This window comes from Marinobacterium sp. NO-S09 (assembly GCF_059179545.1).
In genome coordinates, this window is the sequence record NZ_CP168954.1 from 3743537 (window position 1) to 3856705 (window position 113169).

Below are 113169 nucleotides of genomic sequence, written 5' to 3' on the forward strand. Positions count from 1 at the left end.
AGGTTTTGACCTATGCCGATCTGCGCAGCCTGCACCCCACGCCGGATACGCGCGAGCCCGGCCGCGAGATTGAACTGCATTTGACCGGCAATATGAGCCGCTACATGTGGTCAATCAACGGCATTCGCTACGCCGAAGCCGAGCCCATTCACCTGACATACGGCGAGCGCGTTCGCATCACTCTGGTGAATGACACCATGATGCCGCACCCGGTCCATCTCCATGGCATGTGGAGTGATCTGGAAACCGGCGATGCCACTCACCTGCCCCGCAAGCACACCCTGGTGGTGCAACCGGGTGCCCGGCTGAGCTACCTGGTCACTGCCGATGCCCGCGGCGAGTGGGCATTCCACTGCCATCTGCTCTATCACATGATGGGCATGTTCCGAAAAGTCGTGGTCAGCTAAGGAGAGAGACATGAACAAACTGAGATACCTGCCCCTGCTGGCCCTGTTGACCCCGACACTGTCACAGGCAGCCATGGACGATGACCCGGTGCTGGCCATGCTCAATGTAAAACAGCTTGAAGCCGCTTACAGCGAGGATGACACCCGCCTGCAATGGAATGTAGAAGGCTGGCTCGGCACCGATTTGCACAAACTGGTGCTGACCAGCGAAGGCGCGCGCCTGGATGGCCGCAGCGAAAGCCAGGAACTGCGCCTGTTTTATCGCCGCGCCATCAGCCCCTACTGGAACATGGAGCTGGGCTGGCATCATGAGCCTCTGGCCGAACAGCGTAATGATCGTGCCCTACTCGGTTTCAGCGGCACCGCCCCCTGGTTTATCGAAACCGAGGCGACCCTGCTGGCTGGCCCGGGCACTGACCTGAGTGCAGAGCTGAGTCTGGAACGCGAAGTCCGGCTATCCCGTCAGTGGGTACTGGCCCCCGAAGTCGGCCTGACAGCACACAATTTCAGCGATACCGCGGAACATCAGGGCAGCGGTCTGTCGGACCTGGATCTGGAATTGCGCCTGTTATGGGAAATACGTCCTGACGTTATGCCTTACATCGGTGTCACCTGGGAACGTAAACTGGGAGATACTGCTGATTTGGCCCGCGCGACAGGACATGACGTTGAGGAAACCCAGTGGCGACTGGGTATAAGTTTCTGGTTCTAACGGAGATCACAATGAAACACACAATAAAAAAAGCGGCTTTTACCCTTGGCTTACTGGCCCTGCCAATGGCAGCCAGCGCCCACAGCAATCATTGCGAGGACACTCAGCTGGGCGAGCAGATGAAGTCGCTGAAGGACAGTTTCAAGACCTATCGCCAGGCCCTGTCTGAAGAGGATTGGCAGCAAATGGCGGCAGCACGTGGGGACATGCAGGAACTCGCGGAAGCAGCCGCTGACGAGCGCCCACTCAAGTTGCATGATCTGCCTGCCGAGCAGCATCCGCAGATGATGCAGGATTATCAGCAAGGTCTGGACAGGCTGAATAACCTGTTTAACCAGCTGGCCGAGGCAGAACAGACGCAGGATGCTGATACCGCTACAGACCTGGTGGGCATGATCGGCAAGCACAGCAAGCAAAGCCATGAGTCCCTGCGCAAGGATTGCGACTAGACTCATTTGCCTGCCGCCGGCCTCAGGCCGAGCGGCAGGGTTTCAACCAGGCTTCAAGTTGACGGCCATCGAGGCGGTCATTGGCACCGGCATCCGGCTGCCATGCCTGAATAAAGTCATCACGGAACAGAAATCCCTGCACCGCATCCACGCCCAGATCACGGGCGCGGGAAAACTGCTGTTCGTTCTCCACGCCTTCCAGAATAACGGTTTTGCCACTGGCTCTGGCGAAGCTGATCAGGGCAGCAAAAAGCGCATCCGCATCCGGTCCAGTCAGCCGGCATAACCAGTCCCGCGCCAGTTTGACGTATTCGACACCGGCCAACAGATCAAAGGACACCAGACTGTCCTGCGCGCCCACATCATCCAGCGCCAGCGGAAGTCCCGCGCCGCCGAATGCCTGCTGCATGGCGATACTGACCTGCGCATCGGACACCGAGCTGTTTTCAATGATTTCCACCACTGTACCTGCACGGTGCTCCAGTAGCGCAACCATGGGATGCACTGGCTCGTTCAGAAACACTTCAAAGGCATCCTGATCGATATTGAGAAAGAGGTTTTCACTGTCCGGCGCATGCTGAAGCTGCAGCTGCTTGATGCGATATTCCATCTGGAACAGGCTCAAGGGGCTGTCATGCAAGGCACGAAACACCCGGTCGGGCGGCAGGCGCCCGCCGCCATGAACGCGAAAGCGCGCCAGGGCTTCATGGCCCAGTACACGTCGGTCAGTCGTCGAGACGATCGGCTGATACTCGACGCCAATTCCGATACCGCTCAGAAAATCCAGCAGGATCGCTGGTGAAATGTCATACATGCATAGCTCACTTAGTCTGCTGTCTTGTGCAGCAGTACGAGACGGATGCGGCGATCCCTGCCGAATTCAGGCACTGGAAACGGTTGCCTCCTGTAACAACTGGCGATACCAGACGTCCAGCATGCGCGGGTCAGCCTGGCTCACCTGAACGGTGGCAAACAGCGGTTGGGCACCGGCTTGCTGCATGCTGTGGGTCACATCCAGTCCAAAGGCGCAGAAGCGCGGATAGCTGCGATCTCCCAGCGCCAGAACAGCAAAGGGACGGTGTGCAAACGCTGCCGATACGCCCTCATCATCCCAGCCAATCCCGGTCTTGGGCGGATCACCATCACCGGTGGTACTCACCACCAGCAACAGCGCCTTATCCGGGGGCGAAACACTGGCAAGACGGTTAAGCGCTACCACTTCAGCACTGAAGCCGGCCTTGCGCAGGCGCTTGCGTGTTTCCTGTGCCAACTGGCGTGCGGTGCCGGTTTCGGTGCCATAGGCAATCCAGTAGTCCTGACGCCCAGCGGACTGAGTGTCATCAGAACGCGCCCGGCGCAGGCCACGCCAGAGCACCAGGGCGTAAGCCACCAGTGCCAGGGACGCAAGCCAACGCCGGTCGGTATCGACACTGCCGAGCTGCCAGACCAGCACGAGTGCCAGTCCCAGCAGCAACAGCAAGGTCTTTATGCCGATCTTCAAAGCGGCAGCACCTCAAGGGTGGCGGTGTAACCCAGGCGCTTGGTCGCGCCTTCGATTTCGGTGGAGGGCTGCTCACCTTTCAGGTTGAGCCAGTACATGCCCGGTTCCTCAAAGGTGACCTTGAGATTACCTTCGTCATCCGTGGTCAGTTTGATCTCGTCGACATCATCACGGTAACGGATACCGCCACGGATCAGCACGGCCTCCATGCCCTTGGCCGGCTGGCCGTCTGCCAGAAACCGGAAAGTCACTTCCTCGCCGATAAAGAGATCGTTCGGGTGGGTGACCGGCACCAGCTCAAGGCCGTCACCGGTGGGCTTGAAGGTCTCGTCACTGGGGGCGCCCTTGGTCACGAATACCTGCATGCGGTTATCCACTTCACTGATCTGCAGATCTTGTGCATCCTTGGGAATACGACGTTCCATCTTTTCAGCGCGGCCAAACCAGCGTTTGGGCTCACCATCCTGGGTGTAACGCGCAAAAATGCCCTGGCGGCGCGTTTCCAGGGTATAGGTGCCATCTTCCTTGAGTTCCACATCAAAGGTAGAGCGGTACTTGCCCTTGGCCTGGTTCTGCGCTTCCACCTCAGCCCCCGTGGGCGAGGTAATTTTCAGTCCGCCCAACTGCAGCGGGAAATGTTCGAAATAGAACAGGCTGTTGGACACGGCACCATCCACCGTCACCCAGGTATTCTCACCCGACAATACCGTTGCCGAAGGCAGCATCCAGGTACGGTGCGCCTGGGCATTCATGGCGGTTCCCAAACCCAGTGCCAGCAGGGCACAAGCGCTCAAACGTTTAATATTCATCATATTTCCTTATCGGTTGTCGGGATTCAGGGAGTCAGTTCCAGCGCGACACGACCCAGCTCGTGCTCACCCTGCTGTGTCTGTTTTTGCGCCGCTTCTGCAGGCCACTGGAAAGGCAGGCGCAGCAGTTCACGCCCGCCCAGCTCGCGCGCCGCCTCCACTACCAGGCGGTACTCGCCGGCAGGCAGATCAGCCAGTTTGGGATCATCCGCGGCAAACACCATTTCATGCGCACCCAACGGGCGGGTTGCGCTGGAAATGCCATCCACCGGCATCTCCAGCTGGCGGCCACTGCGACGCCACCAGAGGCGCAAATCCTTAAGCCATTTGGTGCCTTCGTTATCGCGCATCTCCAGGTCGTACCAGACCGCCAGATCCTGCTGATGACGCCCCTTGGCATTTTCAATCCACACCGCCACATAAGGGCGGTGATACTCCGCGATATCGATGGATGGCACCTCGATTTGAACCTTGAGTTCAGCCGCCATCGCCTGATTTGCCGCGACTGACAGCAGCGCCGCTGCTGTCACCTGTTTCCATTGCATACTCACTCCTTACCCGGACGGTTGAACATTGCCCCGCCCCGTTAATGCACCACCAGTAGCGCCAGCAATACCGGCAACAGCACTCCCAGTCCGGTTACCGGCCAGACCGACGCGCGTTCACGCGCATGCAGCCAAAGCACGGCCAGACCGGTCAGGCTGAAGACCAGACACACCAGCGCAAAAAAATCGATGAACAGACTCCATGCCTGACCGGCATCACGCCCCTTGTGCAGATCATTGAGATAGGCGATCCAGCCACGGTCGGTGGATTCGTACAGCAGGTCGCCGGTTTCCAGATCCACACTGAGCCAGGCATCACCGCCCGGACGTGGCAGCGACAGATACACCTCAAATTCAGACCATTCGGGCTCACGAGCCGGCAGGCTCACGTCATATTCGGATTCCAGCCAGTTGTGCAGCTCGGCTGGCAGTTCGGATTCATCAGCAGCGGCCTGCTGCAAGGGCGCCAGAAGCGCTTCAGGCAATACGGCTTCAACGGTTACAACCTCTTTTGAGGCAGGTATCTGCCCCGCATGGTTGAGGGTAAAACCGGTTACCGCGAACAACAGCATGCCAAAGAGCGCAAACGCCGAACTGATCCAGTGCCAGGTCATCAACCGGCGCATCCAGACGGCACGCTTCTGGCCCTGACCGGATGCCTTATTCACGTCACTTGCCTGCTCGCTCTGTCCCTGTATGTCCTGCATCTCGCCTTAGGTCCTGCCCCTGAAAAAGCGCACGAGAATAGAACAATTCTCACTTACACTCAATTAATGATAATGATTCGCAGTGATAATTTATGTAAAGTACTGGCCACAGACGGCGCTTCCAGAACCCGGCAAGTCCATCAAACACCTCGCCGTACGGCTTTTCATCTCCTTCACAGCCGTTGGGTAAAAGCCTGCATCAGGCCAAAAAAATGAAACCCTAACTTAAGATTAATACAAATGATAATAATTATTAATATTGATTTAATCTTAGCAAATCTTTAACCTTGCCTGCGATTTCAGGTGCGCTACCCCCATAGCGGCTCAACAAATACAAAGGAAAAGGAACTGAATTGTGAGGATCTCTCCCCAGCGCGTCGCGACATTTGCACTGACCAGTGCCATCGCTGCCACTCATGCACAGGCCAACACCGCCGTCGAACAGGATACTGTGGTTGTCAGCGCCGCCGGTATCGAGCAGAAATTGATTGATGCACCCGCTTCAATCACCGTGATCAGCCAGGAAGAGATTAACAAGAAACCTTACCTCACCCTGCTGGACGCAGTACGTGAAGTGGAAGGCGTAGATGTGGGTGAAACCACGGATAAAACCGGTCAGGGCGGCATCAGCATCCGTGGCATGGGCGCCGACTACACCCTGATCCTGATTGACGGCAAGCGCCAAAACAACATCGGTGACATCTACCCGAACAACTTTGGCGGTAACCAGTTCAACCACATTCCGCCCAAGGAAATGATTGAGCGTATCGAGATTATCCGTGGCCCAGCCTCGACCCTCTACGGCGCCGACGCCTTGGGTGGCGTAATCAACATCATCACCAAGAAAGTGGGCAATGAGTGGCATGGCTCCGTTTCCCACAGCCGCACCATCGAATCCAATGATGATTTCGGTAACGACCAGACCACCGACTTTGCCATCAGTGGCCCCATGGTTGAAGGCGTGCTGGGCCTGAATGTGCGCGGCAGTCTCTATGAGCGTGACGCTTCAACGCCGAGCTTTGATGACATTACCGACCCCAACGGTGACCTGGTACCCCGCTCGCTCGGCTACGGCTCTGGCGGCAAGACTGTGGATAACGAAAACCGCAATCTGGGTATGCGTCTGGACTTCAAGCCGGCGGACAACCAGCTACTGATGTTCGATATCGAAACCTCACAGCAGGAGTACGACAACGTACCGGTAGACGGCTCCAACCCGCTTGGTACCACCGACAGCATTAACCGCCTGCCCCGTGCCGGCTATGCGCTGGAGCAGGAGTTCAACCGCGATCAGATGTCCCTGACCCACGAGGGCACCTGGGGCTTTGGCCACAGCACTATCAGCCTGCATCACATTGAAACCAGCAACGATGGCCGTACCCTGCCACTGACGGCTACCGAGCGTCTGCTGTATGAAGAGATGGTTGCCAACGGTGCCAGCGATGACGAAATCGAAGCCACCTTCCTGCCGCGCCAGAGCCGCGTGCTGGAAACCCGCCAAACCACATTGGATGTGAAGTTCGACAGCCAGGTAGGTGATCACTGGCTGGTATACGGTGGTCAGTACGTGGACGCCGAAATGGAAGACGGCAGCTTCGGCATGAACGGTAGCGGTTTTGCCTCCGGCAGCGTGCAGGAGCACGAGCAGTGGTCCCTGTTCGCCGAGGACAACTGGTCCATCACCAACAGCCTGACCCTCACCGGTGGCCTGCGCTATGACGATCACAACATCTTCGGCGGCCATGTCAGCCCCCGTGCCTATGCCAACTGGGCGGTGTCGCCTGCCTGGACCCTGAAAGGTGGCGTCAGCACTGGTTACAAAGCGCCTCAGGCCAGCGATCTCTATGACGGCATTACCGGCTTTGGTGGCCAGGGCACACGTCCTTTCCACGGCACCCCGGATCTGGAGCCGGAAACCAGCGTAAACAGCGAACTGGCGGTGTACTACAGCCACCCCGATGGCCATAACTTCAACGCCACCCTGTTCTCCAACAAGTTCAAGGACAAGATTGAACGCGGCAACGGTATCTACCACTGCGATGACCCGGCGGCGGGCAGCAACTGTGCCGATCTGGCGTCTGAATGGAATGAGGTGCTGGGCGACGGTTATCAGTTCAGCCAGCTGGTTAACATCGACAGTGCCCAGATCGATGGTCTGGAACTGGCCGGTAAGCTGCAGCTGACCCCGACCCTGTACCTGCGTGCCAACTACACTTACACCGATGCCCGCATCACCAGCGGCGCCAACAAGGGCGACCCGCTGAGTGGCACCGCCAAGCATATGGCCAACGCAACGCTGAACTGGCAGGCAACGCCCAAGTTCAACACCTACCTGACAGCGGAAATGCGTTCCAAGCGCTTCACCAGCAGCCCGCGCGGCTGGAACAGCGATGTGGAATACCCGGAGTACTACAAGGACTACACCGTCTACCATCTGGGGGCCAGCTACGAAGTTACTCCTAACTTCAGGCTGAATGCCCGCATCAACAACCTGCTGGATGAAGACTTCACCAGCTACAAGACGGTATTCACAACCGAAGACGGTGGCGCCAGCTGGGATCCGAACTACATCGACGATTACAACGTCAAAGCCAAGTCCCGCAACTACTGGTTGTCTGCGACCTACAGCTTCTGATCATCACGTAACCCTCACGACAAGGCACCTTCGGGTGCCTTTTTTGTGTTTGAGTCGCGCTGTTAATCGTCAACCTGGCGTGCCTTGAGGCCGTGCTTGCGCAGCCGCCGTCGGCCCTGCTGCCGCGGGCATCGGAACTGAACCATCAACTTCGGGCGGATCACACTGAGTCAAACGACCGGCATATCTTCCGGACGCTCACGCAAGGCAGGAATCATCACCGGCATAACATTCAGGCGGAAATACAGATCCAGTCGAAACTGTTTTGCATTTTCCCGGAAGTTGCTGTCCGAAGCAGCAAAAAAGGATCTTCAGGCTATGATTAATGCTATGCCATGAATGTTACCAGGCTGCGCCACTTACTGATCTCAGGCGGCAGCCTCAAGGCATAGTCTGATGAACTGGATAGGCATCTCACATGCGACAGCTGTTTATGGCATTCGCGCTACTGCTTCCGTGTATGCTCACTCGGCCTGTGCTGGCCCAGGAGCCAATCACGGTTGTGCGCTATGCCATCGATAATCCCGACTTTATCAAGCGCTACGACTACCCCCTGACACTGCTGGAGATGGCTCTGGAGGCATCAGCACCTGCCTATGGCCCCTACCGCATCGAGCGCGCCAGCTTTTTGGCAAGCCAACAGCGTTTGCGGAATCTAGTAGAAGAAGGCGAGCATCTGGATATCACTTTTGGCATGTCCCGACCGGAAATCGAAGCCAGGATGCGGGTGGTGCCTTTCCCGCTGATGAAAGGTCTGCTGGGGTACAGGGTCATGCTGACACGGCCGGACCTGCGCCCTCAGCTCGAAGACGTACACAGCCTTGCCGACCTGAGCCACTTTGTCGCTGTTCAAGGCGATCAGTGGACAGATACGCGAATTTTGCAGGCCAACGGGTTACCGGTAGAAACCTCTTCAGACTATCCTGGCATGTTTCGGATGCTGCAGGCAGGCCGGGTCGATTACTTTCCGCGCAGCATTGCCGAGGTCTGGGCCGAACTTGAAGAATCCCTTACCCAAGGGCTGACCCTAAATCAAAAGGTCGTGCTGCGTTACCCAGGGCCGTACTATTTCTTCGTATCCCGCAACAACCCCGAACTGGCCGAACGCCTCCATTCCGGCTTGATGACACTGCACCACTCGGGTCAATTCGAGGCGTTTTTCCGCTCCCGTATGGAAACCCGCAGTGCCTTGGCATTCCTTGAATCACAGGAGTACAGGCTGCTGGATCTGGCCACGCCCTTTGAGCTGCCTTCGCTGGAGCAAATACCCGATTCGCTGTGGCTGTCACCAGAGCATATGGAACAGTGACACCTTCATTCGGCTTCGATTAAAGACCGCCCCAGTATGGTTAAACCAAAGCGCTGACCATCCATTTTTGCGATGCCGGGCAACAGCCCCCAGATGGTGTAACCGGCCTTTTCAAACAGGCGCAAACTGGGCGTGTTGTGCGAGAAGATATAGGCAGTCAGGTGCGTGATACCCAATGTCTCGGCCTGCGCCAACACATGCGCCAGCAACCGATGCCCCAAGCCTTTGCCCTGTGCATCCGGGTGCAGGTAGAGGCTTACCTCGACCGTTTGCTCGTAGGCAGGACGACCGTAGAACGGCTCCACACTGACCCAACCTGCTACGCCGCCATCAACCTCAGCCACCCATATCGGCCGCTGTTCGGTATGTCGCTCAAACCATTCCCGTCGTTGTTCCACACTGACCGGCTCAGTGTCAGCAGTGGCCAGACGGCCGGGGATGGAGGCATTGTAGATATCCACAATGGCAGGCAGATCCGCAGCCTGTGCCCGACGAATTTCAAGCACTTCAGCCATCATAGTGTGATCACACCTATGGCCTGCAGGAAGATCACCATGATTACCACCGGCACCAGGAAGCGGATCAGCACCAGCCAAAGACGATAGGCTGCACTGTCGCCGCCCAGTTCTTCAGCGGTGGCTTCCGGTTTCATTACCCAGGCGGTAAACAGTGCCATCAGCAGGCCGCCCAGCGGCAACATCCAGCCCGAGATCAGATAATCCAGCGACTCGAAGAAGGTCTTGCCTGCCAGTGTCCAGTCGGCACCAATATTGAACGAAAACACGGTGCCCAGACTCAGCAACCAGATACCACTGCCGCCCAGTACACTCGCCTTGAAACGGGACATCAGGCGTTTTTCCGTCAGCCAGGCGATGGCTGGCTCAATCAGTGAGAACGCCGACGTCAAAGCCGCGACCGAGAGCATCAGGAAGAACAAAGTGCCAAAAAGCGTACCCAGCGGCATCTGGCCAAAGGCGATGGGCAGGGTGACAAAGATCAGACCAGGGCCGCCACCTGGCTCCAGACCATAGGCAAAGACGATGGGGAAGATCGCCAGACCCGCCAGCAAGGCGGCGGCCGTATCCAGAATGGCTACCAGAATGGATGTACGGGCGATGGAGACCTGAGGCGACAGGTAGGAGCCATAGATCATCATGGCGCCGCCACCGATGCTCAGGGTGAAAAAGGCGTGGCCCAGCGCTATCAGCACACCCGAGGCGGTGAGCTTCTCAAAGTCGGGCTTGAACATGAACTCGACCGCTTCGCCAAAATGCCCCGTGGTGCTGGCGTACCCCACCAGAATCAGCAGGAACACAAACAGCAGCGGCATCAACAGGTTGGCGGCCTTTTCCAGCCCCTTGCGGACACCACGCCCGACAATGCCCAAGGTCAGCAGCAGTACCAGCGTACTCCAGCCGATCAGCGGCAGCGGCTGCTGCAGGTGGCTATCAAACATCTGGCCCACCTCTTGTGGCTGCAGGCCGACAAAGGTACCGGTGGCAGTAATCGGAATATAGGCCAGCGCCCAGCCGGCGACCACCACATAGAAACTGAGCAGCAGGAAACCGGTGACCACGCCCAGGCGGCCCACGTTTTTCCACGCCGGTTTGGCACCGGCCTCACGGGCCAGACTGGCCATGGAGTTAACGGGGTTCTGTTGCCCGCGCCGGCCGATCAATACTTCGGCCATCAACATGGGCACGCCCAGCAGGGCGATACAGAACAGATAAACAAGTACAAAGGCACCGCCGCCGTTTTCACCGGCGACGTAGGGAAACTTCCAAATGTTGCCCAGGCCAACAGCTGCACCTGCAGCTGCGAGAATAAAGGAGATGCGGGTCGACCACTGCTGCGCAGGGGCGCGCGAGGTCGAGGCATTGGCTGAATTACTCATGATTTACACCTGGTTGAACAGGCGCCTATCCTGCCATATTCAGGCCGTTTTTGCTGCCCTTGAACCCCGCCTTAACTGCTCCCTTTCAACTGGTCCAGATAGTTGAGCCAGTTTTGCGCCTGCGCCCGGGTGGATTCATGCTGGCTGGCTTTAACAAAGCTTGAGCGCGCCTGATCAAAGTGGGAACGGTTCAGGTCGGCAATGCCACTGAGCAGATACAGATCCACCGCGTCCGGCTTCAATGCGACCGCCTGATCGATACTGCGCTTCATCTCATCCCAGTGCTGCAGCTGCATGTCCAGATAGGCCAACTGACGCCAGGTCTTGTACTCCGGCTTGCGCTGAGCGATACGCTCCAGGGTGGCACGTCCTTTATTGTAGAGTTTGGCGTGCAACTGGGTCTGCGCCAGCAGGCGTTCATGCTTGAGGGTACGCTTGATCTGCTGCCGGCTCATTGACTCTTCCAGCAGCTCGGCGGCCCGTTGCGGCAGTCCCTGCTGCATCAGCATCTGCGCCAGCCAGATATACTGGCTTTCCTTGTTGAACTTGCCACCGATCCAGGCTGCTCTCAGCGTCGCAAGAGCATCGCGGTGGTGATCACGGATCTGATACACACTGGCCAACTGCTCCCAGTAGCGGTCACGCTGTGGATAACGGTTTACCAGCAGCTCCAGTACCGCGGTTGCCCCCTTCCACTGCTTGAGCTGAAAATGTGCCGCCAACTGCAAGCGGTACCAGTCTTCTGGAGCCCGGCCTTTCATGCGAATGGCCGCTTTAACCGGCTTGACCACGCGGGACCACTGATCCAGCTGGGAGTAGCCCTGCGCCAGCATCAGGTAGTCTTCTGCACGCACCTTTTCGTTGGCCGTTCCCTGTGTACGCACCTGCTCCATCCAGCGTGCCATGGCATCCACACCCTTGCGCCACTGCTCTTCATTCATGTGCAGCTGCGCCAGGGTATGCAACAGACGACGCTGGTCTGCCGCCGGCAGCGACTTGAGCTCATAAGCTTGGGCGAAGTATTTGAGGGCCGTCGCATGCTGCTGCCTGACCAGTGCCAGATTGCCGCGGAACTGCAGTACATAAGCTCTGGCCGGCTTCCCAAGATCTTCCTGCATCAGCGCCTTGAGCACCTGTTCGGCCTGTGGATAGTTTTCCTCGGCCATGGCCTGCTGCGCCGCATTCAGCTGCATCAGCACACCCGGCGGCAAGGTCAGCGTTTCAGCGGATACGGCTGTGCTGAACACAAGCCACAGGACCAGCCCTCGCATGATCGACTTCATTGTCATTACTCCAGCTTGAATTCCAGCCGCTGACGGGTGCGGAAGGGCACGGCTGCGCCATTCTCGGTCAGCGGGTTAAAACGCCAGCGCAGCAGGGCGCGCTCCACGGCCCGGTCAAACATGCCCGGCGGGTCGGCTTCGACAATTTTGAAAGAGTCGGGAATCACCCGCCCTTTCGTATCCACGGTAAATTCAGCCACCACATGGCCCTGGATACGTCGGGTCAGCGCACGCCTTGGATACTGGGGATTCATGCGCGAAACCGGCGTGGCATTGGCATGCATTTTTATACCCGGCGAAGGCAGCGGGGCCGGGGATGGCGCGGGCGCCACCGCCGAGACCGAGGATAGATCAACCGAAGCGTTGATCTGCATGCCAATCTCCAGCGCCGGCGTTTGCATGTTCAGCGCCACCGAAGGTGTGTTGATATTCACCGGCTGAGACATGTCCGGCGGCGTCGGTGCCGGTGGCTGCTCAGGCTGCAGCTCCGGGGGCGGCAGCGCTTCACGCTCACGCACCTGGACATCCGAATCCAGCTTGAGCCGGTGCAGATTGACCGAGGTATAGTCCTGCGTCTCAGGCGGTTCAGAGCGCCCCACCCCGGCCAAATGTGCCATCAGCAAAAACAGCAGCAGACTGACCAGCAGCGATGCCGGCAGAAACAGCACGGCGCGCATCAGCCTGCTCCTTCACGCGTGGCCACGGCCACCTGTTCCACACCGGACATTTTTACCTGGTCCATCACTTCGACCAGCAGACCCGTCTTGGCATCCTTGTCCGCCTGAATCATCACGCCCAGATCCGGCTGCTCCACTTTGAGCCGCTCCAGCGTGGGCCGGATCATGCGCACATCCACCGGCTGACGATCCAGCCAGACCTCATCGGTGGCGGTAATCGCCAGCATCACGCCCTGGTTTTCCTTCACCTCGGCGGTGGACGAAACGGGACGTTCGATCTCGACACCGGCTTCGCGCACAAAGCTGGTGGAGACAATAAAGAAGATCAGCATGATGAACACGATGTCGAGCATCGGTGTCATGTCGATCTCGGCATCATTTTCCAATGTGTCCAGATTGAGTCTTTGCCTCATCCTCTGGCTCCCGTGATATCCAATCGTGTACGTTGCAGCTGGCTCCAGCGGGCCAGACGGTTCCAGATCAACAGCCCGCTGACCGCCATCACCATGCCTGCCAGCGTGGGCAAGGTGGCACGGGCGACACCGGCCGCCATCAGACGCGGGTTACCGGTGCCGTTCAGGGCCAGGGTGTCGAACAGGTGAATCATGCCAGTGACCGTGCCCAGCAGACCGATCAGTGGGCAGAGTGCGATCAGCGTGCGAATCAGGGGCAGTGCCGACTGCAGGTCCAGCAGCAGATCGGCTCGGCTGAGACGACGATGCCCTCCGACCGGCAGGTCACGGTAACGGCGAATGCGGCGCGGGAAGTCGACCCAGCGAAACCAGAGTCGCTCCAGCAACAGCATCCACAGCACCAGGCTGACCAGCAACAGCGCCCAAAGTACCGGCCCCCCGGCATTGAAGAAGCCGGTCAGGGCCGCTTCAAACTGGGCCAGATCAGGCAGCATGACGGGCCTCTTCCGCATCACTGAGCTGTTCGCGCTGCAGCGCCAGCAGTGCCAGACCCTTCTGTTGCAGCAGCTGCAGCAGACGACGGCTGCGTGCTGCCAGCAGGCTATGACAGAACAGCAACGGAATGGCGACGCAAAGTCCCAGCACGGTGGTCATCAGTGCCTGGGAAATGCCACCGGCCATCAGCTTGGGATCGCCGGTGCCGAACAGGGTGATGCTCTGGAAGGTGCCGATCATGCCGGTCACCGTACCCAACAGACCCAGCAGCGGAGCCACGGCCGCCACCAGTTTCAGCAGGGTCAGGCCTCGCTCCAGCAGCGGTGCTTCCTTGAGCAGGGCTTCATCCACACGCAGTTCGGTTTCGTCGGTGGTGCGCCCGGCACGGCCCGCCGCCATGACACGCCCCAGAGGGTTGTTGTCACTGGCCTGATCCGCATTGCGCAGCTGGGCGCGCACGCTGAATTCCATTTTCAGGGTGGTCAGCAACTTCCACAGGGCTACTAACAGGCCGATGCCACCCAGGCTGAGGATGATGTAGCCCACCAGGCCGCCCTGGGCGATGCGCTCTTTCAGATTCGGGGTTTGTGCCAACAGGGCCAGCAGGTTGCCACGACTGGGGTCCACCACCAGACTGTCGCTCTGACCGGCAGCAAACTCACGCGCCTGGCTTACCACCGCGCTTGAGGGCTGGACCGGCAGCACCTGCAGGCTGCCATCTACATAGTTGAGATACTGCCCCTCGGTGGTCAGCGCCGTGAAAGGCCCTACGCGCACGACCTCGGACTCGGCGCGTACACCATCCGCCTGCACCACCGGCGCCTGGAAGCGCGTGACCTGACCGGTCGCGGTCATCTCCTGCTGCAGCAGGAACCACAGCCCTTCCAGCTCTGCCAGGGTCGGAATACGTTTTTTATCGGCAAAGGCCAGCAATTCAGAACGATCGGCAAACTCAGCCGAGATCAGGGAGTCGTCCACCAGCCCATGCAATTCCTGAGCTTGCTGTTTGACGACACCGAACACCTCACCCAGCTGCCCACTGCGCACGCGCAGGGCTTCACCCTGTTCGGTCAGGGCATCCTCGTTGCTCTGAAATTCGCTTTTGAGTTCTTCCTGACGCGCTTCAGCGGCAGCCAAACGCGCCTGCGCTTCCTGTAAAAGAGCTTCCTGACGGGCATGATCAGAACGAAATTCCGCCAGACGGGCTGCATCGACCTGCTCATCAGAAGCGGCCTGAGAGCGAACCTGTTGCAGCAATTCCTGCAGTTCGTTGGCCTGCACCGGCAGCCCCACAACAACCAGCGCCAGTGTCAGTGTACGTAGCAGCGCCTTCATGATGCACCTCCGGTCAGGGCAACCGGCAGTTCAAGCAGCTCCGGTACCGATTGTTGACGTGCCATGTTAATGCCTTTGCGAATCGGCCAGTCATAGTCCGCGGCCAGGCTTTCCCATCGGCGCTCATCGGCGTTCCAGCGCCCGCTCTGTTCGCCATCCAGGCTCTGGTAGTACAAGCCCACACGGCCCAGACGCAGGAAGGTCACCTCACGGCGATTGCCATCCTGCTGCAGCGAGCCGGTCCAGGCTTCCAGCGTGCGGCCATACTCGGCTTCGATCTGATAAGCCTCCAGGATCTGGCGATATTTCTCCGCCAGGCTGACATCGGCACGGTCCATCAGGCGTGCCAAGCGGGCCACGCGTTGTTCTCGCTCCTCCACCAGGAACGGCAGGTCGCGGCTGACAAATTCACCCAGCATCTGCTGCATGCGCACCAGCAACGGTAAGGTTGCCTGCTCGGTCTCGGCCAAAGAGGTGAGCTGAGACTCGATATCATCCAGTTCACGGGTTTGATCTTCGATCATCCGCGCCAACTGGCGGTTATAGGCTTCCACCAACTCGGCCTGACGCAGGGCAGCGGTGTAAACGTCGTAGTTCTCGCGGGTTTGCTGATCCAGCTGGTCGATATTGCGCTGTACCTGCGCACCCTGCTTGTGCGCCTGTTCCAGTGCTTGCTGATTCTGTTCCAGCGTATTGGCAAAGGCCGCTACGGGGATGAGCAGCGGCACAGCGAGTCTGGCCACTTTGAAGGGTATCCGGTCCATGAATGATCCGTTAGACTAAGCATAATGATAACGATTTGCATTATTCATCATATAACGAACACATGCAAACCCAATGATCAGATCAGGAGACGGCACCCGGAGGTGCCACTTCAGAATTATTCGCCCAGAAAACCGCCACTCTGGTGCTGCCACAGACGGGCATAACGTCCGCCCTTTGCCAGCAATTCCTTGTGACTGCCCTGCTCCACGACCTGCCCCTGGTCCATTACGATGAGACGGTCCATGGCGGCGATGGTGGACAGGCGGTGCGCGATGGCAATTACGGTTTTACCCTCCATCAGCACCGAGAGGTTTTCCTGAATGGCGACTTCCGATTCGGAATCCAGCGCCGACGTTGCTTCATCCAGCACCAGAATGGGCGCATTTTTCAGCAGCACCCGGGCAATGGCGATGCGCTGACGCTGGCCACCGGAAAGTTTGACACCGCGCTCGCCCACCTGGGCGTCATAGCCCTTGCGGCCCGCAGCATCGTGCAAGCCGGGGATAAATGCATCCGCATGTGCCATGCGTGCGGCGGTCCGCATTTCGTCATCGCTGGCATCAGGCCGGCCATACAGGAGGTTCTCCCGTATTGAGCGATGCAGCAGCGAGGTGTCCTGACTGACCACACCAATGGCTGCTCGGAGACTTTCCTGGGTAACATCGGCAACCGACTGACCGTCGATGCGGATCTCCCCCCTATCCAGGTCGTACAGCCGTAACAGCAGACTGATCAGCGTCGATTTGCCGGCCCCGGAACTGCCCACAATGCCGACCTTTTCACCGGCCCGAATCTGCAGCGACAGGCCTTCAATGACCAGCCGGTCCGGGTCATAGCCGAAATCGATGGCGTTGAAATCAATCGCACCCTGTTTCACTTCCAGCGCAGTCGCATCCGGCTTATCCACAAGCGCCTGGGGCCGCGCCAGCATGCCCTGACCATCCTGCACCGTACCGATATTGCGGAACAGGTTGGCGATTTCCCACATGATGAACTGTGACAGGCTCTTCAGGCGCAGCGTCAGCGAAACCGCGATAGTAATCGCCCCGGCGGTCACACTGCCCTCTTGCCACAACAGAATCGACAGTGCCGCGGTGGCAAAGATCAGCAAGGCATTGAGCAACCACAGAGTGATGTTCAAACCGGTAATACGGCGCATCAGTGGATACACTGCATCGAGAAAACCCTGCATGCTGCGGCGGGCATACTCATGCTCACGCTCGGAGTGGGCAAACAGTTTGAGGGTGTGGAAGTTGGTATAGCTGTCCACAATGCGGCCGGTCATTTCGGACTGGGCATCCGCCTGCAAACTGGCATGATGTTTCAGTTTGGGGACCTGCACACACAGCAGAAACAGGTAGCACAGTGCCCACACACCCAATGGCAGGGACAAGCGCCAGTCGGCCGACATGATCAATACCGCCATGCCCGACAGATAGACCACCACGTAGAGCAGCACATCCAGCAGCTTCATCACCGTTTCACGCAGGGATTCCGAGGTCTGCATCACCTTGGTAGCCAGCCGCCCGGCAAACTCGTTCTGATAGAAGTGATGGCTTTGTCCCAGCAGGTAACGGTGCGCATGCCAGCGGATCGCCGCACTCATATTGACGAACAGGGACTGGTGAAACAGCATCGAGTGCGCCACCACCGCCAGCGGCATCACCACCAGCACCAGCAGTGTCATGCCCCAGAGCTTCAGACCTTCCTGCTCGAACAGCGCTTCAGGCTCGCGACTGCTGAGCCAGTCCACCAGGTTGCCCAGAAAGCCGAACAACGCCACTTCGATCAAGGCCACAATCAGGGTCATGACCCCCAGCATCAGCAGCGCCTTTTCATAGCCTCGGCAGTAGAAACGAAAGAACGCCAGCGCGCCGGTGGGCGGCTGTTCGGCCGGACGGTCAGGCAACGGCTGGGTCAGCCGCTCAAAGAAGGTAAACATGCAGATCGATCTCCGAGACAATCAGGTCAGGCGACGTTTGGCCAACAGCCAGATGAAATAGCTGCCGCCGACAATGGAGGCCAACAGGCCTGCGGGTATCTGTTGCGGCCAGATCACCACTCGCCCAAGCCAGTCCGCCAGCAGCATCAACGACATGCCAAGGCCGGCGGCAATCAGCAGCTGGGGCATAGCACGACGCGCACCGAGCATATTGGCCATATGCGGTGCCAACAGGCCGACAAAGGCAATAGGGCCCAGCATGGAGGTGATCAGCGCTGTAATCAGAGCGACTAGCAGCAACAGCAGAATGCGTGAGCGCGACTTGTCCAGCCCGCGCCCGGCGGCAAAGCCATCACCAATGGCAATCAGGGTCAGGGCACGGCGGGACATCACCGCCAGCAGAACACCCGCCAGCGTGCCCGCCGCCAACAACAGGGATTGGGATGCTGAAATGCGGTAGGTGGAACCGGCCAGCCAGCCCAGAATGGCAGTGGTGTCTTCGGTACCGCGCGCTAACGAGAACTGCACCACGGCATCCAGCAAAGCAGCCAGTGAGATACCGGTCAGCGCCATAATGCCCGGGGAATAGTCGTGCCGCCGGCCCAGCAGTAACAGCACCAGCAATACAGCCAGACTGCCGCCCAATGCCACCACTGGCCCGGCTTCCCGGATGGAGCCACCAAACAGCATCACACTGACCACCAGCGCCAGCGTCGCACCGGCGGAGAGACCCAGAATATCCGGGCTGGCCAAGGGGTTGCGAATCAGGCGTTGCAGCACCACACCGGCCACGGCCAGACCGGCCCCGGCACTTGCCGCCGCCAGCACACGGGGCCAGCGGAAAGACAGGATCAGTTCATCCGGCCAGCTCAACAGCCAGCCCTGGGCGCCGGGCGACAGCATTAGCGAAAGTGCGGACAGCATCAGCACGGCTAGCACCAGCACCAGTGCCGTCGTTGGGTGCAGGCGCTGGCGCCCTTCCGGCAGCTGGCGACTCATTTCCCCGCCACTGCCCAGCCGGCTGCGGGCCAGCCAGATCAAGGCGGGAGCCCCGATCAGCGCCGCCGCAGCGCCGCTGGGAACCAGATCCGTGGACCACTGACTGAACAACAGCGCCAAAGCATCGGTCGCCAACAGCAGAAACGCGCCCAACAGCAGGCTGAACCCCATCTCGTCGCGGGCACTTTTACTGCCCAGCATACGTGCCAGGTTCGGTGTCAGCAGGCCGATGAAGCCGATCAGGCCGACCGCCGTGATACTGATTGCAGTCAACCAGAGCGAGCACAGCATGAGCACCAGCATCACCGGCAGCAGGCTCATACCACGCCCCTGGGCCGCGCTGTCGCCCAAACGCAGCAGCATCAGCGGGCGCGCTGCCAGCACAAGCAACAGCGGTACCAGCCAGAGGCGCGGCAACAGCCATTCAACCCAGCTCCAATCGGTCTGAGCCAGGTCACCGGCCCCCCAGATAAACAGATTACGGGCATACTGATCATTCAGAAGCACCAGCCCGCCAGCAATGGCCCCCAACAACAGATTAACGGCCATGCCAGCCAGCACCACCGGCAGGCCACGCAAGCCATTACGTCCGGCGATCAGTATCACCAGCACCACGGCCAGCATGGCTCCGGCAATGGCCGCCCAGCTGCCCCAGACTGCCGCCAGCATGGGTGATACCAGGGTAATAACCACCAGCCCCAGCCAGGCACCCGAAGCAGCCCCCAGCGTCATGGGCGACACCAGAGGATTTTGCAGCAACTGTTGCAGGATACTGCCGGTCATCCCCATGACTGCACCTACCAGCAAGGCCATTACGGCGCGGGGAGCGGACGAAAACCAGTATTTGTAGTCAGCAAAATCCGCCGGCGCCGTGCCGGTCAGCAGCGACCATTGCGCTGCTGTGGATAACTCGGTTTCGATCTGCAGGTGCAGCCCCAGCATGACCAGCAGCAGGCACAGCACCACGCCATAGCGTTGGATCAAGGCGCAATCTCCAGCAGCGAGCGGGTCAGCGCCTCGGCCATCAGTTCAATCGAGGCTGCGCCACCATAACTCCACACCGGCTCCACGGCAGCAATGCGGTCGTTCTGTACAAAGGGCATGAACTGCCACAACGGCATGCTGAACAGCTGGTCACGCTTGGGGAAGGGTTCGATATAGAGCAACACGCCCTCGCCCACGGCCGCCAAATCGGTCACCTTCTTGTGTGTCATGCCCCACTGGGTCGAAGGCTGTGGCATGGCCTGTTCCAGGCCCAGCCCCTGCATGGCAGCCGCAACGCTGGAGTTGGCGCCATATACCAGGGTATGCGCGGTATCGCCGAGGCGCACCACCGTTACCTTGGGCAGAGAGGTGCCAAAATGCGCCCGTAACTGTTCCGCCAGCTCATCCATGCGCTGCTGACGGCGATCCAGTATCGCCTCTGCTTCAGCTTCACGGCCCAGCGCCCGTGCCAATGTCTGGAACGAGCGGTCGATCGCTGCCAGGTTATCGTGATCGGCACGGTAGTTATCGAAATAAAGCACCGGTGCGATGGGCGCCAGCTTGTCGATCAGACCGCCCTGCTGGGAACCGATCAGAATCAGATCCGGCTTCAGGCTGGCCATCACCTCCAGGCTGGGCTCGTCACGCCGCCCGACATCGACCACCGGCTCGGGAATGACAGGCTTGACCACCCAGTCGTTGTAGCCACGAATGTCGGCCACGCCCACAGGCGTTACACCAAGCGCCAGCAATTCTTCGGTCACCGCCCAGTTCAGGGCAACCACCCGCTGCGGCACCGTTTCAAATCGCTGGGTGCCCCGGCTGTCTTCCACTTCGACAGCGGCCAGTGCCTGAGCGGCAAACAGACTCAACATAAGCCCCATCAGGGCACTACAGATACGCTTGGCAAACATGGTGAGTTCTCGAACGGCAGGTTTCAGGCAACGACAGCCACCGGCGCATCCCGCTCGGGATGGGCACAGAGGCGGATATCAATATCGTAAAGATCAGACAGGGTGCTCTCTGACATCAGTTCAGCCGGGGAGCCATCAAACACGGGCCGTCCCTGCTTCAGCGCCAGAATGCGATCGGCATAGCGCATGGCCAGGTTGATGTCGTGCAGAATCACCACCACGCCACGACCGGTGTCACGATTAAGTCGGTGCAGCAGGGACATAAGCTCATACTGATGCGACAGATCCAGTGCCGAGGTTGGCTCGTCCAGCAACAGCAGAGGCGATTGCTGGGCCAACAACATCGCCACCCAGGCACGCTGACGTTCGCCACCGGATAGCAGATCCGTGAGCTGGTCAGCGTAATGGAGCACATCGGTTTGCGCCATCGCCTCCTCCACCAACCGATGATCCTGCTCACTCCAGCGCGACAGCAGGCCACGCCAGGGGTAACGCCCCTGCAGCACCAGCTCTCGCACATCCATACCGGCCACAGCCGGCAACTGCTGTGGCAAAAAGGCGATTTCACGGGCCAGTTCTCGCTGGGAATAGGTTGCCAACGGGCGCTCATTGAGCCTCAGCTCCCCCCAATCAGGGAGCAACTGGCGCGCCAGCAGCTTCATCAATGTGGATTTGCCTGACCCGTTGTGACCGAGAATGACGGTCATCTCATTGGTCGCCAGGCGCAGGTGATCCACCGACAGAATATCGCGTCCCTGACGGTGAACACCCAGATTATTCAGCTCCAGCATCCGGGCTCCATTCCTCCTGTAAGCGTTTGATACGGATCGAGACGGGCTGGCGTGGGCAGGTTTTACACAGCTCGGCCCCGTCGAGTCGGTAATGCTGGCAGCAGCCCTTACGGTCCAGCGCCAGATCAGATCCACCCTGAGGCAGCTCAAAGGCGGTCAGTGCACTGGCACCTTCCAGCCCTGCCTCTTCCAGCCATTCCTGAGCCAGTCGATAAATCGCGGCATGGCTGCGCTCCGCCAACAGGGGTCGCATGCGCAGCAGTGTGGCCAGAATACGGTCAGCCAGCAGGCGCCGGGCCAGTACCGGATTCATTCGGATCACCGGGTTTAACTGGGCCAACAGCTGGTCACAGGCGTCGCGCAGATGCGAACCGGCTTGAGCACGGGACGGGGCCTCCGGGCGCAATACGCCTTCGCCCAGCATCATCCCCATAACAAAATGTCCCTGGGGTTTCTGCCCCAGACAGCTCAGGTCAGTCCGGCACTGCAGTATCTCGGTGGCTGCCAGCACCAGCATTACGGGCTGCCAGGTGAGCAAGCCCCAGCTGCGTGCGCTCCAGTAATGACGCCCGGCTTCGGGATGCTCGTGCTGCAAGGCCGACACCAGTGTCTGGATCAGAGCGCCATTATCGGCACCCACGCGCAGCCAGTCAGGGTCCGGTGTGCCCTCCACCAGCTCCAGTCCCGGCAACAGATCGGCACAGAGCCGAATCAGCCTCTGGTTCGGTGCTTCTGGCGGGGGTTGGGCTATCCGTGCAGGCTCCACAGTCTCTCCCGAGCGAGTTCATCGAATCGCACAGGATAGTAACAATTAAAATAAATGACAATGATTTGCATTATTCAGGATGATTAGTTCCTTATGCCCAGACACAAAAAAACCCGCCGTAGCGGGTGTCTATCTAGCCTACCTCTTTGATTTCTCTAGCTTCTCGAGTGTTACACACCTCAAGGTGTCACACTCGAGGAGGGGCTCATGTCCAAATTTATAGTCAAAAACAGACACGGCAACATATACTATTGCCGGTTTAAGCTCCCAGCCCATCTCGCAACGAAAGCGGGCTTTAGAGAGCTTAGACGTTCACTAAAAACTTCGGACAGGCGAGAAGCGATAGTCGCAGCTCGCGCCATTAGAGTAATTTTTGATCAATTTTTGCTCAGAATCACAATGATGGACAAACACAACACCAACATCCTCCAAGAGGAAATGAAAGAGCGTATCAACAAGGTAATCAGGCTCGTAAGAGCGCACTCCCCTGCCACTGCGGCAAGGCTCACACCAGACGAAGCTCTCGAAATTGCCGACCAAATTGATGCTCGAAAATCCAAGTCGGATCAACAAGTAATAGACAACGTTCTAGATGAAATTCATCCGGAGTCACGCCTGCAGTCTCAGCCCACCGCTGCAGCTACAGCGACTCCCACCAATCAAACTGAAGATTCCATTGCAGACTCCTTACCAGATGAGAACCAGCCTACCCTGCTAGAGACCGCGAGGGCTCAGCTTCAACTCTACGCTGTAGTCGAGGAAAAGCGAAAAGCGAGTCGCAAGTATAGGGATCTCAAGACAGCTATAAAGCAATGGGAGAAGCACGTCGGGGACATACCGCTTCACACGCTGAACGCTAAAATTATTAATCGGTATATTTCCGGCATGGCAGAAGGAGGCATCACACCGGGCGGACAAAAGGAAAGAGTCGGCGCCATGAAACGAATGCTCGAGTGTCAAAGCACTGATCGAAACAAGTGTCTTAACGGCGCAAATCCGTTTGAAGAGGTTGGTGTACGTGTGACTCCCGATGATCGAAAGACCAACGAAAAGCGGTCAATGTTCACTAGTCAGGACGTTTTAGCAATCCTGGACTCCGACGCTCGCTCACGCTACGACAATTATCTCTACTGGCTCCCGCTTCTCGCCGCTTACACCGGAGCCCGTAAAGCTGAACTCCTGTATTTATCAGGTGGCGCGGTCCTAAAATGCCCTGCAACGGGCCTGTGGTACTTCGACTTCCAGATTGAGCGCAACCCGGAAGGGGTAGCGGTACGCTCACTAAAAAGCCCAAACTCAGCGCGCCGCACCCCAATACACTCAGAGATAATCCAGGCTGGCTTCCTCGACTTTGCTAAACAATTCGCCGATCACCAACTGATCTTCTGGCCAGGTAAGTCGATCAACGATTCTGACATCAATAATGAGGATATTCGCTACTTTACTGAACGAACATCCAGCGCGCTGACAGACAAAATTCTGAAGGCCGCCGGAGTTCATGCTAAGCGGATAAAGACTTTCCACTCATTTCGCCATACCGTGATTAATCATCTTTCTAGGCGTGGTGTGTCGCTTGAATTAATACAGCGCTTGGTCGGCCATTTTGACAAAAAAGATAAAGAGTCGCTTTCGACTGTTACTGAGACCCACTACGTTAAAGACATTGACCTCTTTCGGCAGCTGCACAATGTTGTCGAACTAATCGACTATTCAGAATCAATAACGTAGTAGACTCCCTATACCACTAGCGCCTGTCAGGCTGTGTCAGTCGAGGCTCTACTTATAACTCGGGATACAGCAGCTCGTGTCCACGAGCTGCCCCGAGGCGTTCGAATATCCTGTTGATTCAGCCAGTCCGCCAGCTGTTGGAGAGTATCCATCCCCTGCTCTCGGGCGCGTATAATTTCGTTCATAACAAGAGCTGCTGTCCGGTCAGCCATCGCAGTTCTGGCAGCCCGAGCACTTGCAGTCACATCACCAGAACGCGCAAGTCGAGCTTCTGCAATGTTTGGATTGCCGAGCTTGACCCCTCTAGCCTTCGCAGCCCGCAAGGCGGCCTTTGTCCGGTTCGATATAGCTTTCCGCTCAGCTTGAGCCATAACGGACATCAGCTGTACCATCGTCTCATTCGCTTCTGGCATATCACAGGCGACGAACTTAACCCCCGAATCCTGCAATTGAGCAATGAAACCAACAGATCGTGACAACCGATCAAGTTTTGCAATAACCAACCGCCCTCCTAGCAGCTGACAACGCTCTATCGCAGCCTGCAATTCAGGCCTTTCGCTGTTACCACCTGACTCAATTTCGGTGTACTCTGCAGAAACAGAGCAACCCGTCGTTTCTGCATAGGCAGCTACATCACGCTTCTGTGCCTCGAGCCCCAGACCGCTCTTGCCCTGCCTAGAAGTGGAGACTCGATAATATGCGATCAATCTGCTGTCGCTCATTCTTCCCCCGAGACATGTATCATTCTGTTAAACGAACATTTAAGAGAATGATACAAAATTCGTCAGTGTATTTCGGGGCTAAGCGTCTCTAATTACAGCTACATTGGGTATACATAAAACTGAAACTGAGCCCATATATTAACCCACTTCCATGCAAGCTTCTTCTACAGTAAGCCCCCTCTTTCTAACCCTGTATTTCAAAGTTGAAACTGGCACTGACACAGCCTCGCTTAATGCCTGCCATGAAGGGTACTCTTTTCCATTAAACAAAATTTTTTTGCCATGTACTTTATTATTTATATCCTGTATTACAACCCACTTGAAATTTTCTTTTCCCCAAGGTAAATCATCATTTACCCTTGTCAGCGAAGCCCCCTTAAAATAAGAAGGTAGAACATCCCTTGCCCAGTTATCGTAATTGAACCATTTTGGTGATATTACCCCCTTCCTCCTACCGGCCTTTACTCCATTTATAAGTGATTTCCATCTCCTCCATTGCCTTTTTCCTGCTTCTTTATGGCTGGATTTTTTTCGTGATTTTTTGGGTATAGCCTGGCCTCTTCTTATAGATTTCTCAACAATAAACTCAGGAACACCTATTTCTTTTGAAAGTACTCTGGAGGCAGCCAAAATAGACGGATAAACATGCCCCATATATTCTATTTCAGTACCTAATATCCTTCCGCGCCCTCCTCTAGTGAGGACATTTAACCCCTTCCCAGATGTTGCTTCTTTTTGGTTAATCCAATACTCTTCACGCTCTTCCAGATTACTCAAATCATAAACATGCTCAAGAATACTCAAACCAAAGCACCCGGGACCAAATTGATTGATCTCTTTTGAAATTTTTCGGGAGTCTTTTTTGGATTGAATTATATGCTGAAAATGCCTCGATTTAGGATTTTGAATTGTCTTCCCTATATAAAAGTGACCATTGATCGAATTTTCTAACATGTATATATACCCAACACCAAATTCGTCTTCTCTGGTGTATATTGGTGTATCTATCGCAATAAAAATGGGCCAACCATTTTGTATTCTTGATTTTACAGTTCCGTAGTGCTCAGATAAACCAGCTAAATTCAAGAAAGCCTTTAGGCTAGGAAAATATTGACCTTTGTATTCTTCATATACATCCCCTTCATAAATAAAAGATTTACAATTCCCTCTACCTAATTTACAAACCCAATCCTTTTTATTTAAATGCGCTGCCAAATAGCATATTTCATAATTACAAGAGCCACTATTTATGTAGCTTTTTACTCTTGATCGGAAAGTTTGATAAGAGCATATCGGTTTTTCATAGGTATCATATAAAGACTTTAGATCTACTGGTTTTTCTTCGAAATTTACTATCGTCTTTCGGGGTGAATAAATTTTCTTATATTCTTTTGAAGGCATCAAAAGAGCATCGTTAACAGAACTTTCTGTCAGCAAGCCTCGCTCTTCCAGCGCATAAAACCTTTTTTTGAAAAGAGCCAGGCTAACTTTTTCACCCTTTGAGTGTTGGTAAGTGAACTCTGCTGTTTCATGTAGTCTCGCTTTCATTTGGCTACCCTCGCTTCAACTCACCACAAGGCTAGACAATGCGCGAAAAAATATCAAAAAATCCTTTTTAATCAATAGGTTATGTAACTCACCTGTGACTTACCATTGCGCAAAGAAATACAAAATTACAGACCAAAAATCAGCTACTTAGCCCATCCGTTTGACAAAACCTCTGCCTGCTTCAATACAAGTTCAACAGCCTCCGGTGCCTGATCAGGCGGGTACTTGTAGCGTTGCAATGTGCGACGCACCAAAATACGCAGGCGAGCACGGACGCTTTCACGCACCTGCCAGTCAACAGTGGTGGACTTCCGCAGCTTTTCTGTGACTTCGACTGCAAGCTTCTTCAGAATGTCGTCACCCAGCTCACGTACTGCACTCTCATTGTTGGCCAGTGCGTCGTAAAAGGCGATCTCGTCGCCATTCAGGCCGAGCGCCGCTTCTCGTGCCATCTCTTCCTGAAACTGCTTGGCCATGGCGATCAGCTCTTCGATCACCTGTGCCGTTTCAATGCCTCGGTTGTTGTACTTGCGCAGGGTCTCCTGCAGGCGGTCGGCGTACTTTTTCTCTTGTACAACGTTGTTGCGGGTCTTGGCCTTGATGTCGTCCTTGAGCAGTTTTTCCAGCAGTTCTACCGCCAGGTTCCGGTAGGGCATCTGGCGCACGTCCTCCAGAAACTCGTCCGACAGCAGGCCGATGTTGGGCTTGTCCAGCCCGCACAGTTCGAACACGTCGTCCACACCACCCGCGACGATAGCGTTGTCCAGTATCTGCTTAAGTGCCGAGTTCTGCTCGGCCTGTGTCAGCTTGCGGTCTACGCTGGTCGCCTTGGTGATCGCAGCTTTCACATGAGATAGAAATGCCACCTCTTTCTGTAGCGGTTGAACCTCATCAAGTGTGCCGCAAAGCGATAGCGCTTTGGTCATGGCCAGCACGGTATCAAGGAAGCGCTTTTTGCCGTCTGGCAGTCCAAGGATGTAGTTGGCCGCCCCGATAAGCAGCTTATGCGGCTGGGTCTCGAATTCACTGTAGTCGAAGCCATCACCCTGTGTGCCCTTGGCGAACATACCCCGGATGATGTCCAGCTTTTCTAGCAAAATGGCGTAAGCCTCTTCGGCGCTATGCGTCGGTGAGCCTTTGCCCTTTGAGTCGGTGTATGTTTTCAACGCCTGCTTCAGCTCGTTAGCGATACCGATGTAATCCACTACAAGCCCACCGGGCTTGTCCTTGAACACCCGGTTCACACGGGCGATGGCCTGCATCAGGTTGTGGCCCTTCATCGGCTTGTCGACGTACATAGTGTGACAGCAAGGGGCGTCGAAACCGGTCAACCACATGTCGCGCACGATCACCAGCTTCAGCGGGTCGTTCACGTCCTTGAAGCGCTTCTCGAAGCGTTTTTTAGTCTGTTTGTTGTAATTGTGCGGCTGCAACTCGGCCTTATCGGATGCCGAGCCGGTCATCACGATCTTGATTGCGCCCTTTTCCGGGTCGGTGTCATGCCAGTCAGGACGGAGTTGTACAATCGCGCTGTACAGCTGCACGCAGATGTCACGACTCATGGCAACAATCATCGCCTTCCCGTCGATGCTGGCGGTGCGGGCCTCGAAGTGATTAACCAGGTCCTCGGCAACCTGCTTCAGGCGAGGTCCGGAGCCCACCAGCTTCTCCAGCCGACTCCATTCGCCCTTAGTGCGCTCGCGGGTACTGACATCTTCCTCGTCCTCTACTACCTCATCCACCTGCTCCGACAGCTCTTCAATCAGATCACGATTGATGTCCAGTTTGGCCAGCCGGGATTCGTAGTAGATCGGTACAGTCGCTCCATCGGCCACGGCGTCCTGAATATCGTAGATAGACACGTAGTCACCGAACACCGCACGGGTGTCCTTATCGTCGCTGGAGATCGGCGTACCGGTGAAGCCAATGAAGGAAGCGTTGGGCAACGCATCACGCATGTGTTTGGCGTAACCGAACTTGTAGCTGCCATCCTGCTTCAGAGTGGCTTTCAAGCCGTACTGGCTGCGGTGAGCCTCGTCTGAGATCACCACGATGTTGTGACGGTCGTTCAGGATCGGGTGCCCAGATTCGTCATTCAATAGCGCGAACTTCTGTACGGTGGTGAAAATGATGCCGCCGGACTCTCGTTCCGCCAACAGTTCACGCAGTTTGTCGCGATCTTCTGCCTGTACCGGCGTCTGTTTCAGCAACTCCTTGGCAGCGCTGAAGGTGGCAAATAGCTGGCCATCCAGATCATTGCGGTCGGTGACAATTACCAATGTGGGGTTATTCATCTGAGGTTGCTGCAAAAGCTTGCCCGCATAGCAGCACATTGAAATGCTTTTGCCGGAACCCTGCGTGTGCCATACGACTCCGGCTTTTTTGCTGCCCGGCTCCACACGCTCAGTATAAGTAGCACGGCGCTCACCAATTCCATCAATATGTTCGGCAGCGATCACTGTAGCTTTCACAGCCTCCCGCACAGCATGAAACTGGTGGTATCCGGCGATCTTCTTGATCAGGCGATCGGCATCGGTCTCAAACAGCACAAAATGGCGGATGTAGTCGAGCAGCAGTTCACGGTCGAAGAAGCCGCGTACCAGTGTTTCCAACTGCCACTCCAGCAACGGTTTGTCGTCTTCGTGCTTGATGGTCCGCCACGGCAGATAACGTTCCTGGTTGGCGGTCAGGGAGCCCAACCGCGCCGTGTAGCCATCACTGATCACCAGCGCCTCGTTATATACGAACAGCTCGGGCACTTCGTCCTTGTATGTTTGGATTTGATTGAAGGCATCCCAGATGTCAGCATTCTCGCTGCCGGGGCTCTTCAGCTCCAGAACAGCAACAGGCACACCATTGATGAAACACACGACATCGGGGCGGCGCAGCTGCTTGCTGCCCTCGATAGTGAACTGGTTAATGGTGCGGAAGCGGTTGTGTTCCAGTGCTTCGAAGTCGATCAGGAAGGCGCGATCATGTATCGGCTTGTCGTCGCGCTTGTACTCAACCGGCACGCCTTCCAGCAGCAAGCGGTGGAAGGTGCGGTTGTTGGTGACCAGGTCCAAACTGTCGGGCTTACTGACTTGTACAACGGCTTGCTCGACCGCTGACTCCGGCAGGTGCGGGTTGATGCGACGGATGGCCGCTTCCAGATCAGCCAGTAACAGGATCTGTCGGTAGTTGGCACGCTCGGGCGCTGGCCCGTCACAGGCGATGTCCGGCCCGTGGGCAATCTCCCAGCCGTTGTCGGCGAACCATTCGAGGCAGAGTTGTTCCAGTTGGTCTTCGTTCATCGGTTAGTCCCTTAACAGCCTGCGCCACGCACAAAGCCTCACAATTCATTTGACACACACGGCCCGACGCTTATACTGGTCACCAATACGCCCGGCGCCTCTTCACAACCTTGTTGTGTACGCGCCGGTTCTCATTTCTGGGGCCACAAACTCCACGCCTGCCAGCCTTGTATTGCACCGAAGTCTTCGATTTTGACAGCGCCCGTGGGTGACTGCGGAAACTCTTCTATGACATCACACAAACGCCGGTGCCAACTGGATTTCGGGCATATCACCTGAAGCATGGCCTGCATCAGACAGAAATAAAAGAACGGCCTCGCATTGTTCATACCTTGCCAATATGAGTCACCGGATGGCAACGGTGAACGTTCCAGCACGTTGATATTCCACAGCCGGCTATGGTGCGCTGATACATTTCGGATGAAGTTCAAGCTGCGCAGCCATGACGCAAAGGCACTGCCGTCAGGCGCACCGTACTTGGCGGCAATGAAGTCTCGATCAGCGACCTTCATGCCGGCGTAAAGCTTGGACATCATACCGAAATCCCAGACTTCGACAGCAACCCAAATGGGTAGCCTGCCATAGTTGTTCTGGTAATGCTCTACGAAGGGCTCCCGACGTGAGCGCTTTAGGTGAGCCTGGTACTTGTCGAGCCATAGGTCGTGCTCTGTACGCCCTCTCGCAGGGCCTCGCTTTTGGATCTTCTTGCTGAAATGCCCATGCAGGCAGCCAGGATTCTCATGTGCGTATGGGTCGGCTTTACCCAGCAGATGAGCTATATCTACGCGAACGGCCATTTCAATGCGCTCCAGAGCATCCATGGCCATTAACCGAAGCTTCTTGTCGAACACGTAGAGTTGTACCACGTCAGCAAAGTGACTGCCTTCGATAAAGCTGTCCAAACGCCGTGGCACCGAGCTGCTCGCGGTCTGTACTGGGTCTAATTTCCGAAATGGATACCAGTACCCACTAAGACGGTAATACCCAAGACGTTCAAGATAGCTTTTAGCCGCCGCAGGGTCGTCTACTACCATACCTCGCTGCTGCAGCAGGGCCAGTTGATCGTTCAGGGATTTCCAGGGCTTGGGGTTATGCGGCATCTCTGCATCCTGGCTGGGCTAACGGCCTGTTCCCAATTGTGGCCTGTATATTGTGTTGTTGATCAAGCATCAGTCTTCTCTACAGAGTCGAACGACGCCTGCTTAAGCTGCTGATTGATGGCCTTTAGCGGCTCGCGCAACGCTGCTTCGAGCTGCGTCATATGTTCAACCAGCCAGTTTATCATCTCCGGCCAGTTTGCCTTATCATAGCCGTCGACCGCCTTGGCGTACTGAATGCGGCAGGCTTTCTTGTTGAGCAGTGGTAGCCAGTCCAGCGCGTGACCAAAGCTCGCTTCTACATCTGATTTTTGCGCTTCCAGCCGGTCGAACACGAAGCTATTGGCTTCCGCCTGACTGTTCTGCAGGCTCAGGCCAACGCGGATTTCGCTCTTGCCGAAGATCATCTGGTACGGCATCCCGCTCACGCCGGAGCCGGCGCTGAGCCAATGATCCTTGGCGGGGCTGATGTTGTTGTACAACGTACAACGGCTTTGCCCGAAGGCCTCCAGTGCCTGTTCCCAGAACGCCAACCGCAGCGTGTGACGTTGCTTCTGCTCAGTGTCGGCGCTCTTCTCTTCGGCCTCTTTGGCGACCATGCCGATCATAAACTCGGTGGACTCCGGGGTCGGGATGATCTGCTCCACATTCAGAAACAGCTCTCCACCGGCCTGATAGGGGGTGACCTTGAAGCATTGGCAGGCGATGCCGAACTGGCTCAGCCAGAGCACCGTGTTGGTGACTTCCTTGCGGTAACGGGCGGCGACGAAGATGAGGCGTTGGGTCTTGATGCGGTTGATCTGCGCAGCCTCCAACCCGTCTACCTCCAGAAACTCGATCAGGTTGTCGGCGGCATTAGCGGCGGGTTGCCCAGTTTCCTGAGCCTTCTGGTTGAGGTAGCGCTGGTAGATGTCAACCACCTGTGACTTGCTCAGGTTGGCGCAGTATCCGGCGTACTTCAGCGCCTGCCAGACCACGTCGCGCCCGATGTCATCCAGCTTGTTCTCGATGATCACCAAGTTGCCGTCCTTGTCGATGGCTAGCAGGTCGAGGCGCTCGCGGGTGTCGTCGAAGCCGTCGAACTCCTTCTGGATGATCAGTAGTTCCTCGCCGTCGCCTTGTGCCAGTGCTTGAGGGCAGTTCTCCAACCACTCCTGCAGATGCTTACGCTCGGTGAAGCCGAGCTCACCAAAGCGCTTGGCCTCCAGCGGGGCGATCCGGTTGCTGGCGGGGTCGATCTTATACATGGGCTACGCCCTGTAACTCAGGCTTGGGCTCCTCGGCATCAGGCAGGGTCAGTTCGCCAGAGAGGAGTTTAGGGAGGAGGGTGTCTCTGGTTTGGGCTAAAGATTTGCTCTGATCTCCGTTACTTTTCGCTAAATACAGGTAACCACCCGCGATAGCATCAAAACGGTCGACAATCTCTTGGGGGTAGATCACCCAGTCCAAATCAGCCAAGGCCTTGGCATTTGCTCGTTGTCGCCCGCTTGTGCCAGTCATAGATTGTATCGCAGCTGAGCGGAAAGTCTCGTTACGCGCAATGAAGTACCCGAGTGAGACGGGATATGGAGGCTTAGGTCGCAGGACGATATATTCGGTTGACCCCCAACCAGTTTCCCCCACCTTCAGAAAATCTACAAAGGCCGTCTTGCCGTTTTCGAGACAGGGGGTTATTCGGGCCAGCAAAGTGTCGCCGTTGACAAACTTAGTGCCGCTACCCATTTCCCTCTCAGTGACCTCATCTGCGAGATGACCTGATGTAGGAACATTTTTCATGTCGAGATAAGGAGCGACTGTGCCCTTTTTCAGGGTTCGGCGGGGGTTAAACTCCAAAAGGTCGGCTAAAGTTCCAACTGACCACCCCTCCGGTATCTCACCCAGCTCACTGTCCTGCATGGAGGATGGGAAAAGTTCGGCGGTGGCTCGCAGTTCGGCGTACCGCTCCGGCTGCTCGGCTTGCATCTGGGACAGCTGGTCGGCGTCCTTACCGGTGATCACCTGTATGGCGGCCAGCAGGGCGTCGTCATCGGTGCCACCTGCGTTCAGTACGGCGATCTTGGCCTTGACCGGCTCGAAGTCGACGAACCAGCTCTTAAAGATCGCCTGCGCCATCTGTTCGAGGGTCTGGTTGATCTGGTGGTTGAGCTGGATTTTGTGGTCCAGAGATTCAAGAATTTGTGCAATCCCTTTTTGCACCCCAAGCGGAGGCAATTTAAGCTCAATCGACTTCAATGACGTAAGAGGTTGACCGATGCCCGGCGTTCCCACTTGAGAAGCATTCTTGAGTAGCTCGTGCCTTCCCTGTCGACTTTTAAAGAAGTAATAGATGTACTTAGGGTCGGCCTTTTGTTTGTCACAAGAAAGCTTCATCAAGCTGGTAGATAGGACGTACCTTTGAGGACCTTCCACGATGCCGACTTCGCCTATCGCCCCGCGATGGGGGAAAACTAGATCGCCATGAAACACATTACATGTTTTTAGCTCGTCAGCTTTCTCTTCTGTGACGTAGACGAAGTCATTAACAAACGCGGGGCTAGGCCCTAGGTTTGTACCTCTGATCACCGGTACGCCTGTTTCAACGTAACAGTCACTTTTCATGCGAGATCCAAACGGCCCAATTGCGATGGCGCTTTTGCTTTCAGCCTGAATCTCATCAATTCGAACAGTGGGCCACCTAGCACTCATACCCAAGCCCCCCCAGATTCCGCTTGATCTCAGCTTCCAGTCGGTCGCTCTCGGCAAACTGTTCGCGCAACTGTTCGGTCAGTCGAGCCATCTTTTCCGCGAAGGGCTCGCCGTCATCCTCTTGATCCGGTGCGCCGACGTAGCGGCCCGGTGTCAACACGAAGTCGTGTTTCTCGATCTGCTGGAAGTCCACCGAAGCACAGTACCCGGCCACATCTTCGTACGCTTCACCACGCTGCCACGCATGGAAGGTGTCAGCCACTTTGCTGATGTCGTCAGTGGTAAAGTCACGCACCACACGATCACGCATGAAACCGATGTTGCGGGCGTCTATGAACAGCACTTCGTCGCGGCGGTCGCGCTTCTTACTGCCCTTGCCGGACTTGTCCTTGGTCAGGAACCAGATGCAGGCGGGGATCTGGGTATTGGTGAACAGCTGTCCCGGCAGGGCGACCATGCACTCGACGAGGTCTTCTTCGATCAGGCGCTTGCGAATTTCGCCCTCGTTATTGGTGTTAGAGCTCATGGAACCGTTGGCCAACAGCAGGGCCATGCTTCCGGTGGGCGCAAGGTGGTGCAGCATGTGCTGCATCCACGCGAAGTTGGCATTGCCCTTGGGCGGAGTGCCGTATTTCCAGCGGGCGTCTTCGGCCAGTGACTCGCTCCACCAGTCTTTCATGTTGAACGGCGGGTTGGCCATCACGAAGTCGGCACGCAGGTCTGGGTGCTGATCGTCGAGGAAGGTGTCGCCGTTTTTCTTGCCAAAGTTGAAGTCGATGCCCCGGATCGCCATGTTCATGGCGGCCAGCCTCCACGTGGTGGGGTTGGACTCCTGACCGTACACGGAGATGTGCTTCTTCTGTTCGGCGGCGTCGTAGCGCTGCTCCTTGGCGTGCTCCTCAATGAACTTGTCGCTGGAGACGAAGAAGCCGCCAGAGCCCATGGCCGGGTCGTAGACGCGACCGGAGTAGGGTTCCAGCATTTCAACGATCAGGGTCACGATGCTCTTGGGCGTGTAGTACTGGCCGCCTTGCTTGCCTTCTGCCAGCGCGAACTGACCAAGGAAGTACTCATATACGTGGCCGAGGATGTCCTTGCTGTGCAGACTCAGAGGCTCGCCGTTGTACAACGGCTTGGTGAACGAGGTGTCGGAGAAGGTGTTGATCAGCCCCAGCAGCTTATCGTTGTCCAGCTGGTACTGACTGATGCGGTTCAGGATGCCCTTGAGCTTAGTGTTACTGCGCTCAATCTCTTCCAGCGCGTTGTCCATCAGCCACGATACCGAGCGCAGCTTAACATCATTACCTGCCTCGTCCTGCCAAAGCACTGTGCCCACCGGCAGCACCGCCTTTTCCTTCAGCGTGTTCCAACGGGCCGCCTTGGGCACCCAGAACACGTTGGCTTCCCGGTAGTAATCCAGCACTTCCAGCTCCTCCTGCAGAGCCTGCTGGTACTCAGCATCGCTGTCGTAGTCGTCACGAGGCAGATAGTAGATGTTGTCGTCATCTTCGGTCTGGAATTGCTCCAGCAGCGACTCCTGACGTTCCTCAAAGGCATCGGACACGTACTTGAGGAAGATCAGCCCCAGTACCACGTGCTTGTAGTTAGCGGCATCCAGGTTGGAGCGAAGCTTATCGGCGGCTTTCCATAATTTGGTGTCAAGGTCGTTCAGGAATTGCTGTTCTGCGTTGTTCATGGTTTTTCCGGGTGAATGTGAAGTTAAAACTGACCAAGTGCCTGTGCACCAGCGAGGGATGCTGCCTTGAACATGGAGCGAACTGCATCAGACACTGCACCCTGTGCCCCACTTTTAATCGCTTCACTAAACTGATCAACAAATGGCTGGTTGCTTTTTCGCTCCAACGAAGCAGGCACTGAACCTAGCAGCGTTAGCCCTTTCAAGGTAAGACGTGCCTTTGGAAACTCCGGCCCAGTGAGAGTTCGTCTTTGAGGCTCGTAGGTGATAAAGCCTTCCATGCTCAAAAAGGAGAGTGAGTTCAACGATAATTCAGCGCTGAGATCAAACAGCTCTTCTCCCTTCACGTCCTCGATCATGCAGGCAACCGAAGATGCCTGGAGGTCAGTGGGGTTCGGAAATTGACGATACAGCTCTAGAAGGGTGATCGCGACAACCTGATCAAACAGCTCAATGTTTCGATGCTCCGTCATAGTATGGCTCCATGCCTACACACGCCTGTTTAGAGAAACATTCTGTCGCATTCATGCCGCATAATCCACTAGTCGATGCTGGCGCAACAGATACCACAGTTTCGACGGCCTTAGAGCATTCATCAACGTGTTCAACGACAGAAAAGGTTGAAAAAATGGGGAATTTTTTACTTTCCAGGTGGACATTTTACGACATTTTTCAACCTGCCAAACCTCACTAGCGAGGCCTATACAGCTGATACTGAACTTGAGGCGTCTCACTCCGGCCATGAACGGAGACATATTCTGCGCTCCAGGCCTCTCGTTTGCTGTATTCAGGCGTCAATCAGGATGTTTTGGTGCCGCTGAAGCAACCCCGCTCAGGTTGGACTTCCGTGAAGCCTTAACTGAAGTCACTAAAAGTATAAGGGTCAAAACAAAATAGTGCTCGGCAGACAAGAACCGCCCGGATCAGACCAAAACCTTACACCTAAGAGAATGACAGATAGCTTAGCCTCCTATCGCCCAGATTAGCTCTCTGAGCGGCATTCCCAGTCAATACGACATGACTTTGCTCCATCAGTAAAAACAGCGTCAGAGCGCTTTCAGAGCGCTCTCAGACGCGAATAAGATGTAGCCAGTCAGACTACTTACTGTCATGAACTACAACGTTTCGGCAAAAGAGTCTTTGCACCGGGCAGGACTCAAGCGAGAACCAGCCCCGCCCGGTCATCATGATCAAATGGTCCCTACCCTCTTGAGTTCTTGCTGATGTTCATACATACGTGCATACAGCTCATTGGCTATTCTGCGTAGGCTCTGCGGGGCGTAAAAGGGTTTGCCCTTGTACAGCCTGTCGCTGGCCTCCAGCTGTTTACTCATGTAGTCAGCTACGCCAATATTCATTGGCACACGTTTCACGAAGAGGTTCTCGAACCACTCAGACTCCTTTGGGGTATAAGAGCAGTCTCCATACTCCATATCCATCTCCAAGGCTGTGCGCTCAAAACTACCGGGCTTAGCATAGATTTTCAGCTCGTAGTGATCTCGAATATCCACCCCCGATGCTCCACCGGATGTGTATCGCTTTAACATGCTCTCAATCTGCCCCAACATATCTGGGATACAGCTGATCACTATATGAGCATGAAGACGCTTATTGCCTTGCTTGCCCTTCTCTATCACCAAAAAGAAGTTCACCGGCAGCATCAATTTTCTAAACGCCTTTTGGAGCTGATCAGAAAACGCGCCCGCAGGCCCTTTTTTAGCCCTTATCAGACGCTGCTCCTGTTGTTCACTGAAGTTCACCGTAACAAAAGCAAGCTCGCAGCCCGGGTGCTGCTCAGTCCAGTTCTCCAACGCCAGATACAAGAACCTCAACTGGTAACTGGCTCTTCGTTTACCCCTTAAGTCAACGAGCTTTCTCTTCTTTGGATTGGGTAGTGAAGGAAGGTTATCTACACATATGATATTACTGTTAAGAGTGTCTACTGGTAGATGATCATTCCCTGTTAATTCCGAATTAATCAGAGACCGCATGATTCGTGGGTTTGGCCGCATTTTCACCTTTCCTGTATAAGCGTAAAAATTCGCAAAACGCACCTTGCCGTCGACCGGCAATTTAGAAGTTTCCTGTTTCAAATATATGGGTAGTTGACAGGCCAACAACTAGCAGCTATTGGTATGGCGGTAAGCTCTAAACAGATCCAGCACTGGAGGCCCTACCTGATGTCAACCTCACCAGACTCATCAAATCAAAGCACCAGCCAACAACGGACTGGGCATGTGGAAAAGGATACTCCCCTTCGCTCCCCGAACATGACCACCCAACGAGCTCTACATGAGCTGCAGGCTGGCCAAGGTCAGAAATTTGCATCTGTAGAGGAGTTAATGAAGTCATTGGCTTCTGACTGATACCAGATTCAGCTTACAGTGGTATGCCATCCGTAGGCTTGCCCCACTGGCTCCCCTCGCAAATTTATCAGCCCTGTATATGTGGCCTGCGCCCTCCTTGGATGACTTAACTAACCCAGCCCTGCCCTACCAGCCTTCTCTTCTTCGGATGAAGTATCGGTAGTGGCCGCTCTACTGTTAATAAATTAGGGTTAAATGTATTAGCTACTATTAAGTGATCATTGCCGGTTATGGATACCCTTGCCGCAGCCCGCATGACTCTTGGATTTGGTTGCATTCTTTCTTGGATCAAAAACATCTTTTTCCGCAAAATGCACCCTCAGAGGAGTGCTGTAGTGAGTTTCAATCAAGCAAAAAGACTACTCACCATTGGCCAGTCGTCAAGTCAGGTTGTATGGCAAATGGAGTTGAACCTGTCCGGCAGCCCTAGCAGTAGCAACACGCTATCTAAAACGGAGTGAGTGCTTCTCACTCTAGCCTTGAAGCCAATTGTAACGACTTACCTCTTTCGACTATGCTTCGGGTACTTTAAACAAAACAGGTGGTACACCAAGGTGTAACACATCGTGAAGCCAGCCTAATCAATTCAATGAGTTACTGAAGGCCCAGACACAAAAAAACCCGCCGTAGCGGGTTTTTTCATAGGGTTTGAGTCAGGCGTTCAGGATCAAACCGCCTTGTGCGCGATGATGTCTTTCCATTTGGCCGGGCCAGTGGTGTGGACAGACTCACCGGAAGTATCAACAGCAACCGTTACCGGCATGTCTTTGACTTCAAACTCGTAGATCGCTTCCATACCCATTTCCGGGAACGCCAGCACCTTGGAGCCGGTGATCGCTTTGGATACCAGGTAGGCTGCACCACCGACGGCCATCAGGTAAACCGCCTGGCTGTCCTTGATCGCTTCAATCGCCACCGGACCACGCTCGGATTTACCGATCATGCCCAGCAGGCCAGTGCTTTCCAGGATCTGACGGGTGAACTTGTCCATACGGGTGGACGTGGTCGGGCCAGCCGGGCCAACGACTTCGTCACGGACCGGATCAACCGGGCCCACGTAGTAGATGAAGCGGCCTTTCAGGTCTACTGGCAACTCTTCACCGTTGTTCAGCATCTCCACCATTTTCTTGTGGGCAGCATCACGACCGGTCAGCATCTTGCCGTTGAGCAGGATGGTTTCGCCGACTTTCCACTCTTTCACCGCTTCTGGCGTGATCTCGTCCAGATTCACACGACGGGTGTTGGCACCGACCTCGAAGGTCACTTCCGGCCAGTCATCCAGGCTCGGCGGTGTCAGTACAGCAGGGCCGTTGCCGTTCAGAGTGAAGTGGGTGTGACGAGTCGCCGCACAGTTCGGGATCATGCACACCGGCAGAGACGCCGCGTGTGTCGGGTAATCCATGATCTTAACGTCCAGGATGGTGGTCAGACCGCCCAGACCCTGAGCACCGATACCCAGGGCGTTAACCGCATCCATGATTTCCAGACGCAGTTCTTCAACACGGTTCTGCGGGCCACGCTCGCGCAATTCGTGGATGTCGATCGGGTCCATCAGGGACTCTTTCGCCATTACGGCCGCCTTCTCGGCGGTACCGCCGATACCGATACCCAGCATGCCCGGCGGACACCAGCCGGCACCCATGGTCGGTACGGTTTTGACGATCCAGTCGACAATGCTGTCGGACGGGTTGAGCATCGCCATCTTGGACTTGTTCTCGGAACCACCGCCTTTGGCAGCAACGTGTACTTCCACTTCGTCGCCTTCAACGATTTCGTAGTGGATCACCGCCGGGGTGTTGTCCTTGGTGTTCTGACGCTTGCCAGCCGGATCAGCCAGGATAGAGGCACGCAGTACGTTATCCGGGTGCATGTAGGCGCGACGTACGCCTTCGTTGACCATGTCGGTCACGGACATTTTGGCGTCCCACTGGACGTTCATGCCGACTTTCAGGAATACGGTGACAATACCGGTGTCCTGACAGATGGGACGCTGACCTTCGGCACACATGCGGGAGTTGATCAGGATCTGCGCCATGGCGTCCTTCGCCGCCGGGTTTTCCTCTTTCAGATAGGCTTCGTGCACACCCTGCACAAAGTCGATCGGGTGGTAGTAGGAAATGAACTGCAGCGCATCAGCAACGCTGCTGATGAAATCATCCTGGCGAATAACGCTCATTGACGACTCTCCAATCTGGCTTGGTTTTGGTTCATTGCGGTCGGACTCTTTCTATGAAGAGGTCCAATCACTGGCAGAATCTGGGGCGGTATTATACATCAATTTGGCGCCAGGATTTCTCGGGTATTGGTATTAGACCCAGAACCCCAAGGGGTTGAGCAACGCGACACAGAAAAGCCCGCCGAAGCCCAGTAACAGACGTGCGGTTGCCGGGGTCAACGGACGCCGCTGCTCCGCCGATACCTGCAGCAGGCGCACTGGCTTGAATACCAGCAGCAGACTGGGCAGCAGCCAGAGCGCACCAGGCAACAACCCCAGCGCCAGCAGTACGACAGCCATCAGGTAGGCACTGGCCAGCAGAATCAGGTAGAGACGAACAGACGCTGCATAGCCGATACGTACCGTCAGCGTATGCAGACCGTCCTGGCGATCACTTTCATAGTCTCGCAGCTCGTTGCTCAATAGCAGCAAGGATACCAGCAGACTGACCGGCACCGTCTGCAGCAACAGAGCAGTATTCAACTGTGCCCCCATCGCCAGGGCACTGCCGGCAATCATCAGCACGCCCATCAGCCAGAACACCAGCACCACACCCAGACCACGGCTTTTGTAGTTCACCGGGCTCAGGGTGTAGCCCAGAGCGCCGACCAGCCCCAACACGCAGAGCAACAAAAACCCCATGCCCTGCTCAACCACAAAATGAAAGCCGATAACCGCCGCCAGCAGAAAGCAGAGCATGCCGCAGCGGAAGTTGTAACGAATGGCATTGATCAGCCCCTCCTGCCCCGGTTGCTGACGCAGCAGGCGAATATCGGCGTGATCGTTGATCAGATTGACACCCGCCTGCAGCAACACGCCGCCGACCAACACCAGTACCGCGGATATCAGTTCGATAGGCTGCTGCAGGGCCGCCAGCAGGATACCGATCAGACAGGTCACCAGGGCCACTGGAAACGAAAACGGGCGCAATACGCGGATAAATGCGTATTTCCCTAGTGCCTGATCCGCCTTCTGTGCTGTTTTCACCACATCCATTCAACTTCACTCCCCAAGACGAATCCGCTTGCTTGGCGCTGGGCCAACGCCACTTACCCTGTACTCTACATAAAAAAGGGAGCCTCTGGCTCCCTTGCATATCGCTTTGCGCTTACCCTCGCTCAGGCGCGTTGGGCAGATCACGCATCAGCAGCGCGTATGTCATATCGGTATCGAAATCCACTGGGATGCTGACACGGTGGCCAGAACCCGGTGCCACTTCGGTGGGCTGACCTTTCTTGTTCAGCATCTCCTGCAGCTTGAAGCGCTTGTTGCCGGCCGGTGTCATCAGCTCAAGCGTATCGCCCAGCTCAAAGCGGTTCTTCACATCGATCTCAATAAAGCCCTTGGTCGCATCATGCCCGGTGATTTCACCGACAAACTGCTGGTGCACACCCACGGAGCTGCCGGTTTCGTAGTTCTGATATTCATCATGCACGTGACGACGATAGAAACCTTCGGTGTACCCGCGGTTGGCCAGGTTTTCCAGCGTATCCATCAGGTTCATGTCGAACGGCTTGCCGGCAACGGCATCGTCAATCGCCTGTCGATAGGCCTGGGCTGTGCGCGCCACATAGTAGTGTGACTTGGTACGCCCTTCGATTTTCAGGGAATCCACACCCATTTCGGCCAGCTTGTGCACATGCTGGATGGCGCGCAGATCCTTGGAGTTCATGATGTAGGTGCCGTGCTCATCCTCGAATGCAGGCATGAACTCGCCCGGACGGGTCTCTTCCTGCAGCAGGAAGATCTTGTCGCTCGGCTGACCTTTACCCAGTGCCGGTTGCTCACCGCCAGTGGCCTCGGCAGGGTCAAACGACTGCACAGGCACCACATCGCCGGATTCATCTTCCTGCGCTTCATGGGCATCGTATTTCCAGCGACAGGCATTGGTGCAGGTACCCTGGTTGGGGTCACGGTGGTTGATGTAGCCGGACAGCAGGCAACGGCCGGAGTATGCGATACACAGAGAACCGTGCACGAACACTTCCAGCTCGATTTCCGGGCACTGCTGGCGGATCTCGGCCACCTCATCCAGCGACAGCTCGCGGGACAGGATGATGCGCTCGATACCGGCACGGTGCCAGAACTTCACCGAAGCCCAATTCATGGTATTGGACTGTACCGACAGGTGGATCGGCAGATCCGGGTACTTGTCCTTCACCATCATGATCAGACCGGGGTCAGACATGATCAGGGCATCCGGTCCCATGGCGATCACCGGGTCCAGATCCTTCATGTAGGTCTTGAGCTTGGAGTTGTGCGGCAGGATGTTGCTGGCCACAAAGAATTTCTTGCCCAGCTCGTGGGCGATGCGAATGCCCTCGGCCAGGTTATCGTGGGTAAAGTCGTTGTTGCGCACGCGCAGGCTGTAGCGCGGCTGGCCCGCATAGACCGCATCCGCACCATAGGCGAATGCATATTTCATGTTTTTCAGTGTCCCGGCCGGGGACAGCAGTTCAGGTGTTCGCATAGGATCAGTCGTCTTTAGAGTTCAGCAGCCGGACACAGGTCTGAGTCAGGCGGACAGGGACACGTCAAACAGTGGCGTATAGATGGAGCCACGCTCCCCGGGACGACTCTGGTACAGCACCACCGAATCTGCCGGTGTGGTTAAACCGGGTTCGGGCCAGTTGTCTGGCACCTCAAAGCGGTTCTGTGCCGGTAACCGAGCCAGTGTCACATGGGGTTTGAAATCGCGCTCATCATACCGAACTCCGGCTTTTTTGGCGATATTAACCATATGCTGATGAAGGGTATCCAGCGACTCATGCTGGCTGGGCAAGGCCGCCAACACCGACAGACGGGGGTTGGCGCGGTAATAGCCCAGACAATCCAGCGGCACCATGAAGGCCGGCTGCTGCTTCAGTTCTTCACGGGCCAGCTGCTCCAGCTCCGATACCTGTTCCAGGCTGACATCTCCCAGAAAGCAGAGGGTCAGGTGATAGTTGCTGGAATCGACCCAGTGCGCATCCAGGCCACGGTCGAACTCGCACAGGGTATCGGCGCAGTCCGACAGCGGCCGGGAAATTCGCTCGGGAATCGGCAAGGCAAAAAAGGTTCTTATCTTCATAGCTGTACAGCGGCCAAAGCCGGCAATTAGCCTCCCTTGGCCTTTTCCATCAGTCGCTTCTGCGCAGGGTGCGACAGCACGGACTTGATCCAGCGATGCACGTTGGGGTAGGCGCTGTAGTCAAAACCACCCAGTTTCGGCCAGCTCAACACCAGGGCACCGTGAATATCGGCAATGCTGAACTGCTCACCACTGATCCATTCGCGCCCGTCCAGCTGCTGCTCCAGCAGCGGCATGAAGCGAGTCAGTTCGGCAGTTGCACGCTCAATCACGGCCTGATCAGGGTTGCCATTGCTGAACTTGAACTGGATCAGCATATCCAGCGCCGGCACTTCCATCTGGTTGCTGATATACAGAGACCAGCGCAGGATATCGGCCTCGGCCGCCGGAGTCTGCGCCCAGAGGCGTCCTTCACCGTACTGGCGTGCCAGGTAGTAAAGAATAGCCTGGGTCTCGAACAGCACAAGATCACCGTCCACCAGTGTGGGGATCTTGCCGGTGGGGTTCAGCGCCCGGTATTCATCGGACTGGGTCTGCTCGCTGCGCGGCAGCATATCCACTGATTCATACTCAAGACCCAACTCTTCCAGCGCCAGCATCACCATGCCGGCACGGGAGAAAACACTGCCGTATACTTTAATCACGTTATTGCTTCCAGTTATCAGCTCGACTGTTCCAGCCGCAGCTGCAGGTTATTCAATTGCTGGCGAATCCGCAGCAGGTCTTGGCTCAACTGACGGCGAGTACCGTCAATGGCCTTGATTGCCTGCTCGTTCTGACGGATACGCTGCGCCAATTCGGCACTCTGCCCGTTATCACCTTCCAGCTGAGACAGCTGATCAGCCAGTTCCTGCTGGACCTTAAGACGTCCTTCACTCTCCAGCTTGAGACTGCTTTCAAAGGTATCCAACTGCCGGCCCAGACTTTCGATGCGGGCACTGAACCGCTTCTCAAGACTGGCCTGCTCCGCCTTGAGGCTCGCCAGCGAACTCAGCTCGCGATTGGCCTTTTCAGCCTGGGAACGGGTATCAGCAATGGACTTCTCGGCTGCGGCCAGCTGCTTCTCCAGCGCGGTCAGCTGCTCGGCCTGCTGCTCCAGCTGCGGCTTGTTGCGCTGGTAGGCCACGGTCCACAGCTTGGCGATCTCGGAATCAAAGTGGGTAAACTTTTCCTTGGCGCGACCATTCAGGTCCTGCAGACGCTGCTGCAGTGTCTGGCCGGACTGTTCGGCGCTGTCGGAGGTAACAGCGAGCGTCGCCTCCAGCGACTCGACACGCGCCTGTGTCTGGGCCACTTCCTTGTTCAACTGTTGCTGCAGCTGCTCAATTGTGGCCTGCTGCTGGGTCAGCAGATAGCCCAGGTAGCCCCCGGCAGCGACCAGCAACAACAGGATTACCGTCAGCAGTATGCTGCCACCTTTGCCACCGGTATCGGCCGCAGCCGGCTCCGGGCGTGCGGGAGCTGACATGGGGCCCTGAGGCTCGGCACTAAGGGATTCCAGCCCCTCCGGATCCAGTCCCGGTTCTTTACGATCAACCATCTATTCAAGCTTCCATCTGTCGGGGCGATCAACACTAGCAGGTTTGCCGAAAACGAAAAAGCCCCGCAAAAGCGGGGCTTATAGCGCTAAGGCTCAGGGGTGCCGGGGGCTGATTACATCATGCCACCCATGCCGCCCATACCACCCATGCCGCCCATATCCGGCATGCCGCCAGCGGCATTTTCTTCCGGATGGTCAGCAACCATGGCTTCGGTAGTGATCATCAGGCCAGCGATGGAAGCAGCCGCCTGCAGAGCAGAACGGGTCACTTTAGCCGGGTCGATGATACCCATTGCCATCATGTCGCCATATTCCTCGGTACCGGCGTTGAAACCGAACGCGCCTTCACCGGCACGTACCTTGTCTACAACGACAGAGCCTTCGCCACCGGCGTTGCCAACGATCTGACGCAGCGGTGCTTCCATGGCACGCAGTGCCAGCTGGATACCGATAGTCTGGTCGTGGTTTTCGCCTTCCAGGCCTTCAACCTTGCTCAGGGCACGGATCAGAGCAACACCACCGCCCGGTACCACGCCTTCTTCAACCGCAGCACGGGTTGCGTGCAGGGCATCATCAACGCGCGCCTTCTTCTCTTTCATTTCAACTTCAGTCGCAGCACCAACCTTGATCACGGCAACACCGCCGGCCAGCTTGGCAACACGCTCCTGCAGTTTTTCACGGTCGTAGTCAGAAGAGGTTTCTTCGATCTGAGCACGGATCTGCTGTACGCGACCGTCGATGTTTTCAGCTGCGCCAGCACCATCAACAATCACGGTATTTTCCTTGGTGATGTTAACGCGCTTGGCAGTACCCAGCTGTTCCAGAGTCACTGTTTCCAGGCTCAGGCCAACTTCTTCAGAGATCACCTGACCACCGCTGATGATTGCGATGTCTTCCAGCATCGCCTTGCGACGATCACCGAAGCCCGGTGCCTTAACAGCTGCAACCTTCACGATACCGCGCATGTTGTTCACAACCAGAGTCGCCAGGGCTTCACCCTCAACGTCTTCAGCGATGATCAGCAGCGGACGGGATGCCTTGGCAACCTGCTCCAGCGTCGGCAGCAGTTCGCGGATGTTGGAGATCTTTTTGTCCACCAGCAGGATGAACGGATCTTCCAGTTCGCAGGTCATGGTGTCCTGGTTGTTGACGAAGTACGGAGACAGGTAGCCGCGGTCAAACTGCATACCTTCTACAACGTCCAGCTCGTTCTCGAAGCCGGAACCTTCTTCAACAGTGATAACGCCGTCTTTGCCGACCTTTTCCATCGCTTCAGCGATGATGCGGCCGACTTCAGCGTCGGAGTTGGCAGAGATAGTACCTACCTGAGCGATCGCTTTGGAGTCTTCGCAAGGAACAGACATTTCAGCCAGCTGTCCAACAACCGCCGCTGCAGCCTTGTCGATACCGCGCTTCAGGTCCATCGGGTTCATGCCGGCAGCAACAGATTTCAGGCCTTCGTTCACGATTGCCTGAGCCAGAACGGTTGCAGTAGTGGTACCGTCACCCGCCACGTCGTTAGCCTTGGAAGCAACTTCCTTGACCATCTGCGCGCCCATGTTTTCGAACTTGTCTTTCAGTTCGATCTCTTTGGCAACAGAAACACCATCTTTGGTGACAGTCGGTGCACCAAAGGATTTGTCCAGTACCACGTTGCGGCCTTTCGGGCCCAGAGTGGTTTTAACAGCATCAGCCAGGATGTTTACGCCCTGCAGCATGCGCTGACGAGCATCATCACCAAAACGTACGTCTTTAGCAGCCATTGTTTGCTTGTCCTGTAATCAGTATCGAAATAAATCGAGTTAAAAAGTTAACGATTAATGCGACGCGAAGCTGATTGATCAGTCTTCCAGGACGCCGTAGATCTCACTTTCCTGCATGATCAGCAGTTCATCACCGTCGATTTTGACGGTGTTGGAACCGGCATACTGGCCGAAGAGGACCTTATCACCCACTTTGACGGAAGGTGCCTGTACCTCACCGTTATTCAGTGTACGACCTGGGCCAACAGCTACGACTTCGCCACGGTTGGGCTTTTCAGCTGCAGAACCCGGCAGGACGATACCGCCCGCAGTAGTGCTCTCTTCTTCGCTGCGACGAACTACAACACGGTCGTGAAGTGGACGAATATTCATCTGGTTGTTCTCCTGGTATCTAGGATCCAAAGCGATGTTGTTGTTAATGCGGATACTTTCGCATCCGAAATCCGTTTGCATCTTAAATGGGGGGAGCCCAGCAGGTTTTCAATACCCGGATCGCAAATTTTTTTTACGTCCGGGCGGGTCTCCTCACACTAACAGGAGAGATGGGGATAGTTGAAGGGATTTCAAGCGCCGACGGGCGAGTTAATCGTCACGCCGCTTGTATTCACCGTCGATGACGTCGCCATCGATGGCATCAGAGTCGCGCGGCGGGAACGGGCCCTGATGCATATCCGGACCGGGGCCGGCATGGAAATGGCGAGATGCCTGGCCCGCAGCAATCACGTTAAAGCGGCTCAGCAACGCCTTGACCACGCTACGGCGCACACCCGGCACCAAACAGCTGAAGCCCACAACGTCCGTAACAAAACCGGGCGTCACCAGCAGCGCACCACCGACCGCCAGTACGATGCCTTCGACCATTTCTTGCCCGGGCACCTCGCCCTGATCGGCACGCTGCTGCGCCCGCGCCAGAGTCGATAGCCCCTGCTGACGCAACATGTTCACGCCGATAAATGCTGACAGCAGTACAAGCCCAACCGTGTACCAGGCACCAATAGCCTGCCCTACCTGGATCAGAACCGTGATTTCGATAATGGGGACAATAATAAAAAGCAGGAACAGGAAGCGCATAGAGTCTCTCGAATAGGGTGAGCGTGTAGTCCTGAGTTGGATTCTTCCATTTTTGTACAGTTCAACCAAGTAGACAACACGGGATGACTATCATTCCATGTAGGTAAAAACCCTTACAAAACAATAATTTACAACCCGGATCGAGATTTGTAAAATTCGCAAATTTATCGATTATCTAGTCCTTTAGTGTCTTTTTCATGACATATATAGACTTTTTGGACGATGCCAACTAAATTGTTGCACTGCAAAATATTGCGCTGCACAATAAGAAAGTATCCAAAAAAGAGGTGATACCCATGGAGCTCAAAGACAAGGTAATCGTAGTAACAGGGGGTGGTCGTGGACTGGGCCGTGCCATGGCACTGGAACTGGCAGACAAGGGCGCCAAGCTGGCACTGGTCGACCTGAATCAGGCAGATCTGGATGAGACCGCAGGTCTGTGCATGGAAAAGGGCGTTGAAGCCCGCACGTATACTGCCAACGTTGCCAACGAAGCTCAGGTCGAGCAGCTGTTTACGGATATCGCCCGTGACTTCAGCGCGATCAACGGACTGGTAAACAACGCTGGTATTACCCGCGACGGTCTTTTCCTTAAGGTTAAAGACGGCCAGGTCGTCGGCAAAATGACCATGGAACAGTGGAACCAGGTAATCGATGTCAACCTGACCGGGACTTTCCTCTGTGGCCGTGAAGCCGCTGCCAAGATGATCGAAACCGGCTCTGAAGGCTGCATCATCAACATCTCCTCCATTTCCCGCGCCGGCAACATGGGCCAGACCAACTACACCGCCACCAAGGCCGCTGTAGAAGCCATGGCTGTTACCTGGGCCAAGGAACTGGTTCGCTACGGCATTCGCGCCACTTCCATCGCACCGGGCTTTATCGGTACAGAAATGGTCATGAGCATGAAGCCGGAAGCCCTGGCTAAAGTTGAGGCCATGATTCCGAGCAAGCGCCTGGGCAAACCGGAAGAGATTGCCAAGACCGTTACCTTCATTCTGGAGAACGATTACGTCAACGGCCGCTGCATTGAAGTCGACGGCGCCCTGCGTCTCTGATTTTTGCCCCGGCACGGTCTCTTTGGCCGTGCCCCCTCCATTCAGCCGGCCTTTGTTATACTCTGCCGCTTTGATCACGCAGGGAGCCCGGCATGCCGCACAGCTGGAAAGAAACGCTAAACCGTTACCGCGACATCCGCCTGCTGTGGATATTTCTTATGGGCTGCTGCAGTGGTTTCCCTTTTCTGCTCACCGGCAGCATTCTCAGTGGCTGGCTGGCCGATGCCGGCATCGCCCGCGCCGAAATAGGCCTGCTGGGCAGCGTCGCCACCGTATACGCCATCAACTTTCTCTGGGCTCCCTTGATCGACCGGGTACGCCTGCCGGGGCTGGGCCGCCTGGGGCAACGCCGCAGCTGGATTCTGCTGACCCAGCTGTGCATGCTGGTCTTCATTCTATCGCTCACCACCATCGACCCTTCTTCTCAGCTGCTGCTGGCCGGAGCGCTGACTCTGGGTGTTGCTGCCAGCTCGGCGACCCAGGATATTGCAGTAGATGCCTTCCGTATCGATCAGTTTGCGCCCCATGAAAAGGACTCCTTGCCACCGGCGGCAGCCATGGCCGTGACCGGCTGGTGGACCGGCTATGCCTGGCCGGGCTATCTGGCCTTTGCGCAAGCCGACCAGGTGGGCTGGAATACGGTCTACCTGATGATGGCCGGTGTGCTGGTGCTCCTCATGCTGTTTACCCTCTGTGTGCGAGAGCCCGACACCGGCCGTGACCAGCTGCAGGCCAGGGCGGAACAATCCTACGCTGAAGAGTTGCCGCAACGGCGCTGGCTGAACTGGCTGGCAGTGACCCTGATCGAGCCCTTTGCCGAATTTTTCCGCAAAAATGGCATTAAGGTCGCGCTGATGCTGATGCTGTTCATTTTCCTGTTCAAGATCGGTGAAGCGTTTCTGGGGCGCATGTCGGTGGTGTTCTACAAGGAAGTCGGTTTCAGTAATGAGCAGATCGGTGAGTACACCAAGCTGTTCGGCTGGTTTATTACTGTTTTCTTTACGCTTTTGGGCAGTGCCTTCAACACCCGTTTTGGTGTGGTCAAAGGCCTGCTGCTGGGTGGTAGTGCCATGGCGGCCAGCAACCTGATGTTTGCCCTGCTCGCCAGCGTTGGCCCTGTAGAATGGCTGTTACTGCTGACACTGATCATCGATAACTTTACCACCGCGTTTTCCACGGTGGCGTTCGTGTCTTTCCTGACATTGCTCACCGGTCGTGCCTTCAGTGCGACCCAATATGCCCTGCTCGCTTCTTTGGGCAATCTGAGCCGAACCACGCTGGCCGGATTCAGTGGCTATACCGTGGACTGGCTGGGCAGCTGGGAACGCTTTTTCGTGGTCACCGCACTGATGGTGCTGCCTTCACTGTTGATGCTCTGGCTGGTCAGGCATCGGATCGAGCGTATCGGCCAGGATAATAGATAATAGTAATTATTATCATTTACATATTTTAAGACGCTCGCTATAGTCTTCATTACACGCGTAACGGAGGCAATGAGGATGACTTTTCAGATCAACGCCTGGCTGGAACGCCCGGCCCCCAAATTGACCATCAGTGACAAGAGCAGTGGCATGACCCTACTGGAATGGCAGGAACCGCAACTGAGTCGGCTACTGGATAAAGGTGGGCTGGTCGCGTCGGATTTTGGCCAGGGCACCGAGGGAGATCAGCAGGCACTGGCACGAGAGCTTTTTCTGCTCTGCTGTCAGGATTGACCCCGACCGAGCGGATCAATCGCTCGGCCGAGGCAAGGGACGATCAGGGCGTGATCAGTCGCGGAGGTTGTTGAACTGCAGCGGCAACTCAATATCCGCTTCACGCAGCAGGGCCATGGCCTGTTGCAGATCGTCGCGCTTTTTGCCGGTGATGCGCACCTTTTCACCCTGAATCTGCGCCTGCACCTTGAGCTTGGACTCCTTCACCGTTTTGGTGATCTTCTTGCACAACGCCTGATCCAAACCCTGACGCAAAATCACTTCCTGTCGGGCTTTCACGCCGCCCAGCTCCGGATCCTTGATTTCCAGACACTTGATATCGATCTTGCGACCGGTCAGCTTGGCCTTGAGCATCTCCAACATCTGCTGCAGCTGGAAATCCACTTCAGCTTCAAGCTGTACCTTGTCACCGCTGTGTTCAAAACTGGCGCTCACGCCCTTGAAGTCATAACGGCTCTGCAGTTCACGGCTGGCTTGATCGACAGCATTGGTTACTTCATGCATATCCAGTTCGGATACAACATCAAATGAAGGCATGGCGCATCTCCTGTTAATATCGTGTTGTTCCCCTATATGGGGGCACTTGTTTCGATTTCCAGCGGAGTATACATGCACTGGTACATTCTGGGCGCAGGCGCCATAGGAACACTCTGGGCAGACCTGCTGATGCAGGCCGGCCACTCGGTTACCCTGATTCTGCGACAGGCCAATCACAGTCTGGAACAGGGTATTCAGGTGGTCGATGGTGAAAAGCAGCATCGCTTTACCCCAAAGACGGAAACACCGGCCGAAAACTCCACCCCCATTCTCAACCTGCTGGTGACGACCAAGGCGCAGCACACCCTGTCGGCCCTTGCCCCCCTGTTGCCGCGCCTGGGCGCCAGCACCCAGGTTGTGCTGCTGCAAAACGGCATGGGTCAGCAGCAGGCTGCCGCTGACCGGTTGCCGACGCGCAAACTCTGGGCTGCCACAACGACCGCCGGTGCCTGGCGCGAATCCCCTGCCCGCTTGCACCTTGTCAGTCTGGGACAAACCCAGATCGGTCCCTGGCATTCGGAGCAGCCACAACTGCCCGAGGGCTGGGACCCGCTGGCGATTGAACTGCACGGCTGCACAGAGATCGAGCAGGTCCTCTGGCGCAAGCTGGCAATCAACTGCGCGATCAACCCGCTGACCGCCCTGCACCATTGTCGCAACGGTGAACTGCTGATTGACCCTCAGCGTCTGCAGCAGATGCAGCAGGTGTGTGAGGAAGTGGAAGCTGTCGCGACAGCCCTCGGCATGCCCCTGTTTGACCAGCCCCTGCAACAACAGGCTACCGCTGTTGCACAGTCGACAGGCAACAACCTTTCATCCATGCTGCAGGATATCCGTCATGGCCGGGCTACGGAGATCGAGCAGATCACCGGCTTCCTGTGCGACCAGGCCGACATCCTGGGTGTGGACGTACCCCTTAATCGGGACCTGCTGCAGCAGGTCCGCAACCTGAATTCGGCAAAGGAGTGACAGCCCCATGAGCGAGGCTCTGCCCGACAGCTATCCGTACAAGAAAAAACTCAAGCGCGCGCCTTATGAAGAAGAAAAACGCCTGTTGCAGATTGAAATGCTCAAGGTACAGCGCTGGGCCAAGGAAACAGGCCAGAAGATCCTGATTATCTTCGAAGGACGCGACGCTGCCGGCAAGGGCGGCACCATCAAGCGCATGATGGAACACCTCAACCCCCGTGGTGCCCATGTGGTCGCACTGGAAAAACCAACTGATGAAGAGCGGACCCAGTGGTATTTCCAGCGCTATATCCAACACCTGCCCAGCGCCGGGGAGATCATGCTGTTCGACCGCTCCTGGTATAACCGTGCCGGCGTCGAACGGGTTATGGATTTCTGTACGCCGACGGAATATCTGGAGTTCATGCGCGAAGCCCCTGAACTGGAGCGCATGTTTGTGCGTAGTGGTATCCGCCTGTTCAAGCTCTGGTTTGAAGTCAGCCGTGAAGAGCAGTTCCGCCGCTTTCAGGGACGCCGGGAAGACCCGCTCAAGCACTGGAAGCTCTCCCCCATCGATATGGCGTCGCTGGATAAATGGGATGCCTATACCGAAGCCAAGGAGTCGATGTTTTTTCACACCGACACCGCCGATGCACCCTGGACGGTGATCAAATCCGACGACAAGAAGCGGGCACGCCTGAACGCGATGAAACATGTCCTCAGCCAGCTGCCTTATCCAGAAGCAGATCCTGACCTGGACCTGACGCCAGACCCCAAAATCGTGCAACCGGCTCACCTGAGTCTCAAATACAGTAAGAAGGAATCCTCATGAGCAATCGCTTGAGCCGTATTTACACCCGCGGCGGAGACAAGGGACAGACCGGGCTGGCCGATGGCAGCCGGGTTGCCAAGTACCATCCTCGCATTGAAGCCCTGGGCGATGTGGATGAACTCAACTCCCTGCTCGGTTGTGTACTGTCAACGCGTGAAACTGATGACACCACTGCCCTGCTGCGGCATATTCAGAACGACCTCTTTGATCTGGGAGGAGAGCTGGCGGTCAATACGCCGGAGTATGTGGTAATCGTTGCCGACACCATCGACTGGCTGGAGCAGGAACTGGAACAGATCAATGCCAGCCTGCCGCCGCTGGAAGAGTTCATATTGCCCGGCGGCAAGCCGGATGCAGCCCAGCTGCACCTGGCACGTACCGTGTGTCGACGTGCCGAGCGCCGCCTGGTTGAGCTGGCCGAAGCCGAAACCGTCAACCCGCAGGCCGTGGCATACCTCAACCGTCTGTCAGATCTGTTGTTTGTGCTGGCCCGCAGCCTTAATCGAGCGCAGGGTGAAGCGGATATTCTCTGGCAGCCGCGCAAGCCGGGCTAACGCCGCCCCTTCAGCACTTCCAGCCCCAGCCGCAGCTGGACCAGGAACTGGTTGAAGATGCGAAACTCCTCATCTTCAACCGTACTGCCGGCACTGAGCTTGTCGGCGTAAAACAGGCCCACTACCCGATCCTGAACCGCCAGTGGTGCCATGATGAAACCCTGCGGCTGTACCTGCTCAATAAACGGATCCGGCAGACGCTCGCGCCAGCCCGGCTCATTGGCATCGGGGACCAACAGGGTCATGCGCTTGCTGAGAATGCGGAAAAACAGGCGGCTATGGGCATCGTCCTGGCGCAGGTGGAAAAACTGCTCCAGGGTATCGCTGTCATAGCCAACCGCAAAGCGCACACTGAGTTCACGACCGCCTGAACCCAACAGGCAGAATGCAGCACGTTCCAGACCACAGCAATCCACCACCGCCTTGACGACCACTTCGATCAGCTGACTGGCATTGGCCTGTTCATTGATCAGGTCCGTAATCCGCTGCAGATACTGCAGCTGCTGCTCCATCCACAGGGACTGTTTGTCCAGCTTGGATGGGGCATTCTCGGCAGCGGCCTTGTCACTCTGGCGGTGCTCACGGGAATGAACGTAATAGGCCAGACGTCGGGTCAGATCATCCAACGCCTCATCATCACTTTCACTCATGCTGGGGCTGATCACCTGGTGCGGCAGGCCATACTCCTCGGCAAGATCACACAGCTGCTTGAAGGCTTCGTTCATGTGCCCTTCGAGCTGCTCGGACGATTGATGCGTCAGCTCGGTGAGCTCCCCCATCAACTGCCCATAATCCAGCTCGCCTGCGGTATCGCGCTGATAGATCAACTCCAGCAGATCATGACAGCCAGACGCCAACTGGAAGCTGACCTGGTGACCACCACTGAGCTGATCCGCTGTCAGCGGGTCCATCGCCTGTACCACTGTTTTGGGAAAGCCCCAGCTCTGCGCCAGATCCTGGCCGATATCACTGAAGTTGCCCCCCAGTGTCTGCAGCTGAATGCGGCTCCAGTTGTCACGTGCCGATACGCGCTGACGCAGCATGTCACGGTAGGTATCGGGCAGCGTAAACGCCACAATCACCTCACCCAGCCCATACAAAAGCCCACAGATATAGGCTTCTTCGATATCACGCACATTGGCTGCAGCCGCCATTTCACGCGCCATGGAGGCATTCAGAAAGGCGCTGATCAGCAGAGGTTCGATCAGACTGTCCGGTTGTTCATCACGGAAGCTCTCAATCAATTTCAGGGTGACACAGAGGTTCTGAATTCGCTCAAAGCCGATCAGCACCACCGCCCTGGACACCGCACTGATGTTGGAACCACTGCGGTTGTAAGTGGGCGTATTGGCAATCTTCAATAACTTGGTGGACAGGTTGGCGTCTTTCATCACCGCCATGGCCAATGCCATAGCGTCACTCTGACGCGAGCTGCTGACCTGGCGAATGCGGTTCACCGTGGCACTGAATACGGGCAAGTCACCCAGACGATCCAGGCGGGAGTAGATTGAATTGAGAGTCTGTTGATACTTCACGCGGCTTCTTCGGGACCCCGGACGGCTGATATCGATGCTGTTGCTTCACTGCGTCAGTATATCAGATCAGACGTGGGACAAACGTTGATTTAAAACGCCTGCACCACGGCCGTTTTCATCCGCTACCCCAGGTTGCCCACTTGCTGGCATGAAGGGTCAGACCCGGCACAACATGAAGAACACCTGAGCTCGAACAAGGCAATACTGTTATGGGTGCATGGGCTTAAGGGTCAGTTTGTTTTAATATGACGCCATACTCATGATCGACCGAGGATGGATGCGTGGAACAGAGCAATATCTGGATTATTACCCTGGTAGCACTGGGCATTGGTGCGCTGATCGGATTTCTGCTGGGACGCGCAGGTGGCAACTCCAACCGCGAGCAGGAGCTGGTGGAAGAACTGGATGATGCCCGCGCCGAGCTGGAGAGCTACAAACGCAAGGTCAGCACCCATTTCGAGGAGACCGCTGATCTGGTTAATGGCCTCAGCGAGCAGTACCGCAAGGTATACCATCACCTGGCAACCAGTGCAGAATCTCTGTGCCCCGGCCTGCCGGTTTCGGCTGCTCTGCAACAGCAGGAGATGCAGCAACTGGGCAATAACATCCCCACCGTAACCGACGCGCTGGATAACGACGATCAGGACGAGCTGCCTGAACCGCCGCGCGACTGGGCACCGAAAAAGCCGGACGAAGCCGGCACCCTGTCTGAAGAATACGGCGTTAAACAGAAGCCGTCGGAAGATGAGGAAGCAACCGAACAGCCTCCCGCTGCCGATGGAACGGCCTACGCCGAGCCGTCCGAAGCCAACAAGAACGACGACGAAGACAAGCGCAAGGCGCAGTAAACCCGACAGGCCGCATCAGTTTTTTGCTGCTGCGGCCTGTTTGTTGCCTTACACCGGATTGTCGATATCGACGAAGCGGTGCTCCAGCCCAAACTCCTGTGCCAACCGCTCGCCCAGAGCCTGTACTCCATAGCGTTCAGTCGCATGGTGCCCGGCACTACAGTAATGGATGCCACACTCGCGTGCGATATGCACCACCGGCTCCGAAATTTCCCCGCTCAGGTACAGGTCAGCGCCCTGCTCGATCGCCAGGTCGATCATGCGCTCTGCCGCTCCCGTACACCAGGCCACCTTCTGTACCGGATGCTCACCGCCGGCAATGGTCTGCGGCTCACGCCCCAATACACGCGCCAGACGCTGCTCAAAGGCTTGCAATGACTCGGGCTCAGCCAGTGTCCCGATATTGCCAATGGCCGGATCTTCACCGGGCTTGAGCGGCCCTTCAATCTCAATGCCCAGCAGCTCAGCCAGGCGAGCGTTATTCCCCAGCTCCGCATGAGCATCCAGCGGCAGGTGATAGGCCATCAGATTGATGTCCGCCGCCAGCAGTGTCTGGATCCGCTTGCGCTTGATGCCTGTGATCGGCTGGGCTTCGCCCTTCCAGAAGTAGCCGTGGTGCACCAGCACCAGATCTGCCTGCCATTCCACCGCGGCATCCAGCAGTGCCTGGCACGCAGTCACGCCCGTCATCACCCGCGCAATTTCGGTACGCCCTTCCACCTGCAGCCCGTTGGGGCAGTAATCCCTGAAGCGCCCTGTTTCAAGCACGCCATCAATATAGGCCTGTATCTGATGTATGGATGTGGGCATACAACCTCCGCAATTGTCCAAACAGTTTCGGCAAACGTATAATTATCGCATACGGAAACGATTAACAGGTGCAAACAAGCCGATGCGCAAAATTTCCTACCTGGTATGGCCTGTAGTGACCGGGGTGCTGGCGGCCCTCTTGATCCTGCAGCTGTGGCCTCAACTGATCGCGCCGCCCGTCAACCGGGTTGAAATCCGCGAAGCGGCCAGTATTGATGCTCCGGCACCGGCTCAGGGCCGTGTCTCCTATGCGGACGCCGTTGACCGTGCAGCGCCTGCTGTGGTTAACATCTATACCCGTACCCTGGTGCGCCAGCCCGCCAACCCGTTGCTGAACGATCCGTTTTTCCGCAACTTTTTCAATGCCGACCAGTTGCGCCAGCGTGAGCGCATCGAATCCAGCCTGGGCTCCGGCGTCATCCTGAATCCCCAGGGCTATGTGGTCACCAACAATCATGTTATCAGCGGTGCCGACAGCATCATTGTGGCCTTGCGTGATGGCCGTGAAGCCGTGGCTGAAGTCGTGGGGGTCGACCCGGAAACCGACCTTGCCGTGCTCAAGATAGAACTGGAAGAGCTGCCCAGTATTACCTTTGCCAGTGATGATATGCGCATCGGCGACGTTGCTCTGGCCATTGGCAACCCCTTTGGTGTTGGCCAGACCGTTACCATGGGCATCATCAGTGCCACCGGGCGTAACCAGCTGGGCCTGAGCACCTATGAAGACTTTATTCAGACCGATGCGGCCATCAACCCGGGCAACTCCGGTGGCGCACTGGTAGACGCCTACGGCAACCTGATCGGTATCAATACCGCGATCTTTTCCAAATCCGGCGGCTCCCAGGGTATCGGGTTTGCTATCCCCTCAAGCCTGGCACGCCAGGTAATGCAGGACCTGATCACCCACGGCCGTGTGGTGCGCGGCTGGCTGGGTGTGGAAATACAGGAAATGACGCCGCGCCTGGCCGAGTCCTTTGGCATGGGCGATCGCAAAGGACTGGTCGTGGCCGGTATTTTCCGCAACGGCCCGGCACACAAGGCAGGTCTTCAGCCGGGTGATGTGCTGTTGTCCATCAACGGTGAAGGCGTGCGCAGCAGCCGTCTGGAAATGAACCGTATTGCCGGCTTCAAGCCCGGTGACCGCATTACCCTCGGGGTCCTGCGCAACGGCCATGAAATGAGTCTGGATGCGATGATCGACGAACGGCCCCCCAGCCGCAGCTGATCAGTTTTTTACTGATTAAAAAGTCCACAGATACAAAAAAAGCGCCTCAAGGCGCTTTTTTTATGGTCGAACCCGCGGACGTTAATCCTTGATGCGGTACTCGGCCGAGCGGGCATGCGCCGTGAGGCTTTCACCGCGTGCCAGTACGGACGCAACCTTGCCGGTTTCAGACGCGCCATCATGGGAGAACATGATCAGTGACGAGCGTTTCTGGAAGTCATACACCCCCAGCGGCGAGGAGAAGCGCGCGGTGCCGGATGTGGGCAGCACGTGGTTGGGGCCGGCACAGTAATCGCCCAGTGCTTCGGCGGTGTAGCGCCCCATAAAGATAGCACCGGCGTGACGAATCGACGGCAGCAGGGCTTCAGGGTCTTCTACCGACAACTCCAGATGCTCAGGCGCTATACGGTTGTTCAGCTCGGCCGCCTGTTCCAGGTCATTTACCTGAATCAGCGCAGCCCGGTTCTCCAGAGACACCTCGATGATCTCGCGACGTTCCATGGTCGGCAGCAGCTTGTTGATGCTGGCTTCTACCTGATCAAGGTAGTCCGCATCCGGGCAGATCAAAATCGACTGGGCGTCTTCATCATGCTCGGCCTGGGAAAACAGATCCATGGCGATCCAGTCCGGGTCGGTCTGGCCATCACAGATCACCAGAATTTCGGAAGGGCCGGCGATCATATCGATACCCACGGTGCCGAACACCGCACGCTTGGCAGTGGCCACGAAGATATTGCCGGGGCCGACGATTTTATCCACACGGGGAACGGTTTGAGTGCCGTAGGCCAGTGCGGCAACCGCCTGGGCACCACCCAGGGTAAACACGCGATTGACGCCGGCCAGTGCGGCGGCAGCCAAAACCAGTTCGTTCAGTACGCCCTCAGGGGTCGGCACCACCATGATGATCTCGTCCACACCTGCCACGTGGGCCGGAATGGCATTCATCAGCACGGATGACGGATAGGCCGCCTTGCCGCCGGGCACGTAGATGCCGACACGGTCCATGGGGGTAATTTTCTGGCCCAGCATGGTGCCGTCGGCTTCGGTGTACTGCCAGGACTCACCCTTCTGACGCTGGTGATAGTCACGCACACGCTGCGCAGCCACTTCCAGAGCTTCACGCTGATCAGCTGGCAAGCCGTCCAGCGCCTGCTGCAAACGTGCCTGACCCAGTTCCAGATCCTGCATGCTGGAAGCCGAGGTGCGGTCAAAACGGTTGGTGTATTCCACCAGCGCGGCATCGCCTTCAGAACGAACGCGGGCGATTACCTCATCAACAATGCTGTTGACCTTGGTGTCGGACACGCTTTCCCAGGCCAGCAGCTGGTCCAGTTGCTGATCAAAGCCCTCGGCATTCATGTCCATGCGACGGATGTTGATACTCATGCCACCTCCTCGCGACGGGCGTCGATTGCGGCCTGCAGCTTGTCCAGAATCGGCTGGATGACGGCGTGCTTCATTTTCATGGACGGCTGGCCCACTACCAGGCGGGAGCTGATGTCGGCAATGTGCTGCATCGGCTCCAGACCATTGGCACGGAGGGTATTACCGGTATCCACGATATCCACAATGCGGTCAGCCAGCCCCATGATCGGTGCCAGCTCCATCGCGCCATACAGCTTGATGATATCCACCTGGCAGCCCTGACGCGCAAAGTATTCCTTGGTCAGGTTGACGAACTTGGTCGCAACCTTCATGCGTCCTTCCACCGGTGCAGCGTCTTTCATGCCTGCAACCATCAGTTTGCACTTGGCAATTTCCAGGTCGAGCGGTTCATAGAGGCCGGCGCCGCCATGCTCCATCAACACATCCTTGCCGGCGATCCCCATGTCCGCACCACCATACTCTACGTAAGTCGGCACGTCGGTGGCCCGAATGACCACCAGCTTGATATGGTCATGATTGGTATCGAAGATCAGCTTGCGGCTGCTGAAGATATCTTCGGCAGGCTCAATATCGGCGGCTGCCAGCAACGGCAGCGTCTCTTTCAGGATGCGCCCCTTGGACAGGGCGATGGTCAGCTGTTTGTTCATGGGCCTCTTCGCTCATTAAGCAGGCTTTTGAAAGTCTGTTTGCGCTGTCAGCGCCAGTTAACGGCCATAAGGCCGCAACAGCGCCGACAATCCTGTGCAACAGCCTGTTAGCCAGGTATGCGGCGTATCCGCGCACCCAGCTGCTGCAGTTTCTCTTCGATACATTCATAACCGCGATCGATATGGTAGATGCGGTCAATGGTGGTTACCCCTTCGGCAACCAGTGCCGCGATAACCAGACTGGCCGAAGCACGCAGGTCGGTCGCCATTACAGGCGCTCCCTGCAACGTCTCGACGCCTTCGATCACGGCGGTATTTCCTTCAATCGAAATCTTCGCCCCCATGCGCAGCATCTCCTGCATATGCATGAAGCGGTTTTCGAAAATGGTTTCACGGATTTTGCCGACGCCCTCAGCCACCAGATCAATGGCGGCGAACTGTGCCTGCATATCGGTGGGGAACGCCGGATAGGGTGCCGTAGTCAGGCTGACCGCCTTGGGGCGTTTGCCCTGCATGTCCAGACTGATCCAGTCATCACCGGTTTCAATTTCGGCGCCCGCTTCCTGCAGTTTCTGCAGCACGGCATCCAGAGTATCGGGGCGGGTGTGCTTGCACTTGACCCGGCCACCGGTAATCGCCGCAGCCACCAGGAAGGTACCGGTCTCGATACGGTCCGGCATCACCGAATAACGGCAGCCTTTCAGCGACTCGACGCCGTACACCGTAATGGTGTCAGTTCCGGCACCGCGCACGTCAGCACCCATGGCATTGAGGAAGTTGGCCAGATCGACAATTTCCGGCTCACGGGCAGCGTTTTCAATGATGGTCTCACCCTCGGCCAGGGCCGCTGCCATCAGGATGTTTTCCGTACCGGTCACGGTCACCATATCGAAGAAGACGCGAGCGCCCTTCAGGCGACCGTTACTGCGTGCACGAATGTACCCTTCTTCTACCTGGACTTCGGCACCCATCGCCTCCAGACCACGGATATGCTGGTCCACCGGACGGCTGCCAATGGCACAGCCACCGGGCAGGGATACTTCAGCATGGCCGAAATGCGCCACCAGCGGCCCCAGCACCAGGATGGAGGCACGCATGGTTTTCACCAGATCATAGGGTGCGCAGGTGTCATGCAGGGTCGAAGCATTGATCTCGACACTGAGCTTTTCATCCACGACCAGCTCGGAGCCCATACGGCGCAGCAGCTCCAGCATGGTGGTAATGTCATGCAGGTGCGGCAGGTTACAGATGGTAACAGGCTCGTCAGCCAGCAACGTCGCCGCCAGGATCGGCAACGCCGAGTTTTTGGCACCGGAAATGCTGACTTCACCGTTCAGGCGAACGCCACCCTCAATTTGTAGTTTGTCCATCAGGATGTTCCGCCCGGAATTAGTTCAGCGCTGCCCACTGTTCAGGTGTGTAGGTCTTGATAGTGACCGCGTGGATGCTGCCGTTGGCAATATGTTCACTGAGGCAGCCATAGACCAGCTGCTGCTTTTTAACCGGGGTCAAACCGGCAAACACCTCGCCGACGACCGTAACGCTGAAGTCACACCCCTCACCCTGGGTTATCGCGGTGCAGCCTTCAAGTTGCTGTTCCAGAATCTGTTTTACGTCATCAGCCTGCATGCGTAGCCCTTACCTCGTGTTATTGCTGTCGATTGTGGTGGGAATAATAACGAAACGGCTGTCAAAAGGCGACGCGCGCCCTCTGAGCCTCACGCCAAGGCGTCGGCCAGACCAACCAGATCCGCAATGGAAACCAGGTCGGCTGGCGGCTGTTCGATATGAAGCTGAACACCCTGTTCGGTCGCCTGTCGCAGGCATACCAGCCAGAGCGACAGCGCCGAGCTATCGACCCGCTGAACGCCCGACCAGTCTACCCGGCATTCACCTTCAGCTTGCTGCAAAAGCCCCAGAAGCTTCTGGCGGGCCGGCAGAACACTGGCGAAAACCAGATCACCCGCCAGACGAATAATGCCCGGCGCGGTCTGTTCAACTGTCACTGTCATCGTCACCAGCTGTTTTCTCCAGCTTGATGTTGTCCATTTTTTCGGCCCATGCATCGATGGTGCCGGAAATGCTGCGATTCTGCTGGTACAGATCGGAGAACTGGTTGCGGAAGGTGATGCGCAGGTTGATACCGTCCACCATCACATTCACCAGCGTCCAGCGATCCGCCTGCTTCAGCATGTAGTACACCAGCGCATAGGTTTCGCCATTGGCTGAACGCACTTCAACGGTCACGACCTGCTTTTCCGGCTCCGGGCTCTCGCCTACCGGAGACTGGATTTGGTAGCGGGTCAGTTCAAAGCCGGCGATGGATTTGGCGTAGGTGCGCAGCAGTGTGGTTTTGAAGACATCGGCAAAACGTTCACGCTCGGAATCAGTGGCGCGGCGGTAGTACTTCCCCATCACGCGCTTGGCAATGTAGGGGAAGTCGACAACCGGTGCGATCACCTTTTCGATTTCCTGCATCAGTGGCTCAACGTTATTGGGGTCCGTGAGTTCCTCACGATCCATCAACGCCAGCATATCGCCGGTGGCTGAATCTACCACAGCACTGGCTTCCTGCCAGCTGGCCTGCGCCACCGCCGGGTTTACCATCAGGGCCAGTGCGGTCAGCATGGCCAGCATCCACTGTTTGATCATGTTATTCACTCACTTCATTAAACAGGAATTTGCCGATCAACTCTTCCAGTACCAGTGCAGACTGGGTGTCCTGAATGTAATCGCCTTCGGCCAGCACCTCATCTTCGGCGCCGGGCACAATGCCGATGTACTGTTCACCCAACAGGCCTGCGGTCAGAATACTGGCAGAGCTGTCAGTGGTGAGGTAATCGACTTGATCAAAGATCTGCATTTCCACTTCCGCCATCAACATGCGCGGATCGATACGGATGGCCGTTACCTCGCCAATCTGAACGCCCGACATGGCCACCTTGGCCCGGGGTGTCAGACCGCCAATATTGTCAAAGCGGGCATAGACTTTATAACCGCCTGATTGCTGAGACAGGTTCAATCCGCTGACGTTCAATGCCAGCACGACCAGCGCCAGGATACCGGCCAGCATGAACGCGCCCACACCGATTTCCACATTTCGCATACGCATTATCAGAGTTCTCCAAACATCACTGCGGTCAGGATGAAGTCCATCCCCAGCACGGCCAGTGATGAATACACCACCGTACGGGTCGTCGCCTGACTGATTCCTTCAGAGGTCGGGATACAGTCGTATCCCTCAAAAACAGCTATCCATGTCACTACGATACCGAAGCAGACCGCCTTGATCAGGCCGTTCAGCACATCATCGTAAAAGTCGACCGATTGCTGCATATTGGCCCAGAACGAGCCTTCGTAAATACCCAGCCAGTCCACGGCCACCAGAGAACCGCCCCAAACGCCAACCACCGCAAAGATGATCGCCAACAGCGGCATACTGATAAATCCGGCCCAGAGGCGCGGTGCAATAATCCGTCGCAGCGGATCAACCCCGATCATCTCCAGGCTGGCCAACTGCTCGGTCGCTTTCATCAGACCGATTTCCGCCGTCAATGCGGACCCGGCCCGACCAGCAAACAGCAGAGCGGCCACCACCGGTGCCAACTCTCGTACCAGGCTCAGCGCCACCATCTGTCCGACAGCCTGCTCAGAGCCGTAATCCACCAGAATGGTATAGCCCTGCAGCCCCAGCACCATGCCGATAAAGCCGCCGGATACGATAATAATGACCAGCGACAGCACGCCAACAAAGTAGATCTGACGCACCACCAGCGGGAACATGGTCAGCGGCTGCGGCCGCGCCAGCAGCGATTGCAGCAATATTTGCCCGGCACGGCCAAAAGCGGCCAAACGGGACAGGCCGCGATGGCCCAGTTTCTGTAACAGATCCAGCATCCTGTTATTGCCTCTCCAGCAAGTCAGTCATCAGATCCGGCGCCTTGTAATGGAAAGGCACAGGACCATCAGGCAATCCCTGCATGAACTGACGTACCTGCTCAGATTCCACATTGGCCAGCTCTTCGGGCGTGCCCTGAGCAACCACATGGGCATCAGACAGAATATAGATGTAGTCGGCGATCCCCAGCGTCTCCTTGATGTCATGCGAGACAATGATGCTGGTATGCCCCAACGCCTGGTTAAGACGGCGAATGAGATTTACCAGTACGCCCATGGCAATGGGGTCCTGCCCGGTGAAGGGCTCGTCGTACATGACAATATCCGGGTCCAGGGCAATGGCACGGGCCAAGGCCACACGACGGGCCATGCCGCCCGACAGTTCGCTGGGCATCAGATCACGGGCACCGCGCAAGCCAACGGCCTGCAGTTTCATCAACACGACATCACGAATCATGTCAGCTGGCAGTTCAGTGTGAACCTGCAGCGGGAAGGCTACGTTGTCGAACACGTTCATGTCGGTAAACAGGGCGCCGCTCTGAAACAGCATGCCCATGCGCTCACGGGCTTCGAAAAGTTCACGCCGCCCCAGTGTCGGGATATTGACCCCATCCAGCAGGATTTCACCTTCGTTGGGGTGCAGCTGACCGCCGATCAGCTTGAGCAAGGTCGTCTTGCCGGTTCCCGACGGTCCCATAATCGCAGTCACCTTGCCGCGGGGGACACGGATATCCACGTGCTCGAAAATCGCACGCTCACCCCGGTAAAAGGTGAGATCACGAATATCGATGATGCAATCGTTGTCAGGCTTCATTGATCAGGAAATTCCTGTTCCCATTGGCATTAAGCAAAACGCCCGGATACACCGGGGCAAAAATGACTCGGCAATATACCATTGTCACGGCCAAACTTGAATTAATGACACCTGTCTGAGCGTTCGTGCTCCGGACAAGGATGGGTTAAACTACTCGTTTAATCCGACGTTGAAACGAGACGGACCTATCGGCATGACCGCAACCGACTACCTGGCCTCGGGCCGCCAGACCATCCGGCTTGAAATTGAGGCTGTGCAAGAACTGCTGAACCACCTGGACGGCGCCTTCACCCGCGCCTGCGAACTCATGTTCAGCTGCCCTGGCCGCATCATTGTTACCGGCATGGGCAAATCCGGCCACATCGGCAACAAGATTGCCGCCACCCTGGCAAGCACGGGCACACCGGCCTTTTTCGTTCACCCCGGTGAAGCCAGCCATGGTGACCTGGGCATGTTTACCGGCGACGATGTCGTGCTGGCCCTGTCCAACTCCGGCGAAACCTCAGAAGTTGTCACCATCCTGCCGCTGATAAAGCGCATGGGGGCACCGCTGATCAGTATTACCGCCAACCCCAACTCCACACTGGCCCGCAGCGCTGACGTAGGCCTGCATATTCCGGTAGACCGTGAAGCCTGCCCGCTGGGTCTGGCGCCCACATCCAGCACTACCGCGCAGCTGGTCCTGGGCGACGCCCTGGCCATTGCCCTGCTGGAAGCACGCGGCTTCAGCAGCGAAGACTTCGCCTTTTCGCACCCCGGCGGCAGCCTGGGGCGCCGCTTGCTGTTGAAAGTGGAAGACATCATGCACACCGGCAGTGAAGTACCGGCCGTCGCCACCGATACCCGTATTCGTGAAGCCTTGCTGGAGATGACCCAGAAACATCTGGGCATGACAGCTGTCACGGATGCCGAAGGCGTTTTGCTCGGCATCTTCACCGATGGTGACCTGCGCCGCACTCTGGACCAGGGACTCGATCTGACCAACACCCCGATCACCGAAGTCATGACCGAAGGCGGCACCCGTGTGCAGCCCGGCATTCTGGCGGCCGAAGCCCTCAGCCTGATGCAGGAACGCAAAATCAATGCACTACTGGTGGTCGATGAACAGGACCGTCCCATCGGCGCACTCAACATGCACGATATGCTCAAGGCGGGGGTGATTTGATGCAACTGGAATCCCTGACCCCGGAACAGCGCAAGGCCCTGAAAGATATCCGCCTGGCTGTGTTCGATGTGGATGGCATCCTGACGGATGGTCGCCTGAATTTTCTTGCCGACGGTCGCGAAGTGAAAAGCTTTCACACCCTGGACGGGCTGGGCATCAAGATGCTGCAGCGTAGCGGCATTGAAACGGCCATTATAACTGGCCGCCGCTCGCCCCAGGTGGAACAGCGCGCCGAAGCACTGGGTATCACCTACCTGCGCCAGGGCCGAGAGGACAAGCTCACCGCTCTGCGTGAACTCTGGGACCAGAGCGGCCACCAGGCAAGCGACACGGCCTATATCGGTGATGACCTGCCCGACCTGTCGGCCATCCTGCATTCCGCATTTGGTGCCTGCGTCCCCAATGGTCACCCGCTGGTGCGCAAGGAAGCCGACTGGTGCAGCCAGGCTTCGGGGGGCAAAGGCGCTGCCCGTGAATTCTGTGAGCTGATCCTCGCGGCCCAGGGCAAACTGGAAGCCTTGTATCAGGAGTACCGCGGATGCTGAATCAGCGGTGGCGTCTGGCCGTTGTGGCCACCCTGCTGACACCACCTCTGCTTTGGCTGGGCTGGAGCGGTCCGACCGTGAACACCCCGGCGCCCTCCGGTGGCGCCGAGGAGAACGTCGATTTCTTTATTGAACAGGCACGCATTACGCGCTGGCAGGAAGATGGCTCCGAAGCGCATCAGATCAATACCGAGCTGATGCAACACCTGCCCGAACTCAGCTTGACCCGATTACACAACCCCGAGGTCAATGTACCGGGGCAGGATGAGACTACTCCCTATCGACTCAGAGCGGATAAAGGCGAGGTACCGGATTCGCATGAGCAGGTAGAGCTTGCAGGCGGTGTACTGCTTCATGATAATTCCCAGTCCGAAGCCACAGTCAAACTCAGCACAGAACAGTTGACCCTATACCCGGCAGAAGAACGTGCCCATACGGCACAGATTGTCAGGGTAGAACGCGGAGATGACACCACCGAGGCACTCGGCATGGATGTGTATTTTGAGGAACAGCGGATAGAACTGCTATCGGATGTTAAGGGTGTTTACCATGCACAATAAACTACGCGGACTCTGCGCAGCTCTACTGCTTTGGCTGCCGGCGGCAGCTCAGGCACTGCCGGATGACCATAATCAGCCGATCAACATCAGCGCTGATCGCGCCAGCATCAACGAGCGCACCGGTATCACCGTATACACCGGTAACGTGGAAATTCGGCAGGGCAGTATGCTGATCAAGGGCGCGCGCGTAGAGTTGCACCGCCAGGGCAACGGTGTTTCGCGCATTATCTCGACCGGCTCACCGGCCGAATTTCATCAGCAGCCCGAGGCCGATGCCGCCCCTACTCGCGCCTACGGCCTGCGTATGGACTACCAGGTTAATCGCCAGGAAGTGACCATCACCGAATCTGCCCGCGTCGATCAGGGTCAGGATTCATTTTCCGGTGAGCGTATCGTCTACAACATGGAAAAAGCCGTGGTAAATGCCTTCGGCAGTGATGACGCCAATGGCGAACGTGTACGCATGGTCATCCAGCCGCGGACGGATTCAAATTAATGACAGCACCCACCAAACGTCTGGAAGCCCGCAATCTTGCCAAAAGCTATAAGGGTCGCGAAGTCGTACGTGACGTTTCCCTGCACGTGGACAGCGGCCAGATAGTCGGCCTGCTGGGCCCCAACGGCGCCGGCAAAACCACCTGTTTTTACATGATTGTGGGCCTGATCCCGGCTGACCGGGGCCAGATCATGATCACCGAGGATGATGTCACCCGCATGCCCATGCACGAGCGTGCGCGACGCGGTATTGGCTACCTGCCTCAGGAAGCTTCGGTGTTTCGCAAACTCAGCGTGCGCGATAATCTGATGGCGATACTGGAAACCCGACCCGAGCTCGATGCCAGCCGCCGCAAGGCCCTGCTGGAAGAGCTGCTGGAAGAGTTTCATATCACCCATCTGAAAGACAGCCTGGGCATGTCGCTTTCCGGCGGCGAACGTCGACGGGTAGAGATCGCCCGCGCCCTGGCAACAGAACCTGATTTTATTCTGCTGGATGAGCCCTTTGCCGGCGTTGACCCCATATCGGTCAGTGACATCAAGCAGACCATTCGCCACCTGCAATCACGCGGTATCGGTGTATTGATCACAGACCACAACGTGCGTGAGACGCTTGATATCTGTGAACAAGCCTATATCGTCAGTGAAGGAGGCATATTGGCACAGGGTACCCCGGAGGTGATCCTGGCGGATCAACAAGTCCGTCGTGCCTATCTGGGCGAGCAGTTCTCGCTTTAGCGGCTTTCCCCCGGGAGTCTTCCTAGCAGTTCAATTGGCAGTCGTTTATGAAACAATCCTTACAACTCAAGATCGGCCAACAGCTGACCATGACCCCTCAGTTGCAACAGGCAATCCGCCTGCTGCAGCTTTCCTCGCTGGACCTCCAACAGGAGATTCAGGAGGCGCTGGACAGCAACCCCCTGCTGGAAGCCGAAGAGGAGCATGAGACTCATCAGGCCGCCGAGGCGGACAGCGACCGTCAGGACAGCGACTCAGCGGACAACACGTCCAGCCGGGAAACCGCCAGCACCAGCGACAACGCTGACAGTGACGACAACTGGAGTGATGACCAGCCCGAAGATCACTGGAATGATCAGATTCCGGCCGAGCTGACCACGGACAGCAGCTGGGATGACACCTTCCAGCACCAGAGCACACCGTCCCAGCCCCGTGATGACGACTGGTCGCCGGGCGACAATGACACCATGGAAGACAGCCTGCAGGATCACCTGTTGTGGCAGCTCAACCTCACCCCCATGAGTGAGACCGATTACCAGATCGCGCTGGCCATCATTGACTCGGTGGATGCCGATGGCTACCTCACCACCAGTACCGAGGATCTGCTGGAGCATTTCCAGAATCACCAGCCCGAGGACTTTGCGGATGCGGAGCTGGATGAAGTGGAAGCCGTGCTGCACCGCCTGCAGCAGTTTGATCCGACCGGTGTCTGTGCCCGCGACCTCAATGAATGCTTGCGTCTGCAGCTGCTGCAACTGCCCGAAGATACTCCATTGCGCCCCTATGCGATCCGCCTGGTGCGCGACCATCTTAATCTGCTGGGCAGCCACGACTACCGCACATTGATGCGCCGCATGCGCCTGAAGGAGCCGGAACTGCAACAGGTCATCAGCCTGATCCAGAGCCTGAACCCCAAGCCCGGCGGCATCATCAGCCCTGAAGCCGCGCAGTATGTCATCCCGGATGTACTGGTGCGCAAACAGCAGGGCCAGTGGACCGTGAGCCTCAACAATGAGGCCTCACCCAAGCTCAAGATCAACAGCCAGTATGCCGACCTGGTGCGCCGCGCCGATAACAGCGCCGACAACACCTACCTGAAGAACCACCTGCAGGAAGCACGCTGGTTCCTCAAGAGCCTGGCCAGCCGCAACGAAACACTGCTCAAGGTCACCACGGAGATCGTGGCGCGCCAGATCGACTTCTTTGAAGAAGGTGACGAGGGCATGAAACCGATGGTTCTGCATGACATCGCCGAAGCGGTCGACATGCACGAATCCACCATCTCGCGCGTTACCACCCAGAAATACATGCACACACCGCGTGGCATCTTCGAGCTAAAGTACTTTTTCTCCAGCCATGTGGGTACTTCCGATGGCGGAGCCGCCTCGTCTACCGCCATCCGCGCATTGATCAAGAAGCTGATCAATGATGAAAATACAGCCAAACCGCTGAGTGACAACAAAATCGCACAGCTACTCAAGGAACAGGGCATTAACGTTGCCCGCCGTACCGTTGCAAAATATCGGGAGGCAATGCACATTCCGCCTTCTAATGAGCGCAAGCGTCTGGTTTAATGAGAGTGAAGGCGGTGCATCTGCTGCACCCCTATGAGAAGGAGAAAAACCTATGCAGATCAACATCACTGGCCACCATGTCGAACTGACTGATGCCCTGAATGACTATGTACGTAACAAGTTTGATCGTCTGGAACGTCACTTCGACAACATCACCAATGCACAGGTCACCCTTAGCGTAGAGAAACAGCGCCAGAAATCCGAGGCCAACATCCACCTCGCCGGCGGTGAAGTCTTTGCTGCGAACGAACACGACGACATGTATGCCGCCATCGACGGCATGGTCGACAAGCTCGATCGTCAGATCATCAAGCACAAAGAAAAGATGAAATCCCACAAATAACCGGTAGCAGCACGTAACCACATGCAACTATCAGAACTGCTGACCCCATCGCGCACACTCTGCCACGTCGATGTAGTCAGCAAAAAGCGGGTTCTCGAACTCGCCAGCCAAACCATTGCAGAGCAGTTGGATGGCCCGGCCGCTGAAGATATCTTCAGCGGCCTTATCAATCGTGAACGCCTGGGCAGCACCGGTATCGGTGAAGGCGTCGCCATTCCTCACTGTCGTATGGCCGGCGTACACAAGGCCGTTGGACTGCTGATGACACTGACCAGCCCGATCGATTTCGATGCCATCGATAATCGCCCGGTTGATCTGGTGTGCCTGCTGCTGGTCCCGGAAGAAGGCGCCGAAGAACATCTGCAAACCCTGGCGGGATTGGCTGAACTGTTCAACCATTCGGAAACGCGGGACTCGCTGCGAGCCTGCGGCAGTGCCGATGATCTGCTGGAGCGCGTCCAACAGCTCTGCCAGGAGCATTGAGCATGCGCCTGGTTGTGCTCAGTGGTCGCTCGGGATCAGGTAAAAGTACGGCACTTCAGGTACTGGAAGACGTCGGCTTCTACTGCATCGACAACCTGCCTGCCCTGCTGCTGCCTGACTTGATCAAGCTGATGCTGGCCGATCCCCAGCCAATCAGCAAAATTGCCGTCAGCATTGATGCCCGCAACCAGCCCAGCAACCTGCAGCAGTTCCCCGAGATCATGGCCCAGCTGCAGAAGCTGCCGAACCTGGGCATCGAAACCCTGTTTCTTGACGCCGGCGAGGCCACCTTGTTGCGCCGCTACAATGCCACACGCCGCCGTCACCCTCTGAGCGACAATAACCAGAGCCTGCAGCAGTCCATTCGCAACGAACGCGAGCTGCTGGAGCCCATTGCCACCCAGGCCGACCTGCGCATCGATACCACACGCCTGTCTCTGTATGAGCTGCGTGATGAAGTCAAACTGCGCGTCGCCGGGCGCACGGAACAGGAACTGTCGCTGCAGTTCGAGTCATTCGGTTTCAAGCACGGCGTGCCACTGGATGTGGATTTCACTTTCGATGTGCGCTCCCTGCCCAACCCCTATTGGGTGCCCGAGCTGCGCCGCCACACAGGGCGCGACCAGGAAGTGATCGACTTTCTGTCCGGATACGAGGATGTCACTGAAATGGTGACCGATATCCGCCAGTTCGTGGAAAAATGGCTGCCCCGCTTCCGCGCCAATAACCGCAGCTATATCACCATCGGTATCGGCTGTACCGGCGGCCAGCACCGCTCTGTCTATGTTTGCGAACAGCTTGCTGGCCATTTCCGCACGCTTATGGATAATGTCCAGATATTGCACCGTGAACTAAGACAGCCTGGGTCGGACTGAAGCTAGCATGGTTGAAAAACGCCTGACGATTATCAACAAACTTGGCCTGCACGCCCGTGCAGCGGCTAAACTCGTCACCACGGCCAACCAGTTCGACTCCGATATTCGCATTGCCCGTGATGACCGGGAAATTGATGGCAAAAGTATCATGTCGGTGATGATGCTGGCCGCCAGCAAAGGCACCGAAATCGAACTCCGCATCCAGGGTCAGGACGAACATCACGCCCTGAGTGCACTCGAATCCCTGATCAATAACCGCTTCGACGAACCCGAATAAACAAACCGCTTTACCTCTTCACCTTCAGCACCGGAAACCAGCGCCATGAGCCAGCAGGATCAGCTTTCCAACCTGGAAACCCTCAGTGCCGCTCTCGAAGTCGGCGAACTGCAGCAGCTCAGATTCATGCTCAACAAGGGACTCAAGCCCGTTGAGGTGGCACACCTGCTGGAAAAAACGCCACCGCGCGAGCGCCAGATCCTGTGGAACCTGCTCAACAAGGACCTGGAAGGTGAGGTGCTGCAATATCTGGGCGATGAAGCACAGGCGGAAATCCTGAGCCGCATGGAAGCCTCGGAAGTACTGGCGATTACCGAATCGCTGGAAACCGATGACATGGCCGACATTCTGCAGCAGCTGCCCGAACGGGTGATGAAAGAGCTGCTGAAAATCATGGACCGGGAGAACCGTGAACGCGTCGAGCAGGTGCTCTCGTTCCCGGAGGATACCGCCGGCGGCTTGATGAATACCGATACGGTAACCATCCGCCCGGATATTACTGCAGAGACGGTATTGCGCTACCTGCGCCGTCACAAGGAGATCCCCGAGACCACCGACACCCTGTTCGTGGTCAGCCGTAAAGGCTCTTACATTGGCGTACTGCCGCTGACACGCCTGCTCACCACAGACCCTGACGTATTGGTGCGTGAGATTATGAACACCGACGTGGACGCCATTCCGGCTGACATGCCGGACGAAGAAGTTGCCCGCCTGTTTGAACAGCTCGACCTGATCTCAGCCCCCGTCACCAACGAAGAGGGCCAATTGCTGGGTCGTATCACCATCGATGACGTGGTGGACGTTATCCGTGAAGATGCCGACCACTCCCTTATGAGCATGGCCGGTCTGGACGAAGACGAGGATACCTTCGCCCCTATCATGAAAACCACCCGCCGGCGTGCAGTCTGGCTCGGCATCAACCTGATCACGGCCTTTATCGCATCCGCCGTGATTGGCCTGTTTGAAGAGACCATCGACAAGGTTGTTGCTCTCGCCGTACTGATGCCGATTGTAGCGTCCATGGGTGGTATAGCCGGTAGCCAGACACTTACACTGGTGATTCGCGGCCAGGCCCTGGGGCATGTGGAACGCTCCAATATCGGCTGGCTGTTCAATCGAGAACTGGTTGTTGGACTGCTTAACGGCCTGCTCTGGGCACTGGTGGTCGCAGCGGTAGCCGTGGTCTGGTTCCAGGACATGACGGTGGGCGTGATTATCGCATTAGCGATCGTGATAAACCTGATCGCCGGCGCCATGGCAGGTACAATGCTGCCCATGATTCTGAAATCGCTGGGCATCGACCCGGCGCTGGCCGGCAGCGTACTGCTGACGACCATTACGGATGTGATAGGCTTTTTCGCTTTCCTTGGGCTAGCCACCCTGTTCTTTGCCTGACGGACAGACTATGAGTGACCAAAACGATACTTTCCAGGACGAACATGACGACCTGGAACCCAGTAAATCCCAGATCAAGCGGGATGCGGAAGAGCTGAAAACGCTGGGCAAGCGCATGACCGAGCTTCGCCCAGACCAGCAGGCCAAGCTGCCTATCGATGACCGCCTGCGTCTTGCCATCGAGGAGTACGGTCGCATTCGTGCCAACGGTGCCAAGCGACGCCACCTGCAGTATATCGGCAAGCTGATGCGTGACGCCGATGCCGACGCCATCCGTGCCGTTGTGGATCGTTTCGATTCTGCCAGCGCCCTGCACAACCACCTGTTCCACGAGCTGGAACGCTGGCGTGAGCGTTTGATTGATGAAGGAAATGAGGCGCTGCAGGAATTTATCGAACAGCACCCCGATGCCGATATTCAGCACCTGCGCCAGCTGGTTCGAAACGCCCAGCGTGAGCGCGCCCGTGAGCAGCCGCCTACTCATTCACGCAAGCTGTTCCGCTACCTGCGCGAACTGAGCGATCTCTGAAGCAGCCTCAACCTGCCCGCTCAGGGCGCTGATTGGGTGGGCTGCAGCTTGAATTCGGGGTCGTTCCAGTCCCCTTTCAAGGTGTAACGCAAGCTGGTAAAGCGCTGCAGCTGGTCCCCTATCAGCTTGTCGATGACAAACGCCGCCCCTGCAACCTGGGGCGCCCCCAGCAGAATCGCGGCAAAGGGCGCATTACTGCTGAGCGGAAGCGCAACCTCGACCGCCTGATCCAGCTCCCGCGTGCCCAAGTCCACCTGACCGCTAAGCGACATATTGGCAGAAGGCCCTTCCAGCGTCAGAGGTGATTCGGTCCGGGCGACGCCCTGCTCGATGGCATAATGCCCCTTGATGCGGTCGAAGCTGACCCCTTTTTGCAGCAGATCGCTGAAATCCAGTCGCAATCGCCGCGCCAGCGAGTTGAAGTTCAAAATGCCAAACACGCGCAGGAAGTTGCTGGTTTCGGCGGTTTCGATCAAGCGTGCCTGCCCGGTCTCGAATTCAAACTCACCGTTGATATCCGCTAACGAAAACGCCCAGGGTGCGCCCGGCCAATTCAGCGCCAAAGCACCCTTGACCTCACTGCTTTCCAGCACACGCCCGTAGCCCCATTGTTGCAGCAAGCGGCCAATATCATCCGCCGCCAGATTCAACTGCAAAAGGGTTTCCGGGGCTGTCTGGTGCTGCCGCCAATGCAGCTCACCGTTCAGGATTACCTGCTCGAGGTGCGCTTCCAGCTGCCGGATACTCAACCCCTTGTCATGTGGACGCAGATGGAAACGCCAGTCACCCAACGGTTTCTCACCCAGATCCAGGTGGCTAATCGCGATATCCATGGCCGGAAGTTGAGAGGCATTTATGCTTTCATAGCCCTGCCTGCCGGCCGCCTGCTCAGACTCAGGCACACCGGATGCGGCAACAGAAGCGGGCATATCACGAACAAGGTCCAGCTGCAGGTGCTCCAAATCCACCGCTACCGGCATTTCCGGTGCAATGCGTACCGCCCCCTTCGCCAAGCGGTGCGCCAAATTAACTGCCACTGCTGCATCTGTACTGCCCTTCAGCTCCAACTGCATCGTCTCTTCATCAGCACGCACCGGTAACTGCATACGGCCGTCACGCAGCTGAAAAGACGGCTGCAAACCAAAGGCCAGTGACAGGGGAGCCAACTGCTCGGGTGATTTTTTCAACCGTCCGGGCAAGGCCAGCTCAACACCCTGTAGATCTGATGTCAGGCGTAACCCGGAGCACTCGGCTTCTACACACAGATCCAGCTCGGCCTGCCATTTGACGTCGCCTTCAGCCAGCGCCAATGCCGGCCACTCCAGCCAGTTTTGCAAAGCCGGCACAGGGGTTTGGCCAAGCAAATGCAGACGTTGCTGACCGGGCCCAACCGCCTCAATCTGAGCCGTCACCGGCTGCTCCAGGAACACACCGTTAAGCCCTTCGGCACTCAAGCCTTTGGCGCTGGAAAAACGCACATCCCCCTTAATATCCGTCACGGCAATACCGATGCGTTCGGACGCCAGCCGCACACCCTCGAGTTGCGCAGCCACTCGGACCTTGGGCGGCACCTGTTCGCGCAGGGGGATATCGAGTCCCAGACGCAGCGTAGTTGCACCTTCAGTCAGCTGCCAGGGTTTAATACCCTCACCCAACTGTTGCGCCAACGGGGTGTTTTTGAGCAGATAATCCACATCCTCGGCCGGCCCACTTAAGCGGGTTTCAACCTGGAGCTCGCGGCTGCCCGGAGGCAGATACGCCCAGCCGGAGGTAACATCGGAATTAAGCAGACGTGCCTGGCCAATATTGACCACCAGGCCACCATCGCGCACCATCAGGAACACATCGGCCTGCTCCAGTGCCGGCCAGCCGGGCTGATAGGCCAACGCGGCCTCTTCAATATCGAAGAACAACTGCACCACCGGCCGTCTTGGCGTTGCCAGTTTACGGGTTCCCGTTCGCAGTAGCAGGCCGCCCTGACGCAGACGCCCTGACTGAATGGCCTGTTTAAGCCAGCGGTGCAGGCCCGCACCCACTTCACGTTCCGGCGTATATACCGGCGCCTGCAGGCCATCGCTGTCAGTCATGCCGATCATCAGCGTCAGCTCGGCCTGCTCTTCCCGGTCAAACGGCAGATCAATACTGAAACGCCCGGACGCTTGCACAGACTGGTCCTGCAGCTGGAGCCGCTCACTGTTTACCAGCACCCCTGTCTCATGCAACGTCCAGCTCACACGTCCTTTTGCCTTTTGATAATTCCAGCCATCCGGATACAGCATGGGGAAGTGCATGGCAAAGTTGTCACTGGCCAGGTCGATACGTCCTCCGCCAGGACTGGCCTCCAGCCGACCGGAAACACCACGAAGCCCAGGCGCACCCCGCCAGGCTTCCACCTGCACCTGGTCCAGGTCAGCAATCAATTCGAATTCAGACCAGGGCTGGTCAGCGGCCTTGCGCAACACCAGATTATGCAGTTCACCCGCCGGTGCCAGCTGTGTTGCCAGCCGAGCGGCCAGGCTTTCATCCGGGCTGGCCGCTGCAAGCCACTGCCCCAGCGCCGCCAGGTCAAGCGAAGAGATTCCCAGGTCCAGTGTTTGTGGCAGACCCTTGTCCACCAGAGGGTTGTGCAGCACCAGCTTGGGTACCGATACAACCTTACCGGCACTGGACCAGGTCAAATCAGTGGCCTGCAATTGATAGCCCCGCGCCTGCGGTTGCAGGCTCAGCATGGCAGCAAGGGTTTGCGGCAACGGCCAGGGCTTATCCAACGCCAGCTCAGTCAGGTTGATACGGGCCTGGGCTTGCTGCAATTGATGGCGGTTGAATTCGACCCAGACACGGGTATCCAGTTGCATTCCCTGCAGTCCCCACTCAGGCTGCAGCACCTGTACCAGCTGCGGGCCCAATTGGCGAATATCCAGATAGCCTTGATAATGCGCCCCCAGGGGATCTGCTTCACTGAGGTCGGAGGCTTCAAGGATAAAGTCGATTTCGGTTTGCTCACCCAGCTGGGGCATCCGCACCGCGCCACTGAGACGGTGCTCCTGACGCGCGTTCTCCAGCTCAAGGTCGGCAGGAGACACCACCAGAGGGCGTCCCTGCTGGGGAATCAGTACCAGCTCTACATCCTTGATCAAGGCATAGGGTTGGCTCAGCAGCAGGCGGGAAAGGGTTTGCCAGCCACTGGCCGACATGCCTGAATCAGGCTGTTGAGGTGAAGCCCCGGGGCGATGCAGCCAGCTGCCGGCACGCTGGTGCCAGCGCCCTACGACACCACTGACTTCAAAACGCTGAAAGATGGGCAGCCAGGACATCAGCGACCCGAAAGGATCAAACTCCAGGGTTACCTGCTCCAGTGCCAGATACCCTTCCGGCCCAGTGTCGGCACCGGCACGCATGCGGATGTCACGGACCTGAATCACCGGGTAGGCACGGCTCCAGCGCCCCTCCAGCTGCCCGATCTCAAGTTCGATCCCCAGGCGCTGGGCCAGATAGTCCTGAATCTGTGGCCGGAAATGGTCGACATTGTTCAGCAGCAGGCGCGCACCCGTCAGCAGCAGCGCGCACAGCAAAAGCATCAGCAGAAAAGCCCACCAGGCCCGACTCAGGTGTCGACGCATCCTGCCAGAACCCTACTCAGCGCAACACAACGTCGTATTGTTCCGGCGTATACAGCGGTTCCACCTGGAAACGCACCGTCTTGCCGATAAAGTCCTCCAGTTCCGCCACGTGGTCCGAGACTTCATCCAGCAAATGATCCACCACGGACTGCGCCGCCAGCACCAGATAGGTTTCGGTATCATAGGCGCGGTGCTGACGCAGGATCTCACGGAATATTTCGTAGCAGACCGTTTCCGGTGTTTTCAGCGAACCCCGGCCCTGGCAGTGGGTACAGGACTCACAGAGCACCTGCTCCAGGCTTTCGCGGGTGCGCTTGCGCGTCATCTCCACCAGTCCCAGCTCGGACACACCCGTGACCTTGCACTTGGCATGGTCCTTCTCCAGCACCCGCTCCAGGGTACGCAGCACCTGACGCTGATGGTCGGGATCTTCCATATCGATGAAGTCGATAATGATGATGCCGCCCAGATTTCTCAGGCGCAGCTGACGACCAATCGCCGTAGCCGCTTCCAGGTTGGTCTTGAAGATGGTTTCTTCCAGGTTGCGATGACCGACAAAGGCACCCGTGTTCACATCCACGGTGGTCATGGCTTCGGTCTGGTCGAAAATCAGATAGCCGCCGGATTTCAACTCAACCTTGCGGCCAAGTGCCTTCTGCATCTCTTCTTCGACATTGAACATGTCAAAGATCGGGCGTTCGCCGGGGTAGTACTCCAGCTTGCTTTCAATCTCGGGTACCAGCGCTTTGACAAAGCTGTGGGCACGCTGGAAGGTTTCACGGGAGTCGATACGAATGCGCTCAACCCCGGAATGCGCCATATCACGCAGGGCACGCATGTTGAGCGGCAGGTCTTCGTAGACGATCGCCGGTGCCTTGACCTGTTTGATTTTCTGACGAATGGATTCCCACAGGCGGCGCAGGAACTGCAGATCCGATTCAAGCTCCACCTCGGTGACGCCCTCGGCCACTGTACGCAGGATGACACCCCAGTCCGGTGAATTATTCTCTTCCGGTACCAGCGTTTGCATCAGCCCGCGCAAGCGCTCACGCTCGGCACCGTCTTCGATACGCTGGGATACACCGATATGACTGCTGCCCGGCATCAGGACGAGATACCGCGAGGGAATGGATATATGCGTGGTCAGACGCGCACCCTTGGTGCCAATCGGGTCCTTTGTAACCTGCACCAAAAGACTTTGGCCTTCACGCAACACCTGCGCGATGGAGGTTGCGCTGCGTTGCTCGGCCGCCATGGTCTGATCGATGACTTCATCCACATGGATGAACGCGGCACGTTCGAGACCGATATCGACAAATGCGGCCTGCATACCGGGTAGCACACGCACCACTTTGCCTTGATAAATGTTACCGACAATCCCCCGTCGCTTGGCGCGTTCGACGTAGATTTCCTGGGGCATGCCGTTTTCGATCACTGCCACACGCGTTTCCATCGGTGTGAAATTGATCAGGATCTCCTCACCCATCCATTCTTCCTCTTGCTGCTCTCTCAGGTTGCGGGGGCATGCCAGATCGGTACTGCAAATGATCCAAGCAGGCGGGCTGTTTCCATCAATGGTAACCCGACTACTGCAGAGTAACTGCCTTCCATGCGGCTGACAAATACGGCACCCATTCCTTGAATCCCGTAGGCACCTGCCTTGTCGGCAGGTTCGCCGGTATGCCAATAGGCCCGGCATTGATCTTCATTCAGTGGCTGAAACTCCACCTCGGTGATCACGGTCTCCACCACTTCTCGCTCACCCTGTACCAGCGCTACCGATGTCATCACCTGATGCCTGCGCCCTGACAGGTGCATCAGCATGCGTACCGCATCATCCTCATTCTCGGGTTTGCCGAGAATATGGTTATCCAGAGTCACCGTAGTATCGGAGCCAAGGTAGACGGCATCAGAGCCCATCAGCTGCTGGCAGGCACGCGCCTTCTCAAGTGCCAGCCTGGTCACATAATCAGCCGGCGACTCCGCTGGCATGGGGGTTTCATCAATATCCACCGGGCGGCACTCAAACCTCACCCCGATCTGCTTTAACAATTCACGTCGTCGTGGTGAGGCCGAAGCCAGAATCAATGTGGACATAGGCATTATTTCAGATAGAAAGTGTGTCGAGTGGCGCGCAATAACAGAAACAGCCAGGGCCATACCAGCGCACTGACCAGTGAGGGCAGCAGGAACAGCAGGGAGTTTCCGGTGGTGCCGGTCATGCTCTGCATCCAGTGGAACAGCAGCTGATTGATCCCCACCAGCACCAGCACCATGAAGGATTGCTGCCACAGCGGGAACATGCGTAAACGCTTGTAGAGCAACAGCACCAGGAAAGCGATCAACGTCAGTGACAGGGCACTCAGGCCCAGTACACTGCCACGCACCACATCCAACAGCACGCCAATGGCAAAGGCACTGCCCATGCCTACACGGTGCGGCAACGCCATCACCCAGTAGATCAGAATCAGCACCACCCATTCAGGCCGCGCCCATACCAGCATGTCCGGCAATGGCATCTGGCTCAGCACCATCCCGACGAGGAAGGTGGCGAAGATGATCATGCCGCCGCCGCGCGACTCATCACTCATGCTCAGACTCCGCCGGGATCTGAGACAGTTCGGAACGGTAATCGACCAACAGCAGGTATCGACTGCGGTCGAGGCGCGCGGTGGGCTCAGCCTTGATCAGCTTGAACGGGCGACCGGGGTCACGAATCACTTCAACCACACGGGCAACCGGATAGCCGCGCGGGAAACGACCGCCCAGTCCGGAGGTCACCAGCAGATCGCCCTGCTGGATATCCGCGGTATCAGGGATGTGCTCCATTTCCAGCTCACCCAGCGTGCCCTTGCCCAGAGCAATGCCCCGAAAACCGTTACGGTTGATCTCAACCGGGACCGCAGAGCGTGCATCGGTAATCAGCATCACACGGCTGGTATAGTGTGACAGGTTCACCACCTGCCCCATCACGCCACCGGCATCCAGCACCGGTTGGCCGACAAACACCTGATCTTCCAGGCCCTGATTAAGGATCACCTGATGTTGGAAGGGATCAGGATTCACACCGATCAGCTCCACCAGACGACTGGGCGGGTTAAGGCGTTCACCGGCCTTGAGCAGTTCACGCAGACGGATGTTTTCCGCAGTCAAGGCAGCCATCTGCTGTACCTTGCGCTCCAGAATCATCGCTTCGGATTTGAGGGTTTCGTTTTCACGCACCAGACTGGCACGGTTGACCACCACACCGGAAAGGCTGTCTGCCACACGCGCAGGAATATCCACCACCCACTGCAGAGGGGTAGTCACCAGTGACAACCAGGCACGGCCTTCCTTCATGCGCGGCCAATGCAGATCTGCCACCATTAACAGAATGGCCAGCAGACACAGCAAAATGAACAGACGACGCGGTCGACCACCTCGGAAGATCGGTTTAATACCGCACCTCCTGAGCGCTCGTCAGGCGATACCCTTGACCGCAGACAGTCAAAAACAGCCAGGGCAGCATGCCGTTACTCGTAGGTCAGTAGTTCGAACGACTGCTTGTCCAGCATTTCCAGCGCCTTGCCGCCGCCACGGGCGACACAGGTCAGCGGGTCTTCGGCGACGATCACCGGCAGGCCGGTCTCTTCGCTGACCAGACGATCAATGTTACGCAGCAGCGCGCCACCACCAGTCAGCACGATGCCGTGCTCGGCGATATCGGCCGCCAGCTCGGGCGGGCACTGTTCCAGCGCGCTTTTCACCGACTGCACGATGGCCGACAGCGGCTCCTGCAGGGCTTCGAGAATTTCGTTGCTGTTGAGAGCAAAACTGCGCGGGATACCTTCGGCCAGGTTACGACCACGCACATCGATCTCCAGCACTTCGCTGGACGGATAGGCAGAGCCGATCTCCTGTTTGATACGCTCGGCAGTCGCATCGCCAATCAGGCTGCCGTAGTTGCGGCGCACGTAGGTGACGATCGCTTCATCGAAGCGGTCACCACCGACACGCACAGACTCGGCGTAAACGATACCGTTGAGGGAAATCACCGCAATTTCAGTGGTACCACCACCGATATCCACCACCATGGAGCCGCTGGCTTCCTCTACCGGCAGGCCGGCACCGATGGCTGCAGCCATCGGCTCTTCAATCAGGTACACCTCGCGGGCACCGGCACCTATGGCCGATTCCTTGATGGCACGACGTTCAACCTGGGTGGATTTGCAGGGCACACACACCAGCACACGCGGGCTGGGTGTCATGAAGCTGTTGTCATGCACCTTGCTGATGAAATACTGCAGCATCTTTTCGGTTACATGGAAGTCGGCAATCACGCCATCTTTCATCGGGCGGATGGCCGTAATATTGCCCGGCGTACGGCCCAGCATGCGTTTGGCGTCTGAACCAACGGCGGCAACAGACTTCTGGTTGCCGTTGACGCGAATGGCCACTACGGAAGGTTCGTCCAGGACGATGTCACGATCACGTACGTAGATCAGTGTGTTGGCTGTTCCCAGATCGATGGAAAGATCACTTGAGAACATGCCTCTAATTTTCTTGAACATGCTGACTGTAGATACCCTGAAATTGGCTGAAGTGGTGACAAGCCTAAAAGCAAACAACTCTAACAACGGCAGGGATTTTGGGCAAGGTACAAACATGCTATCTTATGCGCCATTCACCCTTTCCAAATTCAATCGCTGCGGGGCCTGTGGCATTCAGCCAGCCTTCAGCGGACAGACTGATCAGAGCGAGAAGCGGACCTATGTCACTGGACCGATCCGAAGTGGAACAGATAGCTCATCTGGCACGCCTGCAGATCGACGCGGCCGATATCGACAGCTATAGCGATTCATTAAACAGCATCCTGAACCTGGTGGATCAGATGCAGGCCACCAATACCGACGGTGTTGAACCCCTGGCACACCCTCTGGACGCCGTGCAGCGCCTGCGCGCTGACGAAGTATCCGAGGTCAACCAGCGTGAAGCCCTGCAAGCCGTGGCTCCGGCCACCGAGGAAGGTCTCTTCCTGGTACCCAAAGTCATCGAATAATCCGCCTTCAGGTTCAAGGACACTGACATGTTTGACAAAACACTTGCCGAGCTGGCCCAGGGGCTGGAGCGCGGCGACTACAGCAGCACCGAGCTGACGCAGGCCTACCTGCAGCGTATCAACGCGCTGGACAGCCAGTACAACGCTTTCATTACTGTTACTGAAGAACAGGCACTGGCCCAGGCCAAGGCCGCCGACGAAGCCCGTGCGGCCGGCAACGGCGGTGCTCTGTGCGGTCTGCCGATCGCACACAAGGACCTCTTCTGTACCCAGGGCGTACGCACCTCCAGCGCTTCCAAAATGCTGGATAACTTCGTTTCCCCGTACGACGCGACCATCGTCAGCCGCCTGAAAAATGCCGGCACCGTGACGCTGGGCAAGCTGAACATGGACGAATTCGCCATGGGCTCCTCCAACGAGAGCAGTTTCTATGGCTCGGCCCGCAACCCCTGGAACACTGATTGTGTGCCGGGCGGTTCCTCCGGTGGTTCTGCGGCCGCCGTGGCAGCGCGCCTGACCCCGGCCGCGACCGGTTCCGACACCGGTGGCTCCATCCGTCAGCCGGCTGCGCTCTGTGGTATCACTGGCCTGAAGCCGACCTATGGTCGCGTCTCCCGCTACGGCATGATCGCCTTTGCCTCTTCACTGGACCAGGCAGGTCCCATGGCCCAGACCGCTGAAGACTGCGGCATGATTCTGAATGCCATGGCCGGTTTTGATCCCATGGACTCCACCAGCGCCGAGCGCGACATGGAAGACTACACCGCCGAGCTGAACCAGCCGCTGGCCGGCCTGAAGGTCGGTCTGCCCAAGGAGTATTTCTCCGATGCGCTGGACGCTGGCGTCGCCGAGCAGGTGCGCAATGCCGTGGCAGAATTTGAAAAACTGGGTGCAACTGTAAAAGAAGTCAGCCTGCCCAACACCGAGCTGTGTATCCCGGCCTACTACATCCTGGCCCCGGCTGAAGCCTCTTCCAACCTGTCCCGTTTTGACGGCGTGCGCTACGGCTACCGCTGTGAAGACCCGGTCGACCTGGAAGACCTGTACAAACGCAGCCGTGGCGAAGGCTTCGGTGCCGAAGTGAAGCGCCGCATCATGGTCGGTACTTACGCCCTGTCCGCCGGCTACTACGACGCCTACTACAACAAGGCACAGCAGATCCGTCGCATGATCCAGCAGGATTTCGTCAACGTGCTCAACGATGTTGATGTCATTATGGGCCCGACTACGCCACAGACTGCTTTCAAGCTGGGCGAGAAGAGCAGCGATCCGGTCTCCATGTACATGGAAGATATCTTCACATTGTCACTGAACCTGGCGGGCCTGCCGGGCATCTCCGTACCCTGCGGCCAGAGCAATGGTCTGCCGGTGGGTCTGCAGATCATCGGCAACTACTTTGCCGAGTCCAGGCTGCTCAACGTGGCGCACCAGTTCCAGCAGGCAACTGACTGGCATAAACAGATCCCGGCCGGAGTGGAGGTGTAATCATGGAATGGGAAGTTGTTATCGGCCTGGAGATTCACGTCCAGCTGTCGACCAAAACCAAGATCTTCTCCGGCGCCAGCACCGCTTTTGGTGCCGAGCCGAACACCCAGGCCTGTGCCGTTGATCTGGCCCTGCCGGGCACTCTGCCGGTGTTCAACGAAAACGCCCTGCGCATGGCCGTCATGTTCGGCCTGGCGGTGAATGCCGAGATCGGCAAGCGTTCAGTATTCGAGCGCAAGAACTACTTCTACCCGGACCTGCCCAAGGGCTACCAGACCACTCAGCTGGCCGAGCCGATCGTCGGCCCTGGCTTTGTTGATATCGAAACCGACGATGGCGTTCAGCGCCGGGTTGGTCTGCATCACGCCCACCTGGAAGAAGATGCGGGCAAGTCTCTGCATGAAGACTTCCACGGCATGTCCGGTATCGACCTTAACCGTGCCGGCACCCCGCTGGTGGAGATCGTATCCGAGCCGGATATGCGTTCTTCCAAGGAAGCGGCTGCCTACGCGCGCAAGATCCACGCGATTGTGACCACGCTGGGCATCTGCGACGGTAACATGGCCGAAGGCTCCATGCGCTGTGACTGTAACGTTTCCATCCGTCCGAAAGGCGAGGAGAAGCTGGGTACCCGTACCGAGCTGAAGAACATCAACTCCTTCCGCTTTATCGAACGCGCCATCGATACCGAAGTGGCACGTCAGATCGACCTGATCGAAGACGGCGGTACCGTAGTGCAGGAAACCCGCCTGTACGACCCGGACAAAAACGAAACCCGCAGCATGCGCTCCAAGGAAGAAGCCAACGATTACCGTTACTTCCCCTGCCCGGACCTGCTGCCGGTCATCATCGATGACAGCTACATCGAAGCGATCCGCGAAACCCTGCCGGAACTGCCGGACGCACGTCGTGAGCGCTTCATCAGCGAGTACAGCCTGTCCGAATACGACGCCGGCGTCCTCTCGGCTTACCGCGCCCAGGCCGACTACTACGAGCAGGTAGTGAAGCTGTCCGGTGACACCAAGCTGTCCGCCAACTGGGTGATGGGTGAGCTGGCCAAGTTCCTCAACCAGAACGACACCGATATCAAGGACAGCCCGGTCTCTGCCGAACAGCTCGGCGGCCTGCTGGTCCGCATCAAGGACAACACCATCTCCGGCAACATCGCCAAGAAGGTGTTCGAGCTGATGTGGAGCAAGGGCGGCACAGCTGACGAGATCATCGAAGCCGAAGGCCTGAAACAGGTCACCGACACCGGTGCTATCGAGAAGATCGTCGACGAAGTGATCGCCAACTCAGAGAAGCAGGTCGAGCAGTACAAGGCGGCCGAGCCGGACAAGCGTGGCAAGATGATCGGTTTCTTTATGGGCCAGGTGATGAAAGCCACCGGCGGCAAGGCCAACCCGGGTGCCGTTACCGGTATTCTCAAGCAGAAGCTGGACGCGCTTTGCGACTAACCTCTGTGGATTAATCACACCTAAAGCCGGCTCCTGAAGCCGGCTTTTTTATGCCTGAATCACCCCAGATACTGGCTGATATCCACCTCGTCGATCTGATCTTCGCTGAGAAAGCGTTCCGCATACTGCTTGTAGATGCCGGAGGTGAGGAACAGATCGAACAGATCCGGATCGATGTGCTGATCCTTCTTGAAGAAGCTTAGAATACGGATCGACTCGGACAGGGTTTTGGCTTTCTTGTAAGGACGATCGGATGCAGTCAGCGCTTCGAATATATCGGCAATGGCCATAATCCGGGCCGGGACCGACAGCTCATCCTTGGTCAATTTACGCGGGTAGCCGGTGCCGATCAGAGTTTCGTGATGCCCACCGGCAATTTCCGGAATCCGGCTCAGATTGGTCGGGAATGGCATCTGCTCCAGAATGAAGATCGTCTGGATGATATGCTCGTTGATCTTGAAGCGCTCTTCGGCTGTCAGCGTCCCGCGGCTAATCACCAGATTATGCAGCTCGCCGTGGTTGTACAGGTATTCGGGGATCTCCATTTTAAAGCCGAACTTTTCATCCAGTGCCGCAGTTGGTGGTCGCTCAACCAGATGCTCGGGTCGATCACTCAGCAAGGTTTCAGTGGCCGGAAGCGCCTGCGCCTCCTCACTATCCAGGCGACTGCGCTCATCCTGGGACAAGCCCAGGCGGTTATCGAAATGGCGCGTCCAGGTCTGGCTGCCAATGGCATGAATCCGGTCAATCTTGTCCTGCTCGAGAAACTCACCGCCCTCGTTACACATGGCCAGAAAGGCAAAGTCGTCCAGCAACTGCTGTTTGCGTGAAGTAAAAATCCGGTGCGCCTTTTCCGGCTCGACACCCTGCTCATGGATAGCCTCCAGCCGCGCAATCTCTGCATCTCTGAGCAAAACTTCAAAACGGGTGCGTACCTCATGAATGCGGTTATAGATGGTTTCCAGCTTGGTGGACTTATCCACAACATGCTCAGGCGTGGTTACCTTGCCACAGTCATGCAACCAGGCGGCAATAGTAAACTCCCGCCACTCATCCTCGGTCGTCAGGGCAAAGTCCGCCAAAGCACCCTCGCGTGCCTGGTTGGCAGCCTTGCACAACATGATGGCCAGTTCCGGCACCCGCTCACAGTGGCCACCCGTGTAAGGGCTTTTGGCATCAATGGCACCGGCGACCATCTTGATCATGGCGTCCAGCATTTTTTCCTGAGCCTCGACCAGGTCCTGGTTCTCGATCACCACCGCCGTTTGCGTGGCCAGCGCATCGACAAAATGCTCATTTTTCGGATCAAAGTTGACCACATCGCCACTAATGGGATCGAGTGCATTCATCAACACGACAACGCCACCCACCGATTTATCCGAGAGCAGCATGGGCACTACCAACAGGGAGCGTATCCGCTTGCCTGAACAGGTTTCCAGCCCGGACCAGCGCGGTTCCTGCAGCTCGCTACTCCCGGTGTTCAATTGAATCAGGCCCGCTTCGGCAAAGGCACGCCCTAAAACGCCTGGCTGCTCACTGGCCGATTGTAAATCAACCACCTCTTCCCACTCGGCTTGCAACCCTCGTTGATGTACGGCAGACAGATGATTATCTTCAGACTTCAATAAAATTACCGAGGCTTCAAAATGGGTAATTTCATCCACACCATCCAGTGTCATTGCCAGAAGGGAGTCACGGTCATGCACTCGCGCCAGCGCAATCCCGTTCTGAACCAATCGCGCCAGCCGTGATTGGGCTTCACCCAGGTTATCCAACAAAGTGTTGATAATAAAAATCCCCAGCACCAGCGAACTGCCAATCACCACACTGGTCGCCGAGAAAAGAATACCCCATGACCAGAAAGCAAAATATCCAAGCCCCATCATTAGTGCTGCAAACACAAGAACAGCGCTCAAACTCAAGGCAGGATGGAGCTTCAACATCGCCCCGACCCAACTTTCAGGCCGGGGCGCAAACCAGATCAGCAGCAGACCGGCGGATGCTACCAGCAGGATTTCCATCCAAGGCATCCAGCCAGGCCGCATAAGCAGGGAGCCATCAAACAGGGACTCAACCAGCTGGGCATGGATCTCCACACCGGGCACCTGCTCACCCAGTGATGTAAAACGCATATCCGACAGACCAGCCCCTGTCAGACCGACCAGTATCAGCTTGTTCTCCAGCATGACCGGGTCAAAATTGCCGCTGAACAAGTCAGACGCGGAGAGATAGCGTGCCGCCGTGGTTGCAATCGGGGCGTAGTGCAACCAGACATCCGTGTTGTGCTGGGGGCTAATGGCAAGGTCCGCGACCCTGACCTCATCCACCCCCGTGCGGCTTGAGGTCACTTCAATGGCTTCCGAATAGGTTGCGACACGGAACATTTCCAGCGCCAGCGTTGGCACCAGCTCACCATTCACTGCCATGATCAGCGCCAGCTTTCTGACCGGCCCCGATGTCCCCGGTACGCTCAGCAGGGCCTGACCTGCAGCAGCCTGCTGCAACTCTGGCAAACTAGCCAGTACCTGTGGGTAATCAGTGACAAACGGAAGCGGATTAGCTCCTTGAGTGCTAATTGGTATCGTAAAGAGTTGGTCTGTCGTGGTGTAGGTAGAAAACCCGAAGCCGGCAGCCGCCAGTACCGAGCGTGTGCTACTCAAGGCAATGGATAGCTGAAAATCACTGGAGGGCAATGCATTCAGCTCATTAAGTAGATACGTTTGCTCCGGTGCCAGGCGGCTGGCCAACTTTTCGATCGAGTTCTGATCCGGCTCGGGCATGTAGAAATCCAACCCGATGGCAGCAGGTTCATAGAAGTCGAGGGTATTTACCAGTTTGGCCAGGACATCCAGTGGCCAGGGCCATTGGCCAAATTTTTGCAGGCTTTTTTCGTCAATGGCAATGACCGTAACCGGCTGACTTAGGGGTTCGCGCGGTGAAAATTGCTGGTAGGAATCAAACAACGCAGCCTGAGCCGCTTCGAAGGGAGAGTGCAGAACCGCTACAGTATGCGCCAGCCAGGCTGGATAGCGTTCCAGCACCGGCTTGGGCAAGGCATGTAAGGTTTCTACTATGACAATTACCAACAGCACAATAATGGCTAAAGGCCGCCCTCTGGCGACCCCCAGTAACTGCCTCAGCCCCGACCGGCTGTTCGTCAGACTGACATCTTCCATCCTGGGCTACGTCCTCTTTCCCGTGCAAGCCGGGCCCCTGCTAACGAATGCTGATCTCGACCCTGCGATTACGCGGCTCATCTATCCCGTCTGCCGTGGATACCTCGGGTTCTCGCTCACCACGGCCGGTGACCTCCATCATATCCATGGGAATACCCTTTTCATTCAGCACCCTCGCCACCGTCTGTGCCCTCTTTTTTGACAGCCGGTCATTTGCCAACAGGGAGCCGACCCGATCAGTATGCCCCACAATTCTGATTTCCGGAGCATGACGTTCTTCCAGAACGGCTGACAACTGCGGGATCAAGGCAAGAGAGTCCGGTGTCAGTTCGGTAGCAGAGCCTGATGCGAACCTCAATGTAAAGGTCTCGGCTGGCAGGGGTTGCTGCTGCAAAAGCTGGCTGAACCTTGAGCTCACCTCTTCAGAGCTGGCGGCACTTTCCTCGACCTGCCCTTCAGCCCCTTGGTACGCAGCTCCATAAGCCGTGTTCAGGGTTTTGCTGCTGCCCTCAGTCATGACCACAACAGCACCGACCTCACCACTTGCACCCGGCAAGAGTATGACCCGGTTCATGGCATCACAGCCCGGCTGCAAGGTGCTTGCCTGAACGCCCTGTTCAACACAGTTTCCTGCAGTATCACGCACCGGCAAACCATTTGAGCTGGTCCAGTATTGCCCCGCATGGGCTGAACTCAGGCAGCCAAACACAAGCGCAGACGCGATCAGTTGTTTGTAACGCACATCCATGGCTCTTACTCCCCGGCTGCTTCAAGAATGAACTCGGTACCGCGCACCCCGATTGTCATGCTCCCGGTGTTGTAAGTCACCGATTCGGAATTTGCCTTGGCCAACTGACCGGATATCACCGCTAATCTGCCTTTTTTCAGGCTCGCATTGAGCCGGCCCTTATGGGTAGTAGTATCAAAACTGAAGGCATCAATTACCAGCGTAGAGTCAGGAGAGGCCGTAAGTCGGGTATTGTCTCTCAGGGTTATGCCGGCAAAGCTGTCAGGGGCCGTTACTACCCTGTCACCTTGCATGAGAGCTCCACCTATTTGAGCATTTTCTGTAACTCCGGCTCTTTCGACATGCACCGTGCCATTGACCACTTTAAACGTCCCGGCTCGTTCCTCAGCCTGGGCGGGGACGGCAGCACAGAGCACCATCAAGAAACAGGGCAACATTGCAAATTTGATCATACTTTCCCTCGTGATTATCGCTTGTGGTGAACGGCACAGAAGCTGCCGCTGCAACAGCACGGTTCTGACGCAGTCAACTGTTATACAAAGACTCACAAAGATGCGCGGTGACGCCTGAATAACGTTTAGCACAGAGTTGTGAATTTGACATACTCTTTTCTTCGCAGGTGCAGCAAAACCTGTACACATTCGTCGCCGAGATAGGAGAACCACGAGGGATTGAGCCTGTAAGCCCAAGACAGATGAAGTGATCAATTTTTTTGATCAAAAGCGTTCATTGGGTTCGGTTTTTACACGGCGAGCAGACGCCTAAAGTATCCACATTCAACCGAACAGCGCCGTTTCCCCTTGCGGCCAGGAGTATTTTCAGTGAAACCAGCATTGAACCAGAACGCACTTGATCAGCTTTTTTACCAGGCACACAGCTATAACCAGTTTACTGATCAGGCTATTTCAGAAGAGACTATTGAACAGCTGTACAACCTGCTTAAGTGGGGGCCAACCTCCATGAATACACAGCCTGCCCGCTACCTGTTCCTGCGTACCCCCGAAGCACGCGAGCAACTGTTACCCGCGCTGATGGACAGCAATGCCGAGAAAACCCGACAGGCTCCTCTTACGGTCATCATCGCCTCGGATACCGAGTTTTACGAGCACCTGCCGACCCAGTTCAAGGCATACGATGCAGCTCCAATGTTCCGTGAAAACAATTCACTCGCTGAAGCGACTGCCTTTCGTAACAGTTCCCTTCAGGGTGCCTACCTGATGCTGGCCGCACGCGCCCTGGGCCTGGATGCCGGTGCCATGAGCGGATTCGATCCCGAAACGGTTAACAAGACTTTCTTCCCGGACGGGCAGTGGAAAGTAAACTTTATCGTCAATCTGGGCTACGGCGCTGAAGGCGGCCATCACCCTCGCGGCGATCGACTGAGCTTTGAGCAGGCGGCTCAGATTCTTTAACACCCGTCGGCCAGAGATACGCGCACAAAAAAGGGAGGCTCGGCAGCCTCCCCTTTACGCATAATTGGCGGGACTCAAATCAGCTCGGCGAAACTATCCACAACCCGATCCGGCGAGCAGTTTTCCACAGACTCACCATGGTTGTAGCCATAACTGACACACACCACCGGACAGCCGGCGGCACGGGCCGCGTCCACATCGTTACGCGAATCCCCCAACATCAAGGCCTGCTCAGGCGCACAACCTGTTGCCTCAAGCACGCTCAGCAATGGCAAGGGGTCTGGTTTTTTTACCGGCAGACTGTCGCCACCCAATACCTGATCGAAGTACTGCTCGATTTTCATCGCCTTCAACAAGGGGGTGGTAAAGGCCATTGGCTTGTTGGTCACAACTGCCATGGGAACACCCGCCTGCTGCAGGTGGATCAACAGTTCTTCAACCCCTGGATAGAGCCGGGCGTAGCGGCCGTTGCTCTGGGTGTATGCCGCCAGAAATACCTCAAAGGCCGCCTGAAACAGTTCAGGCTCCAGCGACTCATCAGACGGGTGCATCTCACCGGTGAGTGCACGCTTAACCAGTACCTGGGCACCATTACCTACCCACTGGCGCACAAGCTCTTCACCGGCAGGTCCACGCCCTATGGCCTGCAGCATGTTATCCACAGCCGCCGTCAGGTCCAGGGCACTGTCGACAAGCGTGCCATCCAGATCAAACATCACCCGTTGTGGCAACGCGCCATCAAACAGATTGCGCATCAGTCCGCCGCCTTGGCCAGCTCGGCACGCATCTGGGCGATGGTCGCGGCATAATCATCAGTGTTAAAGATGGCGGAGCCGGCCACAAAGGTATCAGCCCCTGCCGCTGCGATATCAGCAATATTGCCGATGCCAACACCACCATCCACTTCCAGACGAATATCCAGACCGCTGGCATCGATGCGCTCACGTACCTGGCGCAGCTTATCCAATGTGGTTGGAATGAATTTCTGACCACCGAAGCCGGGGTTTACGGACATCAGCAGAATCATATCGACCTTATCCATAACATGATCCAGATAATGCAGCGGCGTCGCGGGGTTGAATACCAGACCGGATTTACAGCCACCGTCACGGATCATCTGCAGCGAACGGTCGATATGTTCGGATGCTTCCGGGTGGAAGGTGATGTAGGACGCTCCCGCCTTGATGAATTCACTGATCATATGATCGACCGGCTTCACCATCAGGTGTACATCGATGGGGGCTTCGATGCCGTAGTCACGCAACGCCTTGCAGACCATCGGACCGATAGTCAGGTTGGGCACGTAATGGTTGTCCATCACATCGAAGTGGACAATATCGGCACCGGCCTCGAGTACGTTTTCAACTTCTTCACCCAAGCGGGCAAAATCGGCGGACAGGATGGAGGGAGCAATCTTGAAATCGGCCATGGGAACTCATTGACTGGTTAATTATGCAGCTATTGTACCCAAGGCAGGCGGCGGATTCAGCAATGCTTGCGAGCCGGAGCCCGTGCATCGATAATCGCCTGATGCGTACACTAATTCCAGCTTTGCTTATCACCCTGCTCACAGCCAGTCATCCTCTTGTTGCGGCGGAGGATGGCGAGCGTGCACAGGCCGGCGTCACCAGTCTTGAAGATCAGCTGATTGAAGCGCTGGACAGCAGCTATGAACTGCTGGAGCTGGATACCGGCGATGACCGCTATTCACTGGTGTTCCGCCCGGCCATGACGGCCAACGCCCTGGGTAACCTGTTGCTGCTGCCCGATACCGGCAGTGCTGAGGCCTGGCTGGAACAGTCTCGCGCCCTGGCTGCCTACCTGCCGGAACATGGCTGGAACTTGATGATCGTGCAGCCGCCGCTGCCACCCGACCCATCACTGCCCACAAGAACCCTTCCGGTTATCAAACGTCTGAATACAGCACCGGCGACCGCCACTGAGGATACTGACACTGACGCTGACGCAGCAGCCCCTGTACCAGCGCCAACCGCCCCGGCCGAAACAACCGATGCGGCTGCGGAAAATGAGGCACAACCTGAACAGGCACAACCCTTCCCCGACCGCTACAACGCCCGCTTTCAGGCCGCTTGGGCAGAACTGGTACAGCGCGGCAGCGGCAAGCAAAAACTGGTGTTGGGTATTGGCAGCAGCTCGACCTGGGCGGCGCAGTTTGCACTGGCACGTGGAGAGGATATTGATCTGGCGGTATTGAACCCTCGCCCGACGACTGCAGCGCCCGAGAGCCTGGGAGAACTGATGGTCAAGCTCAAGGAGCGTACCCTGATCGACCTCTACTACCACCCTCTGCCCGGCTACCCGGATGCGGAACCGGATGCTCGCCAGCGCCGCCTGCTGGCACAGCGCGAAGGGCTGAGCCGCTACCACCAAAGCCGGTTACCGGGCGTCTTCAGGGGTTGGAGTGCTGATATGCCCTGGATGACACGTCAGGTACGCGGAGTACTGGAACGTATTTATCTCTCTGACGAGGCCGAACCCGAAAGCCAGGCACCACAGATTCCCCAGCTGCAACCGCCACAGCCCCCGGGAACACGCCCTCAGCCACAGCCGGCCAAGGGCCCCAGTAGTGTCTGATCAACGCATGTTGCGTGATGCCTTGATACGGTCGTAAGCCGCCTGGATCTCCTGGGTTTTCTCTTTCGCCAGCTGAATCATATCTTCCGGAACCCCCTTGGACATCAACTTGTCCGGGTGGTGCTGGCTCATCAGCTTGCGCCAGGTTTTCTTCACCTCGGCATCAGAAGCATCGGGGCTGACACCCAGCACGCCGTAGGCATCCTTCAACAGGCTGGCTGAATCCGCACCCGGATTGGCATGCCCCTGCCAGGAATGCTGACGAAAGGCTTCCTCAGCGCGCATGCGCGACATCAGCAGCTCCACTTCCTGCTGGGTAAACTGCAGCTGGGTAAACACCTGCTGTAGCACCGCCTGCTCGGCCGCACTGATTTCACCATCCGCCATGGCAGCCTGCAGCTGAATTTCCACAAACATAAGCTTCACCGCCGAACGATGCCTGAGCATCAAGGCCAGCGGGCGCAGGACTTCAGCCACATCGAAATGTTCTTCCTTGCCTTCAGAGAAGAAATCGATCGCTTCACGGCGACGTGCATCGCCAAGGCCCATTCGCTGCATCACCTCGCGGGCAAAACGGATTTCCTGCTCGGAAACACGGCCATCGGCTTTGGCGATCTTGCCCATCACCGTAAAGGTGGCGCGGAAGAACAGCTGCTGCGGGTTATAGGCCTGCAGCTTCTTGCTCAGCCCCCGCTGCAGCAGAAAGCCAACGGCGCCGCCCAGCAGCAAGCCCATAGGGCCACCCGAGAGCAGACCAATCAGACCACCGACAATGGCACCACCACGGTATTGCTTAAGTTGTCCCAACAGGGAGTCCATAGTGTCTCCTTATATAACTCCAGCCTTGAGCCGTTCATCCAGCGCCGACAGACGCTCCGGTGTCCCTACATCTTCCCAGTATCCCTGCAGCCGGCTTCCGGTAACAGCACCCGCCTGCATTTTTTCCCGCAGTAGAGGCGCCAGGGCAAAAGCGTCCGCTTCGATACCGTCGAACAGCCCGGGGGTCATTACACTGATGCCGGAGAAGGTCAGCTTTTCAGCACCATCCTGTTTGACCAGGCCATCGCTATGCAGCGCAAAATCCCCCTCGACATGCCAGGGCGGGTTGGCAGTCAGAACAAGATGGGCGCCGCCCGACGGCGGCTGCAAATCGACCAGGGACTCCAGCGGGTGCGTGCTGAACAGGTCACCATTCAGCACAATAAACGGAGCAGTGCCCTGGTCGCACAGCAGCGGCAGTGCCTTGCGAATACCGCCCCCGGTTTCAAGCGGTTCTGACTCGGGCGAGTACTGGATTCGGGCTCCATAGCGCTCCCCGGTACCCAGATACTCTTCAATCTGCTGCCCCAGCCAGGCATGATTGATTACCAGGTCAGGGACACCGGCCGCGACCAGACGCTCGATGTGATACTCGATCAGACACTTGCCGCCCACCTTCAACAGAGGCTTGGGCGTATCCAGCGTCAGCGGCCGCATCCGGGTCCCCAGGCCGGCCGCTAGAATCATCGCTTTCATGCCTGCCACCAGTGCTCCAGTGACTGGCCGGCAAAGCGCGGGTGCGCCTCGAACGCAGGGATGACACGTTTTTCCAGCCAGCGGGTAAAGGTATCCAGCTCTTCATAACGTGCCGATGCGCGGTAGAGATATGACAGAGTGCGCGGCAGGTCATCCAGATAACCTTCCTTGCCATCTCGCAACCAGAGGCGACTGAAGATACCCAGTACCTTGATGTGACGCTGCATACCCATGAGATCAAACTGCTGCTGGAACAGCCCCTGCTCGGCCACCTCAATACCGTCTTTCAGCAAGCGCTGACGGAAGGCTTCAACCCAGAAACGCACCTGCTCATCCGGCCAATCGACGTAACAGTCACGCAATAGAGAAACCAGGTCGTAAGTCACCGGGCCTTTAACGGCGTCCTGGAAATCGATGGTGCCCAGCTCGCCATCTTCGAGCAGCATCAGATTGCGCGAGTGATAGTCACGGTGAACACTGACCTGCGGTTGTCCCAGGGCAGACTCGATCAGCAGTCGCCCGACCAGACCTTGCAGACGAAACTCCTCATCGCTCAATTCCAGCCCAAGAAAACGGGTCAGGAACCACTCAGGGAACAGCGCCATTTCATTGGCCAGCATCACCGGCTCATAGGGCGGAAGCTGAGGATTTGTGGTGCGCTGAATCTGGCGCAGTAGCTCAAAGGCACGGCTGTAGTGCTGCTCGACATTGTTGTCGTCGAGCTCCGGTAACAACAACTGGTCACCAAAGTCTTCCAGCAACATGAATCCCTCTTCCAGATCACTGGCAATAACGCGAGGCACACGGACCCCCTGCGCCAGCCAGCCCTGAGCGATGGCCACGAAGGGCGCACAGTCCTCATGTTCAGGCGGTGCATCCACGGCGATCCAGCTGCCCTCTTCGCCACTGGCACGGAAATAACGCCGGAAGCTGGCATCACCCGATACCGGCTGCAACGCTTCGTCAAGCGGCACATCCTGGTCGCTGGCCTGCTGTTGTACCCACTGTGAAAGCTGTTTCAGCCTCTGACCCATTCGCCTTTATCCTCTAGCACTTGAACTTGTGAATGCTTTATCATGCGTGGTTCGATATGGTACTCGACTTACGGGCCGCCATGAAACAGGCCCGGCCGCAACCGGATAGCGACTCTTCTAATGCCCTTTGACACCCGAGCAGGATTCAAACTGAGCCTGGCCATTGCTGCAGCCCTGGGCAGCCAAGGCCTGCACGCCCAGAACACAACGGAACGCTTGTGGAGCTGTGACCTGGCCCCCGATGGCGAATGGAAATGCGACGTCAATGAAGCGGCGATGAAAAAGCAGGAAGCCGCCGCTGAAGCTGCGGCCTCCGCAACGGTTGAAGAGCCCCCCGAAGAATCCGATACAAACACGGCCAAAGCGCCCGTCGAGCCTACACCAGCACCAGCAAAAGCAACCGCTGATACAGCCACTGACAAACAGAGCACCCGCGTCCGTATCGCGGAGGAACGCCGCACTCAGGAAGCGAACCTGAAACTCAATGCCAGCGGGCCGGATGAGTGGAACTGTGTTGCGGATGGCGATAGCTGGGCCTGTAAGCAAACGGCATCCAGGGTTTTGCAAAGTGCACCTCTGCCATCACCTCGCAAGGCGGTCGTTTTAGCCCCCGAGCAGGCAGCTTATCTGGATTGGTACCCCTACGCCGCTGGCGAGACAACCGGAGCCTGCTCGGGCCGCTATATCCAGCCCGAACTGGACTACCTGCAGGATGATCGTCCGCTCGACCAACAACCAGTTCTCATCAACGCCCTTAACTCCAGCGCAGCGCTCGACGGTCTGACAACTCTGGAAGGTGGCATCCAAATCCAGCGCGGTGGCCGCATGATCAGCAGTACCCGTGGGGAATACAACCGTGAAACCAACCAGGCCCGCCTGTTTGGTGAAGTACGCTATCGCGAGCCCGGTTTCCTGCTGCTGGGCGAGCAGGCAGATGCCGATATGCTTAGCGGTGATACCCGCTTCCACAATGCCCAGTACGTCATGCATGAAGAACACATGCGCGGGCAAGCCAGCCGGATTACCCGTTTTGGCGATAACCGTGTACGTCTCGATGAAGGCGCACTAACCTATTGTGAACCGGGCAGCAACGCCTGGCAGCTGGCGGCCGACTCCATTGTGCTTGACCCGGAAACCGGCCGCGGCGTTGCACGCCACGCCAGCCTCGATGTCATGGGCGTACCTGTTCTCTATACGCCCTATCTGTCTTTCCCCATCGATGACCGTCGCCAGTCCGGTTTCCTGTATCCCAGCATTCGTTACTCCGCCAGCAATGGCATCGATCTGTCGGTGCCCTACTATTTCAATATCGCCTCCAATGTGGACGATACGCTGACGCCCCGTTATATCGGTGAGCGCGGCCTTCTGCTTGAGAACGAACTGCGCTACATGAACAGCTGGTCATCCAACCGTCTCAGCACAGCCTGGATGTCCAATGACGACAAGCTGGGCGAAGACCGCTGGGTGCTGGGCCTGAACCACAACGGTGAACTGCTGGATAACCTCTACAGTCACGTGGACTTCACCCGAGTCAGCGACGATGACTACTACGAAGATCTGAGCACCAGTCTTGAAGTACAGCGTGATGACCACCTGGACCAGCGCCTGGACCTGACCTACCGTCAGCCCAACTGGAACCTGTACTTCAGCACCCAGAGTTACCAGACCATCAGCGGCACCACACCCTACGAGCGCCTGCCACAGCTGCACCTGCAAGGTTGGGAAAGCTACCTTGGCAACGCGCTCAACCTGGATTATGACGCCGAATTCGTTCGCTTCGACCGCGACCTGGACAGCCGTTATGCACCCGGCGTAAGCGCCAATGATGTCCATGACCGCACCACCGGTGACCGTATCCATCTGGAGCCGCGCCTGAGCCTGGCGCTGGACCGCCCCTGGGGTTACCTGCGGCCAAGTGCCAGCCTCTGGTACAGTCAGTATGACCTGGAAAATGACAGCTTCGATATCGATGCCCGTCCCAGTGTTGCTGCCGGGCTGGTCAGTCTGGATTCCGGCCTGATGCTGGAGCGCGGTTACAACACCGACAAGGGCACCTATACACAGACACTGGAGCCCCGCCTGTTCCTGCTGCACGCCAGTGCCGATGATCAGGACGATGCGCCCATTTTCGACTCCAGTGAACTGGATTTCACCTACTACAGCCTGTTCCACACCACCGGCTGGAGTGGCAACGACCGCATCGCAGATACCTCCCAGGCCAGCCTGGGTCTGTCCAGCGCGCTGTATTCCAGCCAGGGACAGGAAGTGATGCGTCTGGCGGCAGCTCAGGCCTACTACTTCAGTGATCGTGATGCGGCTGCACTGCGCCCGGGCGATATTACCGGCCGGGAAAACAGCACCAACCTGGCGACCCTTGCCAGCTGGTCACCGCTGCCCAACCTGCGCCTGAGCCACAACGGTGAAATAGATCGCAACAGCTACGACCTGCTGGAACAGAACTATAAGCTCAGCTTCCGCCCGGGTGACCGCCGTCTGTTCTACTTGAGCTACCGTGACAACACCCGCAAGAAGCCTATCGATGGCAACCAGCAGCTGGACATGGCTTTCCGCTGGCCGATCAATAACCAGTGGACCGGCTACGGCCGCTTGCAACAGGATCTGGATGCCAGCGAGAATCTTGAAACCCTGCTGGGGATCGAGTATTCAAGCTGTTGCTGGAAAGTGCGCCTGACTGGCCGTCGCTGGGTAGTAGACCCGGACAGCATCGATACGGGCGAAGCATTCGAAACAGACAATGGCGTTTTCCTGCAGTTTGTCCTGCGTGGCCTCGGCTCTTTTGGGCAGGACCAGGGCAGTGAATACCTGAAGGAAGTTACCGGATATGACGAGGATGAAGATGGCACTTTCTAAATTTGCACGCCCCCTGCTGGGCCTGCTGGTGATGACAGCTCCCCTGAGCATGGCCAACGCAGAAGTGCTGGACCGAATCGCTGCGGTGGTCAACGAAGGCATCGTATTGCAAAGTGAGCTGGATCAGCGCACGGCACAGGTTCGCCAGCAAGTCGCCGCCGGCAATGACACCCGCCTGCCGCCCGAAGATGTGCTGCGCGAGCAGGTACTGGACCGCCTCATTCTGGAAAGCCTGCAGGTGCAGATTGCCGAACGCCAGGGTATCCGTGTGTCCGACAACCAGCTCAACCAGGCCATTAACCGCATTGCTGAACAGAACGGCATGACCCTGAGCCAGTTTCGTGACGCCCTGATCGCCGAAGGCCAGGACTATGCCCAGGCCCGTGAGCAGATTCGCCGTGAAATCCTCCTGACTCAGGTACAGCAGGGCAGCGTCAACCGCCGCATCAGCGTGTCTGACCAGGAAGTGCAGAGCTTCCTGGATTCCGAGCTGGGCCAGCAGCAGGTGCAGGCCGAATTCCAGCTCCGCAACATTCTGGTTGCTCTGCCCGAAGGCGCCAGCCCGGAGATGATCCAGAAGGCAGAAGCCAAGGCTCTGCGCCTGAGTGAACAGCTTGATGCCGGCACCGATTTTGCTGAACTGGCCATTGCCGAGTCCAATGCACCTAACGCCCTGCAGGGCGGCGAGCTGGGTTGGCGCAAGGAAACCGAGCTGCCGACCGCACTCGCTGACGCCATCGCCAAACTGGGCCCGGGTGAAATCAGTAAGCCGATCAAAACACCGGGTGGTTTCCACCTGCTGAAAGTGGAAGACAAGCGCGGCGGCAAGGTACAGCTGGTGGAACAGACACAGGTTCGCCACATCCTGCTCACACCCAACGAAATCCGCAGCGAGGCCCAGACCCGCCGCGAAATCAACGACCTCTACCAGCGCCTGCAGGAAGGTCAGCCGTTTGATGAACTGGCCCGTCGCCACAGCGATGACAGCGCCAGCGGCTCCCAGGGAGGTGAGCTGGGCTGGACGCAAAACGGCCAGATGGTGCCTGAATTCGAGCAGGTCATGAACACCACCGCAGAAGGCGAAATCAGTCGCCCCTTCGAGTCCAGGTTTGGCTGGCATATCCTGCAGGTGCAGGACCGCCGTACCCAGGACTTGGGTGAAGAGATGCTGGAAGCCCAGGCACGCAATACCATTCGCCAGCGCAAGTTCAGTGAAGAGCTGACCAACTGGCTGCGCGAAATCCGTTCCCAGGCCTACATCGAGCGTAAAATCTAACGTGAGCTGCCCCAGAATAGCGATTACGCCGGGCGAACCCGCCGGCATTGGCCCCGAACTCTGCGCCCAACTGGCACAGCAGGCTCACCCCTGTCAGCTGGTTGCAGTAGCTGACCCGGATCTGCTGCGTCAACGTGCCGAGCTGCTGGGCCTGCCGCTGGAGATTCTGCCGTTCAACAGCAGTTCGCCCGCACAGCCGGCACCGCCGGGCGCCCTCTACTGTCTGCCCGTCGACCTGGTAACAGAAAGCCTCCCCGGCAAGCTCGAAACAGCCAATGCCTCCTATGTACTGGAAACCCTGCGCCAGGCCACCCTTGGCTGCATGTCGGGTGACTTCCAGGCACTGCTGACCGCGCCGGTACACAAGGGCGTCATCAATGATGCCGGTATTCCGTTCAGCGGCCATACCGAATTTCTGGAAGAGATGACCGCCAGCCACAAGGTTGTGATGATGCTGGCCACCGAGGGCCTCAAAGTCGCACTGGCCACCACCCACCTGCCGCTGAGCGCGGTACCGGGTGCCATTACTCGGCCTTTGCTGGAGGACGTCATTACAGTGCTGGTGCACGACCTCAAACATGCCTTTGGCATTGAGCAGCCCCGCATTCTGGTTGCCGGTCTCAACCCCCATGCCGGCGAAGGCGGGCATATGGGGCGCGAAGAGATCGATACCATCACCCCGGTGCTGGAGCAGTTCCGTGAGCAGGGTATCAACCTGATCGGACCACTGCCGGCCGACACCCTGTTTACCGATCACCACCTTCGTGATGCCGATGCCGTGTTGGCCATGTACCATGACCAGGGACTGCCGGTTCTGAAATACAAAGGGTTTGGCCGCGCAGCCAATATCACGCTGGGTCTGCCCATTATCCGCACCTCGGTTGATCACGGCACCGCGCTGGATCTGGCCGGAACCGGCCAGGCTGACGTCGGCAGTCTGCACACCGCCCTCCAGTTCGCGCTGGATATGGCCCGCCATCAAGCAGGACAGTGAACATGAGTAAAAAACCCACCGGCCACAAGGCGCGCAAACGCTTTGGTCAGAACTTTCTGCACGACCAGGGCGTGATCGGCCGTATCATCCGTGCCATCAACCCTCAGCCCAAGCATCACCTGGTCGAAATCGGCCCGGGCCTGGGGGCGCTGACGGAAGAGCTGCTGGATGCGACCAACGGACACCTGGATGCCGTGGAACTGGACCGTGATCTGATTCCGGTGCTGCGTACCCAGTTTTTCCGCTATGCCGACACCTTTACCATCCACGAGGCCGATGCGCTCAAATTCGACTTTGCCGGCCTGAAACAGGATGAACGCCCCTTGCGAATCGTGGGCAACCTGCCCTACAACATTTCGACGCCGCTGATCTTTCATCTGCTGAGCTTTAATGGCCTGATTGAGGACATGCACTTCATGCTGCAGAAGGAAGTAGTGGACCGCCTGGCCGCTGGCCCGGGTGACAACCATTACGGCCGACTGGGGATCATGGCGCAGTATTATTGCCGTGTGGAACCTCTGTTTATTGTTCCTCCCGGTGCATTTTCGCCCGCACCCAAGGTCGATTCCGCTATCGTGAGACTGGTACCCTATGCCGAGCCACCGATTCCGGCCAAGGATGTGGGTCAGTTGCAGCATGTGGTACGTACCGCATTCGGTCAGCGCCGCAAGACCCTGCGCAACAACCTCAAGCAGTTGATCAGCGCAGATGCACTGGAAGCACTTGATATTGATCCGGGCCTACGCCCCGAGCGCCTGACACTGGCCGAATTTGTACGTATCAGCGACGCTTTGACAGACGCTGCCAACAAGACTTGATAACCGGCATTGGCCGACAGACCAACCCAGAGGATACCCGAGCACAGATGGACAGCACCGAGTTCAGCCGCAATATCGAAATCGATGTCGCCACCGCCTACTTGCCGGAGCAATCCGAGCCGGAAGCACACCGCTTCGTTTTTTCCTACCGCATTAAAATCACCAACCATAATGCGGAGAGCGTGCAACTGCTCAGCCGCAAATGGCGTATTACCGACGGCAACGAACATGTTCAGGAGGTACAGGGTGAAGGCGTGGTTGGCGAGAAACCGGTAATTGAACCGGGCCAGAGCTACGAGTACACCAGCGGCACCGTGTTGGCTACTGAAGTAGGCAGCATGGAAGGCAGCTATCAGATGACCACCACCGATGAACTGGAATTTGAAGCGCCCATTTCCCCTTTCACCCTGGCACAGCCGAACGCTCTGCACTAAAAGGATACCCGCGCGACGTTAAAACAGCCCCGGTTGCTGAATCCGGGGCCGCCCCGCCCAGTCTTCAAACCCCTTCAATCCCGGCTTCTGCTGTTCCAGTTGCTGTGCCAGCCAACGGGCCAGCTCCGGCGCTTCGGCATTGCTGGGCGTATGCATGAACACGAAGGGTGTTTTACCCGCCTCTATCCACTCCAGCAGCTTGCCAATCCAGGGCTGCAGCCAGTCCGTGCCCTCCTGCCAATGCAGCGGTGTAATAAACCTCAGCATGGGGGCAGAGCCTGTCGCCAGCACCCGCAGGGGAAGGCGCGGTTTCTGCTGCAGCGCTTCACGGGTCACCGCATCCGTTTTCGGGTTGGCAAAGAGCGCCCGGGTATCAAACATGATGCGGTTTATCCCCAGGGTGTGCAGCAGCACATTGAGCTGCTTTTCCGCATCACCGCCATCAAAAAAGGCAGGATGGCGCACCTCAACCGCATACCGGAATCCCGCCGGCAACTGCTGTAAAAAGTGTCCAAGCTGTGGCAAATGCTCAGGGCCGAAACGGGCCGGCAGCTGCAGACACAGCATGCCCAACTTCTGCTCCAGCGGAGCCAGCTGCACAAAGGTTTTACGCAGCTCTTCTGCACAATGCATCAGGCCAGACTGATGACTAATCGATTGCGGAAATTTGAAACAGAAGCGGAAATGCGCCGGCGTCTGCTCGCGCCAGCGCTTCACGGTCTCCTGTGCGGGCAAGCCGTAAAAGGTGGTATTGCCCTCCACCGAGCTGAAGCTGGCGGCATACTGGCTCAGCTCGGGTTGTCCTGAATCAGGCAAAATGGAGGCTTCCCAGGCCGGGTGCTTCCATTGAGGCAACCCGATGAAGTAGTCTGACGCCATGGCAACTCGTTGTTATACTGCAAGCTCGTGGACACACTTGTCCCTCATATCAAGCTGACAGGGTACTGAATCAGGATGGATTTCGCCTCTCTTCTCGGTATTATTTCTGGCATTGCCCTGATCATCAGTGCCATTTTTCTGGGCGGTAACGCCGATGTCTTCCTGAATGTCCCCGGCCTGATGATTGTCGCCGGCGGTACGCTGGCCGCCACCCTGCTGACGGTGAACTTCAAGGATGTAACCAACGCCTTCAAGGCCGCCTGGATTGTGTTCACCCGCGACAACACCAACCCCCAGGAAATGATCGACACCATGCTCGAGCTGAGCCGGGTTTCGCACCGCCATGGTTTGCTCAAGCTGGGCGACGTGGAAAGTGATTCACACGTGCTCAAGCGCGCCTGCAACCTGCTGGCAGAAGCCGCGTCTGAGCAAGTCATCCGCAACACTCTGCAGAACGAAATCGACTCGCTGATTGCGCGCCACCACTCGGTGCAGGATGTATTCCGTAAAATGGGCGCTTATGCCCCGGCCTTCGGTATGCTCGGTACCCTGATCGGTTTGATCCAAATGCTGAGCCAGCTCTCCAACCCGGAAACCATCGGCCCTGCCATGGCCGTCGCCCTGCTGACCACCTTTTACGGCTCCCTGCTGGCCACTGTGGTATTCCTGCCCATTGCCGGCAAACTGCATGCACGTACCCTCGCTGAGGTGACTAACCTGGAAATCATCCGTGAAGGCTGCATCAGCATCCTGACCAACGACCACTACATGCACGTGTACGAGCAGCTGGCCTCCTATCTGCCCGAAGCCCAGCGCAAACCGGTCAAGCTTGGCAAGCAACAGAAGGAAACCGCCGCTGACGGAGGATCTGCCAAGGGTAATGCAGGTAAGGCAGCCGCCGGAAAACAGCAGAAACCGGCCGGTCCGCGAGGTTAGCCATGAGCAGTCGCCGCCGAGAATTAACCAATGATCAGGGCAGCCCCGGATGGCTGATGACCTATGCCGACCTGATGACGCTGCTGCTGGTATTTTTCGTGCTGCTGTTTTCCATGTCCAACCTAGAAAAAGAACGCTTCGCTGACGCCATGCAATCGTTCAAGACCGCCTTCCAAAATGCGGTGTCCGGCGCGCCTGACTCAATCATCCCTCTGGAAACAATGAGCCCCGGCACACCTTCGGACATCAACGATGCCATCATGCAGTCACCTCAGGAAAGTACGCCGGCGGAGAAAAATGATGCCGAGGACAGCGCTCAATCTGAAATAGCAGCCATGGAGTGGCAACAGCTGACCAGTGACCTGGAGCGTGCCTTCCAGCTGATGCAGATGGAAGATGCAGTCGAAATAGGCGCCCCCAAAGATGGCAAACTGTCGCTGCGAGTGAAAGGCGCAGCCCTGTTCAACTCGGGCTCGGCGGATTTCAACTACGCCATGCTGCCCATGCTGGACGCCCTGCTTGAGACACTCATCGTCAACCCTGGCTACAAGATGGAGATTCAGGGACACACGGACGACATCCCGATTCAAACGGCGCAATTCCCTTCCAACTGGGAGCTGTCGGCCGTGCGCGCGACAACCGTACTGCGCTACCTGATTGATTCGGGGATTAACCCCAAACGCCTTACTGCCACCGGTTACGGTGCGTCGATTCCACTGATGCCCAACATCAGCCCGGATAACCGCGCCGCCAACCGACGTATTGAATTCGTTTTGGAAAAGCGAGCTTCTCAGCCATGAAACCAAGGATTACGATACCCGACCTGCAGGATAGCGGTCGCCGGGCTTACCGCCTCGAGGTAACACCCGAGGACCCGATCCAGGTTCATATCGACGACCTGGCGATTGAGGTGCGCAACCTCTCCGCCACCGGCATGGCGTTTGTCAGCCACCAGCCCCTTGTCGATACCACCGTTGCCGCCCATATCGCCTTCACCCTGAACACGCGCAGCGTCAGGATGGATTGCAACCTGAAACTGGTCCGCAAGGTTGGCCAGGTCTGGTGTGCCGACTTCAAAGGCCTAAGCCTGATGGAGCAAAAGTTATTGTCGCAGTTCATCACCCAATGTCAGGCGAGCGCTATACGAAAAGACGTATGATCGTAATAACTTCTTGACATAAGCTTCACGCATCCGTAGTATTCGCATCATCAAGTTGATGCGGGGTGGAGCAGTCTGGTAGCTCGTCGGGCTCATAACCCGAAGGTCGTTGGTTCAAATCCAGCCCCCGCTACCAAATTCAGAGAAAGCCGGTAACCGAAAGGTGCCGGCTTTTTCGCTTTCTGGGCAATGGGTTACGAGCTGGCAGCTCGTGGGCTCAGCTCTTGATAACCCCGGGCGAAGGTCGTTAGGTCTGATTCAACCCTTGCTGGAAGCTCCGCTGATAAAGGAATCATCTTATTTGGATTTCTTTTTGTGATTACGTTGACAAGGGCAAGGTCGATGCGTAGTATTCGCGCTTCAAGTTGATGCGGGGTGGAGCAGTCTGGTAGCTCGTCGGGCTCATAACCCGAAGGTCGTTGGTTCAAATCCAGCCCCCGCTACCAAATTCAGAGAAAGCCGATTTCGAAAGAGATCGGCTTTTTCGCTTTCTGGGCAATGGGTTACGAGCTGGCAGCTCGCCGGGCTCAGCTCTTAATAAAACACGTGCGAAGGTCGTTGGTTCAAATCCATCCCCCGCTACCAAATTCAGAGAAAGCCGGTAACCAAAAGGTGCCGGCTTTTTTCGCTCTCTGGGCAACTGGTTACGAGCCTGGTCGCTCGAAGGCCGGTAACGAAAAGCACTTGGCTTTAGCTGATATTGTGCTGGTAGAGTTCGACAAACTCATCTGCCGGCATGGGGCGGTAATACAGAAAACCCTGCCCCACTTCGCAGCCGATACTGTGCAGCAAGGCACTTTGCTCGGTGGTTTCTATTCCTTCAGCTACTACAGAGAAATCGAGCTTATCCAGAAGCTGCATAACCCCCTGCAGCAGAGTGGCAGCACGCTCGTCCTGACACAGGTCGGCCACAAAATCGCGGTCGATTTTGACCACATCCAGTGGCAGGCGTCGCAGGTAGGTCAAACTGGAATAGCCGGTGCCAAAGTCGTCCAGCGCCAAGCTGAAGCCTGCGTTACGCAGGGCCTGAAGCCGTTCCAGCACGGTATCGGCCAGATTGATGAACGCGGTTTCCGTAATTTCCAGCTCGATGCAGCCGGGGTCCAGACCGAAGCGCTTAACGGTATTGGCGCACCATTCAACCAGATCAGGTTCCTGCAGCTGCTTGGCCGACAGATTGATGCTGATACGCGGCAGCTGATACCCGGCTGCTGCACTTTCCTGTAACAGACGGCAGCTGCGAGCAAACACCCAGCGGTCCAGCGCCACAATGAGCCGACTTTCTTCAGCCAACGGGATGAACTCCGCCGGTGAGATCAGGCCCTTTTCGGGATGCTCCCAGCGCAACAATATCTCAGCGCCAGCGATCTGCCCTTCGGGCAAGGAGACTTTTGGCTGCAGGTAGAGCTTCAGCCCAAGGTCTGCATCCGGTTGCGTCGCTAACATCAGCTGCTGCTCCAGCATCAACCGGTGCCACATGGCACTACTGATGGCTTCATCATAAAAACGGTAGCCGTCGCGACCGGACTGCTTGGCAGCCGTCATGGCCGTCTGTGCCGAAGCCAACAGCGTATCGGCATCACTGGCATCTTTGGGCGCCAGAGCAATGCCGACCGACGGACTCAAACGAATGATTTCACCATCCAGCGTAACCGGCTGCTGTAGCAGTTGGACACAGCGCACAGCCTGACGGGCAATATCGGTCAAATCACAGGAAGTGAGCTGAAGCATGACAAACTCGTCCCCGGTCAGGCGGAACAGCTGGAAAGCCGAGCCAGTCAACTCGCGCAAGCGCTGACTTAGACAGCGGATCAACTGGTCGCCTCCACGCATGCCAAAACGATCATTGATGGGTGACAGCTGCCCCAGATCCACACACATTAACGCCAGAGGCTTCGTTCCCTCTTCGCCAAATTCATGATGGAGGGTCTGGATCAGTTTATGTCGGTTGCCTACACCGGTGAGCGGATCCGTAAAGGCAAGCTGCTCAATTTCTGCCTCTTTGGCCCGCATTTCGGTCAGGTCATGTAGCACTGAAACATAGTGGGTAACCTCCCCTTCCTGCCCCCTGAGCGCACTGATCGACATCCACTGCAGGTAGACCTCTCCGGACTTGCGTCGATTCCATACTTCACCCTGCCAGCGCCCATGTTCACTCAGCGTGGCATTCATCTGCTCATAAAAGTCCTGCTCATGATGGTTAGAGCGCAAGAAACGCGGCGTCAGCCCTGTAACCTCTTCAGCGGTGTAGCCGGTAATCTGAGTAAACGCCGGGTTCACACGCTGAATACGCGCGCCCGAGTCAGTCACCATGATGCCTTCGATGGTGCTGTCGAGAATACGGTCTGCCATCGCTTCCTGCGTATGCAGGGCCTGTTGCAATCGCAAGTCCTGACCAATCCCGGTCAGTCCGGTAACACGGCCTTTTTCATCAAGATGAGCTAACACTCGCAGACTGACGGGAATAGATGTGCCATCCAGTGAGCGAAACACAATAGTGCCGTTCCAGCAGCCAGAGGAACGCACTTGCGGAAAGGCCTCATCCTTCAGCAGCCGCAGATTTTCATCATCATGAAAGTCATGCACATACATTGGGTTGGCATGGAGGTCGTGGTCCAGACCGATCCCCAGCATGCGACGCCCGGAACGGTTCATGAATTCAATTCGGCTATCTCGATCCAGACTGGCGATAAAGTCACCGGTCAAATCCAGAAACTGGCGCTGTCTGTTCATCTGCTTCCGCTGCACCTGAGTTATGCCGACTTGCGACACCAGAACTGATGCGCCAGCGCATTCAATTCCGTTGCTACCGTCAATACCTGTTGTCCTGCCCGGGAGCTTTGCTCAACTGCTCCGAGGTTCCGTTCAGAAAGTGTCTGAATAGAGACAATACTACGGTCAATTTCACTTGCAACACTGCTCTGCTGCTCAACCGCCGATGCGGTCTGGACACTCATGTCACTGATACGACGAATGGCTCCCAGGATATTATCCAGCGCATGTTCGGTTTCATCACTGAGCTCCACGCAGCGATCTGCCCGCTCACGCCCCTGATTGATGGTATCCACGGCATCACTGGCACTGGTTTGCAGCTTTTCAATCATGGCACGCACTTCGCCCGTCGAGTTTTGTGTCCTCAGGGACAGTGAGCGTACTTCATCCGCCACCACGGCAAAACCGCGACCGGCATCCCCTGCACGTGAAGCCTCAATGGCGGCGTTCAACGCCAACAGATTGGTTTGTTCGGAAATATCGTTAATGACATCCAGTACATTGGCAATATTGCGACTGTGTCCGTTTACCTTAGCAATAACCCCCTCGGCCTCGGCAATATGTGCCTGCAGGTCATGTACAGCTGATGCCGTGGCTTCCACCGTTTGTCTGCTGTGAGCCACTTCACTGACCGCTTCCTCCGCCGCCTGGGAGCTATACTGGGCATTGGTCGCTACCTCTTGCACCGAGGCCGACATTTGGCTGATGGCGGCAGCAGACTGCTCCATCTCGATCGACTGATGCTGCATACCGGTTTGCGACTGACTCACCGCCTCGCTAAGCATTTCGGCATCGTCTTTCAATTGTCGGGCCGAATCATCCATGCGCCCCACCAAGCCATCGCACTCTGAGCTCAGCTGTTTAAGCAGCAGACGCATCTGGCCGATATCATCCTGACGACCGGTGTAGACGTAACGTGCGACCGGGTCGTTCAGCTGCTGCTGGCACTCCGCCACCAGCCGGCGCCAGGGTGAAAGTGCCAACAGCATGCCTGACAGCATCAAGGCCATCACCGCGGCCCAGATCATGGGACTCTCTTCAGGGTAAAACAGATTTAGTGCCAGCCCGGCCAGGCCCGGCACCAGCACCGATGCCAACAGACGGCCGGTCAGGCCCATTTTGGCGACTGGGTTGGCAGGCAGAGGCGAACGGCCTGACATCAGGCGCGGATAGACTTTCTCGGCCCGCGCCACAGCGTCACGTTCAGGGCGGCGCCTGACAGACTGATATTCGCAGGTTTCCCCATCCCGCTTGATGGGCATCACAAAGGCATCCACCCAATAGTGATCCCCATTTTTACAGCGGTTTTTGACGAGTCCCATCCAGGTATGGCCGGACTTGACCCTGTCCCATAAAGTGGCAAACGCAGCGGGTGGCATATCCGGGTGACGGACGATGTTGTGATTGCGCCCCAACAGCTCTTCGGTTTCAAATCCGCTGATGGCGACAAAGTCAGGGTTGACGTAGGTAACCGCTCCTTTCAGATCGGTGGTAGACAGTATATTGGCATGCTCCGAGACGTTTTTTTCTTGTTGTGTCACCGGTTCATTGATTTTCATTACAGTCCCTTGCCAGTGGCATATAGTTCACTTTTTGTACTGCTTTTTTCAAAACATTACTCCAGTTGCCAGGCGCAGACAATAACCTTACTTAATGCAGTGATAAATTAAGCTTTGGTTAATATTTGTATTCCCTTTAGCCACGCAAAAAAACGCACCAATAGACTACACAACCTGCACCAAATTAGTGCATACAAGCCAAAGACACACCTCAGCCAATTAATCGTAACTTATTGATATTATTATATTTAAAATTTTTGGCACAGTTATGGCTAAAGCTATGCCAGGGATACTCAACAGCAGCAGGTATCCTGTAATTTTCAGGCCCCACTCGGGGCCTTTTTTTATCTCGACGTTCAATGAAATGGCGATTTTTACCGACACCTGCAATCCGCTATCATGCGTGGCGTGTTGAGAATTCGGAAAACCTATGGCCACCTATGTCATTGGCGACCTTCAGGGTTGCTACGATGAACTGCTGCAATTACTGGATCAGATCGGCTTCAATCAGAATGATCGGCTCTGGCTGACCGGAGATCTGGTCAACCGGGGCCCGCGCTCGCTGGAAACCCTCAGATTTGTCCACAGCCTCGGAGAACAGGCCGTCACGGTGCTGGGCAACCATGACCTGCACCTGCTCGCATTGGCCGCCGGTGTTGATCGCAAGACGCACCCTACCCTGGAGCCCATCCTGCAGGCACCTGACCGTGAAGAGCTGCTGGATTGGCTTCGGCATCAGCCGCTGCTGCATGACGACAAGGCCCTGGGCCATGTCATGACCCATGCAGGCATTCCGCATATCTGGTCACTCAAACAGGCACGCGCACTCAGTGCGGAACTGGAGCAGGTACTGCAAGGGCCTGACTGCTATGCTTTCCTGCATCAGATGTATGGCGATAAACCCGACTGCTGGCAGGATGATCTATCCGGCATGGACCGCTGGCGAGCCATTACCAACTACTTCACCCGCATGCGTTTTATCACCGAGTCCGGGCGGCTGGAGTTCAAGGGCAATGGCGCGCCCGAGACGGCACCCGAAGGCTTTTCCCCCTGGTATCGTCAACCACGCCGCTCCCCCCTGAAACGCATTCAGCTGTTCGGGCACTGGGCGGCACTGGGATTTCATCGTGAACATCAAGTGGTTGCGCTGGACAGCGGCTGCGTCTGGGGCAATACCCTTACAGCTTATCGGCTTGAAGACGCCTGTGTTTTCACGCAAGCTTGCCAGCCCACCAAGACCGCGGGAGACTAATCATGTCCGAGTATCGCTGCATTAACATTGATCAGGCCTGCGAACTGATCGACCAGGGCGCCCAAATTGTCGATATTCGCGACGAGGGCAGCTACAAGGAACTGCACATCAGCCAGTCCTACAACCTGAACAACCACAACATGCCCGAGTATATGGCCGAGGCAGACATGGATGCCCCGCTGATCGTCTGCTGCTACCACGGTATCAGCAGTCAGTCGGCAGCCGCCTATTTGGCACACCAGGGCTTTGACGAGGTGTACAGTCTGGACGGTGGTTTTGAGGCCTGGCGTGCCCAGTGCCCGGACCGCTGCGAACGCTGATGCAAATCTATCTGGTTGGCGGCGCCGTGCGTGACCGCCTGTTGGGGCTTGAGGTCAAGGACCGCGACTGGGTAGTCGTAGGTGCTACCCCGGAGGAAATGGGCCGGCTGGGCTACAAGGCCGTCGGCAGTGATTTTCCAGTATTCCTGCACCCGGATACTGCCGAAGAATATGCCCTCGCCCGCACCGAGCGAAAAAGCGGCAAGGGCTACACCGGCTTCACCTTTCATACCAGCCCGGATGTCACGCTGGAACAGGACCTGCTGCGACGCGACCTGACCATCAACGCCATCGCCGAAGACCTGAACGGTGAACTGCATGATCCTTGCGGTGGACAAGCCGACCTGGAAGCACGCCTGCTGCGCCATGTTTCACCCGCATTTGTGGAAGATCCGCTGAGGGTATTGCGTGTTGCCCGTTTTTACGCCCGCTTTGCCCACCTGGGTTTCACTCTGGCACCGGAAACGGAAACCTTGCTGCGCGAGATCAGTGCCGGTGATGAGCTGGAACACCTGACACCCGAACGGGTATGGCAGGAGTGCGAACGTGCATTGAGTACCCAATCCCCTGCCTGCTTCTTCAACCTGCTGCAGCATATCGGCGCACTGGATAAGCTGATGCCGGGGGCTGAACGTTACAACGCTACCCGTTTCCAGATTCTGACCGAGGCTGCCAATTTCGACAGTGAGCAGTGCTTTGCCCTCTTCGCTTTCAGCCTGACCGAATCTCAGTCGCTGGACAGCGCTCTGGAGAGTATCCGGGCCTTGTGCCGCCACTGGCGCATTCCCAACCGCTTCCGTGATCTGGCCCTGCAGAGCCGCACCGGCCTTGACGAACTGGCCAGAATGGAAGAAATCAGTGCCGAACAACGCCTGGCACTGCTCAAATGCTTCAGCCTTGTGCGTCAGCCGGAACGCCTGAACCGCCTGCTGCCTCTGATAGAACGGCTCTACCCCACCGTCGATATCGACCGGCTGGCGCAGCAAACGCAGGCACTGCTTCAGAGTATTGCCGCTATCGATAACCGTGCCCTGCAGGCCGAAGGCTTTAGTGGCAAGGCCCTGGGTGAGGCGATTCAGCAGCGCCAGCTGGACTGCTGCCGACTGTATGGAGAGATCGCATGAGTACGGCACCACGCGCCCTGATCACCGGTGCCGCACGCCGTATTGGCGCCTGCATCGCACGCCGCCTGCACCAACAGGGCTACGACCTGATTCTGCACTATCGCCAATCCAGCACTGATGCCGAGCAGCTGCGCGATGAATTGAACCGGCAAAGAGCCGATTCCTGCATCTGCCTGCAGGCCGACCTGAACGATATGCAGGCGGTGGAGCAATTGGCGCAAGCCGTGCGGCAGCAGGGGCCACTCAGCCTGCTGGTCAACAACGCATCCACCTTTTATCCCACGCCCTTGCAGCAGGCAGCTCAGTCAGACTGGGACCAGCTGATCAACAGCAACCTGCGTGGCCCCTTCTTCCTCAGCAGCGCACTGGCAACCTTGCTGGAAGCCTCTGAGGGAAGCATCGTAAACCTGGTCGATGTACATGCAGAAAAAGGCCTGGGCGGATATCCGATCTATTCCATTGCCAAGGCAGGCGTGAAGATGATGACACTGAGTCTGGCGCGCGAACTGGCGCCGGCGGTGCGGGTAAATGGCGTCTCGCCCGGTGCCATCCTCTGGCCCGAAGCGGATGCGGAAATGGACGATACTGCCCGCCAGGCCATCCTCGACAAGGTGCCTTTGCAACGCACAGGGCGCCCCGAGGACATTGCCGAAGCCGTTGCCTTCCTCGCCTCGGCCGGCTATATCACCGGCCAGATTCTGGCAGTCGATGGCGGGCGCTCAATCTTCAGTTGAGGCCCGTGAGATCTGGCGACCACGCCAGTTGAAGTCGATCGCCCAGAGCTTCTGGGCACGGTCATACGCCTGCCAGAGCTCGGCATAGCACGTCTGCAGTACCGGGTGCTTTTGCTCAGGCGCAATTTCAGCCAGCGGCAGGAGCACAAACGCGTTCTCGGTAATCTCGTCGCGCGGCACCTGCACCCCTTCTTGTGGATGGTCCAGATCACCATAAGTCAGAACATCGATGTCCAGCGTTCGACCACTGAAGCGCGGCCCAGACCGGTCCCGGCCATTGTCGTCTTCGATCTGCTTCAACCAGGCTGACAGCGCGGCCAGTCCCAGAGGGCAGTCGATACCTACCACCAGATTATAAAAGTTGGTGCCGGCAAACCCCACGGCTTCACTTTCATACACCGACGAAACTTCGATCTCGCCGAACCGGTCTGCCAGCGCATCCAGTGCTGCCGTAATGTGGCGCTCCCTGTCCCGGTTGCTGCCAAGGCTCAGGTAGACATGTGGCATCAGCTGCGCTCTCCTCGCTCGATCACAACACCCACATCCTTGGCACCGCGCACGGCACCGGGCTTGCTCAGGCGCAAGCGCAACCAGGGCACATCAAATTCGTTCAAGACGATCTGGGAGATCTCTTCTGCCATGGTTTCCACCAGCAGGAACTCGCTTTCACTGATAAAACTGATCAGGCGCTTGGAGACAGATTTATAGTTGAGCGTCTGCTCAATATCTTCTGTGGATGCAGCGGCCCGAATATCGGTGCCCATTTCCAGATCCAGGCTGACAGTCTGGCGCACTTCGCGCTCCCAGTCATAGATGCCAATGACGGTCTCAACTTCCAATTCGCGAATATAAACGATATCCATCCTGCCTCCGCTGGGGACCGATTGAGGCCCGGTCCGAGCTTGTATATGCTTGTTTCAAGACTGTTAATCTACCATGCCAGCCACGGCCGGCGCACGACTGGACGTCAATATGCCCGAAGGGTCCGACTGGATATTGCTGCTGACTGCCTACCTGCTGGGTTCCATCCCCAGTGCTGTGCTTGTCTGC

The 113169-nt window shown here is 57.0% G+C and carries 111 protein-coding genes and 2 tRNA genes (2 of these 113 only partly in view); 46 read left to right on the plus strand and 67 right to left on the minus strand.

Annotated features, from left to right (window positions below; translation table 11 throughout):
- The 3 genes in view from O3C79_RS17245 to O3C79_RS17255 are tightly spaced (at most 11 nt apart) and all read left to right on the plus strand, a layout consistent with a single transcriptional unit that may run on beyond the window.
- On the plus strand, window positions 1-407 hold the 3' portion of the coding sequence (locus O3C79_RS17245) for a copper resistance system multicopper oxidase (protein ID WP_494384094.1). 1516 nt of this gene lie to the left of the window's left edge; the window shows 407 of its 1923 coding nt (coding positions 1517-1923); the start codon falls outside the window, past its left edge; its stop codon occupies window positions 405-407.
- Window positions 408-417: 10 nt separating this feature from the next.
- Window positions 418-1119 carry a copper resistance protein B gene (locus O3C79_RS17250; protein WP_494384095.1) on the plus strand — a complete coding sequence of 234 codons (702 nt, stop codon included), beginning with the start codon at window positions 418-420 and terminating at the stop codon, window positions 1117-1119.
- Between the two features lie 11 nt (window positions 1120-1130).
- Complete coding sequence (locus tag O3C79_RS17255) at window positions 1131-1568, plus strand: cytochrome b562 (protein WP_076461065.1); 438 nt, start codon at window positions 1131-1133, stop codon at window positions 1566-1568.
- Between the two features lie 22 nt (window positions 1569-1590).
- Here the strand turns inward: O3C79_RS17255 and O3C79_RS17260 are convergent, their stop codons facing one another.
- From O3C79_RS17260 to O3C79_RS17280, 5 genes are all read right to left on the minus strand, one after another.
- Complete coding sequence (locus O3C79_RS17260) at window positions 1591-2382, minus strand: EAL domain-containing protein (protein WP_494384096.1); 792 nt, start codon at window positions 2380-2382, stop codon at window positions 1591-1593.
- 66 nt (window positions 2383-2448) lie between these two features.
- Complete coding sequence (locus O3C79_RS17265; protein ID WP_494384097.1) at window positions 2449-3069, minus strand: flavodoxin domain-containing protein; 621 nt, start codon at window positions 3067-3069, stop codon at window positions 2449-2451.
- On the minus strand, window positions 3066-3878 hold the full coding sequence (locus O3C79_RS17270; protein WP_494384098.1) for a DUF4198 domain-containing protein: 813 nt from the start codon (window positions 3876-3878) through the stop codon (window positions 3066-3068). The genes O3C79_RS17265 and O3C79_RS17270 overlap by 4 nt, the downstream gene beginning before the upstream one ends.
- 26 nt (window positions 3879-3904) lie before the next feature.
- Window positions 3905-4423 (minus strand): DUF2271 domain-containing protein, encoded by a 519-nt coding sequence (locus tag O3C79_RS17275; protein WP_494384099.1) that lies wholly within the window; start codon window positions 4421-4423, stop codon window positions 3905-3907.
- Between the two features lie 41 nt (window positions 4424-4464).
- The gene (locus O3C79_RS17280; protein WP_494384100.1) at window positions 4465-5130 is read right to left on the minus strand and encodes a PepSY-associated TM helix domain-containing protein; all 666 of its coding nucleotides are present in this window, start codon (window positions 5128-5130) and stop codon (window positions 4465-4467) included.
- A gap of 355 nt (window positions 5131-5485) precedes the next feature.
- Between O3C79_RS17280 and O3C79_RS17285 the strand changes: the two genes are divergently transcribed.
- Together O3C79_RS17285 and O3C79_RS17290 are read left to right on the plus strand one after the other, a co-directional pair.
- Window positions 5486-7765: a TonB-dependent receptor domain-containing protein gene (locus O3C79_RS17285; protein ID WP_494384101.1), complete on the plus strand. Its 2280-nt coding sequence runs from the start codon at window positions 5486-5488 to the stop codon at window positions 7763-7765.
- A gap of 418 nt (window positions 7766-8183) precedes the next feature.
- On the plus strand, window positions 8184-9074 hold the full coding sequence (locus tag O3C79_RS17290; RefSeq protein ID WP_494384102.1) for a hypothetical protein: 891 nt from the start codon (window positions 8184-8186) through the stop codon (window positions 9072-9074).
- Between the two features lie 5 nt (window positions 9075-9079).
- Here the strand turns inward: O3C79_RS17290 and O3C79_RS17295 are convergent, their stop codons facing one another.
- The 13 genes from O3C79_RS17295 to O3C79_RS17355 all read right to left on the minus strand — a co-directional run bounded on the left by O3C79_RS17295 (window position 9080) and on the right by O3C79_RS17355 (window position 22332).
- Complete coding sequence (locus tag O3C79_RS17295) at window positions 9080-9592, minus strand: GNAT family N-acetyltransferase (protein WP_494384103.1); 513 nt, start codon at window positions 9590-9592, stop codon at window positions 9080-9082.
- Window positions 9589-10968: a sodium-dependent transporter gene (locus tag O3C79_RS17300; RefSeq protein WP_494384104.1), complete on the minus strand. Its 1380-nt coding sequence runs from the start codon at window positions 10966-10968 to the stop codon at window positions 9589-9591. The genes O3C79_RS17295 and O3C79_RS17300 overlap by 4 nt, the downstream gene beginning before the upstream one ends.
- 71 nt (window positions 10969-11039) lie before the next feature.
- Window positions 11040-12251: a tetratricopeptide repeat protein gene (locus O3C79_RS17305; protein ID WP_494384105.1), complete on the minus strand. Its 1212-nt coding sequence runs from the start codon at window positions 12249-12251 to the stop codon at window positions 11040-11042.
- Window positions 12252-12256: 5 nt separating this feature from the next.
- Window positions 12257-12928 carry an energy transducer TonB gene (locus tag O3C79_RS17310; RefSeq protein ID WP_494384106.1) on the minus strand — a complete coding sequence of 224 codons (672 nt, stop codon included), beginning with the start codon at window positions 12926-12928 and terminating at the stop codon, window positions 12257-12259.
- Window positions 12928-13341 (minus strand): ExbD/TolR family protein, encoded by a 414-nt coding sequence (locus O3C79_RS17315; protein WP_010325066.1) that lies wholly within the window; start codon window positions 13339-13341, stop codon window positions 12928-12930. The genes O3C79_RS17310 and O3C79_RS17315 overlap by 1 nt, the downstream gene beginning before the upstream one ends.
- The gene (locus O3C79_RS17320; RefSeq protein WP_494384107.1) at window positions 13338-13835 is read right to left on the minus strand and encodes a MotA/TolQ/ExbB proton channel family protein; all 498 of its coding nucleotides are present in this window, start codon (window positions 13833-13835) and stop codon (window positions 13338-13340) included. Before O3C79_RS17320 ends, O3C79_RS17315 begins: the two co-directional genes overlap by 4 nt.
- Entirely contained in the window at window positions 13825-15171 is a 1347-nt protein-coding gene (locus tag O3C79_RS17325; RefSeq protein WP_494384108.1) for a MotA/TolQ/ExbB proton channel family protein, read from the minus strand. The genes O3C79_RS17320 and O3C79_RS17325 overlap by 11 nt, the downstream gene beginning before the upstream one ends.
- On the minus strand, window positions 15168-15935 hold the full coding sequence (locus O3C79_RS17330; RefSeq protein ID WP_494384109.1) for a DUF3450 domain-containing protein: 768 nt from the start codon (window positions 15933-15935) through the stop codon (window positions 15168-15170). The genes O3C79_RS17325 and O3C79_RS17330 overlap by 4 nt, the downstream gene beginning before the upstream one ends.
- A gap of 116 nt (window positions 15936-16051) precedes the next feature.
- Window positions 16052-17878, minus strand: a complete 1827-nt coding sequence (locus O3C79_RS17335) for an ABC transporter ATP-binding protein (RefSeq protein WP_494384110.1) — start codon at window positions 17876-17878, stop codon at window positions 16052-16054.
- A gap of 21 nt (window positions 17879-17899) precedes the next feature.
- A complete protein-coding gene (gene fhuB / locus O3C79_RS17340; protein WP_494384111.1) occupies window positions 17900-19861 on the minus strand; it encodes a Fe(3+)-hydroxamate ABC transporter permease FhuB in 1962 nt (653 codons plus the stop codon).
- Window positions 19858-20775 carry an ABC transporter substrate-binding protein gene (locus tag O3C79_RS17345; protein WP_494384112.1) on the minus strand — a complete coding sequence of 306 codons (918 nt, stop codon included), beginning with the start codon at window positions 20773-20775 and terminating at the stop codon, window positions 19858-19860. The genes fhuB and O3C79_RS17345 overlap by 4 nt, the downstream gene beginning before the upstream one ends.
- Before the next feature lie 23 nt (window positions 20776-20798).
- A complete protein-coding gene (locus O3C79_RS17350; protein WP_494384113.1) occupies window positions 20799-21566 on the minus strand; it encodes an ABC transporter ATP-binding protein in 768 nt (255 codons plus the stop codon).
- Entirely contained in the window at window positions 21550-22332 is a 783-nt protein-coding gene (locus O3C79_RS17355; protein WP_494384114.1) for a siderophore ferric iron reductase, read from the minus strand. The genes O3C79_RS17350 and O3C79_RS17355 overlap by 17 nt, the downstream gene beginning before the upstream one ends.
- A 207-nt stretch (window positions 22333-22539) precedes the next feature.
- On the opposite strand from O3C79_RS17355, the gene O3C79_RS17360 reads away from it, so the two are divergent.
- The gene (locus tag O3C79_RS17360; protein WP_494384115.1) at window positions 22540-24060 is read left to right on the plus strand and encodes a DUF6538 domain-containing protein; all 1521 of its coding nucleotides are present in this window, start codon (window positions 22540-22542) and stop codon (window positions 24058-24060) included.
- 26 nt (window positions 24061-24086) lie between these two features.
- Here the strand turns inward: O3C79_RS17360 and O3C79_RS17365 are convergent, their stop codons facing one another.
- From O3C79_RS17365 to O3C79_RS17450, 18 genes are all read right to left on the minus strand, one after another.
- A complete protein-coding gene (locus O3C79_RS17365) occupies window positions 24087-24782 on the minus strand; it encodes a recombinase family protein (protein ID WP_494384116.1) in 696 nt (231 codons plus the stop codon).
- Between the two features lie 138 nt (window positions 24783-24920).
- The gene (locus O3C79_RS17370) at window positions 24921-26330 is read right to left on the minus strand and encodes a GIY-YIG nuclease family protein (RefSeq protein ID WP_494384117.1); all 1410 of its coding nucleotides are present in this window, start codon (window positions 26328-26330) and stop codon (window positions 24921-24923) included.
- 143 nt (window positions 26331-26473) lie between these two features.
- Complete coding sequence (locus tag O3C79_RS17375; RefSeq protein WP_494384118.1) at window positions 26474-29623, minus strand: type I restriction endonuclease subunit R; 3150 nt, start codon at window positions 29621-29623, stop codon at window positions 26474-26476.
- A gap of 131 nt (window positions 29624-29754) precedes the next feature.
- A complete protein-coding gene (locus O3C79_RS17380; protein WP_494384119.1) occupies window positions 29755-30723 on the minus strand; it encodes an Abi family protein in 969 nt (322 codons plus the stop codon).
- Between the two features lie 62 nt (window positions 30724-30785).
- A complete protein-coding gene (locus O3C79_RS17385) occupies window positions 30786-31967 on the minus strand; it encodes a DUF4268 domain-containing protein (protein ID WP_494384120.1) in 1182 nt (393 codons plus the stop codon).
- The gene (locus O3C79_RS17390) at window positions 31960-33318 is read right to left on the minus strand and encodes a restriction endonuclease subunit S (RefSeq protein ID WP_494384121.1); all 1359 of its coding nucleotides are present in this window, start codon (window positions 33316-33318) and stop codon (window positions 31960-31962) included. The genes O3C79_RS17385 and O3C79_RS17390 overlap by 8 nt, the downstream gene beginning before the upstream one ends.
- Window positions 33319-33394: 76 nt before the next feature.
- Window positions 33395-35101 (minus strand): class I SAM-dependent DNA methyltransferase, encoded by a 1707-nt coding sequence (locus tag O3C79_RS17395; RefSeq protein ID WP_494384122.1) that lies wholly within the window; start codon window positions 35099-35101, stop codon window positions 33395-33397.
- A gap of 23 nt (window positions 35102-35124) precedes the next feature.
- Entirely contained in the window at window positions 35125-35574 is a 450-nt protein-coding gene (locus O3C79_RS17400) for a hypothetical protein (RefSeq protein WP_494384123.1), read from the minus strand.
- Window positions 35575-36291: 717 nt separating this feature from the next.
- Window positions 36292-37173: a hypothetical protein gene (locus O3C79_RS17405; RefSeq protein ID WP_494384124.1), complete on the minus strand. Its 882-nt coding sequence runs from the start codon at window positions 37171-37173 to the stop codon at window positions 36292-36294.
- A 961-nt stretch (window positions 37174-38134) separates the two neighbouring features.
- Window positions 38135-39643, minus strand: coding sequence for a fumarate hydratase (locus O3C79_RS17410; protein ID WP_494384125.1), 1509 nt, complete (start codon window positions 39641-39643; stop codon window positions 38135-38137).
- A 132-nt stretch (window positions 39644-39775) separates the two neighbouring features.
- Window positions 39776-40678, minus strand: a complete 903-nt coding sequence (locus O3C79_RS17415; RefSeq protein ID WP_494384126.1) for a prenyltransferase — start codon at window positions 40676-40678, stop codon at window positions 39776-39778.
- A 112-nt stretch (window positions 40679-40790) separates the two neighbouring features.
- Window positions 40791-42152, minus strand: a complete 1362-nt coding sequence (trhP, locus tag O3C79_RS17420; protein WP_494384127.1) for a prephenate-dependent tRNA uridine(34) hydroxylase TrhP — start codon at window positions 42150-42152, stop codon at window positions 40791-40793.
- Window positions 42153-42197: 45 nt separating this feature from the next.
- Window positions 42198-42752, minus strand: a complete 555-nt coding sequence (gene thpR, locus O3C79_RS17425) for an RNA 2',3'-cyclic phosphodiesterase (RefSeq protein WP_010325054.1) — start codon at window positions 42750-42752, stop codon at window positions 42198-42200.
- 26 nt (window positions 42753-42778) lie between these two features.
- Complete coding sequence (locus O3C79_RS17430) at window positions 42779-43396, minus strand: glutathione S-transferase family protein (protein ID WP_494384128.1); 618 nt, start codon at window positions 43394-43396, stop codon at window positions 42779-42781.
- A gap of 17 nt (window positions 43397-43413) precedes the next feature.
- Window positions 43414-44292, minus strand: a complete 879-nt coding sequence (locus tag O3C79_RS17435) for a hypothetical protein (protein ID WP_494384129.1) — start codon at window positions 44290-44292, stop codon at window positions 43414-43416.
- A 113-nt stretch (window positions 44293-44405) separates the two neighbouring features.
- Window positions 44406-46055, minus strand: coding sequence for a chaperonin GroEL (gene groL, locus O3C79_RS17440; RefSeq protein ID WP_494384130.1), 1650 nt, complete (start codon window positions 46053-46055; stop codon window positions 44406-44408).
- A 78-nt stretch (window positions 46056-46133) separates the two neighbouring features.
- Complete coding sequence (locus O3C79_RS17445; protein ID WP_010322838.1) at window positions 46134-46427, minus strand: co-chaperone GroES; 294 nt, start codon at window positions 46425-46427, stop codon at window positions 46134-46136.
- A gap of 210 nt (window positions 46428-46637) precedes the next feature.
- Window positions 46638-47126: an FxsA family protein gene (locus O3C79_RS17450; protein ID WP_494384131.1), complete on the minus strand. Its 489-nt coding sequence runs from the start codon at window positions 47124-47126 to the stop codon at window positions 46638-46640.
- A 296-nt stretch (window positions 47127-47422) separates the two neighbouring features.
- Between O3C79_RS17450 and O3C79_RS17455 the strand changes: the two genes are divergently transcribed.
- From O3C79_RS17455 to O3C79_RS17465, 3 genes are all read left to right on the plus strand, one after another.
- The gene (locus tag O3C79_RS17455) at window positions 47423-48184 is read left to right on the plus strand and encodes an SDR family oxidoreductase (protein WP_494384132.1); all 762 of its coding nucleotides are present in this window, start codon (window positions 47423-47425) and stop codon (window positions 48182-48184) included.
- Between the two features lie 92 nt (window positions 48185-48276).
- A complete protein-coding gene (locus O3C79_RS17460; protein WP_494384133.1) occupies window positions 48277-49608 on the plus strand; it encodes an AmpG family muropeptide MFS transporter in 1332 nt (443 codons plus the stop codon).
- Window positions 49609-49683: 75 nt separating this feature from the next.
- Window positions 49684-49899: a hypothetical protein gene (locus O3C79_RS17465; RefSeq protein WP_010322842.1), complete on the plus strand. Its 216-nt coding sequence runs from the start codon at window positions 49684-49686 to the stop codon at window positions 49897-49899.
- A 54-nt stretch (window positions 49900-49953) separates the two neighbouring features.
- Here O3C79_RS17465 and O3C79_RS17470 read toward each other — a convergent pair whose 3' ends face one another.
- Window positions 49954-50436: a YajQ family cyclic di-GMP-binding protein gene (locus O3C79_RS17470; RefSeq protein ID WP_494384134.1), complete on the minus strand. Its 483-nt coding sequence runs from the start codon at window positions 50434-50436 to the stop codon at window positions 49954-49956.
- A 72-nt stretch (window positions 50437-50508) separates the two neighbouring features.
- On the opposite strand from O3C79_RS17470, the gene O3C79_RS17475 reads away from it, so the two are divergent.
- From O3C79_RS17475 to O3C79_RS17485, 3 genes are read left to right on the plus strand one after another with little or no spacing between them, the layout of a single operon-like run.
- Window positions 50509-51405, plus strand: a complete 897-nt coding sequence (locus tag O3C79_RS17475; RefSeq protein ID WP_494384135.1) for a ketopantoate reductase family protein — start codon at window positions 50509-50511, stop codon at window positions 51403-51405.
- 7 nt (window positions 51406-51412) lie between these two features.
- Complete coding sequence (gene ppk2 / locus O3C79_RS17480) at window positions 51413-52216, plus strand: polyphosphate kinase 2 (RefSeq protein WP_010322845.1); 804 nt, start codon at window positions 51413-51415, stop codon at window positions 52214-52216.
- Entirely contained in the window at window positions 52213-52770 is a 558-nt protein-coding gene (locus tag O3C79_RS17485) for a cob(I)yrinic acid a,c-diamide adenosyltransferase (RefSeq protein ID WP_494384136.1), read from the plus strand. The genes ppk2 and O3C79_RS17485 overlap by 4 nt, the downstream gene beginning before the upstream one ends.
- On the opposite strand, the gene O3C79_RS17490 is transcribed toward O3C79_RS17485, so the two are convergent.
- Window positions 52767-54305 carry an HDOD domain-containing protein gene (locus O3C79_RS17490; protein ID WP_494384137.1) on the minus strand — a complete coding sequence of 513 codons (1539 nt, stop codon included), beginning with the start codon at window positions 54303-54305 and terminating at the stop codon, window positions 52767-52769. The genes O3C79_RS17485 and O3C79_RS17490 overlap by 4 nt on opposite strands.
- A gap of 281 nt (window positions 54306-54586) precedes the next feature.
- On the opposite strand from O3C79_RS17490, the gene O3C79_RS17495 reads away from it, so the two are divergent.
- Window positions 54587-55153 (plus strand): Z-ring associated ZapG family protein, encoded by a 567-nt coding sequence (locus O3C79_RS17495; RefSeq protein WP_494384138.1) that lies wholly within the window; start codon window positions 54587-54589, stop codon window positions 55151-55153.
- Window positions 55154-55201: 48 nt separating this feature from the next.
- Here O3C79_RS17495 and O3C79_RS17500 read toward each other — a convergent pair whose 3' ends face one another.
- Window positions 55202-55963: a Nif3-like dinuclear metal center hexameric protein gene (locus O3C79_RS17500; protein ID WP_494384139.1), complete on the minus strand. Its 762-nt coding sequence runs from the start codon at window positions 55961-55963 to the stop codon at window positions 55202-55204.
- 82 nt (window positions 55964-56045) lie between these two features.
- Here O3C79_RS17500 and O3C79_RS17505 point away from each other — a divergent pair, with 82 nt between their 5' ends.
- Window positions 56046-57188 (plus strand): Do family serine endopeptidase, encoded by a 1143-nt coding sequence (locus O3C79_RS17505; protein ID WP_494384140.1) that lies wholly within the window; start codon window positions 56046-56048, stop codon window positions 57186-57188.
- Window positions 57189-57269: 81 nt separating this feature from the next.
- On the opposite strand, the gene hisD is transcribed toward O3C79_RS17505, so the two are convergent.
- The 9 genes from hisD to O3C79_RS17550 form a co-directional block, all read right to left on the minus strand.
- On the minus strand, window positions 57270-58574 hold the full coding sequence (gene hisD, locus O3C79_RS17510; protein ID WP_494384141.1) for a histidinol dehydrogenase: 1305 nt from the start codon (window positions 58572-58574) through the stop codon (window positions 57270-57272).
- Window positions 58571-59221, minus strand: a complete 651-nt coding sequence (gene hisG / locus O3C79_RS17515) for an ATP phosphoribosyltransferase (RefSeq protein ID WP_010322852.1) — start codon at window positions 59219-59221, stop codon at window positions 58571-58573. Before hisG ends, hisD begins: the two co-directional genes overlap by 4 nt.
- 107 nt (window positions 59222-59328) lie before the next feature.
- Window positions 59329-60591 (minus strand): UDP-N-acetylglucosamine 1-carboxyvinyltransferase, encoded by a 1263-nt coding sequence (gene murA, locus O3C79_RS17520; protein WP_076461134.1) that lies wholly within the window; start codon window positions 60589-60591, stop codon window positions 59329-59331.
- Window positions 60592-60610: 19 nt separating this feature from the next.
- Complete coding sequence (locus O3C79_RS17525) at window positions 60611-60850, minus strand: BolA family protein (RefSeq protein ID WP_010322854.1); 240 nt, start codon at window positions 60848-60850, stop codon at window positions 60611-60613.
- Between the two features lie 89 nt (window positions 60851-60939).
- Window positions 60940-61227: an STAS domain-containing protein gene (locus O3C79_RS17530; RefSeq protein WP_494384142.1), complete on the minus strand. Its 288-nt coding sequence runs from the start codon at window positions 61225-61227 to the stop codon at window positions 60940-60942.
- Window positions 61217-61873: an MlaC/ttg2D family ABC transporter substrate-binding protein gene (locus O3C79_RS17535; protein ID WP_494384143.1), complete on the minus strand. Its 657-nt coding sequence runs from the start codon at window positions 61871-61873 to the stop codon at window positions 61217-61219. Before O3C79_RS17535 ends, O3C79_RS17530 begins: the two co-directional genes overlap by 11 nt.
- 1 nt (window position 61874) lies before the next feature.
- Window positions 61875-62333, minus strand: coding sequence for an outer membrane lipid asymmetry maintenance protein MlaD (gene mlaD / locus O3C79_RS17540; protein ID WP_076461137.1), 459 nt, complete (start codon window positions 62331-62333; stop codon window positions 61875-61877).
- 2 nt (window positions 62334-62335) lie between these two features.
- A complete protein-coding gene (gene mlaE / locus O3C79_RS17545; RefSeq protein WP_010322858.1) occupies window positions 62336-63118 on the minus strand; it encodes a lipid asymmetry maintenance ABC transporter permease subunit MlaE in 783 nt (260 codons plus the stop codon).
- Between the two features lie 4 nt (window positions 63119-63122).
- Window positions 63123-63932 (minus strand): ATP-binding cassette domain-containing protein, encoded by an 810-nt coding sequence (locus O3C79_RS17550; RefSeq protein ID WP_010322859.1) that lies wholly within the window; start codon window positions 63930-63932, stop codon window positions 63123-63125.
- 193 nt (window positions 63933-64125) lie between these two features.
- Here O3C79_RS17550 and O3C79_RS17555 point away from each other — a divergent pair, with 193 nt between their 5' ends.
- From O3C79_RS17555 to yjgA, 12 genes are read left to right on the plus strand one after another with little or no spacing between them, the layout of a single operon-like run.
- Complete coding sequence (locus O3C79_RS17555; RefSeq protein ID WP_494384144.1) at window positions 64126-65097, plus strand: KpsF/GutQ family sugar-phosphate isomerase; 972 nt, start codon at window positions 64126-64128, stop codon at window positions 65095-65097.
- Window positions 65097-65642, plus strand: coding sequence for a KdsC family phosphatase (locus tag O3C79_RS17560; RefSeq protein WP_494384145.1), 546 nt, complete (start codon window positions 65097-65099; stop codon window positions 65640-65642). The genes O3C79_RS17555 and O3C79_RS17560 overlap by 1 nt, the downstream gene beginning before the upstream one ends.
- On the plus strand, window positions 65636-66202 hold the full coding sequence (gene lptC / locus O3C79_RS17565; RefSeq protein WP_494384146.1) for an LPS export ABC transporter periplasmic protein LptC: 567 nt from the start codon (window positions 65636-65638) through the stop codon (window positions 66200-66202). Before O3C79_RS17560 ends, lptC begins: the two co-directional genes overlap by 7 nt.
- On the plus strand, window positions 66192-66698 hold the full coding sequence (gene lptA / locus O3C79_RS17570; protein WP_010322863.1) for a lipopolysaccharide transport periplasmic protein LptA: 507 nt from the start codon (window positions 66192-66194) through the stop codon (window positions 66696-66698). The genes lptC and lptA overlap by 11 nt, the downstream gene beginning before the upstream one ends.
- On the plus strand, window positions 66698-67435 hold the full coding sequence (lptB, locus tag O3C79_RS17575) for an LPS export ABC transporter ATP-binding protein (protein WP_010322864.1): 738 nt from the start codon (window positions 66698-66700) through the stop codon (window positions 67433-67435). Before lptA ends, lptB begins: the two co-directional genes overlap by 1 nt.
- 47 nt (window positions 67436-67482) lie before the next feature.
- Window positions 67483-69009, plus strand: a complete 1527-nt coding sequence (locus tag O3C79_RS17580; protein ID WP_494384147.1) for an RNA polymerase factor sigma-54 — start codon at window positions 67483-67485, stop codon at window positions 69007-69009.
- 52 nt (window positions 69010-69061) lie between these two features.
- Window positions 69062-69352 (plus strand): ribosome hibernation-promoting factor, HPF/YfiA family, encoded by a 291-nt coding sequence (gene hpf / locus O3C79_RS17585; protein WP_010322866.1) that lies wholly within the window; start codon window positions 69062-69064, stop codon window positions 69350-69352.
- Window positions 69353-69373: 21 nt separating this feature from the next.
- Window positions 69374-69835: a PTS sugar transporter subunit IIA gene (locus tag O3C79_RS17590; protein WP_010322867.1), complete on the plus strand. Its 462-nt coding sequence runs from the start codon at window positions 69374-69376 to the stop codon at window positions 69833-69835.
- A 2-nt stretch (window positions 69836-69837) separates the two neighbouring features.
- On the plus strand, window positions 69838-70710 hold the full coding sequence (gene rapZ / locus O3C79_RS17595; protein ID WP_494384148.1) for an RNase adapter RapZ: 873 nt from the start codon (window positions 69838-69840) through the stop codon (window positions 70708-70710).
- A gap of 7 nt (window positions 70711-70717) precedes the next feature.
- Complete coding sequence (locus O3C79_RS17600) at window positions 70718-70987, plus strand: HPr family phosphocarrier protein (protein WP_494384149.1); 270 nt, start codon at window positions 70718-70720, stop codon at window positions 70985-70987.
- A 45-nt stretch (window positions 70988-71032) separates the two neighbouring features.
- Window positions 71033-72382: a magnesium transporter gene (mgtE, locus tag O3C79_RS17605; RefSeq protein ID WP_010322870.1), complete on the plus strand. Its 1350-nt coding sequence runs from the start codon at window positions 71033-71035 to the stop codon at window positions 72380-72382.
- A 10-nt stretch (window positions 72383-72392) separates the two neighbouring features.
- Window positions 72393-72911, plus strand: a complete 519-nt coding sequence (yjgA, locus tag O3C79_RS17610) for a ribosome biogenesis factor YjgA (protein ID WP_010322871.1) — start codon at window positions 72393-72395, stop codon at window positions 72909-72911.
- A gap of 20 nt (window positions 72912-72931) precedes the next feature.
- On the opposite strand, the gene O3C79_RS17615 is transcribed toward yjgA, so the two are convergent.
- From O3C79_RS17615 to O3C79_RS17640, 6 genes are all read right to left on the minus strand, one after another.
- Entirely contained in the window at window positions 72932-76531 is a 3600-nt protein-coding gene (locus tag O3C79_RS17615) for a YhdP family phospholipid transporter (RefSeq protein WP_494384150.1), read from the minus strand.
- 16 nt (window positions 76532-76547) lie between these two features.
- Window positions 76548-78017 (minus strand): ribonuclease G, encoded by a 1470-nt coding sequence (gene rng, locus O3C79_RS17620; protein WP_010322873.1) that lies wholly within the window; start codon window positions 78015-78017, stop codon window positions 76548-76550.
- Window positions 78018-78040: 23 nt separating this feature from the next.
- Entirely contained in the window at window positions 78041-78628 is a 588-nt protein-coding gene (locus tag O3C79_RS17625; protein ID WP_494384151.1) for a Maf family protein, read from the minus strand.
- 5 nt (window positions 78629-78633) lie between these two features.
- Window positions 78634-79122 (minus strand): rod shape-determining protein MreD, encoded by a 489-nt coding sequence (mreD, locus tag O3C79_RS17630; protein WP_010322875.1) that lies wholly within the window; start codon window positions 79120-79122, stop codon window positions 78634-78636.
- Window positions 79115-79924 (minus strand): rod shape-determining protein MreC, encoded by an 810-nt coding sequence (gene mreC, locus O3C79_RS17635; protein ID WP_494384152.1) that lies wholly within the window; start codon window positions 79922-79924, stop codon window positions 79115-79117. The genes mreD and mreC overlap by 8 nt, the downstream gene beginning before the upstream one ends.
- 119 nt (window positions 79925-80043) lie before the next feature.
- Window positions 80044-81081, minus strand: coding sequence for a rod shape-determining protein (locus O3C79_RS17640; protein WP_010322877.1), 1038 nt, complete (start codon window positions 81079-81081; stop codon window positions 80044-80046).
- A 200-nt stretch (window positions 81082-81281) separates the two neighbouring features.
- On the opposite strand from O3C79_RS17640, the gene gatC reads away from it, so the two are divergent.
- Genes gatC through gatB form a run of 3 tightly spaced genes read left to right on the plus strand, consistent with a single transcriptional unit; the run spans window position 81282 to window position 84511 of the window.
- Window positions 81282-81569 carry an Asp-tRNA(Asn)/Glu-tRNA(Gln) amidotransferase subunit GatC gene (gatC, locus tag O3C79_RS17645; protein WP_010322878.1) on the plus strand — a complete coding sequence of 96 codons (288 nt, stop codon included), beginning with the start codon at window positions 81282-81284 and terminating at the stop codon, window positions 81567-81569.
- A gap of 27 nt (window positions 81570-81596) precedes the next feature.
- On the plus strand, window positions 81597-83054 hold the full coding sequence (gatA, locus tag O3C79_RS17650) for an Asp-tRNA(Asn)/Glu-tRNA(Gln) amidotransferase subunit GatA (RefSeq protein WP_494384153.1): 1458 nt from the start codon (window positions 81597-81599) through the stop codon (window positions 83052-83054).
- 2 nt (window positions 83055-83056) lie between these two features.
- On the plus strand, window positions 83057-84511 hold the full coding sequence (gatB, locus tag O3C79_RS17655) for an Asp-tRNA(Asn)/Glu-tRNA(Gln) amidotransferase subunit GatB (protein ID WP_494384154.1): 1455 nt from the start codon (window positions 83057-83059) through the stop codon (window positions 84509-84511).
- A 59-nt stretch (window positions 84512-84570) separates the two neighbouring features.
- Here the strand turns inward: gatB and O3C79_RS17660 are convergent, their stop codons facing one another.
- Genes O3C79_RS17660 through O3C79_RS17670 form a run of 3 tightly spaced genes read right to left on the minus strand, consistent with a single transcriptional unit; the run spans window position 84571 to window position 88887 of the window.
- Window positions 84571-87687: an HD domain-containing phosphohydrolase gene (locus O3C79_RS17660; RefSeq protein ID WP_494384155.1), complete on the minus strand. Its 3117-nt coding sequence runs from the start codon at window positions 87685-87687 to the stop codon at window positions 84571-84573.
- Between the two features lie 40 nt (window positions 87688-87727).
- Window positions 87728-88435: an OmpA family protein gene (locus O3C79_RS17665; protein WP_494384156.1), complete on the minus strand. Its 708-nt coding sequence runs from the start codon at window positions 88433-88435 to the stop codon at window positions 87728-87730.
- 5 nt (window positions 88436-88440) lie between these two features.
- Window positions 88441-88887 (minus strand): FecR family protein, encoded by a 447-nt coding sequence (locus O3C79_RS17670; protein WP_494384157.1) that lies wholly within the window; start codon window positions 88885-88887, stop codon window positions 88441-88443.
- 369 nt (window positions 88888-89256) lie between these two features.
- Here O3C79_RS17670 and O3C79_RS17675 point away from each other — a divergent pair, with 369 nt between their 5' ends.
- On the plus strand, window positions 89257-89847 hold the full coding sequence (locus O3C79_RS17675; protein ID WP_494384158.1) for a malonic semialdehyde reductase: 591 nt from the start codon (window positions 89257-89259) through the stop codon (window positions 89845-89847).
- Window positions 89848-89921: 74 nt separating this feature from the next.
- Here O3C79_RS17675 and O3C79_RS17680 read toward each other — a convergent pair whose 3' ends face one another.
- Window positions 89922-90602, minus strand: a complete 681-nt coding sequence (locus O3C79_RS17680; RefSeq protein WP_494384159.1) for a phosphoglycolate phosphatase — start codon at window positions 90600-90602, stop codon at window positions 89922-89924.
- Window positions 90602-91276: a ribulose-phosphate 3-epimerase gene (rpe, locus tag O3C79_RS17685; protein WP_494384160.1), complete on the minus strand. Its 675-nt coding sequence runs from the start codon at window positions 91274-91276 to the stop codon at window positions 90602-90604. The genes O3C79_RS17680 and rpe overlap by 1 nt, the downstream gene beginning before the upstream one ends.
- Window positions 91277-91377: 101 nt before the next feature.
- Here rpe and O3C79_RS17690 point away from each other — a divergent pair, with 101 nt between their 5' ends.
- Entirely contained in the window at window positions 91378-92442 is a 1065-nt protein-coding gene (locus tag O3C79_RS17690) for a DUF3530 family protein (protein ID WP_494384161.1), read from the plus strand.
- On the opposite strand, the gene djlA is transcribed toward O3C79_RS17690, so the two are convergent.
- Genes djlA through O3C79_RS17705 form a run of 3 tightly spaced genes read right to left on the minus strand, consistent with a single transcriptional unit; the run spans window position 92443 to window position 94991 of the window.
- The gene (gene djlA / locus O3C79_RS17695; protein ID WP_010322888.1) at window positions 92443-93261 is read right to left on the minus strand and encodes a co-chaperone DjlA; all 819 of its coding nucleotides are present in this window, start codon (window positions 93259-93261) and stop codon (window positions 92443-92445) included. It lies immediately after the preceding gene.
- 9 nt (window positions 93262-93270) lie between these two features.
- The gene (gene murU, locus O3C79_RS17700; protein ID WP_494384162.1) at window positions 93271-93957 is read right to left on the minus strand and encodes an N-acetylmuramate alpha-1-phosphate uridylyltransferase MurU; all 687 of its coding nucleotides are present in this window, start codon (window positions 93955-93957) and stop codon (window positions 93271-93273) included.
- Complete coding sequence (locus O3C79_RS17705; protein WP_494384163.1) at window positions 93954-94991, minus strand: aminoglycoside phosphotransferase family protein; 1038 nt, start codon at window positions 94989-94991, stop codon at window positions 93954-93956. Before O3C79_RS17705 ends, murU begins: the two co-directional genes overlap by 4 nt.
- A 120-nt stretch (window positions 94992-95111) precedes the next feature.
- Here O3C79_RS17705 and O3C79_RS17710 point away from each other — a divergent pair, with 120 nt between their 5' ends.
- The 5 genes from O3C79_RS17710 to apaG are packed head-to-tail and all read left to right on the plus strand — an operon-like array spanning window position 95112 to window position 101384.
- On the plus strand, window positions 95112-97862 hold the full coding sequence (locus tag O3C79_RS17710) for an LPS-assembly protein LptD (protein ID WP_494384164.1): 2751 nt from the start codon (window positions 95112-95114) through the stop codon (window positions 97860-97862).
- On the plus strand, window positions 97849-99138 hold the full coding sequence (locus tag O3C79_RS17715; protein WP_010322892.1) for a peptidylprolyl isomerase: 1290 nt from the start codon (window positions 97849-97851) through the stop codon (window positions 99136-99138). Before O3C79_RS17710 ends, O3C79_RS17715 begins: the two co-directional genes overlap by 14 nt.
- A gap of 1 nt (window position 99139) precedes the next feature.
- Window positions 99140-100132, plus strand: coding sequence for a 4-hydroxythreonine-4-phosphate dehydrogenase PdxA (pdxA, locus tag O3C79_RS17720; protein ID WP_494384165.1), 993 nt, complete (start codon window positions 99140-99142; stop codon window positions 100130-100132).
- A 2-nt stretch (window positions 100133-100134) separates the two neighbouring features.
- Entirely contained in the window at window positions 100135-100950 is an 816-nt protein-coding gene (rsmA, locus tag O3C79_RS17725; RefSeq protein ID WP_494384166.1) for a 16S rRNA (adenine(1518)-N(6)/adenine(1519)-N(6))-dimethyltransferase RsmA, read from the plus strand.
- Between the two features lie 47 nt (window positions 100951-100997).
- Window positions 100998-101384 carry a Co2+/Mg2+ efflux facilitator ApaG/CorD gene (gene apaG / locus O3C79_RS17730; RefSeq protein WP_010322895.1) on the plus strand — a complete coding sequence of 129 codons (387 nt, stop codon included), beginning with the start codon at window positions 100998-101000 and terminating at the stop codon, window positions 101382-101384.
- A gap of 18 nt (window positions 101385-101402) precedes the next feature.
- On the opposite strand, the gene O3C79_RS17735 is transcribed toward apaG, so the two are convergent.
- Complete coding sequence (locus tag O3C79_RS17735) at window positions 101403-102263, minus strand: DUF72 domain-containing protein (RefSeq protein ID WP_494384167.1); 861 nt, start codon at window positions 102261-102263, stop codon at window positions 101403-101405.
- 75 nt (window positions 102264-102338) lie between these two features.
- On the opposite strand from O3C79_RS17735, the gene O3C79_RS17740 reads away from it, so the two are divergent.
- From O3C79_RS17740 to O3C79_RS17760, 5 genes are all read left to right on the plus strand, one after another.
- Entirely contained in the window at window positions 102339-103199 is an 861-nt protein-coding gene (locus O3C79_RS17740) for a motility protein A (RefSeq protein WP_494384168.1), read from the plus strand.
- A 2-nt stretch (window positions 103200-103201) separates the two neighbouring features.
- Entirely contained in the window at window positions 103202-103999 is a 798-nt protein-coding gene (locus O3C79_RS17745) for a flagellar motor protein MotB (RefSeq protein WP_010322898.1), read from the plus strand.
- Window positions 103996-104358, plus strand: a complete 363-nt coding sequence (locus O3C79_RS17750) for a PilZ domain-containing protein (protein WP_494384169.1) — start codon at window positions 103996-103998, stop codon at window positions 104356-104358. Before O3C79_RS17745 ends, O3C79_RS17750 begins: the two co-directional genes overlap by 4 nt.
- A gap of 59 nt (window positions 104359-104417) precedes the next feature.
- Window positions 104418-104494 (plus strand) — tRNA-Met (locus tag O3C79_RS17755).
- 233 nt (window positions 104495-104727) lie between these two features.
- Window positions 104728-104804: transfer RNA gene (locus O3C79_RS17760), tRNA-Met, on the plus strand.
- Between the two features lie 244 nt (window positions 104805-105048).
- Here the strand turns inward: O3C79_RS17760 and O3C79_RS17765 are convergent.
- Together O3C79_RS17765 and O3C79_RS17770 are read right to left on the minus strand one after the other, a co-directional pair.
- Window positions 105049-107091, minus strand: coding sequence for a putative bifunctional diguanylate cyclase/phosphodiesterase (locus O3C79_RS17765; RefSeq protein WP_494384170.1), 2043 nt, complete (start codon window positions 107089-107091; stop codon window positions 105049-105051).
- A gap of 20 nt (window positions 107092-107111) precedes the next feature.
- Entirely contained in the window at window positions 107112-108689 is a 1578-nt protein-coding gene (locus O3C79_RS17770) for a methyl-accepting chemotaxis protein (RefSeq protein ID WP_494384171.1), read from the minus strand.
- Window positions 108690-109119: 430 nt separating this feature from the next.
- Between O3C79_RS17770 and O3C79_RS17775 the strand changes: the two genes are divergently transcribed.
- Genes O3C79_RS17775 through O3C79_RS17790 form a run of 4 tightly spaced genes read left to right on the plus strand, consistent with a single transcriptional unit; the run spans window position 109120 to window position 112119 of the window.
- Window positions 109120-109941: a symmetrical bis(5'-nucleosyl)-tetraphosphatase gene (locus O3C79_RS17775; protein WP_494384172.1), complete on the plus strand. Its 822-nt coding sequence runs from the start codon at window positions 109120-109122 to the stop codon at window positions 109939-109941.
- A 2-nt stretch (window positions 109942-109943) separates the two neighbouring features.
- Window positions 109944-110261: a thiosulfate sulfurtransferase GlpE gene (gene glpE / locus O3C79_RS17780; protein ID WP_076461191.1), complete on the plus strand. Its 318-nt coding sequence runs from the start codon at window positions 109944-109946 to the stop codon at window positions 110259-110261.
- On the plus strand, window positions 110261-111385 hold the full coding sequence (locus O3C79_RS17785; RefSeq protein ID WP_494384173.1) for a tRNA nucleotidyltransferase/poly(A) polymerase-related protein: 1125 nt from the start codon (window positions 110261-110263) through the stop codon (window positions 111383-111385). Before glpE ends, O3C79_RS17785 begins: the two co-directional genes overlap by 1 nt.
- Window positions 111382-112119 (plus strand): pteridine reductase, encoded by a 738-nt coding sequence (locus O3C79_RS17790; RefSeq protein ID WP_494384174.1) that lies wholly within the window; start codon window positions 111382-111384, stop codon window positions 112117-112119. Before O3C79_RS17785 ends, O3C79_RS17790 begins: the two co-directional genes overlap by 4 nt.
- On the opposite strand, the gene folK is transcribed toward O3C79_RS17790, so the two are convergent.
- Together folK and folB are read right to left on the minus strand one after the other, a co-directional pair.
- Window positions 112105-112626, minus strand: coding sequence for a 2-amino-4-hydroxy-6-hydroxymethyldihydropteridine diphosphokinase (gene folK, locus O3C79_RS17795; RefSeq protein WP_494384175.1), 522 nt, complete (start codon window positions 112624-112626; stop codon window positions 112105-112107). The two genes, O3C79_RS17790 and folK, sit on opposite strands and share 15 nt — an antisense overlap.
- On the minus strand, window positions 112626-112982 hold the full coding sequence (gene folB, locus O3C79_RS17800) for a dihydroneopterin aldolase (protein WP_010322910.1): 357 nt from the start codon (window positions 112980-112982) through the stop codon (window positions 112626-112628). Before folB ends, folK begins: the two co-directional genes overlap by 1 nt.
- A gap of 73 nt (window positions 112983-113055) precedes the next feature.
- Here folB and plsY point away from each other — a divergent pair, with 73 nt between their 5' ends.
- A protein-coding gene (plsY, locus tag O3C79_RS17805; RefSeq protein WP_494384176.1) for a glycerol-3-phosphate 1-O-acyltransferase PlsY crosses the window boundary here: on the plus strand, window positions 113056-113169 show its start. It continues 504 nt past the right edge of the window; 114 of the gene's 618 nt are visible here — the first part of the coding sequence; it begins with the start codon at window positions 113056-113058; the stop codon falls past the right edge of the window.

What these genes read in the sequence shown, in the direction of transcription:
- O3C79_RS17250 (WP_494384095.1), top strand. Translation starts at nt 418, where the DNA reads ATGAACAAACTGAGATACCTGCCCCTGCTGGCCCTGTTGACCCCGACA.
- O3C79_RS17255 (WP_076461065.1), top strand. Translation starts at nt 1,131, where the DNA reads ATGAAACACACAATAAAAAAAGCGGCTTTTACCCTTGGCTTACTGGCC.
- O3C79_RS17260 (WP_494384096.1), bottom strand. Translation starts at nt 2,382, where the DNA reads ATGTATGACATTTCACCAGCGATCCTGCTGGATTTTCTGAGCGGTATC.
- O3C79_RS17270 (WP_494384098.1), bottom strand. Translation starts at nt 3,878, where the DNA reads ATGAATATTAAACGTTTGAGCGCTTGTGCCCTGCTGGCACTGGGTTTG.
- O3C79_RS17275 (WP_494384099.1), bottom strand. Translation starts at nt 4,423, where the DNA reads ATGCAATGGAAACAGGTGACAGCAGCGGCGCTGCTGTCAGTCGCGGCA.
- O3C79_RS17280 (WP_494384100.1), bottom strand. Translation starts at nt 5,130, where the DNA reads ATGCAGGACATACAGGGACAGAGCGAGCAGGCAAGTGACGTGAATAAG.
- O3C79_RS17290 (WP_494384102.1), top strand. Translation starts at nt 8,184, where the DNA reads ATGCGACAGCTGTTTATGGCATTCGCGCTACTGCTTCCGTGTATGCTC.
- O3C79_RS17295 (WP_494384103.1), bottom strand. Translation starts at nt 9,592, where the DNA reads ATGATGGCTGAAGTGCTTGAAATTCGTCGGGCACAGGCTGCGGATCTG.
- O3C79_RS17300 (WP_494384104.1), bottom strand. Translation starts at nt 10,968, where the DNA reads ATGAGTAATTCAGCCAATGCCTCGACCTCGCGCGCCCCTGCGCAGCAG.
- O3C79_RS17305 (WP_494384105.1), bottom strand. Translation starts at nt 12,251, where the DNA reads ATGAAGTCGATCATGCGAGGGCTGGTCCTGTGGCTTGTGTTCAGCACA.
- O3C79_RS17310 (WP_494384106.1), bottom strand. Translation starts at nt 12,928, where the DNA reads ATGCGCGCCGTGCTGTTTCTGCCGGCATCGCTGCTGGTCAGTCTGCTG.
- O3C79_RS17315 (WP_010325066.1), bottom strand. Translation starts at nt 13,341, where the DNA reads ATGAGGCAAAGACTCAATCTGGACACATTGGAAAATGATGCCGAGATC.
- O3C79_RS17320 (WP_494384107.1), bottom strand. Translation starts at nt 13,835, where the DNA reads ATGCTGCCTGATCTGGCCCAGTTTGAAGCGGCCCTGACCGGCTTCTTC.
- O3C79_RS17325 (WP_494384108.1), bottom strand. Translation starts at nt 15,171, where the DNA reads ATGAAGGCGCTGCTACGTACACTGACACTGGCGCTGGTTGTTGTGGGG.
- O3C79_RS17330 (WP_494384109.1), bottom strand. Translation starts at nt 15,935, where the DNA reads ATGGACCGGATACCCTTCAAAGTGGCCAGACTCGCTGTGCCGCTGCTC.
- O3C79_RS17335 (WP_494384110.1), bottom strand. Translation starts at nt 17,878, where the DNA reads ATGTTTACCTTCTTTGAGCGGCTGACCCAGCCGTTGCCTGACCGTCCG.
- O3C79_RS17345 (WP_494384112.1), bottom strand. Translation starts at nt 20,775, where the DNA reads ATGTTTGCCAAGCGTATCTGTAGTGCCCTGATGGGGCTTATGTTGAGT.
- O3C79_RS17350 (WP_494384113.1), bottom strand. Translation starts at nt 21,566, where the DNA reads ATGCTGGAGCTGAATAATCTGGGTGTTCACCGTCAGGGACGCGATATT.
- O3C79_RS17360 (WP_494384115.1), top strand. Translation starts at nt 22,540, where the DNA reads ATGTCCAAATTTATAGTCAAAAACAGACACGGCAACATATACTATTGC.
- O3C79_RS17365 (WP_494384116.1), bottom strand. Translation starts at nt 24,782, where the DNA reads ATGAGCGACAGCAGATTGATCGCATATTATCGAGTCTCCACTTCTAGG.
- O3C79_RS17370 (WP_494384117.1), bottom strand. Translation starts at nt 26,330, where the DNA reads ATGAAAGCGAGACTACATGAAACAGCAGAGTTCACTTACCAACACTCA.
- O3C79_RS17375 (WP_494384118.1), bottom strand. Translation starts at nt 29,623, where the DNA reads ATGAACGAAGACCAACTGGAACAACTCTGCCTCGAATGGTTCGCCGAC.
- O3C79_RS17380 (WP_494384119.1), bottom strand. Translation starts at nt 30,723, where the DNA reads ATGCCGCATAACCCCAAGCCCTGGAAATCCCTGAACGATCAACTGGCC.
- O3C79_RS17385 (WP_494384120.1), bottom strand. Translation starts at nt 31,967, where the DNA reads ATGTATAAGATCGACCCCGCCAGCAACCGGATCGCCCCGCTGGAGGCC.
- O3C79_RS17390 (WP_494384121.1), bottom strand. Translation starts at nt 33,318, where the DNA reads ATGAAAAGTGACTGTTACGTTGAAACAGGCGTACCGGTGATCAGAGGT.
- O3C79_RS17395 (WP_494384122.1), bottom strand. Translation starts at nt 35,101, where the DNA reads ATGAACAACGCAGAACAGCAATTCCTGAACGACCTTGACACCAAATTA.
- O3C79_RS17400 (WP_494384123.1), bottom strand. Translation starts at nt 35,574, where the DNA reads ATGACGGAGCATCGAAACATTGAGCTGTTTGATCAGGTTGTCGCGATC.
- O3C79_RS17410 (WP_494384125.1), bottom strand. Translation starts at nt 39,643, where the DNA reads ATGAGCGTTATTCGCCAGGATGATTTCATCAGCAGCGTTGCTGATGCG.
- O3C79_RS17415 (WP_494384126.1), bottom strand. Translation starts at nt 40,678, where the DNA reads ATGGATGTGGTGAAAACAGCACAGAAGGCGGATCAGGCACTAGGGAAA.
- trhP (WP_494384127.1), bottom strand. Translation starts at nt 42,152, where the DNA reads ATGCGAACACCTGAACTGCTGTCCCCGGCCGGGACACTGAAAAACATG.
- thpR (WP_010325054.1), bottom strand. Translation starts at nt 42,752, where the DNA reads ATGAAGATAAGAACCTTTTTTGCCTTGCCGATTCCCGAGCGAATTTCC.
- O3C79_RS17435 (WP_494384129.1), bottom strand. Translation starts at nt 44,292, where the DNA reads ATGGTTGATCGTAAAGAACCGGGACTGGATCCGGAGGGGCTGGAATCC.
- groL (WP_494384130.1), bottom strand. Translation starts at nt 46,055, where the DNA reads ATGGCTGCTAAAGACGTACGTTTTGGTGATGATGCTCGTCAGCGCATG.
- O3C79_RS17445 (WP_010322838.1), bottom strand. Translation starts at nt 46,427, where the DNA reads ATGAATATTCGTCCACTTCACGACCGTGTTGTAGTTCGTCGCAGCGAA.
- O3C79_RS17450 (WP_494384131.1), bottom strand. Translation starts at nt 47,126, where the DNA reads ATGCGCTTCCTGTTCCTGCTTTTTATTATTGTCCCCATTATCGAAATC.
- O3C79_RS17455 (WP_494384132.1), top strand. Translation starts at nt 47,423, where the DNA reads ATGGAGCTCAAAGACAAGGTAATCGTAGTAACAGGGGGTGGTCGTGGA.
- O3C79_RS17460 (WP_494384133.1), top strand. Translation starts at nt 48,277, where the DNA reads ATGCCGCACAGCTGGAAAGAAACGCTAAACCGTTACCGCGACATCCGC.
- O3C79_RS17465 (WP_010322842.1), top strand. Translation starts at nt 49,684, where the DNA reads ATGACTTTTCAGATCAACGCCTGGCTGGAACGCCCGGCCCCCAAATTG.
- O3C79_RS17470 (WP_494384134.1), bottom strand. Translation starts at nt 50,436, where the DNA reads ATGCCTTCATTTGATGTTGTATCCGAACTGGATATGCATGAAGTAACC.
- O3C79_RS17475 (WP_494384135.1), top strand. Translation starts at nt 50,509, where the DNA reads ATGCACTGGTACATTCTGGGCGCAGGCGCCATAGGAACACTCTGGGCA.
- ppk2 (WP_010322845.1), top strand. Translation starts at nt 51,413, where the DNA reads ATGAGCGAGGCTCTGCCCGACAGCTATCCGTACAAGAAAAAACTCAAG.
- O3C79_RS17485 (WP_494384136.1), top strand. Translation starts at nt 52,213, where the DNA reads ATGAGCAATCGCTTGAGCCGTATTTACACCCGCGGCGGAGACAAGGGA.
- O3C79_RS17500 (WP_494384139.1), bottom strand. Translation starts at nt 55,963, where the DNA reads ATGCCCACATCCATACATCAGATACAGGCCTATATTGATGGCGTGCTT.
- O3C79_RS17505 (WP_494384140.1), top strand. Translation starts at nt 56,046, where the DNA reads ATGCGCAAAATTTCCTACCTGGTATGGCCTGTAGTGACCGGGGTGCTG.
- hisD (WP_494384141.1), bottom strand. Translation starts at nt 58,574, where the DNA reads ATGAGTATCAACATCCGTCGCATGGACATGAATGCCGAGGGCTTTGAT.
- hisG (WP_010322852.1), bottom strand. Translation starts at nt 59,221, where the DNA reads ATGAACAAACAGCTGACCATCGCCCTGTCCAAGGGGCGCATCCTGAAA.
- murA (WP_076461134.1), bottom strand. Translation starts at nt 60,591, where the DNA reads ATGGACAAACTACAAATTGAGGGTGGCGTTCGCCTGAACGGTGAAGTC.
- O3C79_RS17525 (WP_010322854.1), bottom strand. Translation starts at nt 60,850, where the DNA reads ATGCAGGCTGATGACGTAAAACAGATTCTGGAACAGCAACTTGAAGGC.
- O3C79_RS17535 (WP_494384143.1), bottom strand. Translation starts at nt 61,873, where the DNA reads ATGATCAAACAGTGGATGCTGGCCATGCTGACCGCACTGGCCCTGATG.
- mlaD (WP_076461137.1), bottom strand. Translation starts at nt 62,333, where the DNA reads ATGCGTATGCGAAATGTGGAAATCGGTGTGGGCGCGTTCATGCTGGCC.
- mlaE (WP_010322858.1), bottom strand. Translation starts at nt 63,118, where the DNA reads ATGCTGGATCTGTTACAGAAACTGGGCCATCGCGGCCTGTCCCGTTTG.
- O3C79_RS17550 (WP_010322859.1), bottom strand. Translation starts at nt 63,932, where the DNA reads ATGAAGCCTGACAACGATTGCATCATCGATATTCGTGATCTCACCTTT.
- O3C79_RS17555 (WP_494384144.1), top strand. Translation starts at nt 64,126, where the DNA reads ATGACCGCAACCGACTACCTGGCCTCGGGCCGCCAGACCATCCGGCTT.
- O3C79_RS17560 (WP_494384145.1), top strand. Translation starts at nt 65,097, where the DNA reads ATGCAACTGGAATCCCTGACCCCGGAACAGCGCAAGGCCCTGAAAGAT.
- lptC (WP_494384146.1), top strand. Translation starts at nt 65,636, where the DNA reads ATGCTGAATCAGCGGTGGCGTCTGGCCGTTGTGGCCACCCTGCTGACA.
- lptA (WP_010322863.1), top strand. Translation starts at nt 66,192, where the DNA reads ATGCACAATAAACTACGCGGACTCTGCGCAGCTCTACTGCTTTGGCTG.
- lptB (WP_010322864.1), top strand. Translation starts at nt 66,698, where the DNA reads ATGACAGCACCCACCAAACGTCTGGAAGCCCGCAATCTTGCCAAAAGC.
- O3C79_RS17580 (WP_494384147.1), top strand. Translation starts at nt 67,483, where the DNA reads ATGAAACAATCCTTACAACTCAAGATCGGCCAACAGCTGACCATGACC.
- hpf (WP_010322866.1), top strand. Translation starts at nt 69,062, where the DNA reads ATGCAGATCAACATCACTGGCCACCATGTCGAACTGACTGATGCCCTG.
- O3C79_RS17590 (WP_010322867.1), top strand. Translation starts at nt 69,374, where the DNA reads ATGCAACTATCAGAACTGCTGACCCCATCGCGCACACTCTGCCACGTC.
- rapZ (WP_494384148.1), top strand. Translation starts at nt 69,838, where the DNA reads ATGCGCCTGGTTGTGCTCAGTGGTCGCTCGGGATCAGGTAAAAGTACG.
- O3C79_RS17600 (WP_494384149.1), top strand. Translation starts at nt 70,718, where the DNA reads ATGGTTGAAAAACGCCTGACGATTATCAACAAACTTGGCCTGCACGCC.
- mgtE (WP_010322870.1), top strand. Translation starts at nt 71,033, where the DNA reads ATGAGCCAGCAGGATCAGCTTTCCAACCTGGAAACCCTCAGTGCCGCT.
- yjgA (WP_010322871.1), top strand. Translation starts at nt 72,393, where the DNA reads ATGAGTGACCAAAACGATACTTTCCAGGACGAACATGACGACCTGGAA.
- O3C79_RS17615 (WP_494384150.1), bottom strand. Translation starts at nt 76,531, where the DNA reads ATGCGTCGACACCTGAGTCGGGCCTGGTGGGCTTTTCTGCTGATGCTT.
- rng (WP_010322873.1), bottom strand. Translation starts at nt 78,017, where the DNA reads ATGGGTGAGGAGATCCTGATCAATTTCACACCGATGGAAACGCGTGTG.
- O3C79_RS17625 (WP_494384151.1), bottom strand. Translation starts at nt 78,628, where the DNA reads ATGTCCACATTGATTCTGGCTTCGGCCTCACCACGACGACGTGAATTG.
- mreD (WP_010322875.1), bottom strand. Translation starts at nt 79,122, where the DNA reads ATGAGTGATGAGTCGCGCGGCGGCGGCATGATCATCTTCGCCACCTTC.
- O3C79_RS17640 (WP_010322877.1), bottom strand. Translation starts at nt 81,081, where the DNA reads ATGTTCAAGAAAATTAGAGGCATGTTCTCAAGTGATCTTTCCATCGAT.
- gatC (WP_010322878.1), top strand. Translation starts at nt 81,282, where the DNA reads ATGTCACTGGACCGATCCGAAGTGGAACAGATAGCTCATCTGGCACGC.
- gatA (WP_494384153.1), top strand. Translation starts at nt 81,597, where the DNA reads ATGTTTGACAAAACACTTGCCGAGCTGGCCCAGGGGCTGGAGCGCGGC.
- gatB (WP_494384154.1), top strand. Translation starts at nt 83,057, where the DNA reads ATGGAATGGGAAGTTGTTATCGGCCTGGAGATTCACGTCCAGCTGTCG.
- O3C79_RS17660 (WP_494384155.1), bottom strand. Translation starts at nt 87,687, where the DNA reads ATGGAAGATGTCAGTCTGACGAACAGCCGGTCGGGGCTGAGGCAGTTA.
- O3C79_RS17665 (WP_494384156.1), bottom strand. Translation starts at nt 88,435, where the DNA reads ATGGATGTGCGTTACAAACAACTGATCGCGTCTGCGCTTGTGTTTGGC.
- O3C79_RS17670 (WP_494384157.1), bottom strand. Translation starts at nt 88,887, where the DNA reads ATGATCAAATTTGCAATGTTGCCCTGTTTCTTGATGGTGCTCTGTGCT.
- O3C79_RS17680 (WP_494384159.1), bottom strand. Translation starts at nt 90,602, where the DNA reads ATGCGCAATCTGTTTGATGGCGCGTTGCCACAACGGGTGATGTTTGAT.
- rpe (WP_494384160.1), bottom strand. Translation starts at nt 91,276, where the DNA reads ATGGCCGATTTCAAGATTGCTCCCTCCATCCTGTCCGCCGATTTTGCC.
- O3C79_RS17690 (WP_494384161.1), top strand. Translation starts at nt 91,378, where the DNA reads ATGCGTACACTAATTCCAGCTTTGCTTATCACCCTGCTCACAGCCAGT.
- djlA (WP_010322888.1), bottom strand. Translation starts at nt 93,261, where the DNA reads ATGGACTCCCTGTTGGGACAACTTAAGCAATACCGTGGTGGTGCCATT.
- murU (WP_494384162.1), bottom strand. Translation starts at nt 93,957, where the DNA reads ATGAAAGCGATGATTCTAGCGGCCGGCCTGGGGACCCGGATGCGGCCG.
- O3C79_RS17705 (WP_494384163.1), bottom strand. Translation starts at nt 94,991, where the DNA reads ATGGGTCAGAGGCTGAAACAGCTTTCACAGTGGGTACAACAGCAGGCC.
- O3C79_RS17710 (WP_494384164.1), top strand. Translation starts at nt 95,112, where the DNA reads ATGCCCTTTGACACCCGAGCAGGATTCAAACTGAGCCTGGCCATTGCT.
- O3C79_RS17715 (WP_010322892.1), top strand. Translation starts at nt 97,849, where the DNA reads ATGGCACTTTCTAAATTTGCACGCCCCCTGCTGGGCCTGCTGGTGATG.
- rsmA (WP_494384166.1), top strand. Translation starts at nt 100,135, where the DNA reads ATGAGTAAAAAACCCACCGGCCACAAGGCGCGCAAACGCTTTGGTCAG.
- apaG (WP_010322895.1), top strand. Translation starts at nt 100,998, where the DNA reads ATGGACAGCACCGAGTTCAGCCGCAATATCGAAATCGATGTCGCCACC.
- O3C79_RS17735 (WP_494384167.1), bottom strand. Translation starts at nt 102,263, where the DNA reads ATGGCGTCAGACTACTTCATCGGGTTGCCTCAATGGAAGCACCCGGCC.
- O3C79_RS17740 (WP_494384168.1), top strand. Translation starts at nt 102,339, where the DNA reads ATGGATTTCGCCTCTCTTCTCGGTATTATTTCTGGCATTGCCCTGATC.
- O3C79_RS17745 (WP_010322898.1), top strand. Translation starts at nt 103,202, where the DNA reads ATGAGCAGTCGCCGCCGAGAATTAACCAATGATCAGGGCAGCCCCGGA.
- O3C79_RS17750 (WP_494384169.1), top strand. Translation starts at nt 103,996, where the DNA reads ATGAAACCAAGGATTACGATACCCGACCTGCAGGATAGCGGTCGCCGG.
- O3C79_RS17765 (WP_494384170.1), bottom strand. Translation starts at nt 107,091, where the DNA reads ATGAACAGACAGCGCCAGTTTCTGGATTTGACCGGTGACTTTATCGCC.
- O3C79_RS17770 (WP_494384171.1), bottom strand. Translation starts at nt 108,689, where the DNA reads ATGAAAATCAATGAACCGGTGACACAACAAGAAAAAAACGTCTCGGAG.
- O3C79_RS17775 (WP_494384172.1), top strand. Translation starts at nt 109,120, where the DNA reads ATGGCCACCTATGTCATTGGCGACCTTCAGGGTTGCTACGATGAACTG.
- glpE (WP_076461191.1), top strand. Translation starts at nt 109,944, where the DNA reads ATGTCCGAGTATCGCTGCATTAACATTGATCAGGCCTGCGAACTGATC.
- O3C79_RS17785 (WP_494384173.1), top strand. Translation starts at nt 110,261, where the DNA reads ATGCAAATCTATCTGGTTGGCGGCGCCGTGCGTGACCGCCTGTTGGGG.
- O3C79_RS17790 (WP_494384174.1), top strand. Translation starts at nt 111,382, where the DNA reads ATGAGTACGGCACCACGCGCCCTGATCACCGGTGCCGCACGCCGTATT.
- folK (WP_494384175.1), bottom strand. Translation starts at nt 112,626, where the DNA reads ATGCCACATGTCTACCTGAGCCTTGGCAGCAACCGGGACAGGGAGCGC.
- folB (WP_010322910.1), bottom strand. Translation starts at nt 112,982, where the DNA reads ATGGATATCGTTTATATTCGCGAATTGGAAGTTGAGACCGTCATTGGC.